Consider the following 115343-nt stretch of genomic DNA (forward strand, 5'->3'; position numbering starts at 1 on the left):
CAACAAGTTGCAGGGCGCGTTAATTATGCTGTGGTTTCTGACACATTAACTGTGATTGACGACACTTATAATGCGAACTCTGCATCAGTAAGTGCTGGTATTGATTTATTAGCTCAATACCCATGTGAACGACTATTAATTTGTGGCGATATGGGCGAGTTAGGCCATTATGCAGAGCAAGAGCATCAAACTATTGGTGAGTATGCGCAACAACACAATATTAATAGATTATTTACAGTTGGAAATTTGAGTCAACAGGCAACAAATGCGTATAATGCGGCCTCTAAAAATGCAGGGGCAGAACACTTCTCAGACAAACAACAACTTAAATCAGCGATTAGTGCTTATTTGGGAAGTCAAAAATCTAAAGTTGTGGTGCTTGTAAAGGGCTCTCGTAGTGCAAAAATGGAAGAGATTGTCGCTTTCATTAAACAAGAGTTCGGTGCATAAGTCTTCATCATCTGCTGGTCAACAGCTTTATAAAATAGGATTTTAAAAATGGTAGTCTGGTTAGCGGAATTACTTTCAAGTCATTATACGTTTTTCAATGTATTAACATACTTATCCGTGAGAATGGTATTAGCCGTTCTGACTGCATTAGCATTTTCTTTGTGGGCGGGGCCTAAATTAATACGTTTTTTACAAAGTCAGCAAATTGGTCAAATAGTCCGTGATGATGGTCCAGAATCACATTTCAGTAAAGCGGGAACACCAACGATGGGAGGCGTGTTAATTCTAGCCGCTATCGTATTAAGTACTTTATTATGGGCAAGATTAGATAACTTCTATGTGTGGGTTGTTTTATTCACAACCATTGCTTTTGGTGCGATTGGTTTTATGGACGATTACTTAAAAGTCGTACGTAAACATCCAGATGGGTTGATTGCTCGTTGGAAATACTTTTGGCAATCATTAGTTGCATTAGTTATTGGTGTTGTTTTATATATGACGGCACAAGGCGACGCACAATTAACACTTGTTGTTCCCTTTTTTAAAGAATACATGCCTTACCTCGGTTTACTGTTTATTCCATTGGTTTACTTTACTGTTGTAGGTAGTAGTAATGCGGTTAATTTAACCGACGGTTTAGATGGGCTAGCTATTATGCCAACGGTGATGGTGGCAGCGGCTTTTGCATTAGTTGCTTACTTAACAAGCCACGTTAATTATTCTCATTATTTATTTATACCTTACATTCCACAAGCTAGTGAGTTAGTGATCATTTGCGGCACTATTGTTGGCGCGGGTTTAGGGTTTTTATGGTTTAACACTTACCCTGCTCAAGTATTCATGGGCGATGTAGGCTCACTTGCATTGGGTGCTATTTTAGGTGTGATTGCGGTATTGGTTCGCCAAGAATTCTTATTAGTGATTATGGGCGGTATTTTTGTACTTGAAACCGTGTCTGTTATTTTACAGGTAGGTTCTTACAAAATGCGTAAGCAACGTATTTTCCGAATGGCACCTATTCACCACCATTATGAAAAGAAAGGATGGCCTGAGCCGCGTGTTATTGTGCGTTTTTGGATCATTACTATCGTATTAGTCTTAATTGGTTTAGTTACACTGAAGGTTCGTTAATATGGCAACTACTAAACGAGTCGCTATTATTGGATTGGGTGTCACGGGGTTATCCTGTGTCACTTTTTTTCGTAAAAAAGGCATTAATGTCACAGTCTTCGATACTCGTTCGGTACCGCCTGGTCAAGATAAGCTTGATGCCAGTACCAAACTGATAATAGGGCCGTTATCTGCTCCATTATTGTGTGAGTTTGATACGCTAGTTGTTAGCCCTGGTATTGCCATTTCTACCCCTGCCATTAACCAAGCAATTGAAGCAGGCGTAGAAGTGATTGGTGATATTGAGTTGTTTGCTCGAGAGTTAAATACAGCACAATATCAACATGCAAAATTAGTCACTATTACTGGATCAAATGGTAAAAGTACGGTGACTAGCCTACTGGGTGAAATGGCTGCGGATGCACATATTAATGCTGGTATGGGCGGGAATATCGGAGTACCTGCTTTAGATTTATTAAGCCCAGATAAAACGCTTTATATTTTAGAGTTATCAAGTTTTCAACTGGAAACGACTGAATCATTAAATGCAACTATTTCAACTATCTTAAATGTGAGTGAAGATCATCTTGACCGTTACGTAAGCTACCAAGCTTATAGTCTGGCTAAGCATAAAATATATGCACAAGCGAAAACTGTCTTAATTAACCGTGATGACCCATTAACGTTTACCGATAAACAACCACAAATCAGTTTTGGTTTTGATCAACAGCAATATGGATTGATTCAACAACAAGGTGAGCATTACCTTAGTGTTGATCAACAACCTTTATTAAACTGTACTGCACTTAAATTAAGCGGCAAACATAACTGGATGAATGCACTTGCTGCCATCGCATTAGGGAAGCAAGTTGATTTACCAATGTTTTCAATGCTTGAAACCTTACAATCTTATTCAGGTTTAAAGCATCGCTGTGAATTTGTAAAAGAAGTCAATGGCGTTCGCTGGATTAATGATTCCAAAGCAACCAATATCGGTGCTACGCAAGCTGCATTATTAGGACTATCTGACACCATTCTAGGAAAAGTACATGTCATATTAGGTGGTGATGGTAAAGGTGCAGACTTCGCTGAATTAGCGCCTGTATTAACCGAAATAAAAGGGCAAATAGTGTGCTTTGGTCAGGATGCGAAGCTAATTGCTTTACAACATTCTGATGCGCTAATTGTTGATAACTTAGATCAAGCCGTACAACATGTTAACCAATATGCCGTTGCTGGTGATTTAGTTCTTTTAACTCCAGCTTGCGCCAGTTTAGACATGTATAAAAACTTTATGGCACGTGGCGATCATTTTATTGAATTAGTGAATGCTTTGGTTGGAGAAGTCTAATCATGTTGCAAGTTATGACTAATAAGCTAGGTAAAATATTTAAGCTATTAACCGTTGAATCAGAACCACATGCTTACGATCGTTCACTGTTGGTCTTGGTGTTTACCTTAATGGGGATCGGCTTAGTCATTGTTGCTTCTGCATCGATGCCTGAAGGTATTGCTATTTCTGCCGATCCATTCCAGTTTTTAAAACGTCACCTTATCTATATTATTTTATGTTTATTTGTTTTAGCCGCAGTGGTTTCTGTACCAATCGATGCTTGGCATAAATACACCCCTTTAATTTTATTACTTTCAACCTTAGGTTTACTCGCAGTGCTGATTGTTGGTACAGAAGTTAATGGTTCACTTCGTTGGTTACGACTGGGGCCTCTTAATCTTCAACCCTCTGAGTTTGCAAAACTTTCTGTTGTATTGTTCATTGCAAGTTATCTTATTCGTCGTCAAAAAGAGGTCATTGATACGATCAAAGGGTTTATTAAACCTTTAGCGATACTCGCTTTGATATCAATGCTTTTATTATTACAGCCCGACTTGGGCTCAACCGTTGTGATCGTGGTTATCATGATGGGAATGCTATTTATTGCTAATGCGCGAATGATATCGTTTATTGGTATTGCCGTTGCTATGTTATCGGTTATTATTTTATTAATCGTGACGTCCCCTTATCGTATGGCAAGGGTATTTGGATTTTTAGACCCATGGGCAGATCCTTTCGGTCGAAGTTATCAGCTGACTCAATCTTTAATGGCGTTTGGGCGTGGTGGTTGGTTTGGTCAAGGGCTAGGGAATTCTGTTCAAAAATTAGAATACTTACCTGAAGCACACACTGACTTCATTATGGCGATTTTAGCGGAAGAGTTAGGGTTTATTGGTGTAAGTATTGTTATCATTTTAGAGTTTGTTTTAGTTTATAAAGCGTTTTCTATTGGTAAAAGAGCATTAGAGAAAAACCTTGTTTTTGCTGGTTATGTCGCCATAGGTATCGCTATTTGGTTTGCATTTCAAACTGCCGTTAATATTGGTGCTGCATCCGGTATCGCACCAACTAAAGGCTTAACGTTACCTTTGATCAGTTACGGCGGTTCAAGTTTAATTACCATCGCTATCGCGGTGGGATTAGTGTTACGTATCGATTTTGAGACTCGTATTAATTCCGGGCAAGTACGCATAACTAAAAAAATTAAAAAAGCTAAAAAATTAAACTCTGAACCAAAAGCTGATTCAGTAGCAAAGACAAAGGTTGAGAATAATGACGAATAAAACTAAAACTTTATTAGTGATGGCTGGAGGTACAGGAGGGCACGTATTTCCTGGATTAGCCGTGGCAGATAAATTAAAAAACGAAGGCTGGCAAGTAAGTTGGCTAGGCACTGCCGCAAGAATGGAAGCAAAGCTCGTTCCTGAACATGGTTATGAAATTGATTTTATTGATGTTGCGGGTATCAGAGGCAATGGTTTAAAACGTTTGTTAGCGGCACCTTTTCAAATATTAAAATCCATTTTCCAAGCGCGTAAAGTATTAAAAAAGAGAAATGTTGATTTAGTTTTAGGCATGGGCGGTTTTGCCAGTGGACCTGGCGGTATCGCCGCGTGGACATTAGGCATCCCTGTGGTACTACATGAACAAAATGCAGCGGCTGGCATGACCAATCGTTTATTAGCGCGATTTTCAAAAAAAGTATTAATGGGCTTTGGTGATGCATTTTCTGGCGAAAAGGCTATTTTGGTCGGAAACCCGATCAGAAAAGAACTGTTAGCGTTAACCGATAAAATAATCACTACACCAGGGGCTGCGTTAAAAGTTTTAATTATTGGCGGGAGCTTGGGCGCTCGAGTATTAAATGAAACAGTACCTAAAGCGCTTCTGAACTTCAAAGCGAGTGACGTGTCTATTTTGCATCAAACAGGAAAGGGTAATTCTGATACTGTTTTAGAAGCATATAAAGATTCTCATTTTGAATATCAAGCTCATGATTTTATTACTGATATGGCTGCAGCATATGATTGGGCAGATGTTATCATTTGTCGAGCTGGCGCGTTAACTGTTGCTGAAGTGGCAATAGTCGGTTTACCGGCTATTTTTGTTCCTTTGCCACACGCAGTAGATGACCATCAAACAAAAAATGCAATGAGCTTAGTAAATGCTAATGCTGCGATGTTAATCGCTCAAAATGATTTGAATCCTGATAAATTAAGTGAATGTTTGCTTACATTAAGTCAAAATAGGCAGTTGCTTAATACAATGAGCCAAAACTGTAAAAATGTAGCCATTAGAGATGCAACGGAGCAAGTCGCTGCGGTATGTAATTCCTTAGTTTAAAACCTAATTTAAAAATATAGTAAAAGTGAATTCCGATGATAAAAATTGAATTAGCAGAAATTCGTACCATGATCCCTGAAATGCGTCGCGTAAAACAGATACATTTTGTTGGTATCGGCGGCGCAGGAATGGGCGGTATTGCCGAAGTATTAGCCTATGAAGGTTACAAAATAACGGGTTCTGATATCGCTGAAAATACAGTGGTTAAAAGACTGCGTTCAATTGGTGTAGATATTTTCATCGGTCATGCTCAAGAAAATATATACGGTGCTTCAGTAGTGGTTGTATCGACGGCTATTAACCCTGAAAACCCTGAATTACTAGCGGCAAAACAAGCGCGTATTCCTGTGGTTCGTCGTGCTGAAATGTTAGCTGAATTAATGCGTTATCGTCATGGTGTTGCAGTTGCGGGAACGCATGGTAAAACAACAACCACTAGTTTGATTGCGAGTATTTACCGTGAAGCGGATTTAGATCCAACCTTCGTGATTGGCGGTCTACTAAATAGTGCAGGAACTAACGCCAAATTAGGACAAAGCCGTTACCTTATCGCAGAAGCAGATGAAAGTGATGCGTCATTCTTACATTTGCAACCTATGGTTTCAGTCGTCACTAATATTGAAGCTGACCACATGGATACTTACCAAGGTGATTTCGAAATATTAAAAGATACCTTCGTACAGTTCATTCAAAACTTACCTTTCTACGGAACTGCGGTTGTCTGTTTAGATGATAAAGTTGTAGAGGAGTTAATTCCTCGTTTTGCTCGTCAATGTGTGACTTATGGTTTTAATGAGCAAGCAGATGTTCGCATCTCAAGTTTTAAACAAACGGTGAGCAGAAGTGAATTTATTGTTCATCGTGTTAATCGCCCTGATTTAGTGATTCATCTAAACCTACCAGGTAAGCATAACGCGTTAAACGCGGCTGCTGCGATTGCAGTGGCGATGGAAGATGATATCGAAGATGCTGCAATATTAACGGCATTAGAAAGTTTTGAAGGTATTGGTCGTCGCTTTGAGCAATACGGTGAGTTTGAAACAGGTCGTGGTAAAGCAATGCTTGCCGATGATTACGGACATCACCCAACAGAGGTTCAAGCGACGATTAATGCCGCTCGTGAAGGATGGCCTGAAAAACGTTTAGTAATGGCTTATCAACCCCATCGTTACACGCGTACTCGTGATTTATATGAAGACTTTGCACATGTGTTATCACAGGTTGATCAATTGTTACTGTTAGATGTTTACGCAGCAGGGGAAACACCTATTGCAGGTGCAGATAGCCGTTCATTATGTCGTACCATCCGTCAACAAAGTGGTAAAGAGCCTATTTTTGTCGCTTCTCCTGAAGCTTTACCTGCAGCGCTTGCAAAAGTGTTACAAGGTGGAGACTTAGTGTTAACTCAAGGGGCGGGTAATATCGGTGCGGTAGTAAAAACCTTAGCAGATTTCAAATTAGATATTGAAAAAATGCAACAAGAGAGCACAAAATAATGGCAATAGATTTTGGAAAAGTAGCCGTCTTGTTTGGTGGCAACAGTGCTGAACGTGAAGTTTCATTAAACTCAGGTAGCGCAGTGTTAAATGCGCTGGTACGTCAAGGTGTTGATGCACATGCAATCGATCCAAAGCATGATGATCTTTCACAAATTAAAAAATTAGGTTTTGACCGCGCATTTATTGTTTTACACGGTCGAGGTGGCGAAGATGGGACCATCCAAGGTTTTTTAGAAACATTAGATATTCCTTTCACAGGCAGCGATGTTTCAAGCTCAGCGATTGGCATGGACAAAGCAAAAACGAAACAAATTTGGCAAAGTTGTCTGCTTCCTACTGCTGACTATCAAATTATTGTCAAAGAAAACTTTGAACCATCAAGCGCTACCGATATACTAAACAGCTTATCAGGCACTGTCATGGTAAAGCCAGTACACGAAGGCTCAAGTATTGGCATGGCTAAAGCTGAAAATGCAGAGCAGTTAATTAGTGCATTAGAAGAAGCCTTTAAATTTGATAGTAAAGTATTATTAGAGTCATGGATCACGGGTGATGAATTTACTGTGTCTATGTTAAATGGTGAAGCATTACCGGCTATTAGTATGAAAACGACAAATGTGTTTTATGATTATCAGGCAAAATATCAATCTACAGATACACAATATTTGTGTCCTTGTGGTTTGTCTGATGACGAGTTAACCGAACTAAATCAGTTATCAGTAGAAGCGTTTAAAGCAATTGGTTGCAGTGGTTGGGGACGTGTTGATTTTATGAGAGACAGCAATAAAAACTGGTTTTTATTGGAAGTAAATACAGTACCCGGTATGACAGAGAAAAGCCTTGTACCTAAGGCCGCAAAACAAGCCGGTATTAGTTTTGACCAGTTAGTGTTAGATATCTTAAAGCAAACTATATAATTTATGTGGCAAAAGTTAAAACAAATCAAAATCAGTAAATGGGTTAGCTTCTTTGTTTTTGTTCTTTTAATTTATACGTTACAAGATGGTTTTTTTAAATTAAAACATTGGTTAACTGATGAAAAGTCTTTGCCGTTAACGGGGTTAATGTTGACTGGTAATGGAGAGCATATAACAGAAGATGTAGTGAGGGCTGTTTTAGCTAAACAAAAAGATAAATTGAATTTTTTTACCTTAAAAATTTCTGAAATTCAAAAGCAATTAGAAGATAAACCATGGGTCTATTCTGCGTCAATTCGTAAGCATTGGCCCGATACATTAAAGATACATATCGTTGAACAAATTATTGTTGCCTCATGGAATGATAAAGCGTTACTTAATCGGTTTGGTGAAATAATAGATGTCGTGCCCACTGAGCAAGATAAATTTATTGCACTCTCTGGCGATGATGCGCAATCAGAAGATGTATTGAATACGTATTTACAACTAAATCAATTGTTAGAGCCTAGCCATTACCGTATCGCAGCTCTGTATAGCGATAAACGTAATGCGACTGAACTTGTATTAAAAAATGGTATTAGTTTGAATTTAGGCAAAGAACAAAAATTAGAACGTATACAAATGTTTTTAAATGCATTCCCTAGGATTGCACAAAAATACGATATTAATACCATTAAGTATGTCGACCTTCGTTATGACACTGGGTTGGCTATTGGATGGAAAGAATCAGAAAAAAATAAAAAGTAATGTCAATATTAACAATAAAGAGTGTGAGTAAATATAACGTAAACGTGTAGAGAATTGATCGTTAAAAGTTAATAATATCAGTTTCTTATACTTTAATTGACGACATAATTACTCACTTTAGGTAATTTACTCAGGCCGACAATATAGTTAATATTACATAGAGTTAATTCTTCTCTCTTAAATTAGAGAACATGGTGATAAACGAATGGAAAGTAATTACACAGTTGGTTTAGACATTGGTAGTCATAAGATAGTTGTCTTAATCGGTGAATTATTAGCAAATGATGCGATTAATATAGTGGGAGTAGGCTCTGCACCTTCTAAAGGCGTTGATAAAGGGTCTGTGACCAATTTAGATTCAGTTGTTGAATCAATTACACAAGCTTTGAAGCAAGCTGAAGATATGGCTGATTGCCGTGTTTCTTCAATTAATTTATCTGTTTCAGGCTCTCATATTGAATCAATCAATGAAACAGGTACTTGGGCGATAGAAGCTCACGAAGTCAGTACTTATGATGTTGAATGTGTTATTCATAATGCACGCTCAGTGAAAATACGAGATGAGCAACGTTTGTTGCATGTTATTCCTCAAGAATATTCTATTGATTCTCAAGGCCGCATCAATAATCCAATTGGTTTATCTGGTGTAAAATTAAAGGCAAATGTGCATTTAATCACTTGTCACAATGATTTAGTTAAAAATTTAGAAAAAGCAGTTGAACGATGTGGATTAGTTATTGACCAACTAACATCATCTGGTGTTGCATCAAGTGAGGCCACACTTAGTGAAGATGAAAAAGAGCTAGGTGTGTGCATGATTGATATGGGAAGTGGTACAATGGACTTGTCCGTTTATATCGCTGGCTCTTTACAACATAGCATGGTGCTCGACTATGCTGGTAATTCTGTTACTAATGATATTGCCATTGCATTTAGTTCACCGCCTGCTTCTGCTGAAGAAGTAAAAGTTAAATATGGCTGTTTGAATCGTTCATTAGTAAAAGATGATGAAATTATTGAGTTGCCGAGTGTAGGTGGTCGTCCTGCGCGTAGTTTACAACGTTCTATTTTAGTTGATGTTATTGAGCCACGTTACAGTGAATTATTAACATTAGTTAAGAATGAAATTTATAAGTTAAATGATAAATTTGCCCGTGAAGGTTTAAAACAACAGCTAGCTGCTGGTGTGGTTATAACTGGCGGTGCTGCACAAATTGAAGGATTAGTTGAGGTTGCTGAAGAAGTTTTTGGTAATATCCAAGTTAGAATTGGTAAACCACAACATATTCAAGGTCTAGCAGATGATGTAAACTCTCCTGCTTATTCAACCGCAGTTGGTTTATTACGTTATAAAAATGACGAGTTTACAGGCGAAGAAGAAGCTGAACCTGAGAATCGTTTTGCAAGTCTGTTCAGTAAAGTAAAGAACTGGATTAAAAAAGAATATTAGTTATCAAGTTTCATGGATTGGGTGGTAACAAACGATGTCACAAGAAGTTAATAGAGTGGAAGAGAATCAAATGTTTGAAATAATCGATGATGAAGACCATTCAGCACAAGCCGTAATTAAAGTTATCGGCATAGGTGGTGGTGGTGGTAATGCGATCAACTATATGATCGAAAAAGGCTTAACAGGTGCTGAATTTATTGCAATGAACACTGATGCTCAGGCATTACGTTCATCTAAAGCAGATATTCGACTGCAACTGGGTGCTAACATTACCAATGGTTTAGGTGCTGGAGCAAATCCAGAAATTGGTTACAAATCAGCACTTGAAGATAAAGAACGAATTCGCGAGATCGTCACAGGCGCAGATGTAGTATTTATTGCTGCAGGTATGGGCGGCGGTACAGGAACAGGGGCTTGTCCTGTTGTTGCTGAAATCGCAAAAGAGGAAGGCGCGTTAACGATTGGTGTTGTTTCAAAACCTTCTATGTTTGAAGGCCGTAAGCGTATGAATTACGCAACCCAAGGTATCGCTCGTTTATCGGAAAATATTGATTCATTATTAATTATTCCAAATGATAAATTACAAAAATCATTGCCTCGTGGTATTACATTCTTAGACGCACTTCGTGCTGCTAATAGTGTGCTTTATGATGCGGTTTCTGGTTTTTCTTCTATCATTAATAATGAAGAAAGTACTATTAACATCGATTTCGCCGATGTTCGCACCGTGATGACTGAAGCAGGTACAACGGCAGTAATGGGAATTGGTGTTTCTTCTGGTGAAAACCGTGCTGAAGAAGCTGTAGAAGAAGCTATTTCTTGTCCATTACTAGAAGATGTTGATCTTTCTGATGCGCGTGGCGTATTGGTACATATTGTTGCTGGTATCGACTTTAGTTGGGATGAATACCATACAGTCGGTGATGCTTTGAAACAATTTGCTTCTGAAGATTCACAAAACATTATTGGTGTAACGGTTGATCCGACACTTGATAGTGGTGAATTACACGTGACAGTTATTGTAACTGGTATCGGTGAACGTAAATCAGAGCTAAATGTAGTTAAGAATCCAACATTAAATAAGAAAAAAGATGTTAGTGAAACTACAGAACAAACAGTTGAAACCAATAACGCAGCAAATACTACTGCAGAAGTAGAAAGCAAAGTATCGGAAGTACCTACTCAGGCTGATCCTGAAGTAGTAGAGCCGATTGCTGAAGTTAAAGGTAAAACGAGTGCTGAGAGCTATTTGGACATACCTGCTTTTTTAAGACGTCAAGCAGATAACTAAATTAGCGCTAAAAATATAATGGTTTGTGATCTAAGTCTCAAACTGTTATACTTGCGAAAAGATAACATCGTATTGGAGATCATTTCATGATTAAACAAAGAACATTAAAGAAGAGTGTTAAATCAACAGGTATTGGTTTGCATTCAGGGAATAAAGTAACGATTGAGTTACATCCTGCACCTGTTAACTCAGGTATTGTTTATCGTCGAATCGATCTTGATCCGGTGGTGACTTTTAAAGCACATGCACAGGCCGTACAAGAAACACTTTTATGTACTTGCTTAGTTAATGACCAAGGGCAGAAGATTTCTACTGTTGAGCATTTATCTGCGGCTCTTGCGGGTTTAGGGATCGATAATATTATTATTGATGTTGATGCTCCTGAGATTCCAATTATGGATGGTAGTGCAAGTCCTTTTATTTTCTTATTACAATCAGCAGGCATTGAAGAACAAAATGCAGCTAAGAAGTTCATTCGTATTAAAAAGACAATACGAGTTGAAGATGAAGAAGAAGGTAAGTGGGCTGAATTACAACCTTCTAATAATGGCTTCAGCTTAGATTTTAAAATTGATTTTGATCATCCTGTATTTGAAGGTCAAAACCAACATGTTGAAATGCAATTCTCTGGTGATTTGTTTGTTAAAGAAATCAGCCGTGCACGTACTTTTGGATTCATGAAGAGTGTTGAATATCTTCAATCTAATAATTTAGCGCTAGGGGCAAGTTTAGACAATGCAATTGGTTTAGATGAATTCCGTGTATTAAACCCTGAAGGTTTACGTTACGAAGATGAATTTGTGAAGCACAAAGTATTAGATGCTATCGGTGATTTATACTTATCTGGTTTTACTATTTTAGGTCATTTAAAAGCATTTAAAACAGGTCATGCATTAAATAACAAACTATTGTGTGCGTTATTAGCAGATGCTGAAGCATTTGAAATGGTGACATTTGAAGAACCTGTTAGCGAGTCTCCAATACAATACATTGAGCCATTATTTGTTCCTGCTTAATGATCGCTAAATTGAGTGTGTTTATTTAAATACATTCAACATTAAAGAATAGTTAAACCACTTTATGTAAATAAAGTGGTTTTTTTTTAGGTTTGGAATGTGGAATTATAAGAGGTTTAATCATTGCGGCAGTAACTGGATAACAAGTTTACGTTAGAATATTGCTTTAGCTTCTAGTGCTTTATTTATACCGATTACATTAAATATTATTATTCACTTTTATTGGTTGAAAATTTAGCTAGCGACTGTAATGCTTTTTTTAATTTCGGGTCTGCATTTTCTGCTAATGCTAAGAAAGAATCAGCAATATCTTTACTCATTTTTTGAGCTCGTTTTTTGACTGGTTTATTCTTTTTTATCAGTGCTGGACTTATTTTAGCAAGTTCTGGGTTTACTTTTACTTTAATACTGATTAAAGACGAATGATGCTGACGCAACTCCGTTAATATGTCGCTTCGTATAAATTGTAAACGTTGTAGCCAAAGTGAGGTGGGACTTTCTATAATCAAGCTCCCATTTTCAACATTTCCTATACGACAGCCATTGATGTTGTGTTGTTTTAAAACCCTTTGTAGTACTATATCTAATTTAGAAATCAATGATGTGCTCTGCTGAAAGTTATTTTTCTTCAGTAATAATGATATGGGTTTCGGTTGTTTTTTATGTGTTGTCATAACAGCCATTAATAGTGAATTAAGTTTATGAGTATAACGGTTATTTATAATAGGAATGAAATTAAACATAGTTTTTCTATAACAAGATCGACATTTATTTTTATTTGTATATCAACAGTAGCATTATTAATGACTAGTGCTTGGTTATTGCAATCTCATTATCATCAACAATTAATACAACATAAAATAAATTCATTGAATGAAAGGAATTTAATTAAACAGCAGTACCTTCAATCTATGAACTCTCAAACTAACCTACAGCTTCAATCATTAAGTGAAAAAGTTGGTCAATTACAAGCGCAAGGTATTAAGTTAAATAGCCTAAGCGAACGTATTATTGAGAAGTCAAACTTTCCAAAAGATGAGTTTGAATTTGAGTTAAATCAAAGTACTGATGAAAATGTAGAGCAAAATACAGAAGATGATATTTCAGCCAATTATTCTGATAGTTCTCTTATTACTGCACCATCAGAGTTAACAATATTAAATAAAAGTGTTTCACAGCTCGCAAATCAGTATGGAAAGAGTCAAAATCTTCTGCAACAGCTTGAAATTACGTTAAACAATCTCCATCTAATTGATGAACTGTTTATTTCTGGTCGCCCAGTTCCCAATGAAAACTCATGGATATCTTCTCCATTTGGTACTCGTTCAGACCCGTTTACAGGTCGTTTGCGTCGCCATAATGGAGTGGACATAGCAGGTCATACCGGTATGCCGATTAATGCTACCGCAGCAGGTGTGATAACTACATCTGAAGCGAGAACAGGTTATGGTTTTTTAGTCGAAATTAATCATGGTAGCGGTTATAAAACACGTTATGCACATGCATCATCAATTGTTGTATCTGTTGGTGATGTTGTTGAAAAAGGCCAGCAAATTGCCGTAATGGGCACGACGGGACGATCGACTGGACCCCATGTCCATTATGAAGTCATCAAAGATGGTAGGCAAATAAACCCAATTTATTATATACAAAGATTACCAAGCTAAATTACAACTTTTATCCGAATTTTTACAATGAGAAAAGCAAATGATCACATCGATAATAACAAAAATAATAGGCAGTCGAAATGACCGTTATATAAAAAACCTTCGTAAAGTTGTTAATGAAATTAACAAACTAGAACCTGAGATTCAGGCTCTTTCTGAAGAAGACCTTAAAGCTAAAACCGCCTACTTTAAAGAGCGTCTTGCTAATGGTGAAACGATTGACAATATTCTAGTGGAAGCTTTTGCAGTCGTTCGTAGTGCATCAGAGCGTGTTTTTGGCATGCGTCATTTTGATGTACAGCTAATTGGCGGCATGGTTTTAAATGAAAACAAAATTGCGGAAATGCGTACCGGTGAAGGTAAAACATTAACAGCAACCTTACCTGCATACTTAAATGCATTAACCGGTAAAGGCGTGCATGTTATTACCGTGAATGATTATTTAGCTCGTCGTGATGCTGAATGGAATGCGCAATTATTTGAGTATTTAGGGTTAACGATTGGTATCAACTTATCGGGAATGACAGGCGAAGAAAAACGCGCAGCCTACGCCGCAGATATTACTTACGGCACAAACAATGAATTTGGTTTTGACTACCTACGTGACAACATGGCTTTTGAAGCTTCTCAACGTGTTATGCGTGGCGTACATTATGCAATAGTCGATGAAGTTGACTCAATCTTAATTGATGAAGCAAGAACACCATTGATCATCTCTGGTCCTACCGATGGTGACCCAACGCTTTACACTAAACTGAATACTATTATCCCATTGTTAACACAACAAGATAAAGAAGATACAGAAGAGTACGTTGGTGAAGGTGATTTCACGGTAGACGAAAAAAGCAAGCAAGTATTGTTAACTGAACGTGGACAAGAAAAAGTGGAGCTTATTTTACAAGAACGTGGCTTATTAGAAGAAAATACTTCTTTATATGCTGCTTCAAGCATCAGTTTATTGCACCATGTTAATGCCGCATTACGTGCTCATACTTTATTTGAAAAAGACGTTGAATACATCGTGACAGCTGAAGGTGAAGTTGTCATTGTCGATGAGCATACTGGTCGTACAATGCCTGGTCGTCGTTGGTCTGAAGGCTTACATCAAGCAGTAGAGGCTAAAGAAGGCGTTAAAATTCAAAATGAAAACCAAACGCTAGCGTCAATTACCTTCCAAAACTATTTCCGCCTTTATGAAAAACTAGGTGGTATGACAGGTACTGCAGACACGGAAGCATTTGAGTTCCAATCTATCTATGGTTTAGAAACGATTGTTATCCCAACAAACCGTCCAATGGTGCGTAAAGATGGTGGTGACTTAGTTTATTTAACTGAGATTGAAAAATACCAAGCAATTATTGATGACATTAATACTCGATTAGAGCGTCGCCAACCAGTGTTAGTCGGTACCGTTTCTATCGAAAGTTCTGAGTTATTATCAACATTAATGGCGAAGGCAAAAATTAAGCACAGCGTACTAAATGCTAAATTCCATGAAAAAGAAGCAGATATCATTGCTCATGCTGGTGCATTAGGTTCAGTTACTATTGCTACTAACATGGCCGGTCGTGGTACCGATATTGTACTGGGTGGTAATTTACAAAACCGTCTTGAAAAATTAGGCCCGCTGACTGAAGAACAAATTGTTACTGAAACAGCTGCTTGGAAAGAAGATCAAGCGGCAGTGTTAGCTGCAGGTGGTTTGTACATCGTTGGTACAGAACGCCATGAATCTCGTCGTATTGATAATCAGCTACGTGGTCGTGCTGGGCGTCAAGGTGATGCTGGTGAGAGTCGCTTCTATCTTTCAATGGAAGATTCATTAATGCGTATCTTTGCTTCTGAAAAAGTGTCTAATATGATGAAAAAATTAGGCATGGAAAATGGCGAAGCAATTGAACATCCTTGGGTAACTCGAGCGATTGAAAATGCACAACGCAAAGTTGAAGGCCGTAACTTTGATATGCGTAAATCTCTATTAGACTTTGATGATGTTGCCAATGACCAACGTAAAGTGGTTTATCAACAGCGTAATGGTGTAATGGATAGTGAAAACATTACAGAGAATATCGAGCAAATTTGGGATGATGTTTTCAATGCTTGTATCGACGAATATGTACCATTGCATTCATTAACAGAGCAATGGGACTTAGAAGGCTTAGAAAACCGTTTGAAAAATGACTTCTTAGTCGAATTACCTGTTCAGCAATGGTTAGTTGATGATGCTAATTTACAAGAAGAAACGATTCGTGAAAATATACTTGAACATGCAAAAGCAGTGTATCAAGATAAAAAAGAGCAAGTAGGCGAATCTATTATTGCTGGCTTTGAAAAGTCTGTCATGTTGCAAACAATTGATATGCTGTGGAAAGAGCATCTATCGGCAATGGATCATCTTCGTCAAGGTATACATTTACGTGGTTACGCGCAAAAAGATCCAAAACAAGAGTACAAGCGTGAATCATTTGAGTTGTTTATTGCGATGTTAGAAAACTTAAAAGCCGATGTTGTTGGTATTTTATCGAAAGTGCAAATTCAAAGTAGAGAAGAAGCTGAAGCGATTCAAGAAAAGCGTCGTGAAGAAGAAGCTAAAGCCAATATTCAATACCAACATGCACAAGTGAATACTGATGGAGAGGCTGAAGCTGAAGATGAGTCATCTGATACCTTTGTTCGCCAAGAGAAAAAAGTCGGACGCAATGAAGCCTGTCCGTGTGGTTCAGGTAAAAAGTTTAAGCAGTGCCATGGTAAATTAGGCTAAAATCTAATTAAGGAGGTTTAATCTCCCTTAACCAATAAAAGGTGGTGCTTCATTGAAGACCACCTTTTTTATTGCTTTAAAAATAAAAAAGGGACAACAATGCCAAAGCAAATAATTAGTATCGCTATCGTGCAAAATGAACATAAAAAACTATTGATTAGCCGCCGTCAAAAAGGGCAACATTTGGCGGGAAAATGGGAATTTCCAGGCGGGAAAGTAGAGCAAGGTGAAGCGCTTGAAGTCGCTATGTTACGAGAGTTAAAAGAAGAAGTCGGTTTAACGGCTACAAAGTATAGCTTGTTTGATTCTTTAAACTTCCAATATGATGACGTTGATTTATGTTTACATTTTTATTTAGTCACAGATTTTCAAGGCGAAGCAACTTCTCTTGAAGGGCAACAAATTAAATGGGTAACTGCTGCTGAACTAAGCCAATACGACTTTCCTAAAGCTAATTTAACCGTTATTAATAAATTACTCTAATACGTACAAATGAAGCAAAACGAGGGATGTTATTATTCGTTTTACCTGTAAAGCGATAAGTAATAAGACTGCCTATTGGAGGAGGGGTACTTCTCTCCTCATCACTAAACCCTGACCCTATTTTAAAGGTAACTCCCTCTTCATTTTTAACCAGTATTGCACCTAGTAAACCTTCATACTTTCCTTTGCCCGGTAAGTAAGCAATGACGGTGGCTTCTGCATCTTCAAATTTCTTCAGTTTCATTAAGTCTCTGCTTCGCTTTGTTTGATATAAAGCATCTTGGTGATGAAGCATTAAACCTTCACCTTTACCCATCACTACTTTGTTTAACAAATCAAATAACGCCACTGTATTGGGGATTTTTTGTTGTTCGATCATTTGTAAATAAGGGCTATTAGTGTCAGTGACCAGTGTTTGCATTTTATTAATACGTTGTTCAAAAGAGACAGTACTTTTAGGAAGATCAAAAATCATAAACTTAATCTGTTTCCACTGTTCATTTTGATTATCTTGGGTACGAGCTATGCCGGATACTGTTTCAAACTGTTGTCTTGCTATCCATAATTCACCATCCATTGCGGTAGTTGGAAATGATGCTATGAACCATGTTGGCGCTGTAAAAATATTTCCCTGTTTAGAGATGAGTTGATGGCCATTCCAATAGGCACGAATACCATCAAGCTTTTCGCTTACATAATATTGTGTGACATCAATATCTTGTCGGTAATTAGTCGCAAGCTGAATAGGAGGAGGTTGAGCAATAGCGGCTGAAATCGAAAGCATTAACATAGCAATGCTGTTAAACAGGTAGTCAGTAAATTGACTCTTTTTCAAATGAGAACAGGCGATTTTTTGAAAGCTAAATAATGACGTCATAAAAAGCTCCTACACTTTGCAAAATATAAATATTTTTTAATTTAAGTAATAAGTGTAGGAAGTTTTTAAAATAATGAGACTATTTAAATACAATAATGTTTGGTTGCTAACGTATTATTGGTAGAAGCGCACTTTAGTGTTGAACGAAACGCATTGATAAATCGATAGCATGTACATGTTTCGTTAATGCACCAACAGAAATATAATCAACCCCTGTTTCTGCATAACTTAATATGGTTGTATTATCGACATTCCCTGACACTTCTAAATCAGCTTGCTGAGGGTTACTTTTATTAATGGCAACCGCTTCTAACATCATCGGAATGCTAAAATTATCTAACATCACACGCTGTGCGCCGGCATCAAGGGCTTGTTTAAGCTCATCGATACTTTCTACTTCAACTTCTACCCAACGCTCAGGATGTTGTTGATTAGCTGCTGTAATAGCTTGTTTGATGCCACCACAGGCCATAATATGATTTTCTTTGATTAAGTAAGCATCATATAAACCAATACGATGATTAAAGCCGCCACCACAGGTTACTGCATATTTAGATGCATTACGTAAGCCTGGTAAGGTTTTTCGCGTGTCTAATAATTTACATTCAGTACTAGCGATTAAATCTGAGTAATATTTGGTTGTTGTCGCAATACCTGATAGTGTTTGTATAAAGTTTAACGCAGTACGTTCACCTGTTAACAATATTCTTGCAGGACCTTCAAGTGTAAATAAAGGGCTATTAGCAGGGACACTATCACCATCTTTGACATGCCAAGTGATGGTCACTTCAGCGCCTAATTGATGAAATACTTCATCCGTCCATGCTTTACCACAGAAAACTGCATCGTCACGTGTAATAACCGTTGCTTTTGAACGTTTATCTTCTGGAATTAAATTCGCGGTGATATCACCTTCTGCAGCAGATAATCCATTTAAATCTTCATTTAAAGCTAAGGTAATACTTTGTGCAATTTCTTGTTCAATCATGGTAAATTTCCAGACAGCGGTAAAAAAAGCAAATATTACCTTAATGGCCTTTGAATACCAATGATCTAAATACTTAACTCTTATAAAATAAGAGGCTCGTGGTTAGATTAAGTGAATCAATAAGCCTTAATACCAATCACAATAAATAGCTTATCTATTTTACTGGTTAAGACAGCTCACTTCCTCGTTGTCAATTTCGTAAAGGGAACAGCTATTTACGCCTTGAATGGAACTGTTTTTTCGGCGTAAAATTTAGATAAGTTATTTAATGTAATCGGTATAACAATAAAAATGACAATAAAAAATGGAAATAGTATGCGTTTAATCATTGGTTTAACAGGTGGTATCGGTAGTGGAAAATCAACTGTTGCAAAAGAGTTTATTGCTTTAGGTATTGAGGTGGTTGACGCTGATAAAGTGGCACGAGAAGTGGTAGAACCAGGGCAACCAGCTTTAGCTAACATTGAACTTTATTTTGGTAAAGAGGTCGTAAATGCTAACGGTGAATTAGATAGAGCAAAGCTGAGAGATATCATTTTTAACTGTGAAACAAAAAAGCAGTGGTTGAATGATTTATTGCATCCTATTATCCGTGATACCTTACTGAGAAAGCTTGAGAAAGCGCAAAGTAAATATGTAATACTAGAAGCGCCTTTGCTATTAGAAAACCAGTTAACAAAGTATACTGATTACACATTAGTTGTTGATGTGACAGAAGCTTTACAAATTGAACGTGCAACGCAAAGAGATAGTAACTCAATAGCACAAATACAAGCTATTATGGATGCACAAATCAATAGAAAGCTTAGACTAGAGCAAGCTGATTATATTATTGATAATAGCAGTACAGATCTTGTTGTATTGAAGCAGCAAGTTAAAATGTTACATTTACAGTTTTTATCTATACAAAAGTAGGCTTTTTGATTGTTTAGTAATGACTTCTTCATGTAACCTTACTTTTTTATAAAATAAATAGACGCCTTATGATCGCCTTTGAATACCCCTTAACAGAAAAAAGTCGTAGCTATTTACGCTTTGAATGTCTTTTTCTACAAATTAAACAAAGTATTTCGCTGGATAATGACAGTGATGCTGTTACTTATTTTAAATCATTATTTGAGTTAATTGAATTGAGCGATCGTAGCGATATTCGTCACGACTTAATTAAAGATTTACGTTCATTGTTAGAAGAAATGCAATCTTGGTTAAGTAGTGAGCAAGCTGATACTGAAGCGATTAAAGCATTAATGGTAGAAATTAGTGAATTAATCAGTGCTTTATTAGTCATGTCTAAACAACTTAAGTTCTTTAAAGATAGCCGCTTTTTAACCTCTTTAAAGCAACGCTTTTTCATTCCAGGCGGGTGTTGTAATTTCGATCTACCCCAGTTTCATTTTTGGTCATCACAACCTATCGAACTAAAAAGAGAAGATGCTAAACAATGGTTTGAATACTTTACGGTATTAGATCGCGCATTATCTTTGTTTTTGAAAATGAGACGTCATCAAGGCATCAAATCAAAGCAACAAGCTAAAAATGGTTTTTTCCAAGGTGAAGTAGAGCATGCGTTGTTTATTATTCTAAGTGTTGATCCCGCTTTACAAGCTTACCCTATGATCTCTGGGCATAAACACCGTTACTCTGTTCGGTTTATGAATGCGAATGCAGAAAATAGCCAAGCAGAGAATATTGAATTTGAGCAGACTTTTTGTTAAAACCTGAGTAAATGATGTCAGTGTTTAAGATTGTTTAAGATTGTTTCATGTTGTTAAAGGTAAGGAAAATAAATGAAGGTTAATTGCCCAACTTGTCAAAAACAAGTTGTCTGGGATAAACAGAGCTTGTATCGCCCCTTTTGCTGTAAACGTTGCCAGTTAATTGATTTAGGTGAATGGGCTGATGAAGAAAAATGTATTAAAGGTGAGTCTGTTAGCCCTGAAAATTTACCACAAAATAAAACAATTTATTTTGAAGAAGATTAATAGAAAAACTAAGAAAATAATATAAGGAAGTATAATGCTATTAAGTGATTTTTTAACAAAACTAAATACACAACCAAAAACAATTGAATTTACTGACACAATGGCAGTGATTGAAGCAAATTATACATTTAGTGAAACGGCTTTTACGAATGGGCAACAAAGCAATGCGGCAGGTGAAAACTCAGGTTCATGTAAGATTTTTTCATTTGCACAGTTAAATGAATTAACTGAACAACAAACCTTAGCTTGTTTTGGTATCTATTACCGTCATGATGTTTTAGGAAATCCTGACGCAAGTGATCATCAAAATATTCGTCAATTTATGATCAATGGTTGGTCTGGTATTCGTTTTGATTCTGCGCCTTTAGTGTGTAAATAGCAGCAGTAATATAATCCCTCATTTAAGCGAATAAAATGTAGCCCGATGTGTTAAGCATCGGGTTTTTTATGCGTTTTAAAAAGCAAAAATAGCGCCCTAATTAACCGCCAGCTAACTTAACTTGATAACCTTGCTTTTCTAATACTGTCTTAATAATCTCACGTTGATCCGTTTGAATTTCAATAACGAAGTCTTTGACAGTGCCGCCGCAGCCAGTACGTTTTTTAATTTCTTTAGCTAATGCTTTAATCGCTTTGTCATCAAGCTGTAAGCCTTTAATTAAAGTGACGCCTTTACCTTTACGACCTTTAGTCTCTCGATGCAAGCGGATAACGCCATCACTCTCAGGTGCTTTTTGTTTCTGCTTTGTCTTTTCTACTTTTCCACCGTCAGTCGAGTAGACTAAATTTAATTCACCAAAATCCATAATTATTTCCACCAATTAATTTCTCATCTAGTTTATACCTGTTCCTCTTGCAGATGTAAAACACCGCTAAAATTTCTTCTTAAATAGAGGTGTTGCCCCGACTTAATTGATCTAAAACAAAGGACGTGTTTATACCTGTGGTTCGCTCTGTTTATTGGTTGTTAATGATAATGGTTTGTATTAACTTGCTTGTTATAGCATTAGCAGGTTCAAAGAATAAACGTATTTTTTTGAACGAAAAATAGTAAGGGTCAATCATGATATTGTCAGAATTAAAAGTAGGTCAAACCGCCAGCATTATTAACATTAATGGCATTGAACCTGTGATGCGTAAGAAATTACTTAACCTTGGTTTTTTACCAAAAGCTAAAATACAACTATTACGTGTTGCACCGCTAGGAGACCCTATTGCAATTCGCTGTGCTAATAGCGCTATTGCATTACGTAAAAGTATCGCTAAGCAAATTATAGTGGAGTGCTAATATGACCTTAAATATTGCGACAATTGGCAATCCCAATTCAGGTAAAACCACTTTATTTAATGCACTCACAGGCAGTCATCAGCGTGTCGGTAATTGGAGTGGCGTTACGGTTGAGAAAAAGACTGGGCATTTCACTTTAGATAACCATCAAAGTGTTAAAATAATCGATTTGCCGGGTATTTATAACCTTGATAATGATCAGGTAGGGACGTCGTTAGATGAGCGCATTGCATTTGAATATATCATGCAAAATCAACCTGATATTGTATTGAATATTATTGATGCAAGTTGTTTAGAAAGGAGCTTATATCTAACGTTACAATTATTAGAACTGGGTTTACCTGTTGTCATGGTCTTAAATAAAATGGACTTAGCCGATAAACAACATTTAGTCATTAACGTAAATACATTAAGTGAACAGTTAGGTTGTCCTATTATTTGTTTATCAGCGCATGATCAACAAGCCGTAAAAAAGTTAACTCGTCGTTTTACCAGTCTAGACCTCACCCATTTAAATCACCCTTTATCACTCGATTACGGGAATGAATTACAACCTGTTGTTAATGACATAACGTTGTTGTTTGATAAGGCAATGCAATCATCCGATAAACCTTCGAAATCATTTAATAGCCTAATAGCACTAAATAAAAAAGCCCTAGCGATAAAATGTATTGAAGGAGATCAATCTATTCTTTCAGGGTTTGATGGTAAGGATATACACACTATCAATCACCTAAAAAATTCATTATCGATTGATTTGGATTTACAGATAGCAGACGTTCGCTACACCTTTATTTATGCATTAACACAACAAGCCGTCAGAGAAAAACGTCACTTAAGCAAAACACTGTCTGAAAAAATCGATGCCATCACCTTAAACCGTTATACGGGCATTCCTGTCTTTTTGTTAGTCATGTATTTAATGTTTATGTTTGCCATTAACATTGGTAGCGCTTTTATTGATTTCTTTGATATTGCGTCGGGCGCCATTTTTGTAGATGAAACGGCTCATTGGTTAGGTGTGATCAATGCGCCCGAGTGGATTATTAATGTACTCGCTTATGGTGTTGGCAATGGTATTCAAACGGTTATGACGTTTATACCGGTCATCGCTTGTTTATATCTATTTTTAGCCATGTTAGAAAGTTCTGGATACCTTGCAAGGGCCGCTTTTGTGATTGACCGATTCATGCAATTTATCGGTCTACCTGGCAAGTCTTTTGTGCCTATGATTGTTGGGTTTGGCTGTACTGTGCCTGCGGTGATGGCGGCAAGAACCTTAGAAAAAGAACGAGAACGATTACTCACCGTTATTATGTCTCCTTTTATGTCATGTGGCGCACGATTACCTGTTTATGCTTTATTTGCGAGTGCTTTTTTCCCTGAGCAAGGGCAGAACATCGTCTTCTTATTATATTTAATTGGCATTCTAGTGGCGGTATTAACTGGGTATGTATTGAGCCGCACTATATTACCCGGTAAAAGCGAAAATATGTTTTTAGAAATACCAGATTATGAAATTCCAACCATTAAAAACACCTTAATTAAAACATGGCAAAAGCTCAAAGGTTTTGTCTTTGGTGCGGGGCAAACCATTGTATTAGTGGTGACGATTTTAAATGTTGTTAACTCTGTGGGCATTGACGGGAGTTTTGGCCATCAAGATAGTGACAGCTCATTACTTAGCCAAGGTGCTCAAATCATTACGCCAATATTATCGCCATTGGGCATTAATAATGATAACTGGCCTGCCACCGTTGGCATAGTGACAGGGATTTTTGCTAAAGAAGCGGTTGTTGGGACACTTAATAATCTATATTCCAGTATTGATAGTGAAGATGAGATAGATCTTACTTTGTTGGACAAACTTAACGTGGCGATAGCGACCATTCCTGAGAATCTAATGGGAATTGATATTGCCGATCCACTCGGTATCAATGTTGGCGATCTCACTAATTTAGAAAGTGCAGCGGAAGATCAGGGTGTAGACTTAACTATCTACAGTAATATTAAACAAGCTTTTGTTAGTCAAGAAGCCGCTTTTGCTTATTTACTTTTTATTCTTTTATATGCACCTTGTGCTGCTGCAATGGGCGCGATTGTCAGAGAAGTCGGTGTTAATTGGGCTCGCTTTGTAGCGGTATGGTCAACAGCTATTGCTTATATCGTGTCAGTTGCTTATTACCAATTGGTTACTTTTTCACTTCACCCAATCAACAGCCTGGCTTATTTATTATCAGGAGGGGTAATCATTTTAGCGGTGTTGTATAAGTTAAAGCATAAAGGTAATTTATTAGCGGATGTCACCATTAGCGCAGAGCATAAATTAATATAGTAATTAATAGAACAAGGAGCGAAGCATGATATTGAAACGTTTATCTACTTATATAAAAACACAGCAACGTGTAGATGAAGTCACTTTATTGAAGCATTTTCATTTAAAGCAAAATGGTCTTGCTCCGATGATTGAAATTCTTATTGGTTCTGGTCATGTACAAAAAACAGTAAGTCGTCGTGGTGAGCAATTATCAGCGCACGTCTTTTATAGCTGGCAGGAGAATCAAGTGATACCGATGACAGTTTTATTATAGAACGTGCGCTATAAGTTATTCGGTAGAGGTAAAAGATTATAAATTAAATCATCATTAAATTTTAACTGCTTATAGATAACCAATCCGCTCATTAAATAAACTATTATTGATCCTTAAATCGCCTTATAGTTGAAAATATCCTTAAACAACAAATACCTGATGCCATAACTTGCTCAGGTATTTTTTTAGTTCAAATTTGTGACTAGCATCGTCTACTCATAATATGTACAATCCACACCCAATTTATACCGAATCAGTCCAGTCGAGGCACCAATGAGTCAGAAAAAAGTAAACCTGTTAGATTTAAACCGTCAAGGTTTGCAAGATTTTTTCACTGAAATGGGTGAGAAACCGTTTCGTACTAAGCAGGTCATGAAATGGATTTACCATTTTGGCTGTGAAGACTTTGATCAAATGACTGATCTCAACAAAGCTCTACGTGAAAAGCTTAAGCAACGTGCAGAAATAGTCGCACCTGAAGTTAAAGTTGAACAACGCAGTGAAGACGGCACCATAAAATGGGCAATGACGGTAGGTAACCAAGAAATTGAAACTGTTTACATCCCTGATAAAGAGCGCGCAACGTTATGTGTATCTTCACAAGTAGGTTGTGCCTTAGCGTGTGATTTTTGTTCAACAGCTCAACAAGGTTTTAACCGTAACCTAACCGTTTCTGAAATTATTGGCCAAGTATGGCGTGCTGCTAAAATCATTGGCGTGATGGGGGAAAGTGGAACTCGACCGATTACTAATGTGGTCATGATGGGAATGGGTGAACCTTTATTAAATCTAAATAATGTCGTTCCAGCAATGGAGTTAATGTTAGATGATTTAGGTTATGCACTGTCTAAGCGTCGTGTAACATTATCAACGTCAGGTGTTGTACCTGCTTTGGATATCTTAGGTGATAAAATTGACGTGGCGTTAGCTATTTCATTACATGCACCAAATGACGAACTACGCTCGAAAATGATGCCAATCAATGATAAATATAATATTGCTGATTTCTTAGCAGGCGTAAAACGTTACATTAGTAAATCAAATGCTAACCGTGGCAAAGTAACTATTGAATATTTATTACTCGATCATGTTAATGATTCAACAGATCAAGCACATGAATTAGCGCATCTACTAAAAGATACGCCGTGTAAAATTAACTTAATACCCTTTAATCCGTTCCCAGGCAATGATTACACTAAACCAAGTAATAGCCGTGTAGACCGATTCAATAAAGTATTAATGGAATATGGTTACACTGTTATTGTACGTAGAACACGTGGTGATGATATTGATGCCGCTTGCGGTCAATTGGTAGGCGATGTTATTGACCGTACAAAACGCACTATGAATAAACGTCAACATGGTGAAAATATCAGCGTTCAACAGAACTAATTAAGTTAAAATCTAAAACTGTTCTTGTGCTTTAAGAGCAAAGTTCAAGAACAGTTAAAAAAAGCATGCATCCAGTATCAAGTTACTTCACAATAGGGTACTTAAAGAAGTTTCCTGTACGGCTTTTAGTTTATGAGGAATGTATGCGTTTTATATTTGTAGCTTTAATATCTGTCTTTTTTATCTCTGCTTGTGTTTCAAGTGAAACAACTACTACGGTGAATAACCCCGGTGGGAAAAAAATGTCCTTTGATCCAGAAGGTGCTTCCGATACCCGCGTTAAATTAGCATTGCTTTATTTAGAAAATAAACAAATGCAACAAGCAAAAGAGAACCTTGATACCGCTTTAAAATACCAACCTGATAGCGCCAAAGTTCACCGTATATTTGCTTATTATTACGAAAAAGTGAATGAAAATGATAAAGCAGAAAGTTTCTATAAAGAGTCTTTATCATTAGACTCTGATAACGGTGATACGAACCATAACTATGCGACTTTTTTATGTGGTCAAGGTCAATATGACAAAGCAGAAGAGTTTTTCTTAAAAGCTATTTCAGCACCGAACTATACCCGTGTTGCTCGGTCTTATGCTAATGCAGCCATTTGTGCTGAAAAAGCGAATCACAATGATAAGGCTATTTTCTATTATGGTTATGCCTTATCACATAGCCCTAACAGTAATGAAATAAACTTATCATTAGCAAAATTAAATATTACAGAAAAAAATTACCAAGCTGCTGTACTCAACTTGTTTTCTTTTCAAAAAGCTTCAAAGGCAACTGCGGAAAGTTTATGGCAATGGATTCGTTTGAGTTATGCTACAGGGAAGGAGAGCAGTTTATCTCGCTATTCTAATCAGCTTTTACAAAAATTTTCTGAATCTGAGCAAGCTTTAAATTTCTTAACGAATAAATATTATGACTGAGCAAACTATGCCTATAACTGAACATGACACGCCTACAACGGAGCATGATACGTCTGCTACGGAACATGAAACAACACTAGGGGAAGCACTACAAAAATATCGTATAGCGGCTGATTTTTCCGTTGATGAGCTTGCGCTCAAGCTTAATTTAAAAGCGATTGTTATCGAAGGTATTGAAAATAATTTAGCACAATTGATTGAAGAAAAAGTCTATCCACTGATCTACTTACGTGGTTATTTAGCCAATTATAGTAAAGTGGTGCATTTATCAAACCTTCAATCATTCCCTGAATACCAAAAATTAAGCCGTCCAGCTAAATCTGTTAATACATTAAGTAACCCTTATATTTTGACTAATAATAAAAAGTCATCAAATAAGTTTGCTTGGTTTATTTTATTGTTATTTATTGGTGGTATTACAACGACTATTTATTATTGGGAAAGCGTTTCTGCTTCATTGTTTTCCCAAACAGTTGTCGATACAGAAAATATCCACATGCGTCTACCTGAACCTGGTGAAAATAGCTTTATCGATACCTTTTCAGAAGCTAACCAGTTAGCTGGTAGTCAAACAATAGAAACGCCGTTAGACGAAAGCCAAGTAAATGATACTCAGGAAGAGACTGTTCCTACAGAGACACCAACTGAAGCTGATGCAACACTTTAATAACCAGTTAAGACTTGCAAGCATTTATTAATTTAACTTAAAATTATATTATCAATAAAAATTCTAAGTTAAATTAAGCATTGTTAGTAAAGCATTTGTAGAAAGAGTGAATGCCAGTCATGTCACTCATTTCAATTTGCTAACATGATTAATTTATCAACATCGCGTAATAACCTTTAACTTTTTTAAGAGTAAATATAATGAGCCATACCTCTTCGATTATACGCCGCGAATCTAAACAGATCATGGTGGGCAATGTCCCTGTGGGTGGTGGTGCACCAATTACCGTTCAATCAATGACCAATACATTAACCACTGATGTTGCTGCTACCGTTGCACAAATCAAACGTTTAGAAGCTGTTGGTGCAGATATGGTACGTATTTCAGTACCCACCATGAATGCTGCTGAAGCATTTCGTGAAATTAAAAAACAATGCAACATCCCACTTATCGCTGATATCCATTTTGATTACCGAATTGCTTTAAAAGTAGCAGAGTACGGTGTGGATTGTTTACGTATTAATCCAGGTAATATTGGTAATGAACAACGTATTCGTAGCGTTGTTGATTGCGCACGCCACAACAATATTCCTATCCGAATTGGTGTTAATGGCGGGTCATTAGAAGCTGATATTCAAGAAAAATATGGTGAGCCAACAGCACAAGCACTGGTTGATTCAGCATTACGTCATGTCGATATATTAGACCGTTTGAACTTTGAGCAATTTAAAGTCAGTGTTAAAGCATCTGATGCATTATTAGCGGTAGAGTCTTATCAGTTATTAGCGAAACAAATTATTCAACCGCTACACTTAGGTATTACCGAAGCAGGGGGCTTACGCAGTGGTAGTGTTAAATCTGCTGTGGGTCTTGGTTTGTTATTATCACAAGGTATTGGTGATACATTACGTGTTTCATTAGCCGCTGATCCTGTTGAAGAAATTAAAGTCGGTTTTGATATCCTAAAATCACTGCGTATTCGTAGTCGAGGCATTAACTTTATTGCTTGCCCAACGTGTTCTCGTCAAGAGTTCGATGTCATTGCCACCGTTAACGCATTAGAAGAACGCCTTGAAGATGTTGTTATGCCAATGGATGTGTCGATTATTGGTTGTGTTGTTAATGGTCCAGGTGAAGCATTAGTGTCAGATATTGGTATTACAGGCGGAAAAAATAAAAGTGGATTTTATGAAGACGGTACACGTCAACGAGATCGCTTCGATAACGACAACGTGATTGATCAATTAGAAGCAAAAATCCGTGCCCGTATCAGTCGCAGTGATGAAAGCCAAATTATTGTAAAAGGTTAGTTTTTAAGCTGATTTGAGTTTGAATGGTTAGTGCGAGTTAAAAACAGTTTTTACGCTAACCTTAAGCAAAGTTGATCAAAGTTTATAATATTTTATTAAAGCTTAGTAAAACAATGCTGAGGTAAACTAGCTGCTGAGTAAAACAAAAAGTCAGTAAAGCGAACGTGAGATCAGTCGTTAACCAGCGCTTTAACCAAAAAGATTAAGATAAGCCCAAATGTTTTTGATATTTGGGCTTTTTATTACCTTTAAAACAAGCAAAGCCGAGTTGCATTGTTCCATCTAGCCACAAACTTCCTTATAATGAATATCAATTTTATTATGAATACATTTCGAATGTATTTTTATTCATCGACAGAATTCGGAAATCATTGTGGCAAAGAAGATACAAGCTATTCGTGGTATGAACGATACCCTTCCTGAACAAACCCCAGTTTGGCAGAAACTAGAATCGTTAATTAGACAAACAGTCAGCAGTTACGGTTACTCTGAAATTCGTATGCCAATTGTAGAAAGCACGCATCTATTCAAACGTTCAATTGGTGAAGTGACTGATATCGTTGAAAAAGAAATGTACACTTTTGAAGATCGTAACGGTGACAGTTTAACCTTACGTCCAGAAGGGACTGCATCATGTGTACGAGCGGGTAATGAGCATGGTTTATTGTATAACCAAGAACGCAGAATGTGGTACATCGGACCTATGTTCCGTCATGAGCGCCCACAAAAAGGCCGTTACCGTCAATTCCATCAAGTAGGAATTGAAACGTTTGGTATCGCAAGTGCAGATATCGATGCAGAAGTTATTTTACTTTCTGCTCGTTTATGGAAAGCGCTAGGCATTCAAGATCATGTTGAACTACAACTAAACTCACTAGGCAGTAATGAAGAACGTAATGCTTATAAAGCGAAATTAGTTGAATTTTTACAATTGCATGAAGATAAGTTAGATGATGACAGTAAACGTCGTATGTTAACTAATCCATTACGTGTGCTAGACAGTAAAAATGAAGCCGTTCAAACAATCTTAGAAGATGCGCCGAAACTATCTGATTATTTTGGTGACGAAACAGCGGAACACTTTGCGAAAGTACAAGCATATTTAGATGCTGCTGGCGTTAAATACGTAATTAATGAACGTATTGTTCGTGGTTTAGATTACTACAACCGTACTGTATTTGAATGGGTTACATCGAGCTTAGGTTCACAAGGTACTATTTGTGCTGGTGGACGTTATGATGGCCTCGTTGAACAATTAGGCGGTAAAGCAACACCAGCTGTTGGTTTTGCGATGGGCTTAGAGCGTATTATTTTAATGCTTGAAACATTAGAGCTGAATGATGACGTAAAAGGTGATGTTGATATTTATAGTATTTTAGTCGGTGAAGGTACGGATATCGCAGGATTCAAAGTATCTGAGTTGATTCGCGATCAACTACCACACTTAAAAATGATGCATCACTGTGGTGCGGGTAACTTTAAAAAGCAAATGAAACGCGCCGACAAAAGTGGTGCTTCAGTAGCCTTAATTATAGGTGAAAGTGAGTTAGAAAGTGGCTGCGTCACAATTAAAGACTTACACGGGAATTCAGAGCAACAAACCGTTGCAATTGACAGCTTAGTTAAGGTATTACCTACCTACTTTGCATAAGCATATTCATCAAATGACAGATTAAGTAAGGAACACACGTGGTTGATATTATTGAAGGTTATGAAACAGAAGAACAACAAGTTGATGCAATTAAAAAGTGGTGGAGCGACAATGGAACCATGCTTGTCGTGGGTGCTGTTATTGGCTTAGCAGGTTTATGGGGATGGCGTTATTACGGTGAAACCGTGTCAACAAGCCAAGAGCAAGCATCAACTGAATTTGCACAAGTATTAGTTAAATATGATGCAAAAGGTGAAGAACACAGCACCACAGAAATGCAAACTTTTATTGCTGATAATAAAGGTAATAGCTACGCAACATTAGCCGCTATGTTATTAGCTAAAGAAGCAGTTCAAGCAGGTGATTTTGCATTAGCGAAAACACAATTAACTGATTTATTAGCAAGTAATGAATATGCACCATTAAATCCTGTTATAGAGCTACGTCTAGCGCGTGTCAATGCAGAACTAGGCGATTACGATGCTGCTTTGTCAACATTAAATAACATTACAGAAGAAGGCTTCTTAATAAAAGCTAACCAAAGTAAAGGCGCTGTTTACTTAAAACAAGGCAACATTGAATCTGCTCGTGCTTCATTCCAAGCTGCAGTTGATGCAAGTGAAGGTCGTGTTGACCCTATCTTACAATTACAGTTAGATGATCTAGCCGTTGCTAAAGTAGAAGTTGCTCCTGCTCCTAAGTTAGATGCAGCTCAATAAACTGAGATAATATAATGATTAAATGGATTAAAAATATAACTGTCATTGCTAGCAGCGCTTTAATCTTAAGTGGTTGTTCTATTTTCAGCAGTGAAGAAGACGTTGTTAAAATGGCTGAATTACCAGAGTTTCAAGCAACGTACAAACCTGTTATCACATGGTCAACAAGTATTGGTAGTGGTGTGGACAAGTATTACTCACAACTTCAACCTGCTGTTGATGAAAAAGCGGTTTATGTTGCTGCCCGTGATGGAGAAGTGAAAGCTATTTCTGTTAAAAAGGGTAAAAAACTATGGTCAATTGATCTAGACGACCATGAACTTAACATTGCGAATCGTTCTGCTCGTTTATCTGGCGGCATTGGTTTAGGGGCTGATACCCTTTATATCGGTACTGAAAATGCGCAAGTTTTTGCATTAAATGCAGAAAATGGCGATATTAAATGGGTAAGTCAAGTCACTGGTGAGGTGATTGCTCAACCTGTTTACGACAATGGTTTTGTTGTTATCCATACATCACGTGGTGACCTAATCGCGTTAGATAGCAGCACAGGTGAAGAAGTTTGGACGTTAGCAAACGCACAACCAAAATTAACATTACGCGGCAGTGCAACACCAAGTGTGTCACAAGGCGGTGTTATTTACGGTCGAGCTGATGGTTATGTCTCTGCTGCTTTATTAGAATCTGGTCAACCGTTATGGCAGATCCCTGTTGCAAGACCTTATGGTGCAACAGAGTTGGATCGTTTAGCTGATGCTGATATGAAACCCGTTGTTGTCAATGGTATCGTTTACGCACTCGCTTACAATGGTAATTTAGTGGCGATAGACTTACTGAAAGGTGAGCAACTATGGTCTAAAAAATACGCGGGCTACAACGATATTAGCGTGTCAGGACGTGATATTTTCTTAACTGATTATCGTGGTTATGTCTTTGCGGTAAACCGTAATGATGGTGAACAGCGTTGGGTTAATAAAGAGTTAGCTTACCGTAATGTAACCGGTGTGACTGTTGCAAACGACTTCGTCGTTGTGGGTGATGCAGAAGGTTACCTACATTGGATTGACCGTGAAACAGGGCAATTTGTTGCACAACAGGATCTAGACTCTGATGGTTTATATATTGAACCTATTGCAACCTCTACTCACCTTTATTTACAAACACGCAGTGGTGATTTAATTGCCATTGAAAAACCGATATTAAATGTAGAATAATTTAATACGTTTTTACGCTATACTGTAGCCCCTTGCTGTGCATGGGGCTTTTTTAGTTTTAAAGGATATACAAAATATATGTTACCAGTCATTGCTTTAGTAGGTCGCCCTAATGTAGGTAAATCTACTCTTTTCAATCGTTTAACTCGCACCCGAGATGCGATCGTTGCCGATTTTCCCGGTTTAACGCGTGACCGTAAATATGGTCAAGCCAAAGTTGAAGAACTTGAATTTATCGTTATTGATACCGGTGGTATTGAAGGTGATGAAAAAGGCATTGATGCATTAATGGCTGAGCAATCATTGATTGCAATAGAAGAAGCCGATGCGGTGCTATTTTTAGTTGATGCGCGTGCTGGATTAACAGTTGCAGATGAAGCTATTGCATCGCATTTACGCAAGCAAAACAAAAAAGTAATGGTCGTTGCCAACAAAACGGATGGCATTGATGCTGACTCAATGTGCGGTGAGTTTTATGCACTTGCGCTAGGTGAAGTTTTCCATATAGCTGCTGCTCACGGTAAAGGTGTGCGTCAAATGATTGATGCGGCACTAGAAGAATTCCAAGAAGAAAACCCTGTTACAGACGAAGTGGACGAATATGAATTCGCACTAGATCATGATGATGAAGACGAAGATAAAATCGCACAAGAGCAAGCGCGTTTAGCAGCTTTACCGATTAAACTTGCACTTATTGGTCGTCCGAACGTAGGTAAATCAACACTGACAAACCGTATTTTAGGTGAAGAGCGTGTACTTGTATTTGATATGCCAGGCACGACACGTGACAGTGTTTATATTCCAATGGAACGTGATGGTCGTGAATATATTTTAATTGATACAGCCGGTGTTCGTAAACGTAAAAAAGTAAATGAAACGGTTGAGAAATTCTCAGTAATCAAAACGTTAAAAGCGATTGAAGATTCAAACGTGGTGTTATTAATTATTGATGCACGCGATGGTATTGCAGATCAAGACTTAAGCTTACTAGGTTATACCCTAAACTCAGGACGTTCATTGGTTATTGCGGTGAACAAATGGGATGGCATGACTGAGTATGATAAAGAACGTGTTAAAACAGAGTTGGATCGCCGTTTAGGCTTTATCGATTTTGCAAAAATTCACTTTATCTCGGCATTACACGGTACAGGTGTTGGTCATTTATTTGAATCAGTAGATGAAGCTTACACCTCATCAACTAAACGTATCTCAACAGCAATGTTGACGCGTATTATGGGGATGGCGACAGATGACCATGAGCCACCAATGGTTGGCGCTCGTCGTGTGAAATTACGTTATGCACATGCGGGTGGTTACAATCCACCATTAATCGTTATTCACGGTAATCAAGTTAAAAAATTAGCGGATTCTTATAAACGTTACTTAATGAACTACTTCCGTCGTACATTAGAGATCATGGGGACGCCGATTCGCATCGAATTTAGAGAAGGTACTAACCCATTTGAAGGACGTCGTAACAAATTAACGCCGCATCAAATGTATAAACGCCAACGTTTACTGCGTAACTACGCTAATAGTAAAAACAAAAAGTAATATGCAATTGTTTTGCACTGATTGCCAATCAGAATTACAACGCAGTGGGGAATTAAAACGCCACTGTGTTAATTGTAATAGTGATTTCATTGTTCATGTTGATTGTGCTGAGTGCCATCAGCCATTACAGCGCTTAAAAGCGTGCGGAGCAGTGAGTTTTTGGTGTGAGAAGTGTAATGAGTTAAAAAGTAAATCTACGGCTGTTTATCGGCTTGTTAAGCAAGATGCTAGCAAGCAGTATGCTAGGTAGTATTTTAACGGATTTATAAAGTTATTATTGATGTAAAAAAGGAGTGATTTATCACTCCTTTTTTGTGCCTTGCTTATACGTGTTTTTAATACTTAACTGGTATATTTTTAACGAAATAAGCTGATGAGGTAATATTGGTTTATGAACCTGTTGTTTTGACTGGTGTGATTTCAAAGACTCTGATCACTTGTTGAACACCTTCAACATTACTCGTCACTTCGGTCGCAAAATCAGACATTTCTTGTGTCACTTGACCAATTAAAAACACTTCGCCATTTTCAGTCACTACTTTAATCTTTAAAGGATTAATTTTGTCATGACTCGTTAATTGGCTTTTTACTTTTGTCGTTAACCAACTATCTTTCGTCTTTTGTACAAGTCCAATCGGTTTACTAACACGTAATTGATTATAAACACCCACAACACCAGGCACATTATTTAACTCGTTTTCAATGATGTTACTATTTGCTTGCGTATCGACTTGGCCGATCAACAACAAATAACTATTGTTTGAAATAATATTAATGCGGATATTGTCGTTATAAGCTTTTGAGGCGATGACTGCATCAATTGCCTTTTCAGATAAATCATCATCTTTCACTAATTGTGAAATACTACGTTCATCACTGCTCACTGCTACTGCAGTACCCGCAGCTACAATTAAACCACCGGCACAACCTTGCAGCATAAAAACAGATAATAAAACGGAAAATACATAAGGCTTCAATGTCATAATTTATCCTAATATTGTGGAAATAGTTGTTGGTCGATCAGATCACTTAAGCAGTTTACTACTAACATGTGAATCTCTTCAATTCGTGCACCTTTATCACTTGGCGCTCTAATTTCAATATCATCTGCACCTAATAAACCTGCAATCTCACCACCATCAACACCGGTCATCGCAATAATTTGTATATTCTTACTTAATGCGGTCTCTACTGCTTTGACCATATTACGGCTATTACCACCGTGGCTGATTGTAATTAACACATCACCCGGTTGTGCTAATGCTGAAATCTGACGTGCATATATTTGGTCAAAATGGCTGTCACTGGCAATCGCAGACACTAATGATGAATCAGACGTAATTGCGATGGCGGGCAAAGCAGGGCGGTCTGTTTCATATTTATTCAGTAAATGAGAAGCGAATATCTGTGCGAGTCCCGCAGCGCCGCCATTACCGCAAATAAGCAGCTTATGACCATTGATTAAACACTCTTTAAGTAATAGAGCCGCTGCTTCTATTTGCTCTGGTAGGGCTTCTGCTGCAACAATCTTAGTTTGAATGCTCTCTGCAAAGTGAGCTTGAATTTTTTCATTAATCATGTGACTTGTTACTCTTGAAATGCATCTTGTATCCATTGTGGCTGTGTTGTTTTTTCGCTGATAGCAACGACATCAAAACGACAATAAGGCTCATTATCTAATTGCGATAAATAATGTTTTGCCGTTTTAATTAATTTCTTTTGTTTCTGTAGTGTAACCGATGCTGTTGCACCACCATAGTCTTGATTCTTGCGGTATCTTACTTCAATAAACACTAAAGTGTCATCATCTGACATGATTAAATCTATTTCACCAAATCGACAATAAAAATTTTGACAGACAAGCAACAAACCTTGCGCCTTTAAAAACGCTAAAGCTTGTTGCTCATATTGAACACCAATAGAGTTACTGGCTTGAAATAGGCGAGGTAGCTTCAACTAAATTACCATCCTGAAACGTTGCCCAACTTAACTTACTTTTAATCGTATTGCGTGCATCTAATGTTATTTCGCCCACTAATCCTTGGTATGTATGACCTTCAATCACTTCTAGTAGTTTTAATTGTTCAATTAAGCTGTAGCTGTCATTACCTAATGCAAATAAGCGTAAAGTACTAAGGCGCTGTCTTGGCCATACCGACTGCACTTTTTCATTCATTTTCATTTTATCTTCCATTAAAAAAGCAACATCAGAGAAAGTAATACCTGTTAACTCTTTATCTTGACTATTAGTGAAGTCTTTCACATGGCTACGTGAGCTTGCATATAAAGGGATTTCTTTTGCATACGGGCTGAGAGCGACCGACATAAACGGTTTAATGAACATTAGCTGCTTACGTTTACTGATGATGTAAATTGAATCAACATCGCCTCGACTTCTCACTTCTGACTCTAGTTTTCTACCTAAAATTGTTTGCATTTGACTGTTACGCTCGTTGCTTTTGTTCGTTTGTAATGCATTAGCAAGGAACTTTGCATAGTCTGTCTTTTTAGAGAAAAAATGCGTTTCAGCAGGGTACAGTTCAAAACCATTACCTGATGCCTGTTGAGAACGACTTAATTCTTTCCAACGAGCTTCAAAAGCGGCTGAGGTTCTACGGCCAAAGTCTGAATTTGGTGCAAATAATAAAGGTTTTTTATGTTTATCTTGGAAAATCATTTCAGCGGCTTGTTCCGCTTCACCTTCAGGTGAAAGTGGGAAAGCATAATGAATCGATGACGTTGCACTACCATCTTCAGTAGGGAAACTATTTAATGCAAGTACTGGAATATCTTTAACCAACGGTAATAGCGCTTTTAGATTCGGTTTCAATAAAGGACCAATTACAAAGTCGATACTTTGGCTATGCAATTGAGTTGCAATTTCTTGCATCGACATTGTATTCGTATCAAGGAATAAAATATGAGGAGGAGCAGTAGTAAAGCCTCTATTAATTACTCTGTTATTAGACGAAGAGTTATCTTCTTGTACGTCACCCTCAATCGTAATCACACTTGAATTGTTTACGCCATTTGCCTGCTCTGCCTGTGACTGTTTTTGGGCTTCAGCTTGGTTATAAAACGCATAGCTAATACCGTATTGTATTGCTTGGGCTGGTTTCTTGAATCGACCTGTTAAAGGTAATAACACCGCAATTTTAGAAGGTTGGTATGGTGTAGCTTCTTCAAGGTTAAGTAATTGCGACGGCATAAACGCTAATGCAAGGTGAGTTGGATAAAGCAGTTTCCAAGCATCAACACCCCGTATTAACTGGTTAGTACGTAATTGATAACGGTGATAAACACTCGCTAATGCATACCAGCCTTGTTTGAAACTATCACTCTCAGTTGTTGATGATATTTTATCGACGCCATTTAAAACATCAGTATCTAACATGTTCAACTGGGTTAATAGCAAATCATTATATTGTTGTTTCTGATCATTATTTTTTAATACAGGTGCTAATAAAAACAATGTATCCACAGCTGCTTGATGTTCTTTATTGCGTACATGCAGATCTATTTTTAACTTTAAATAATGTAATTTAGCTTCTTTTGAAAGCACACTTATATCAATGCTTTTAACAGAAACTATTGCTTTACCTAATTGGTTTTGTGCATATTGGTTATCAGCTATCAATAAAATGAGGTGATTTTTTTGTTGAGTATTTAACGTTTTATTTTGTAAGTACTCAATCACTGAATCAGCTAATACATACTTACTTTCCTTAGTCAGTGCTTGTACTGCAGCTAATTGCCATTCAGTATTTTTAGGCTCTTTCTCTAATTCAGCTTTTTGTAATAAATATTCAGCTGTTTCGTAAAAATCAGTAAAAAGAGTCGGTGCATTTTTTTTATCTTGTCCCAATCCAGAACAAGCGGAAATGAGTAAAATACTCAACGCCATAAAAGAAAAATGTACAGCACGTTTAGATATATTTGCAATGGTCAATTTTTTGTCCTTTTTAATCAAACTAATTCAAGATAAGTTTTCAGATAGGTATCAAGATGCCTATAGTGTAATATTGCAGACCTAGTTAAACAATCCTTAACACTTTAATAGAGTCAAATATGTCTGAAAAAAATCAATTAAATAACGAAGTAAGTGCAAAATTGTATATTGTCGCCACTCCTTTGGGCAATATCGGTGATATTACTTACCGTGCCGTCGAAATATTAAAAAACGTCGATTTAATTGCAGCAGAAGATACTCGCCATAGTGGTAAATTATTAAGCTACTACCAAATAAGTAAACCAACTTTCCCACTTCATGACCATAACGAGCGTCAACGTGGTAGCGTATTGATTGAAAAAATCAAAGCTGGGCAATCCGTTGCACTGATCTCAGACGCGGGAACACCATTAATTAGTGATCCCGGTTATCATTTAGTCAATGAATGCCGTGAAGCTGGTGTTGATGTTGTCCCTGTACCAGGTGCTTGCGCAGCAATTACCGCACTTTCAGCTGCTGGTTTACCATCAGACCGCTTTTCTTTCGAAGGGTTCTTACCAGTGAAAGAAAAAGCCAAAACAGAGAAATTAACAGCATTAGCGGAAGAGACACAAACTATGATTTTTTATGAATCTCCTCGCCGCATGCAGGATACAGTAAAACATATAATAAATATCATGGGAGCTGAAAGAAAATTAGTGGTTGCGCGTGAATTAACCAAATTATTTGAATCTTTTTACGTCTTACCAGCAGGCGAAATGTTGAAATGGCTAGAACAAGACACAAATCATTGCCGAGGTGAGTTTGTATTAATGGTCGCGGGCGCAGCTAAAAACCAAGATGCATTATCAGTAGAAGCGATTAAAACGCTGACATTATTGAAAAAAGAATTGCCCCTTAAGAAAGCGGCAGCGATTACTGCTGAAATACACCACCTTAAGAAAAACGATTTATATAAATGGGGATTAGAGAACTTATAATTCTTTTCTCGTATCACTTCAAAGCGCTTGTTATCTATAACGGTTTCCGTATAATTCGCCGCGGAGTTGGCTAGATCGTCGCCGCTTTTATTGCTTAGGTAGCTTGCTATCTAGGGAATAAGAGGGGAGGAAAGTCCGGGCTTCAGAGGGCAGGGTGCCAGGTAACGCCTGGGTAGCGCGAGCTAACGACAAGTGCAGCAGAGAGGAGACCGCCTGCTAATTTATTAGTAGGTAAGGGTGAAAGGGTGCGGTAAGAGCGCACCGGCTAGTGGGTAATCATTAGTGCAAGGTAAACTCCACCCGAAGCAAAACCAAATAGGCTTCCTGAGGCATGGCCCATGCTGGAAGCGGGTAGGTTGCTTGAGCCTGTGAGTGATTGCAGGCCTAGACGAATGACGATTCACGACAGAACCCGGCTTATCGGCCAACTCCAACCATTCTAGCCCCTGTTTATTTTATTATAGACAGGGGCTTTTTCATTTTTAGGTTTTCAGTTTAATATTTAAATCACTTGGTGATTGCAGGGCATTACAGAAGTACGCGAATGAAGATATACGGCAGAGGCTAGTTTATCCGGAACTCCAACCATTCTAGTTCCTAGTTTATGCGAATAAGCTAAGGGCTTTTTCATTTTAAGCTCTTAAAAAATAATGATTAAAAGTTTTGGATAGTTTATAGCAAAATATTATTTCGCTTTGAGGAAGTCTGCTACCTCTAATAGAATAAATTCATTATCATCTGCTCGTCCTTTTTGGCGGCCAACTGAAAAAGGGTAGTTATTATCGTTGGCAATAATAATAGTATTTTCATCTACACGGTCAACATCTTCAATCGTCACAAATGGAAAGCTAAAAATACCCTCTATCGTTCCTCTAGGTGCAATCCCATCAGGATCTTTGATTTTCATTAAATCGATATATGCAATTTTACGCAGTACATTATTTTCATCCTTATCTCGTAAATCAATGAGATAAACCCGTTTAAACTGAGCTGGGTTTGATGCCCAACCTTCACGAGCATCACCTTGGCCACTATCACGCTCAATGATTAAGGCTCTGTTTTCATCAATCATATTGAAATCACCAATAGCATGGTTAGGATCCTCTAATGGATAATAACGAACAGTATTTAACCACTGCTGTTGCTGAGTGTTAAAGGTTAAAATACGAAGAACTGGATGACCATTGATGGTTTCTGATTTTAAAGTTTTAGCATCTACCATGGGTTTTTCTAGTAGAGGATAAAGTGTTTTCCCGTCTTTTGAGATGGCCATCCCTTCAAAGCCACTAGAACGTTTAGTGTTGATTTCAGGTACAGTTTCGTTTGGATTAGCAAGTTTAATAAATGCATTATCAGGAGAAATATACGACATATTGTCTATTTTAGTTGCAACAACACTTTGAATAACGCCTAATTTATTTGTCTTGATTAACCATGGTCCAAACTCATCGCCAAACCAATAACCGTCATCAACGGGTTGAATCGACTCTATATCGAAATCCTCACCCGTTAAATAACGCTGTTCGCTTGTTTCATCTGTTATTGGAAAAGGTACTTTATTATTTGGGTCTGATAAAAAAGTTGTTTTATTAACGACAACACGACCTGTTTTCCATTTAACTTCAACTTCATGAAACATTAACATTGCATCAGCGGAATTTGCTTTTGTGCCGAAGCCGTTGTCTGTTAATACTAGAAACTTATTCTCACCGAGCGATCTGATACCTGAAAAACCTTGTAATGGTTGACCTGGAAATGGTCTAGCTAAGTCTGTTTCATCATCATAGATACTATAAGGTACATCTGAACGATGATTATCCTTCGATGTAAAGCGCCCTGATTGGTTAAAATAATCCGCTGAATTGTTAGGTGGAAGAATAAATGATTGCGCAGGTAGTTGAGCATGCGTTTTGAGAATTGCTTCATACTCTGTTGCAACTTTACTTTTATTGCCCGCAAAAGCGATAGGGGCTGCGGTCAGTGTCGTTAAAGCGAGGGCAATAGATAAGCGTAACATGGGCTATTCCTTTAGAGTAAATACAGTCAAATTCTATTAATTACAAATGAGAATATAGCCATCGTATGATGTTAATATGACAAAGAAATGAAATCTAAAAGGAAAGTAAGTTGATTAATTTATGAAATATAATTTTTACATTCAATGATTTATTTTAATGGTGTTTGTAAATCGCATTTAAAAGCAATATTTTAAAGAAAGGCAATTATTCTTTAAATGTATGTAGAATAATGATGAAGTTAATTTTGAATTGACGCTAATTATTAGTAGGGAGTCACTGGTCTGGCAGGGTCTTATAATGTTTTAGCCTCAGTCGATTTATACTTCCACTGAGGCTTAATCTACCCTGCTTAAATTGAAACACCACGACCGATTGAGGTGATTGGACCTGTTGGTTTGCCTGTCGATGATCCAGTTTCATCTTCTATTGTTAATTCAAATAGTTGATTTTCTGTCAGTGCTGGTAGTTTGTTAATATCTATATTAAGCGTTTCACCTTTTTTGACTAACCCTAATGATACCGGAGCATCCCAACCGTCCGCTTTTGTCCAGAACTGTAATGCTTTGCCTTTTGGTATTTCAACTGCGCCTAATGGTACTAATTGCATTTGATTGGTGTGGCTTGTCTGTATTACCCAACCTGGTGTTTTGTCTTCTGGTGCGACTAATACTGCTATATAAGTCGGCTCACTTAAGGTCGGCTCAAAAGTTTGTAGTTTTATACCCATGACGACCGCAACAACTAAACAAGCCGCTGATATTCCACGCCATAAAGCAAGGTTTTGCCAGAAGGATAAAAATGCATTCGGTGTTGATGCTGATGTTGTCGTGTTGCTAGGCTGCTTTTCAAGCTCATCTAAGGTACGTTCAATACGTGCAGATAAAGGTTGAGGTGCGGTTATTGGCTCTAACTTATCGGTAACCGATAAAAAATGAGCTTGCCATTGATTGACAGCTTTTTGTAGTTCAACACTGCCAGCTAATTCAAGTTCGAAAGCACTTCGTTCTTCTGGCGAGAGTGTGCCCAGTACGTATTGCCCTGATAAGTCACTATCTATGTCAGGAGTATGATGGGTGTCTTTATTCATTGTAAACACTCCTTTAATGCACTTAAGCTGCGCTTGATCCATGATTTAACGGTACCAAGAGGCTTATCAAGCAGTTTGGCAATTTCTTGTTGTGTGTAACCATCAACATAAGCGTGTAATACGCATAGTTTACGTTCTGGCGCTAAATGCTCTAAACAGGTTTGCAGTGAGGCTTGATGAAGTGGATCATCTGCTAAGTCTGTTATGTCATCAGGTTGGCAAGCTGACGCTAATACTCTGTCGTTACATAGGTCGAGTAGAAAGTCGGGTTCAGCGAGCACCTCTCGTTGACTGTATTTAAGGGCATTTAACGCTAAATTACGTGTGAGTGTATAAACCCAACCTCGAGCAGAGCCTAATTCTCTATTATAGGTGCCTGCGTTTTTCCAAATCTTGATAAAGGCATCATGAACCACATCTTCAGCAAGAGGGCGGTTTTTTAATATTCTCATCACAACCGTGAGTAGCCTTGTTGCTTCTTGTTCGTAGAGCTCCATTAAGGCGCGGCGTTCACCTTTAGCGCATTGTTGCAGAACACTTTCGTAATCAAATGCTGTTGATAGTGGCACGTGTATTCCCTAATGAAAAAGCCCAGTATACAAAACTGGGCCTTTAAAACCATTAAACTCTATGACCAAAAGAAAACTGAATGCTCTTTTGGTGAGCTAGTCGGTTATTTTGCTTTCCAGAACAGGTAGTCACCAGAATAGTTAACCACTACTTTATGTCCAACTTTGTCGATGTTACAGCCTGTTGCAGGTGCGGCGCCGCCACTTAAATTGATACGCTGAACATAAGTGACATCTTTTAATGCGCCTGAGCGAGTTGATTCATTAGCTTTAACCAGTTGCATTGGGATACTGCCTTTCGCTGAAGGTGAAACAGCTAACTGTGTACCAGTAATTAATGAACCATCAAGTGATTCCCATGTTGCTGGAGGACCAAAGTAAGAGACTAAATGGTTGCCTTTATTATCACTTAAAATCGCGCGTGGTCCAGCGAATGCCCATTTTGCTTTTTCTGCATCCATTGTGTCAGCTTTACATTCCCAAGTGATGTTACCTTTTGCAGTAGTAAACATCGCGACTTGATTTCCTGCTGGTACATGCACTTCACTTGGTAATTTATCTTGAGAAAAAGTACCTGCATATGACTGTGTTGTTATTGCCATTAAAGCAGATGCTGCTGTGATTTTTAGTGCTTTTAATATGTATTGAGTTTTCATTGTCGCTTCCCTATTAATTGATAGATTTCGAATGTGAAAAACAGTTAATTTGTTACTGCTAATAGGTACTACAATCGACAATACATTTTGGATGCAAAATTATGTAAATAAATTTAAATTATTTTTATGACTTTCATTTACTACGAATGAAAAGGCGATTTTTTCGATTGTATTGTATCAATAAAAAAGCGAATAGTATGAAGGTAATCGTGAAAGAGGGAACAAATGCTTGTTCCAGTATTTCTCGATACTTTTTAGCCCAAAATAAAGCAAAGAAAAGGTGGCTAGTGAAAATAAGGTACAACCAAAAAACAATCTTTTTTGCCCATAATCTTCCCATAAAGGCATAAGTAGTTAGGTTGCCGAGTAATATTACGAACGCTAAAATAGCCGTTGGTATAATAAAGTGGCGCCCAATAATAAATGTCTGAATGACACCGAGTACTAATAAACAAGTGATAAAAGCAGTGACCCATTCTAAACTATTTCGGTAACTAAATTTTGCTGGTAAACAAACTGACATGGCGATGACCCTTATAAAAAGTTAGTGTTAACCATTGTTTACACCTTGATTTTACATAGTAACATTTAACAGTAATCTGAATAAATAGCTGAGTTTTCCAATGCTAAAATGAATAGGCTTTGTTTAAGCTTTCGTTAGTTACATTAAGGTTTAATAGTAGGTTTTTAAATATAAATTTTAAGGATAATACTCTAAAGAAATAAGCTTTTCTGTAAACAGGTTAATACCTTGTTGAAGTAACCGTTGAGGTAATTATTGAAGTGATTGTTTAAGTCGTTTAAGTGACCGTTGAGGTAATTATTGAAGTGATTGTTTAAGTCGTTTAAGTAACCGTTGAGGTAATTATTGAAGTGATTGTTTAAGTCGTTTAAGTGACCGTTGAGGTAATTATTAAAGTGATTGTTTAAGTCGTTTAAGTCGTTTAAGTGATCGTTGAGGTAATTATTGATGTGATTGTTTAAGTAGTTGGAGTGATCGTAGAGGTAATTATTGAGATGATTGTTTAAGTGCTTAAAGTGAATGCTGAGGTGTTTTGGGAGTTGTCGAAGCAGTTGAATACCGATGAACCCTCTGAATTAAGATTTTAATCCGTTAGGGGCATCGGTATTTTATTTGTGGGCTTAGCTTAGCTTAAAGCGATTTACCATGTCTGCTAGGCGTGTATTAGCTGCTGATAAACTCTCCGTACTTGCTGAGGTTAATTGCCCGTTTTGTGTCAACTCATGCACCATATCTTGAATCGACGCCATGTTATAACTGATTTGCTCAGCCACTTGGCTTTGTTCTGACGATGCGGTTGCAATATGAGAACTTAACTCGTTAATTTCGATGATTGAACCTGCCATTGAGTCTAATCCTGTGCCTACACTGATGGTATTATCCGTTGTGTTTTGACAGCTTTCTTTGGTTGTATTCATGGCATTAACGGCTAATGCCGCATCATCTGTGAGCTTCGTTAACAGCTCATTGATTTCGGCGGTGCTTTCTTGTGTTCTTGCTGCAAGTGAACGAACTTCATCTGCTACTACGGCAAAGCCTCGACCTTGTTCACCTGCTCGTGCTGCTTCAATCGCTGCATTCAATGCAAGTAGGTTAGTTTGATCGGCAATGGCGCCAATAACACTTAATACAGAGACAATTTCCTGTGTATTTTCATGCATGGTATTAATACGTTGAGAAGCAATTTCAACTTCATTTACTAAAGCTTGTACGCTTTCAGAAGATGATGCAACTAACTGTTTTGATATCACTGCTTCATCACTGGCTTGTTGTGTGCTGAATGATGTTTGTTTCGCATTGTCAGCAACGGTATTTGCAGAAGCACTCATTTCTGTAATCGCCGCAACGGCTTGTTGTGTTTCGCCTGCATGCACGTTAAGAGCTTGGTCATTAGACGCTGATACTTTATTAAGTTGCTCAATACCATTTGAAATTTCAGCCAATGAAGTCAAAATTTCATTCATCATTGATTGTAGTTGGCTAATAAAGGTGTTTACGCCTTGAGCAATGTCAGCAAGGTCATCATTACCTTCCACATTTAGTCGTTGAGTTAAGTCTGCATCACCTTTAGCTAAGTCAGCAATACGGAGCTTTAAAGAAATAATTGGAGAGTAAATTTTTGCTAGGGTAAATATTAACAATATAATCGTTAAGATGACTAGTGAAGCAGCTGTCAAAATAGAGGACATAAGTTGGTCATCTAAAAATGCATAAGCAATCGATTTATCAATATCAATGACTACATGCCATTTTTTACCACCAAGTAACTCAATGTTAGCGTAAACAGCTTGCTGTTCGTTTCCGTCTTTTTGATAAGTAAACTCGCCTGAACCGTTATTTAATACTTGTTGTTCCAGTGCTTGATTAGCAATGCGTGCACCAAACTCATCCTTACCAGAGGTACTAATTAACCCACCGTTACCATCGTAAAGGGAGATTACAGCACCTTTAAAGTGTACTTTTTTAATAAAAGGGTCAACGGCTTCTAAGAATATATCGCCGCCGATGACACCATCATTTTCCACATCCAAAAAGCTAAACATGTATTTATCTGAGATACCTTTGTCAAAATAGATATCGGTAATCATGAGTCGGTTTGCTGCTTTAGCATCTTGATACCATTCTTCTTGAGTTGCATCGTAATCAGCAAATTGACCACCATTGCCCATAGTGATCCCAGCTTTATCTGCAAAGTTGACCGCATCTAAAGGAGTTGATGCAACAAGTAATTTTGCAATTTCTATTTTTTTAGCTGGATCGTTGCTGTTTAACAGGACTTTTGCACTCTCAACTACTTTTTTATTGCTATCAAGCCATGTGTTTATATTTTGTTTGATGGAGTCTAACGCTTCAGTTGCTTTGTCATTAACTGATATTTTGCTTTCTTCGCGCGTGTTTGAGTATGAAACCCAATTTGATACTAGTAAAGATAGTGCAACGAACAACGTTGCAGAAAGCATTATACGTTGTTTAAAACCAATAGAATGAATCACATATATTCCTTTAAAGTGAAAATTTAGCGTTTAAATTAATTACCTTGAATCGAGTATAGATCAGAAAAACAACATGTAAAATTGAAAATAATAGAATCTAAAACTGTGATCTTAAAGATATTACAAATTACCCTTAATGGGTATTAATTTATCTGTTTTTTTAACATCAGAAATAGAATAGAAATTATATTTACATATATATCAATACTTTATTAAATGTTTATTAAGGTATTTATAGTGCGATGTTTTATTGATTAATGTTGAGCGGAAATGTGACAGATTTTTGAATAAAAATAGCTATTTTTAGATGAAATACAACTGTTTTTGAATAAGAAATGACTCATCTTGAATGAAAAATAACATTATTTTAATAACGTTACTGATAAATCTATTTTATGGATAATGCTATTACGCTGATAACCCATTTTTACGTCAGATTACAATGTGTTTTATTTTTGCAGGCTCCTTTTATTAAACGTTTCAACAGCGTTTTATTTAATACTTTACCTCATTATTATTTATACTTTTATTTTTCACTCACTTTCAGAATAGTGCTCGTTTAATGCTTTCCATTCTGTCGTTTTCGATATTAAAAGGGCGTTTATTTCGTATTTAATATCCATTGATATACTTATTTTATGTCTATCAAAATTAGATTGAAGTAATTTTTTTGTGTATTTATTGTCATTAGTTTTTAATGTCCCATCGCCCCAGTATACGCCTTATAAGTATTATTTTAGGGCTTTAATGATTACCTTCTTTTTAGTGGTTATATTAAACATTAAATATTTTATTGAACTTTATCAATGCTTTGAACTCTATTTCAAAGTTCAAGTGATTATTGAACAAAGAAGTCAAAGTGTGACTTGTCATTTCTAAAAGTATGATTAATGTGATGGTCTTTACTTTTAGGTGGACTAATTGTTGCTAAATATCTCAGTATATTTAATTCTTAGCGCCGCGTTTGAAATCGTGTGATGACATGTTTTATTTAAATAATGGGGGACGGTGTAGTACCAGCTCTTACTGGAAAAAATTAAAGGAATATTTATGAAATTGAATACGAAACTTAGATATACAACAGCTCTTGTTGCTGCAGCATTATCAGTAACTGCTATTCCGGCAGTGAATGCGGCATCAGTTAGTATTGTTAATGCTGGGTTTGAAGATAGCTTTAAAAGTGGTTGGGTAGATACTGATCCTTCTGCTATTTCTAGCGATGAGCGTAGTGGTTCTAAAGCAGCTAAAATAACAGGTGATGGCGGTAAATTCGAACAAGATGTTACTGTTGAAAAAAATACTGATTACGTCTTAACTGCTTACATTGCTGGTTACGGTAAAATTGGTGCATCGGTTGACGGCACTCGTTATACAAGAACAGGCGGTGGCAATGATTATGAGCAAGTTTCTGTATCTTTTAACTCTGGCTCTTCTACTTCAATTACTATTTTTGGTAACTACTACGACAAAGAAGGGCGTTTTGATGATTTTGCGCTTGAAAGTGTAGGAACGACCGAGACAGTAACCAGTGAAACATGTACAAGTAGCGCTGCATTAGTTATCTCTTCTGCTTCTGACGATGGCACTAACGACGGTCATGGCCCTGAAAGCACTATTGATAAAGATACAACAGATGATTCTCGTTGGTCTTCAAATGGTGTTGGTAAAACCATTACTTATGACTTAGGTTCTGAAACGTCAGTTAAAGAATTAGCTATACAATGGTATAAAGGCAGCGATCGTAGTTCGTATTTTGATATTCATACATCGACCAATAACAATGATTGGACTTCAGTATTATCTGGTGGTATTTCATCTGGCGCAGATGCTAGCTATGAAACAATTGATGTGACCGATACTGATGCACGTTATGTTCGTGTGACTGGTAATGGTAATTCAGCCGGCTCTTCATGGAATAGTATTGTAGAGACTCAAATATTAGGCTGTTCTGATGGTTCAACGGTTGATCCAGTTGAACCAACCGATCCAACAGACCCAGTCGATCCCACTGATAATGAGACTATAGAACCAGGTAATGCTGAATACCCATCTGATTTGATGAGTAATTATAATCAATGGAAAATTACTTACCCTGATGGTGTAGAAGATAAAACGCTTCTTAAAGCGAATAATGAATATTTCTATGTTAACGACACAGGTAATGGCATTGTATTTAAAGCGCCTGTTAGATCAAATAACGGGACTACACCAAACTCTGACTATATTCGTTCTGAACTTCGTGAACGTACTACAGATGGTAAATCAGATATTTACTGGACGACTAGCGGTACTCATGTTGCTTACTCTAAACAAGCGATTACACACTTACCACTTGTAAAAGATCATCTAGTGGCGACTCAAATCCATGGTAATAAAAGTGATGGTATTGATGATGCGATGGTATTGAGGCTTGAAGGTGAACATCTTTTCTTAAGCTTTAATGGCGGTAAGTTAAGATCTAATCTAACGATTAAAGAGGATTATAAGTTAGGCACCATTCATGAAGTTATTTTTGAAGTCGTTAATGATAAACATTACGTTTATTACAGTGAAGACGGTGGTTTAAACGCGGCTTATACTGCAAGTAATGCTAGTAAATATTTAGTGAAAGACGGTTCAAGTGACTATGTGATGGATCTTAATTATGATCAGTCATACTTTAAAATCGGTAACTACACTCAAACGAACGCAGATGAAGAAGGCAGTTCTACTGACGATGAAGATAACTACGGTGAAGTTGTTGTTTACGATTTCTGGGTTGCTCACGAATAAGCGGTACTAACCTTTAATTAGCTTAATTTATTTGAGTATTTAGCCTGACATTGACTAGGCGTATTCAATTACTTTATAAGTTAAAGAGTAAGTAATACCAAAAGAATTAATAAGATGATCATTCTTGCTGGTTAAAATCATCCCTAACTGCGTTCTGAGTTTTGAAGTGAGAACAACTATCTTCTACAACTCACGCCTTATTAGTGTTAATTTTTCCTGCGCAATTTCTGATCACTTATTTAATTCCATTGGTATAATCTCAAAGCAGACCAATTGGTCTGCTTTTTTATGAGTGAAGTCATGCGAGCAGTGTCTCTATTTTATTCATTTTAACCTTTGGGCTATGAGCTATAGGTTATGAAATCAATAGAATAAAGTCGATATCGTGATTGGGAGAGTTATTAAGTCGTAGTTAGCATTAAGGTTAACGCTGACCTTATGCCACTTAGCTGTTTATTAAAGCACATCGTAAACTACGGTAGTAAATGACGTGTTCATTAAGCGATGTATTTATTAATATACCTAGCTAACTATCTACTTATCTACTCATTGACTCAAGCATGGTGAGGAATATGTTTAAGCTGTATTTTGTATTATGAAGTTAGCTTGTTTCTGACTTAAAAAAAATGCCATTCACTTTAAGTAAATAGCATTCGTTTGTTCGTCTTTTTTATAGTTAATATGTTGCTTTATTTAAACTATAGCTAAGTTAAAGTTAACATTAGTTATTACTGACTTTAAACTTAAACAGTGAACTTATTGGTCATATCAACAATTAATTTAGACTGCATTTCAAGGTTTTCAAACTGCGCTCTAACCTCCGCTGAGCTATTACCAATATCATCTGCAAGTGATGCAATACCATTAATACGTTCAGCAATTTCAGAAGAAACAGTAGATTGTTCACTCGCGGCTGTTGCAACTTGAATATTCATTTCAGACAACTGTTGAATAGACTGATTACTGCTCCCAATAATGTCACGAATGCGTCCCATTGCTTCAGTCACAACTACACGTTGTTTATCTGAGCGGGCCATATCGCCGACCGTTTTTTCAGTGCTCATTTGTAGTTTCTCAAGTATCTCTTTGATTTCTACCGTACTGTCTTGGCTACGTTTGGCGAGGCTACGAACTTCATCTGCTACGACTGCAAAACCTCGACCTTGTTCACCTGCTCGAGCGGCTTCAATTGCTGCATTAAGTGCAAGTAAGTTAGTTTGTTCAGATAGGCCTTCAATAACACTGAGTACAGAGCTAATTAAATTAACGTTACCGCCTAGTTCTGTCACAGAGTTCTCTACGCCAACCATTAATTCATTTAAATTATCTAGCTGCTCATTTGATACTTGTACTTGCTCCAATACAACTTGCATCTGTTTTTCAACAGAACTGGCCGATAAACGTGTTTGCTCAGCAGTGTTGGCTATTTCAGTAGAGGTGGATGACATTTCATCAATCGCTGTCGCGACTTGAATGGTTTCATTTTTTTGTTGATTAGATAGCTCTTCTAAATGAGCTTGTTGTTTACTAGACACATTTGCAATGTTATTTAGTTCATTACTTGTGCCTTTTAAGTTACGTATATCATCGCCCATTGAGCCGAGGAATAGATTAAAGTCATCTGCAATTTGGTCAAGTAAAGCTATTTGACTCGTGGGTAATAGTGCCGTTAAATCACCTTCTCCACCCGCTAGACCTCGTACCGAAGTACTTAAATTATTTAATGGGCGATAAATTCGATTGATTGCGATAAACACGACAATAGCAACAGCGATAAAACTCACAATAAAGAAGAAAATAGCTTGTTGTATTGCTTTATCTGCAACGTTTAAGACTTCTTCATCTATGATTCTTTGCGCTCGGTCTACGTCATCAATAAAAAATCCCGTTGAGATAATGACATTCCATTTGGGGATTAATAACGAATAAGAATATTTTGGAGAGCTTTCTTTTTCACCAGGTTTTGGGAAATAATAGATGGTAAAGCCTGATCCTGATTTGCCTGCTTCAATTATGTTTCTGACAATGTAATTGTCTTTTTTATCTTTAAGATCCCAAAAGTTTTTGCCAATTCCTTTATTTGAACCACTTTGTAGACGCACTCCATTAAAATTATAGGTAAATATGTAGCCTTTATTACCATCGTATTTTAAACGGTTAATTAGGGCTAATGCATCTTTTAAACCTTCATCACTAGGCATATCAATATACGGCTGAATCATAGAATGTGCTGAGTTTATAATTGTCACTAAGCGTTTCTTTTCTATTTCTATCGTATTTTCCCGCGTTACCTCACTCACTTTTTTTTCAATACTATTGGTGCTGTTAATTTCAATATATAAGCCAAGTACAGCTATTAAAATGAAAGGAATAAATACCAATAGGTATATTTGAAATTTCAAAGAACGTAACATTAAATACTCCATTAAACGTTATAGTTAATAATATGCTTTTTATCGATGTTTAAAATATAGTGCACATACTCTTTTCATATCAGAAATGAAGTGGAATCCTTTGTCACTGCATTTGTGAATACTATTGTTAGATTAAATTTTTTAATCGCTCAGTAGTATCATAATTAGTTATATATAGGTAGTTTGTTACGGGTAAAACTGAATTAGCGTCTTGTTTTACCAATAAGTTAAAATGCGGCTAATTTTCAACGTTAAGTCGTTCTTCTATATGCAGAGGAGGTTATTTATCAGGAAATTTATTTGTTGAATGAGGTGAGAGGGCGCTCGGATATTTCAAATGTTGAATAGTATTACCTTTAACCTTTAATCTTTAACTAGAAGCTATCCTTCCATTGTAGTGGCATATTGAAGTTACGTGGGTTTTATAGGTTTAAAAGGTTTTTTATAAAGCAGAATAGGTATTTGTCTCGCTATAAATTCGGTTCATACAGTATGTACAATTTGCTCTTCATACTCATGCTTAAGGTGTCCTGTTTACAACTGTTTTTATTGTGAGTTAGTTGTTCGTTAATTTTATTTATTGTATCACTCTGAAGTGATTTTATTTTTACCATTCTTTTTGGACGAATATAAGAAATTATCTACTCGTTTAAAGATTGAGTCTTTACAGTCTTGGCTGGTCATTTCTGTTAACCCGATACTTAACGTAATATTAACTTTACGATTTAGATTAAGGTTCAAACCTATATTTTTTCTTATTTTTTCAACGGCTTGTTTACTTTTCTCTAAATTGGTACTTGGGAAAATGACAATAAATTCTTCACCGCCTACCCTAAACAACATATCGCCATTTCTAATACTGGATTGTAGTACGTTCGAGATGCTTTTTAATACTATATCGCCAAAGCTATGACCATAATTATCATTTATTTGCTTAAAGTCATCCGCATCAAAAATAGCGAGAGAGAAAGTCGTACCATACCTTCTATATAAGGAGACTGATTTTTCTATATTTTCATCATAAGCTTTTCTGTTTTTAATACCTGTTAAAAAATCGATATAGGAGAGTTCTTTGTTAATCGTTATTTGATTATTTAATTTCGCTAACATTTGGTTATAGCTATCGATTAAAACACTGATATCTTTTATTGAAGAGCTTTGATCTTCTATTATCTGATTATCTTTAATCATTTTAGTGATAGAGGTTATTTTGTCTGTTATTTCTCTCTTTTTATAATATTCAAATAAAGTTAAAACCAGAAAAACAAGCATGGTTATAAACAAGAACGTGTTTAGGTTTTGTTGTAAATCCCTGTCTAACCTTGCCAAAGGAAAAGATGTTTTGATAAATAATAAAGTATCGCTTTTTTCACCAAATAAAGAGCCAGTAGAAGAATAAAAGTTTAGCGTGTTTTCCTTGCTATCAGTAAAGCTAATTAGTTTTTCATTCAATGGAATAAGTTTCACCAATGTTTTATTTAAGCTTATTTTTCTAGTGTCAGAGGTTGCTAACTTTTCTATTTCATTGCTTTTTAATGCTTGATTGATATCAAATAAAAAATTTTGTGTCAGGTTATGCGTGTATGCCTTGTGTTCTGCATTAGATTTAAAATCAATGGCTTTAATATTAATATCTTGTATAAAAAACTCAGTCGCCATGTATAAGTTTGTTTGGCTGGTTTCAGTTAATAAATATTGCAACTGTTTACTTATTTCTTCACTGTAATCTAAAGCAAATCCTATTTGCAGAATATACTGTCCATCGTCAGATACTTTTACTAAGTACCTTTTTAACCTCGAATCAAGGTCAAGTTTAGGTGAAGAAATATCAAGTTTAATGGTCTTGTTGAAGATCTTGTTAAACAGTTCTTTTACGGTTTTGAATTGTCCTAAATCAAAACCAATTTCTTTTTCATAGGATGCTTTTTCGATAATATAATCTTGATTGATCATGAAGATTTGGTATTTACCAAATTTTACATTTCGATTTAATTCATCTTCCATCTGCTTTAAATTCAAATGTGCTTTTTGATTGTTATATAACATTGATAATTGATCGAGCTTCTCGATGTTTTGACTTTCAGCTTGGATAAATTGATATTCAAGTTTATCGAATACAGATCTAAACTTTTCTCTCATCTCTAACGATTTTGTGTAACTGGCGTTTTTGAAGTTTTCTGAGGTGGTCTTATTGGAAGCAGCATACTGATAATATAAACCAATGAAGACGATGATAAAGACGCTCGCAAAAAAGAAAGCGTTGAATGCTCTTAAGCTTATTTTTTTATTGGAAAAATTATATATCCGCATAAATAGTCAAAATGTTAGTCGTTATCATTATCATTTTTTTTGTCTTTACAAGGTTAGTATTTTGATAGTACATGAATAATTAATAAAATAAAGCGTTCATGATCAAGCATTTGACACATCGTGAAGCCTTTTGGGGTAAGCCTTTAGCTAATTTTTAGATAAATTATAAACATCTAACGATGACTGTTTTTAACTTTTCTATTCAGTTTAGTTTTTAGGGTATTCATGAATTATTCTCGTTAAAATTATCTTATCTAACTATTCAAATAGGTACTCGTTTATATAGGCTGTTGTGCAGTGATTTATCTAGTTAATTACATCGTTAATTAGGATGGCTAAGCGATGAGTTCAGAACATAATTTAATAAGAAAAAATCTGTTCTGGTCTTATCAATAAAGCGAATATGCTTCTGTTAATCTCATTTTTGGATTTGTTTTTTATGCTTTAAAATCCTTTGTAAAACAGTTTTACAATATTTAACTTCCTGTTTTTATCTTTAAATTCAGTGGTTTATTTTGGTTTTGCTGGTGGGTTGCATGATTTGTAAAAATAACGATTGTCGAACTTGAAACTCGATCTATAATGCGCCTGATTTTACGACTGTAAAAGTGTGAATAGATTAATTGAAACACATTAAATATGTGTTAAATAGTTATTAATGAAGATAACGATATTGTGATGAAAGGGTTTAAAAATGAGTGATGTGTTGAGCATTGTTTTATTGATATTAGCAGGTGCAATATTTGCGATGTCGGAGATTTCTATTGCCGCTGCTAGAAAGATAAAGCTACGCGTGATGGCCGATGAAGGCAGTAGTAAAGCGCTTGAAGTGATTGAGTTACAACAGCAACCAGGTAACTTTTTTGCGATGATGCAAATTGCATTAAATGGTATTTCTATTCTTGGCGGTATTATCGGTGAGCAAGCATTAACACCTTATATTCGTAAAATGATCAGTGTCTTTTATCAAGGTCCATTATTAGGCGAAGTGAGCTTTGTACTTTCTTTTATTTGCCTAACTTCTTTGTTTATTCTTTTTGCCGATTTATTACCTAAACGTTTAGCTATTATCATGCCGGAAGCGGTTGCTATACGCATTGTCTCTTTAATGCGTTGGATAACCTTTTTGCTGATGCCTGCGGTTTTCTTATTCAACGGCTTAACCAATATGATGCTGCGTTTATTTCATATTCCGACAGAGCGTACTGAGTTGGTGACTACCGAAGATATTATCGCCATGATGGATGCCGGTGCCGAAGATGGCAGTTTGCAAAAGCAAGAATATCAATTAATTGGTAACGTATTTGATTTAGAAGTCAGTACCATTGGCAGTGTGATGACACCACGAGATCAGATTATCTTTTTTGATTTAGATGATAGTAGCGACGAGATCAGCAAAAAGATTATCGAGCAACCTCATAATGATTTTTTAGTGTGTGATGGTGGCTTGGATAAAATACGCGGCAGCATTGAATCGAAAGAGATTTTACGTTTAGTACTGAAAGGCGAGTTAGCACAAATACACCCAACAAAAGTCGACAAGGACCTTTTTTATCTTCCAGAAACATTAACGTTATCTGAAGCGTTAAATGCTTTTAAAGTGGCGGCACAACCTTTTGCTGTGATTGTCAATGAATACGCGACGGTAGTAGGCCTTGTAACCGTTAAAGATTTGTTGAGTAGCTTTATGGGGGAGTTAATTACTCATCAAGACGAAGAACAAATAGTGCAAAGGGATGATTCATCTTGGTTGATCGAAGGCTTAACGCCAATTAATGATGTGATGCGTTGTTTATCGATTGAGGAGTTCCCTAACCGTAATCAATACGAAACCATCGCGGGCTTTATGATTTACACTTTAAAGCGTTTACCTAAGCGTACTGATAATTTTATTCATCAAGGTTATAAGTTTGAAGTCTTGGACCTTGAAGGGGTACGTGTTGAGCAAATTTTAGTGACTAAATTAAAATAGTTACGCCCAAGTAGCTAAATAGCTTAACCCAAAGAGCTAATTGTTATTCAATTAACTAAACAGCTTAACTCAAAGAGCTAACTGCTTATCAATTAATCCAGCCACTTTATGGCCGTGGTTGGATTAATTGATGAGTTATTAATACCAAAACTTTTAATAGCCCCTGTAAATACTTCTGCCTTGTTATCTTTTCGTTTGTTTTTTGACCTTTATTTCCGCCTTCTAATCGATAAAACTGTATAGATAGCTTGTCTGTACAATTTTTTTGATTGATAACGCGAAAATTATTATCTAGACGTAATGTATTTATTGACCAATAATCCGCCTGAAATTTTTGCCATACTGTGATTTCAGATAACTGAATCACCATTACTCCTACATTAATGAGAGATCTAAATTTGCAACATTCAACTGATATGGACCGCATCCGCGCGGAATACAATGTTCGTTACTGGAGCCAAGGTTTTTATGGGATTAACGACCAAGGTGAGGTGTATGTATCGCCGCGCAGTGGGTGTGATCATCAGGTGGCATTAAGTGACATCGCAGCAGAATTAGCAGAGCGTAATTTAAGTATGCCAGCTTTGGTTCGCTTCCCTCAAATATTACACCAACGTGTGCATAATATTTGTGATGCTTTCAATCAAGCGATTCAAGAAGTGGATTACGATAACCGCTATTTATTGGTTTACCCAATTAAAGTGAATCAACAAAAAGAAGTGGTTGATGAAATTTTAGAAAGCCAAGCTGGACTAGAGCATAAGCAATTAGGTCTTGAAGCGGGCAGTAAGCCAGAACTATTAGCTGTATTAGCATTAGCGCAAAAAGCGAGTTCAGTGATTGTATGTAATGGTTACAAAGACAGAGAATACATTCGTTTAGCGTTAATTGGTGAAAAGTTAGGCCATAACGTTTTAATCGTATTAGAGAAGTTATCTGAACTTGATTTAGTGTTAGAAGAAGCACGCTCATTAGGTGTTAAACCTCGTATGGGGTTACGTATTCGCTTAGCATCACAAGGGGCTGGTAAATGGCAATCAAGCGGTGGTGAGAAATCTAAATTTGGGTTAGCAGCATCTCAAGTATTAACGGTTGTTGAGCGTTTAAAAGCAGAAAACCAATTAGATACATTACAACTTGTACATTTTCACTTAGGTTCACAAATGGCCAACATTCGTGACGTGCGTAATGGCGTTAGTGAAGCAGCACGTTTTTACTGTGAATTACGAGCGATGGGCGTGCCATTAGATTATTTAGATGTGGGCGGTGGTTTGGCTGTCGATTATGACGGTACACGTAGCCAATCTCATAACTCAATGAACTATAGCTTAGCGGAATACGCTCGTAATATTGTGATTACGATCAGTGATATTTGTAATTTATATGAACAACCTAAACCGGTGATTATTTCTGAGTCTGGTCGTTCATTAACAGCGCATCATGCGGTATTGATCACCAATGTTATTGGCGCAGAAACCTATAAACCAGAACAGTTTGATGCACCTGCTGAGCAAGGTTCTTTATTGTTACAAAACATGTGGAACAACTGGGAGTTATTGTCTGGAGGAAGTGATGACCGTGCATTAATTGAGATTTATAACGATACGCAAAGTGACATAGTAGAAGTACACAATCAATTTGCGACAGGCGTGTTAAATCTTCAAGAACGAGCTTGGGGTGAGCAAGTAGCTTTACGCATCTATTATGAATTGAGCTTACAAATGAGCACTAAAAATCGTTTCCATCGTCCGATTTTAGATGACTTAAATGAACGTTTAGCGGATAAGTTTTTTGTTAACTTTTCACTATTTCAATCATTACCTGATGCGTGGGGCATTGATCAAGTATTCCCAATTTTACCGTTGTCTGATTTACACAGAGCGGGTGAGCGTCGCGCCGTACTGTTAGATATCACGTGTGATTCTGATGGTGTTATCGACCAATATGTTGATGGACAAGGTATTGAAACAACCTTACCAGTCCCTGCATGGTCTGCTGATAAACCTTACTTAATGGGGTTCTTTCTAGTCGGTGCTTATCAAGAAATTTTAGGTGATATGCACAACTTATTTGGTGATACGCACAGTGTAGTGGTGAATGTACAAGAAGATGGTAGCTGGAATATCGATTCATTAAATGAAGGCGATACCGTGGAAGATGTAATGAAATATGTACATATTGATGTTGAAGCGATTCGTGATAATTACCGTGCTTTAGCGTCATCACGCGTGTCTGTTGAAGAACAGCAAGCTATTTTAGACGAGTTAGAGCAAGGTTTAGCGGGTTACACTTACTTAGAGGGCTTTTAAATGTCAGCTTCATCTAATGATCACCCTAACGGTGCGTTTAGTGATTTATTCACTAAAGAGGATTTTTCTTTATATTCTAATGCGATGACGTTTATGCGTCGTCCTTTAGTAAAGAATCCGTTAGCGGAAGAACCTTTGGCTGAAAATGCAGACGTGGTTGTACTCGGTGTGCCATTTGATATGGCAACATCAGGTCGTTCAGGGGCACGAATGGGGCCAGATGCGGTACGTCGTGCCTCGGTTAACTTATCATGGGAAAGTAAAAAATTCCCATGGGAGTTTAAACTGTTCGAACATACTAATGTGATTGATGCTGGCGACTTAGTATTTGATTGTGGCGATGCTGAAGACATGACACAACGTCTTGAAGCCGCGGCGGATCAAATATTAAGCAGTGGTAAAATGTTGCTCAGTTTAGGAGGGGATCATTTTGTCACGCTGCCTTTATTACGTGCTTATGCAAAGCATCATGGTGAAATGGCATTAATTCATTTTGATGCTCACACTGATACTTATAATAACGGCAGTCGTTATGACCATGGCACTATGTTTTACCATGCCCCTAATGAAGGATTAATTGATCCTAAATCATCGGTTCAAATTGGTATTCGTACTGAATATAAAAAGCAAGGTCATGGCTTTAATGTGATTAATGCAATGGAAGCGAACGATTTATCGGTTGAGCAAATAGTGTCGCAGGTAAAAGCGATTGTGGGTGATAAACCTGTTTATTTAACTTTTGATATTGATTGCTTAGATCCTGCTTTTGCACCGGGTACGGGTACGCCTGTATGTGGTGGTATTAGCTCGGATAAAGCATTAAAAATCATTCGTGCACTGCAAGGCATTAACTTGGTGGGAATGGATGTGGTTGAAGTATCACCTGCTTACGACCAAAGTGAGATCACTGCACTTGCTGCCGCAACCATTGCGTTAGAGTTGTTGTATGTTTGGACAGCGAATAAGTTATCTGCTGTTTAATTGTCTACTGACTATCCGTGGTTTATAGCAGTGTTTCTATATAAGACTTTTGTCTAGAAATACTATAGAGGCGATATAGGAGTAATATTGAAATGCTCCTATATAAAACATTGCTTGCTGAGTTTTGTACCTTAAATGGTAACGGGTATATATTTATGCCCGAGCTTCTAAATTAGAAGTTCGGGTCAATAAAGTGTTAATCAGTATTTTCTTTATTATCTAAGACATTAACTAATACAGCTGTCTCATTAAATATGCTTATAAAGTTCTTTTATAAGAAATCTATTTATAAGTAACCCATTAAAAATTATTATCTAATAGGGCTTTTAACACTCTGCGACGAGATATTACACCCACCACTTTATTGTTTTCATTGATAACAGGGTAGGTTTTAGGTTGAGGGCCAACCATCTTTTCTGCCAGTGAGAAAATCGTTTGATCTGCCTTAACACTCAACACTTCTTTACGCATGATATCTTGGACTAAACCGATACGTTGGTTGTGATAAGCAAATTGAGTCGTGACATGTAAGCATTCCTGTTCAGAAATCCAACCAAGTAGCGTGTTATCTGAGGCAATGACGGGTCCGCCTAAGGCTTCTTTTTTGATGAGCTCTATTGATGCAGTGATGACAGGCATGTCTTCATATATCTTCGCAAAATTAACATCCATATAATTTTTTACGATCATCTCTTTCATATTCAAATCTCCTTATTGTCTTATTGTATGAAGAATAGTGCTTATTAATAAATTATGCAATATAACAGTTTAGACCATGCGTTGAAGTATCTCCGTATTGGTTTTATATCTATTAATTATCGCTTTTAATATAACTAAAGCACTTTATTTAGCACTTGATTCTTTGTCCTTTAGTTATCATTTTTATTTATTTTCTTGCTAAAAAATCATTCACTGATCTATTCTTTTTATCTTAAGTCGATATAAAGAATACTTTTCTCTAATTTATATCAGCAATAAATCTGATATTAGTTATGTCTTCAATTTATGATAAATAATTGAATTAAAAAGAGGGCTGCTAAGGTCTTTTAATAATAACGATATCCAGTAAGTTTATTTAATTATACTTAATTTATGAAGACCAATACATGACCTTTAGCTACCTGACCACCACTGTAACGACGCGTTTTAGTTTCTTTTTTTGGTTACTATTATGCATTGTTGCGTCTATGGGACTAGGGCAGCTGAAGTTTGCAGTAGATTATACGAGTTATTTCTCTGAAGATGATCAGCGATTTAATCGCTTTCGAACATTTCAACGTGACTTTGCTCAAGATGATCAACTGGTGATTATTATTGAGTCCAAACAAGATAATAATATTAAAAAACATTTGCCGTTTATTAAAGACCTTACTTCTGCTTTATCTGATCTGTCTTTTATTAAAAAAGTGGGCGGTTTTAAAGAAAGTTACTTTAATCCATTATCTAGCGCATTACCGGTGAGAGGTAAACAAAACCCTGCATTAACAGAGTTTGTTGCAACGGATAATAGTGCCGTGTTATTAACTCTCTCCTTCAATCAGCACGATGCAGTCTCTGATTTTTTAACTCAATTAAATAGCACGAGGGATTTAATTAATCGTCAAATGACGCAATATGATCCTAAATTAGAGGTTTACTACTCAGGAGAGCTCGCACTTAATTGGCAATATGCTGAGGTATTGAAACATGATTTGATCTGGTTCTTACCCGGATTAATACTTTTACTCTGTATTATGTTGTGGCTAGTGATACCAGAAAAGTGGTGGATAGTTGGCATTGCAAGTTCATCATTTGTGGTTTTGATTTGTACACTGGGTTTAGCTGCATGGGGGAATTTTACTATTGCGGCTATTAGTGCTTTTGTCCCTGTCATTATTATTGTATTAAATGTGGCTTATGCAATGCACTTGTATTTTGATTGGCGTAACGCATGCGCTAATATCTACGGTAATACATCCTCTGATAGTGTGCTTAATTGCGATCATAAACAAGTTGCTTTAACCGCATTAATAACGTCGATGAAACGTAATATTAAACCTTTATTTTGGGGAAGCATAACCACTGCTTTTGGTTTTATTCTATTAAGGTTTAGCCCATCACCCCCCATCCAAGACTTTGGTGCAATGGTTGCTTTTGCTGTACTGATTAGCTTTCTTGTTAACTATTCTGTTTTAATTACCTTTGCTCGTTTAGCTCATTATAAAGTAATTTCAATTATTAATTTATCGCACTTTTGCGGACATTTATATCGGTTAGGTTGGTATTATCGCCGGGCTGTGTTGATTATTGTTGGAACATTGACGTTGCTGGCTGCAATTAGTTTAAGTCAATTACGTTTTGATGATGATGCGGCTAATTATTTTCCTACTGATAATGTATTTAGTCTCTCTAAGCAAGTAATGGAAACAAAGTTTAATGGGATAAATAATATAAATTTTGTTGTTGATACTAATACTGAATTAGGTATTACTGATGCATCCTATATTAAAAAAATTAATCAATTTAATCGTTTCTTAGCAAAGCAAGATGAAGTTATTAAAGTACATAGTATCGTTGATTGGCTTAAATGGTATGGGGTAGGGCAACATCAATTTAAGCAAATATTAACCGGTAATACGATACAAACGTTAGGTATTGAAAGACTGGTTAATGTAGACAGCAGCGCTAGTTTACTTCGAGTTAATCTTGTACCAATGAAAGCCAGTGAACTTATTGATTTTGAAGATAAAGTCTTAAGTTATTTAACATCAAATAATTTACATACATTGATTTCACCTCCGCTTAGTCAACAGCTTGTGTTTGCTCATTTAAGTCGTGAAAATTCATGGACTATGTTGAGTTCATTTATAGCGGCATTATTACTGCTTTTGACCTTGTTAATATTTCTAAAACGCTCGTTTAAATTAGCTTTGTTAGGGTTATTGGCGAACATGCTTCCGCTTGTGTTGGTCTTTGGATTTTGGCAATTCATTGGAGGCAGTTTAAGTTTAGGGTGTGCTGTGGTGATGGGGATGATTTTAGGCATTATTATTGATGATAGTTTACATTTATTATTAAAAGTGAGTGAGAGTGAGTCAAGTGAAATAGATTCTACACTTAATGGATTTCGGGAGGTAATACCTGCTATTACTTTTACTAGTATTTTATTAGTTTTAGGGTTTTCTTTAGGTCTTAATTCAGATTTTTTCCCTATTATTGAATTAAGTTTTCTCTCTTTGTTAACTATTTTTATTGCTTGGTTGTTTGACTTCATTGTATTGCCCGTTTGTTATCGTTTGGCAATGCGAGGTGAACGTTAATGAATAATCAATCTTCCCGTTGTTTTCCACTACCTAAAATAAGCCAGGCCGCATTAGACAAATTTATACTATCTGATAATGCTAATGGAAAAAGAATAGAGAAATGGATAGCCTTACATGCTAAGAATGTTAAAACATGGGAGATAACGGATCAATACGCACTCGCACATCTTATTCCTTTAATATTGTGCGGTGAACAATCGGCTCAGCTTGTATTTAATCAAGAAATTAATCGTTTATTTAGTGAAAACCAAGACGATAATCAAACGATGATTAAAAGCTTACTGGAAGTGGAAGCTGATGAGCATCGGCATGATCAAGCTTTACAAGCAATACTTAATGCGTTACCTATTATTGAAAATAAGCGTCATATTCAACGTCAAGCACAACGTTTTTATGCTCAACTTGGGCGTGGAGAAGACCGTTGTCAGCATTTTATTAAAATTGCCACTTTAGACGCTTGTGTAACGCAAGTAATGCATGAATTTGAACATTGCTTATTAGGCGTCAATCATCCATTTTCTCACCTTTGTGGACTTATTAAAAAAGATGAAGCTAAGCATGTTTATGTCGCGAGACATCATGCTCAAGCTTTAGGTGCCACCTCTGCAATGTTTAGGAAAGAGCAACACTCGGTAAGTCATTTATTACATCAGTTACTCGATACTCAAGTTGAGCATTTTCACTTTTTGGGTGTAGATTTAAATAAAATATTCACAAATTTGGAGAGAAAATGGCAGTAACTTTTGCCCCGTACGACCTAAATTTACTCGCAATTAGCGCTGTATTACCGCCACAACATGTTACTAATCAACAACTAATTAGTGCATTAGAAACATTGTGTGGAAAATCTGCTGCCAGAAAAGCAAGTATCATTGCTAAACGATTAGGTATTAAAGAACGCCATTTAGTACGTGATTTAACTAAACCTTTAAGCGAATGTTTACCTTCGAGTATTGATATGAGTTTAACTGCATTAAATGATGCATTAACACAATCGAATATTCCTGTTGAATCAATAAGTTATCTACTTAGCCATACTTGCACTCCTCATACTCAAGTACCTCCTAATGCTGCTTGGGTTGCTGACCAAATGGGCTTAATCAGCCCTTATCTTGAATTACGTCAAGCTTGTACTGGCTTTGCTAATGCGTTGCAAATAGCTAGTGCGTTTAGTGCCACCGATTCTCGACCTATTGCCATTGTAGGGTGTGAGACTGGATCAGTATATTTTGATATTAATGAACAGTTTATTACTACCTCTCAAATGGTTAATTATATGCAAATGGGGGATGGGTGTGGGGCTGTGATTGTTCAAACTGCTACAGACCCAAGACAACTTATAAGCGATATTTATATTGGACAGATTGGGCATAATAAACAACCAGGCTTTTATCTAGATGGTGGTTCAAATACAGTTGGAACAGGTAACATGGCTCGCTTTCATCATAATACTCAGGCCGTTAAAGATAATGGTGAACAACTATTTGAATTAGGCTTAAAAGCAGTATTATCTCGTGGTTATCAGCTTGATGACTTTCGCTATATTTTACCGCATCAAGCCAATGGTCATATTGATTTGATGATGGCTAAGAAGTTAGATGTACACCCTGATAGGATCGTTAATGATGCACAAGTTCTTGGGAATTTAGGGTCCGCTGCAATATGGGTTAGCTTAGCAAGATTAGTTAATTCAAAAAAATTAAATGCAGGTGATAAAGTATTGGTGTTAGGTGCTGAAGCGACTAAATACCTTTATGGTGGTTTTGTTTATACTCATTAATTTATACGCCCGTTACGATTCAATGTTAAAAATTCAGCAAGCGGTGAAGTGAACAGATTCCAGGCAAAAAGAGGAAGATCTAACGGATTAAATCGACACTTTCTAACAACGAAGGTCTTTACTTCGCAGTTTGCCCTTTAGGTCGTTAGCTGGAAAGCCAACCCTACGTTGCCACCTTCGGTAAGGACTCGCCATTGTTATCATGTTGCGCCTTGGTTTGGAGTTCAAACTAACGAATGAACAATGAACAATGAACAATGAACGGCAACAGGTATAGGCATAATAATACCGATTACATTAAATATGTTATCTAAATTTTGCGCTGGAAAAACAGTTCAATTCAAGGCGTAAATTGATGTAAATGGCTGTTCCCTTTACGAAATTTATAACGAGGAAGTGGGCTGTTTTAACAAGTAAAATAGATAAGCTATTTATTGTGATTGGTATAAATTTTGAATGACTCCTTTTCCTTTTGATATTTAATTAATAGGCTTAACGCTCACCCAATGAGGTTGTAAATCATTTCCTTTCATTTTTAGCAAGGCACCATGGCGTTCCTTTTAATATAACCAAAAATTATTATAATGATAATTAATCATAATTTTATATTTTCAGTGGCAAGCGTATCTTATGGCTTATGGAAATAATTAAACACTTCTCATCATGCCAATTTACATTAATACCGATTACATTAAATAAGAGATCTAAATTTTGTGCAGGAAAAATGACTTAGTTTAAGGCGTAAATTGAGCTAAATGGTGTTCCCTTTACGAAATTTACAACGAAGAAATAAGTTATTTTAACCAGTAAAATAGATCAGTTAATTAGTGTGATTGGTATAAATATAGAATCTAAATTTTACGTCGATAAGGCATCAATTTAAGGTGTAAATTGATGTCTTTCGAAGATTAACTTCGCTAATTGATGCTGCATTTGCAAAATTTACAACTAACTAGCGGCTTTTTTAGTTAAAAAGTAGATTTGAGATTTATTGTAATGGGTTTAGAAGAATAATAATTTCAGACAATGAACTATTTAAGATCCAATGGCTTTTTTAAAGGTAAATATAATGACTGACTCACTATTTCAACCAATCCAATTAGGTAAATTTTCATTAAGAAATCGTATTGTGATGCCACCCATGACACGCTCTCGTGCAACTCAACCTAGTAATGAAGCGAATGACATCATGGCTGAGTATTATTCACAAAGAACAGGGGCTGGGCTTATTGTGAGTGAAGGCACACAAATCTCTGCATTAGGTCAAGGCTATGCTTGGACACCTGGTATTTACAGTGAAGCACAAATTGCGGGTTGGAAAAAAGTAACCGATGCAGTACATGAAAAGGACGGTGTAATGTTTGCTCAGCTTTGGCATGTTGGTCGTGTTTCACATCCAGACAATACAGGTGGAGTACAGCCTATCTCTTCTTCTGCTTTGAAAGCAGATAACGTTAAAGTTTTTGTTGATAATGGAGTGGGTGCACCAGGCTTTGTTGATGTAGCCACACCGCGTCAAATGACTAAAGCGGACATAAATAATGTTATTGAAGAGTATCGTCAAGCCGCACTAAATGCGATAGAAGCCGGTTTTGATGGTATTGAATTACATGCTGCCAATGGTTATTTAATTAATCAATTTATTGACTCTAATGCCAATAATCGCACCGATGAATACGGTGGAAGTATTGAAAATCGTTTACGCTTTCTTGCCGAAGTGGTTGCTGCAATGGTTGAAGCAATCGGTGCAGGACGTGTTGGTGTACGTTTAGCACCGTTTACTTCATTAAATGGGACGGTTGATGAAACGCCTGTTGAAACTTACAGCGCAGCTGCGGCATTATTGAATACACATAATGTTGTGTATATTCATATTGCAGAAGTGGATTGGGATGATGCGCCAGAAACACCATTATTATTCAAAGAAAATGTACGTGCGGCTTATCACGGTATTTTAATTTATGCTGGTCGTTATGATGCTGAAAAAGGTGAGCAGGCATTACGAAGTGGTTTGGCAGATATGATTGGTTTTGGACGTCCTTTTGTGTCTAATCCAGATTTACCAAATCGTATTAAACATGGTTATCCTCTAGCCTCCCATAACCCTGATACTTTATTTGGTGGAGCAGAAAAAGGTTTAACTGATTACCCAGAGTATGATCAATAGCTTTTTATAACGACTACCTGATAACGATTACCTAATAACGACTATGTAACTTCTAGATAGTCGTTACTAGCCTTATTTTCATCTCTACTTAACTTATTTGTAATCTATTTATAGTCCATTCGCTATTCACTTCTTCATTTCCTTTAAGTTGTTGTTAACTTCTTTTTATTGATTATTACTTCCTATATCCCTATTTGGATAGTTTTTTAACTTGTTGATTTTATATCAATAAAAAGTTGGATTTAATATATTGTATAAAATACAATACGAGTGATTATCATTTACTTTAAGGTGTAAAATAGAATTATATGGATATTAGATTAACGAAAGCTTTTGTACTGTGTTCTGTTGCTGTTTTAACGGCAGCTTGTAATGACACAACGACTGAAGAAGCAGTAATAGTGAGTGGGCAATTAAATGTGCCTGTTTCAGGGGTAAATTATCAAACAGATACGCTTTCTGGTACGACTGATGAATTAGGTTCATTTGAATATCGAAATGGCGAGAGTATTACCTTTAGTTTAGGTGAATATAGTCTTTCGGCTGTTGAAGCTAGCGATCAAATAACGTTGGCTTCTTTAGTGGGAGAAGAAAGGTTTCAAGAAACTCAAACGGTTAAATTATTAAAAGCGATGATCGCGCTTGATGATGACGACGATGTTTATAACGGACTAACATTGGATACGACTGGGTTAAATGAGGCGAGTGCTGAGTTTGCTAGTATTTCTGATATTGAATACTCAGAGATTACCAATGGATTAGGGGACGCTAAAGTTTATGCTTATTTGAAATGGATGAACGTTGATAACACAATCATGATGTCTGCTGGCAACCACCATACTCTAGGGTTATCGGCTGAAGGAAAGCCTTTTAGTTTCGGTGAAAACTATGCGGGTATTGTTTATGCAGAATCACCTAGCCGTTATTGTGGTAGTGAGTTACGCAATAAATTAGGTCGTGAATCTGACCAAGATCTTGAGCCTGGTACTGAGCTTGATGAAGAAGGCAGAGATACTTTAACCGATGAAGAAAATGAATGTTATATCGAAGGTAATATTGCACGCCAATACGGCCTTTATAATGCAAATTCTGGTTGGATGACGTTAACTAATGACACTTTAACGTTCAACAGCGTTTCTACTGATCAAGTTGATGGTGCGTTAGTGACTAGCGAAGGGAGATTGTTTGTTTTCGGTCCCAATTATAGCGGTGAGCTAGGGACTGGCAATGAAAGTCCTGTTACAACACCTGTTGAAGTGATTTTACCCGATGAAGAATTGGCTGTTTATGCAACGTCAGGGACATCCAGTAGTTATGTTGTTACACGTTCAGGGAAAGTCTATTCAGCGGGTGGTAACGGCAACCTACAATTAGGTCGCTCAGAGGAGTCATCTGACGATCAAAATACGTTTGGTTTAGTACTTATTCCAGAAGATGAAGTGATTGTTGATGTTGCAGTACGTGATCATCATGTTTATGCCTTGACTGAAAATGGTGATGTCTACTCTTGGGGAAATAACTCAAGTAACGGTGAGCTTGGTGACGGCAGTGTTAGTGTGGATCGTTCGACCCCATTAAAAATATTAGAAGGTAAAGATATTATTGCTGTTGAAGCTGGAGCTGATTTTGGCTTAGCGGTAGATAATGCGGGTACAGTTTATGGCTGGGGCTACAACGGTTTTGGTGCATTAGCACAAGGTACACCGACAGTGAGCGGTACTATTTATAAAATATCTGATATTGAAAATATATTAATACCTGAAGTGATTGTTAACTTGTCGACAGGATCTGATGCTATGGGAAGTGACCGAATTATAGGTTTCCAAGGTGGAAGTCGTAATGCGCAGGCGATTAGCTTAAATGGTGATGTTTACTCTTGGGGTGATATGGGAACAGGTTATTTTGGTAATGGTTATGAGGTTGATGAATCAGGTATCGAACGTCAAATCTCTATTCAACCAGTCAAAGTCGCTGATTTAGATGCACCTTTTATTGTTTCAATAAGTGCAAATACCTCTAGCCACTTTGCAGTAAGTGAAGATAATATTGTTTATGCTTGGGGCTCTGGTAGTGATGGTCGATTAGGTGTTTCACAAGATATTTGCGCAGAAGACTCGCTTAGCTTGTACGGCGAAGAAGCCTCATCATCTGTTTGCTATACACCGATTGAAGTGTCAGTAACGCCTTAACTATTAACTATGAAGTATAAAACATAAAAGTACCAAAGGTGGAAAGCGAAAGTTTGCTACCTTTTGGGCTATACTTCTAAATTATTAAGACCTATCAGTCATTTTTTATTGATAGGTCTTTTTTGCTAATAGGCTTTTTAATAGTACTTTTTTATCGTTCTTAGCTATTCATTCTTTATTTAAAATTGCAGCAGTACATAGAATTCTCTACACTTTCCTACGCTATGACTAAATCCCCAACCGCTCTTAATAAATAAGCTTAAATAGGAAGTAAAATGTACAACATGGACTTATTTTCAGCTCTTGAAGACTCGCCTATTAATATCATCAATTACGATGGTGTTGTTGAGTATCATGGATTGTTAATTCCTTTTGAAGAAGCCAATGATTATTTTGATGTGCTGCTTAACACCATCCAATGGAAGCATGACCAAGCGAATATACTAGGTGAAGTGATTGTGACGAAGAGAAAGGTCGCTTGGTATGCTAATGAATCTTTTAATTATACTTATTCCAACATGACGAAAGTGGCCTTACCTTGGACACCTGAGTTGTTAGCGTTAAAAAAGAGGGTAGAAGAAGCAACCGGACATCAGTTTAATTCCTGCTTATTAAACCTCTATAGTAATGGCGAAGAGGGGATGGCTTGGCACCATGATGGTGAAACAGACTTGCAAAAGAATGGGGCGATTGCTTCATTAAGTTTTGGTGCAGAGCGTAAGTTTTCTTTTAAGCATAAAGTGAGTCAAGAAACTACCTCACTGTTTTTACAACATGGTAGTTTATTAGTGATGAAGGGTGAAACACAAACCCATTGGTTACATCGATTACCACCCACTAAGAAAGTCATTACAGCGCGTATTAATTTAACGTTTCGTACTATCGATCAAAACTATTAAGCCATTAGCAGGTACGTAACAGGTAAATAAAAGGCAAATAACAGGTAAATAATAGATAAGTATTTATCCAAGCTTTATTATCGAACTAGACCACTACAATCAGTTAAATTAAAAACACCAAACGTATTAGGTTCGGTGTTTTTAATTACTTTTAATGAAAGCTTAATCAGGCTTTATTTAACCTTTACTTCACCTTCACTTAAGCTTTTAAATAAATATTAAAGCTCTTTGTATTTATCAAATACAATATGCGAATAAGCATTCACAGGTTTTTTAGTAATAACGGGTGCTGATTCACTATTAAGTAAAATATCCACAGTGCGATCAAAAGCAACCGGATCTAAGTAACCCATTTCTGGACCTGAACCCAATAGTTTTGCCACTTCAGTCATCATACGCGTTTGATGATGTTCTGTTTGTGCGCCCGTATCGTCGTATTCTAATACGATCATTGCGGCTTCTTTAGGATGTTCTGCTGCCCATTTCCAACCTTTCAATGACGCTTTTAAGAATTTAGCGTAATTTTCTACTTTTTTAGCGTCTTTTAAATCTTCTTCTAAAACGTATAAACCATCTTCTAAGGTTGCTACGCCTTCTTCTTCGTATTTAAACAGTACTAGCTCTTCTGGTGTTAAACCACCGTCCATGATTTGTCCATATTCGTTATAGGTCATGGTTGAAACACAATCTGCTTGTCCTTGGAAGATGGGGTCAACATTAAAGCCTTGTTTAAGTACGGTTACGCCATCGTCACCACCAGTGGTTGGGTAACCTAGTTGAGACATCCAGCTTAAGAATGGGTATTCATTACCAAAGAACCAAACACCTAATGTTTTGCCTTTAAAGTCAGCGGCAGTTTTAATACCACTTGATTTTAAACAGGTTAACATCATGCCCGATTTTGCATAAACCTGTGCAATATTAACCATTGGAAGACCTTTCTCCCTAGTGGCTAAAGCAGAAGGCAACCAGTCGACAATCACATCGGCACCACCACCTGCTAACACTTGAGCGGGTGCAATATCTGGGCCTCCTGGTTTAATCGTTAAATCTAGTCCTTCGTCCTTGTAAAAGCCTTTTTCTAATGCCGTGTAATAACCTGCAAATTGCGCCTGAGTAACCCATTTAAGTTGCAATGTGAGTTTGTCCGCTGCGCTAGCGCTGAAGCTTGATGCCAATAAAGCGGCACCTGTTGCGAGTGTGATTAGCGTTCTTTTCATAGTGTATTCCCTTTTCTATTAATAGGATGACATTAACGACTGTTATTACCTTCTCGGTACGAGGGGTGCCAAAACAGTAATGATTTTTCTAATAAGGCAAGTGCCCCATAACTTAATGAACCCGCGATAGCGGCCACCACAATCGTGGCCCATACTAAGTCCATATTCATTCGACCAACTTCAGTCGAAATTCTGAATCCCATGCCCACAATTGGCGTGCCAAAAAACTCGGCTACAATGGCGCCTATTAATGCCAAAGCAGAATTAAGCTTTAAAGCATTAAAAATAAACGGTAGGGCATGGGGTAATTGATTTTTAAAGAATATTTGTGATTTTTTAGCCGCATAGGTATGCATTAAATCGTTATGTAATGCATCGGTTGACTGTAAGCCTGTGAGTGTATTAATAAACATAGGAAAGAAGGTCATTACGACGATCACGGCGGCTTTAGATTGCCAGTCAAAACCAAACCACATCACCATGATCGGTGCGATCCCAACAATTGGAATAGCTGACATAAAGTTACCTAAAGGCATTAAAGCATCTCGTAAAGCTTGGTTTCTGACCGCCCATTGTGCAACGATAAATCCCGATGAACAGCCTATGATGTAGCCTGCTAATACCGCCTTTAAGTATGTCTGTTTAAAATCAGCCCATAACATTGGAATATTATTAATTAAGGCATTAAATATGTTACTCGGCGCGGGCATTAAAATAGGTGAAACGGCATACCCTTTAATAATACTTTCCCAAGTTAGTAGCAGCATAAAAGCAAATAAGCTTGGAATAAGTACTTTAATCGACTTGTGCTTTCCTTCTAAGTTCGTCAATTGTCCTAGTAACATCGCCATACTGAAAGCAGCTGCAATTAATACTAAAATCAGCAGCGGTAAGCTTTTGTAGAAACCAATTTCATTGCTGGCGACGATGATCACCTGTAATGATATTAAGGCAATATAAACGGCGTTCTTTATGCTTTGAGACATAAACGAATTCGGTTTAGTTGAATTAAGCATGAGTAAGTTCTCCTCGACGACGTAATAATACTTTTTCAGCAAGTCCCACTAACCAAACTAATATCGACCCTAACGTCGCAGCGACAATTAATGCAGCCCATATTTGTTCCGTTTGTCCGTAATAAGAGCCACTTAATAAGCGCGCCCCTAAACCACCTTGAGCGCCTGTTGGAAGTTCTGCCACAATCGCCCCCACTAATGCCGCTGCAATCGCTACTTTTAAACTCGCAAATAAGTAAGGTTGTGCGGAATACCAACGTAGTTTCCAAAAGATGTCTTTGGCACTTGCGCTGTAGGTATGCATTAATTCTTCGTGTAATTTGTCTGATGAACGTAGTCCTTTCACCATGGCAATCGTGACGGGAAAGAAGGACAGGTACATGGATATGATGGCTTTAGGGATCACACCGGTAATATTAATTGCACCGAGCACCACCACAACCATTGGCGCAATCGCTAAGATTGGGATAGTTTGTGAAGCTATTACCCAAGGCATTAAACTCGACTCTAAGGTTTTATTGTTGACGATACCGACCGCAATTAAAATGCCGAGTAGCGAACCAAATACAAAGCCTAATAAGGTGGAGTTAAGGGTTATTTGTGCATGAAAAATAAGTGAGCGTTTAGAAGTAACCGGTTTATCAATTATCGATTTGATCAACTCTTGACCCACTTGATGTGGCGCAGGTAGCATTGGCCTTTTAACTTCATAGGCTTGAGATATGACTTGTTGATAAGTCCACTCTTGGTTTTTTCGTTCCAAGTTATTGATCAGTTGATTGCCATTCATAATTAACGCAGCGAGGTACCATATCGCGATCACTATGATGAACAAACTGACAAAAGAGAATATTTTTTGCTTCATTCTTGTCTACTCCTTTAGACTGGAAACTAGTCGATAGCATGCTCATGTGCTAGTGCAGAACGAATCTCACTGGCTAATGCATGAAACTCAGGTCTATCTCTTAATGCCAGTGTTTTAAGTCTTGGTAACGGGCTCTCAATGACTTTTAATATTCGTCCTGGACGTGGCGACATCACTACGATATGCGTTGAGAGCAAAACGGCTTCATCAATGGAATGCGTCACAAACACCACGGTTTTTTGTGTTTCACTCCAAATACGGAGTAACTCAATATTCATGTGATCACGGGTTATTTCGTCTAGTGCACCAAAAGGTTCGTCCATTAGTAATAGGTCTGGGTTAAGGCATAACGCACGTGCTATCGAAGCTCGTTGTTGCATACCACCTGAAAGCTGCCAAGGGAATTTGTTGTGAAAGTCTTGTAACCCAACCATCTGTAGGTATTTATCAATCTGCTTATTCTTATGAGCATCTGATTGTTTTGATATTTCCATCGGGAGTGCACAATTTTGCTTTATATTTCGCCAAGGCAATAATGCTGGGGCTTGAAAAACATAACCGTATAAACGATTTAAACGCGCATCTTCTGCATCGGTGCCATTTACTTTAAGACTACCTGATGTTGGGCGTTCTAAATCTGCAATGACACGTAATAAAGTGGTTTTTCCACAACCGGAAGGACCAATAAAAGAGACAAAATCACCACTCTTAATGCTTAAATTAATATTAGATAACGCGTGTACATCACCGTCTTTACTTGGGAAAACTAATGATAAATCCTGCACAGATATCATTTCGCGTTTTGGCTTAACAGTTAGGCTCGGCTCTGTCAGTGTGGTTTGTTCTGCAACTGCTAACATATTACCTCTCTTATCTTGTTAATTTTTTATCTTACTCATTTTTGATGTTGTGAATTATTGAGCTTGTTAACCAGCAGATTAACGTTCAACTTTATAAGGTGCATTTGTTTGGTTATATTTATTGACCGCTTCAAAAATAGTAGGGAAAGCAGGGCGTTTAATATAGCGTCCAGCACCTTCTTTCACGTTTAATTTTCCGTCTTTAAACACCACTTTCCCTTGGCTAATTGTGATGTATGGAGAACCTACGACGGTGCGACCTTCAAAGATATTGAAGTCGATTTTTTGATGATGTGTTTTAGCGGAAAGGGTATGCTCTTTCTGTGCATCCCAAATGACGATATCTGCATCTGAGCCAACGGCTATGCAACCTTTTTGAGGATAAAGGTTAAATATTTTAGCGGTGTTCGTAGAGGTAACCCCTACAAATTCATTCTCTGTTAAGCGTCCTTTGTTTACGCCTGAATCCCATAACACCATTAACCTGTCTTCAACACCTGCTGTGCCGTTGGGTATTTGTGTGAAATTATCCTTGCCCATGGCTTTTTGGTCTTCGCAGAAACAACAGTGATCAGTGGCAGTCGTTTGAATCGTACCACCTTGCAACGCTTTCCATAATGCTTCTTGGTGACCTTTAGGGCGGAAAGGAGGGCTCATGACATGTGCTGCAGCGGTTGCCCAATCAGGGTTACTATAAACGCTGTCATCTAATTCTAAATGGCCGGCTAAACATTCACCATAAACTCGTTGTCCTTCAGATTTTGCGCGTGCAATTTCATCAATCGCTTCTTTACAAGAAACATGTACTAAATACAGCGGAATGCCGATCGATTGTGCAATACGAATAGCACGATTAGAGGCTTCGCCTTCGACCTCTGGCGGTCTTGATTGAGGGTGAGCTTCTGGGCCTGTAATACCAGCAGCTAACATTTTTTGTTGAAGGTGATGCACTAATTCGCCGTTTTCTGCGTGCACTGTTGGCATTGCGCCTAATTCTAAACAACGGTTAAAGCTGTTTACCAAAGTTTCATCTTCAGCCATGATTGCATTTTTGTAAGCCATGAAGTGTTTAAAGCTATTAACACCTTCTTCTTCTACTAAGGTTTTCATATCATCTGAAACTGAATCATCCCACCATGTCACCGCTACGTGAAACGAATAATCAGCTACCGAGCGAGATGCCCAACCTTTCCATGTTTCAAAAGCTTCCATTAATGGTTGTTGTGGACTTGGAATAACAAAGTCGATGATCATAGTGGTACCGCCAGCTAAACCTGCTGCTGTACCTGAATAAAAGTCTTCACTGGCCACTGTGCCCATAAAAGGGAGTTGCATGTGTGTATGTGGGTCGATGCCGCCTGGCATAACGAGTTTACCTGTCGCATCGACTATTTCTGTATCGTCAGGGATCTCGAGGTCATGACCTATCGCTTTAATGATTCCATTCTCACAATAAACATCAGCAAAAATACTGTTATCTGCATTAACTAATTTGCCGCCTTTTATTAATAAATTCATCATCACTCAATCCTCCATGGTAGTGCCGATATTGCACTTTTTAAAATAGTTAAGATGCTAAAAGTGGGTTGCTGCATCTCGATGAAATATTTTTTATCGTCATCGGTTACAAAAAATCTTTTATAACCATTATTTTTATAACGATAAATATGTCTCTTTATGCGGTTGCAATTAACAAGCCAATAACAAACTAGTTGACCAATTGGACTACTTTTTGTTGTGAGTCAGCGTGTTTGCTAGTGTGTTAATTCATTGGGTGGTTGTTATTGTTGATGGTGTTGTCGATATTTAAAGAGCACCTTGCTCATTATTAGCGCATTTACTCCCTCATTTGGTGCGTTAAATTTGTACTACTTTCGGTTAATATAAAACCTAATTGATTTTATGGTACTCAAAGCCTTTGAAATACGGCATTTAAGTAAAATTAAATATTCCTGTCCTGTTGGTCAGTATTTTGCATTATGTTTAATTGATTATGTTTTTTGGAATGTAGATTAATTCAACTTTATTGGAGTCAATCATGGAAGCTTTAAAAATTAATAGTGATCGTCTATGGGATAGTTTGATGGAAATGGCGAAAATAGGCGGTACAGTAAAAGGTGGTTGTTGTCGTTTAGCCTTAACTGATTTAGATAAACAAGGAAGGGAACTCTATATAAAGTGGGCTGAGGAAGCTGGCTGTACTGTTAAGGTTGATGCCATTGGCAATATAATGTGTACGCGTCCTGGTGAAGATATGAGTTTACCGCCAGTAGGCACAGGCAGTCACCTCGATACACAACCGACCGGTGGCAAGTTCGATGGGGTTTATGGTGTGTTATCGGGTTTAGAAGTAGTGCGTTCAATGAACGATCAAGGCATTAAAACTAAGCATCCCATCGAAATATCTGTCTGGACAAATGAAGAAGGCTCTCGATTCGCGCCAGCGATGATGGGCTCTGGTGTCGTATCAGGACGTTTTACCCTTGAAGAAATTTTAGATAAAACTGATGTAGATGGGTTACGTTTAGGTGATGAATTGGAACGTATAGGCTTTGCTGGTGAAACACCTGTGACAGGGCGCGACTTCCATGCCTTTTTTGAAGCACATATCGAGCAAGGGCCGTACCTAGAAGCAGAAGAAAAACAAGTCGGTATCGTGACAGGTGGACAAGGGCAACGTTGGTATAATGCAACCTTCATGGGCCGTGAATCACATGCAGGTACTACACCGATGCATTTACGTAACGATGCATTAATTGCCAGCTCACAATTGGTATTGAAGGTAGAGGAAATTGCTAAAGCACATCCTCCAGGTTGTGGCACTGTTGGATTCATGCAAGTTACCCCTAATTCCCGTAATACCATTCCGGGTTCAATTTCTATGAGTATTGACTTACGCCATCCTATTGATGGTGAGTTAACCTTGATGGATAAAGCATTAACAGAAGCAATCGCTGAAATTGAAGCCACTGGTGTTTCTGTGGAATTGGACCCATTTTGGTATTACGAGCCTATTCACTTTAACACTGAATGTGTAAGTGCAGTGCGTAAAGCCGCTGCTGACTTGGGCTACAGCCACATGGATATTATTGCTGGCGCTGGGCATGATGCTTGTTATGTCTCTGATTTCGCACCAACAAGTATGATTTTCACGCCATGTTTAAATGGGATTAGCCATAATGAAATTGAAAGTACAACACAAGAAGAGTGTGAGGGGGGCTGTTCAGTTTTACTTAATGCGATGCTGACAATGGCAGAAGTGGTGTAGGCTATATAATTTATTTTATATCGTTAATATTATCTATAATATTAACGATAATATATTAAATAACAGTAAGTTAGCTAAATTAATTAACTTACTGTTATTTTATTTAAATCGCTTTAAAGTAACTTCACACCACAGCCTTTTAATACGACCTGCGTGATCAATTCTGCTCCTGTTTCAAAATCACTTTCTTCTAATTCAGTTTTGCCCATCAAAATACTGCTTTGTAGACCATAGTCAGCATATGCTTGGGTTGATGACCAGATCATAAATAATAGATGCTCCGGACTGATTGGGTTCATCCATTGTTTTGCTATCCATTCTCGAAATACCTGACAGGTTTTCATGAATTGATCTTTTAAGTCTGTTTGTAGCTTTTCACGTAAGAAAGGTGCGCCGTGTAGAAGCTCTGAAGCAAAGATACGTGATGCATTTGAGTGATCTTTAGACTGTTTTACTTTGAGTATAATGTAGTGTCTAAGCGCTTCCCTTGGGTGTTGATCTGCACTCATCCCCTCCATATCCACTAACCAAATTTTTAAAATTTGAATTAAGACTTCTTTATATAGCACTTCTTTTGTTTTGAAATAATAGAGAATATTAGACTTTGGCAACTGTGCTTGTTCTGCAATAGATGAAATAGTGGTGCCATTATATCCATATTCAGCAAAGCGTTGTTCTGCGACAGACAGAATAAGCTGCAGATTATCTTTACGAATATCTGCTGATTTACGACGTGTGGTACTGACTTTTTTATTTTCTTTCATTTAGTTTTCTCTGCACTGTTATGTCGCAATCGGATACTTCATGGTGCGACATCATCTCATATTTTTATTTGTAAATAATAGTGATAATTATTCTCTTTTTGATCGGTTAAATCTAAGAAAAATTATATTCATATTTATTTCATATAAAACAAAAGCTTAACTGTTAGTTTGTTTTTTGATCTAACTTGTTGACCCCGTGGTCAGTTAGTTGGCTTGCTGATTGCATTGTCTTAATTGTAACTCAAACGTAAATGAACACTTAGACACTGGCTGATCATTAATTACCAACAGGAGAGATCATCGTGATGAATATGGACAATTCAGTAAATTATTCGCAGCAACAACTGGCATTAAATCAAATGTTTAAAGATATTAACCCCGCCCTCAGTGCCCGCCAAGCCGGCATTGAAAGTTCTCGTTGTTATTATTGCTACGATGCTCCCTGCATTAAAGCTTGCCCATCTAAAATTAATATCCCTAGTTTTATCGCTAGTATACACGCAGATGACCTGACGGGTGCTGCAAAAACCATTTACAAAGAAAATATAATGGGCGGCAGTTGTGCGCGAGTTTGTCCTACTGAAATTCTTTGCGAACAGGCTTGTGTTAGAAATAAAGAAGAAGAGAAAGCCCCAGTAAGAATTGGTTTGTTGCAACGTCACGCAACCGATAATGCTGAATTCGATGGGCATCCTTTTGAACGTGCAGCATCGACAGGTAAAAGAATCGCGGTAGTGGGTGCAGGACCCGCAGGCTTAAGTTGTGCTCATCGTTTGTCATTATTAGGTAATGATGTAGACGTCTTTGAAGCCGAAGATAAAGCCGGCGGTTTAAATGAGTACGGTATCGCTAAATATAAATTGACTGAAAACTTTGCACAAAAAGAAGTTGATTTCATTTTAAGTATTGGCGGTATCACTGTGCACTATGAAACGGCATTAGGTAGAGATATTACCCTCGATAAATTAAAAGAAGATTTCGATGCTGTGTTTTTAAGTATTGGTTTACAAGACACATCATCATTGTATTTAGATAACGAAGATAATGAGATGGTGATTAACTCAGTTGATTACATTAAAGAGCTACGTCAAGCAACGGATCTCAAACAGTTAGACATTCCCAAAGATAGTGCGGTTGTTATTGGTGCTGGTAATACAGCAATTGATATCGCATGTCAGTTAAAACGTTTAGGCACAGAAGAAGTGACGTTGGTTTACCGTCGTGGTGAAGAGCAAATGAGTGCAACAAAGCATGAGCAACAAATTGCTAAGAATCATCAAGTCAGAATCAAAACATGGAGCCAGCCAGAAAGTATCGATGTCGATGATAACGGTAAAGTCACAGGCATGAGCTTTCGTAAAACCTATTTAGAAGATGGCAAGCTTAAGGGCGGTGATGTGCAGTTTGATGTTGCGTGTAGTGCGATTTTTAAAGCGGTAGGTCAAAAAATGGCTTACCCAGAAACTGAGCAATTAATTCCTACTATTAGTAACGGAAAAATTGCCACTTTCCATAATCAATTAACCAGTGTCGATGGCGTGTTTGCTGGTGGAGATTGTACTGGTGTGGGACAAGACCTCACCGTTGAAGCTGTACAGCAAGGAAAGCTAGCAGCAATCGCGATTAATGAGCAACTTAATGCCTCAATCACTACACCGACTACATCAACTATTGCACCAATTAATGCTGCACTTAATAAAGCACTTAGTGCATAACAGGGAGAAATAACATGGCTGACTTATCAATTGACTTCGTAGGTATTAAATCTCCTAATCCATTTTGGCTGGCATCAGCGCCGCCAACAGATAAAGCGTATAACGTTGAACGTGCCTATGAAGCAGGGTGGGGGGGAGTGGTATGGAAAACATTAGGTGAAGACCCAGCAGCGGTAAACGTGTCTTCTCGTTACTCTGCTCTTTACGACCATAACGGTGATGTCTCAGGTTTTAATAATATTGAATTAATCACCGACCGTAGTTTAGAAATCAATTTACGTGAAATTACAGAAGTTAAAAAGCGCTGGCCAGATCGCGCATTAGTGGTGTCTTTGATGATGCCCTGTGAAGAGCAAGTCTGGAAACGTATTCTTAAACTGGTTGAAGCAACGGGGGCGGATGGTGTTGAGCTCAACTTTGGTTGTCCGCATGGTATGCCTGAACGTGGTATGGGTGCGGCTGTTGGACAAGTCCCTGAATACGTTGAAATGGTCACTCGATGGTGTAAACAGCACAGTAACATGCCAGTGATTGTTAAATTAACACCGAATATTACCGATGTACGTCTTCCTGCTCGTGCTGCTAAAAGCGGTGGTGCGGATGCTGTTTCTTTAATTAATACTATCAATTCAATCACTGGTATCGACCTTGATGCGATGTCTGCGCGTCCGATGGTGGATGGTAAAAGTACCCATGGTGGTTATTGTGGTCCAGCGGTCAAACCGATTGCGCTGAGTATGACCAGTGAGATTGCACGTGACCCTGAAACAGCTGGTCTGCCAATTTCTGGTATCGGTGGTATTGGCAACTGGAAAGATGCGGCTGAGTTTATTGCATTGGGTGCGGGCTCTGTTCAAGTATGTACGGCAGCGATGATTTACGGATTTAACATTGTTCAAGAAATGAAAGAAGGTCTATCAAATTGGATGGACAGTAAAGGTTATGAAAATATCAATGATTTTAAAGGTTTAGCGGTACCCAATACAACGGATTGGAAAAAGCTCAACATGAACTACAAAGTGGTTGCAACTATTGATGAAGATAAATGTATTGGTTGTGGTCGTTGTTATCAAGCCTGTGAAGATACGTCGCATCAAGCTATTACGGTGACGTCTAATGATGATGGCACCAACACCTTTGGCATTATTGATGATAACTGTGTGGGATGTAATTTATGTGAAATTACTTGCCCAGTTGATGATTGTATCACTATGGATGAACGTTCAACGGGTCAGCCATATATGAACTGGATGGAAGATGTGCGTAACCCTCATAGAGAAGAAGCATAAACAGCGAGCTTTATTGAGGCAATTACTTAGATTGGTATTGTTGTGATGTTATGCGATGTTAAAGAAATCAACAGCACAATGAATGACCACAGGGTAAATAAAAATGACGTTAATCAATTGATTTTGAGGTGAACAATGAACAATGAACAACTAAACAGTGGCATTACTCAATCCCAACTCGATGCACATTGGATGCCTTACACAGGCAACCGTGAATTTAAAAAAGACCCGCGCATTATTACCTCTGCACAAGGTAAATATTATACTGATTCAAAAGGCCGACAAATATTCGATGGTTTATCTGGGCTATGGTGCTGTGGTTTAGGGCATGGTCGACCAGAGATAGCTGAAGCAGTGAGTGAGCAACTAAAAACATTAGATTACTCACCAGGCTTTCAATTTGGCCACGTAAAATCATTCCAACTTGCAGAGCAAATTACTGATTTTATGCCTAAGGGACTTAATCGAGTTTTCTATACCGGGTCGGGCTCTGAAGCGGCTGAAACGGCATTAAAAATGGCCCGTGGTTATTGGCGTAAAAAAGGCATGGCCAGTAAAACTAAATTAATTGGACGTGGTTTAGGTTATCACGGCAGTAATTTCGGTGGTATTTCAGTAGGTGGCATTGGTGGTAATCGTGCTTTGTTTGGTCCTGCCGTGGAAGCAGATCATCTACGCCATACACTCTTACCTGAAAATTTATTTTGCAAAGGTCAACCTAAAGCAGGAGCTGAACTAGCCAATGAATTAATAGAGCTGATTGCACTACATGATGCTTCTAATATTGCCGCTGTGATCGTTGAGCCGTTATCTGGATCGGGCGGTGTTATGCCGCCTCCTATCGGTTATTTAAATCGTTTACGTGAAATATGTGACCAAAATAATATCCTACTTATTTTTGATGAAGTTATTTGTAGCTTTGGTCGCATGGGCGAAAACACAGGTGCTGAAGCTTTTGGTGTTGTGCCAGATATTATTAACATTGCTAAGCAAGTGACGAACGGCACTATTCCAATGGGCGCGGTAATTGCGAAACAAGAAATATACGATACTTATATGGACCAAGGTGGTCCTGAATATATGGTTGAGTTCCCTCATGGCTATACCTATTCAGCTCATCCCGTGGCTTGTGCCGCTGGCATTGCAGCCTTAGATATATTGAAACAAGACAAACTAGTTGAACGCGTTAAAGCGCTTAGTCCTTATTTTGAAAATGCAGTGCACAGCTTAAAGGGCTGTAAGTATGTTACTGATATTAGAAACTATGGTTTCTCCGCTGGTTTTAGCATTGAACCTTTTCCTGGTGAACCGGCATTACGTCCTTATCAAATTGCTATGAAAATGTGGGAAAAAGGATTTTATGTCCGTTATGGCGGTGCAACGATTCAATTAGGTTTGCCTTTTACCAGTGAGAAAGAAGAGATCGATTCTCTGATCAATGCACTTGGCGAAACTTTTAATGAAATAGCTTAGAAAATTAAACGAGTTGGCATCAATAGCCACATGGAGATTTTTATGACACAAGTAGTAGGCCACCTTATTGATGGCGAAATAGTAAATGACAATGATCAAACTCAAGATGTTTTTGACCCTGCGCTAGGTGCAGTGGCAACGCAAGTTGCATTAGCTTCTAAAGAGACGGTTGAACTCGCTATTGCATCGGCACAGAAAGCCTTTCCCGAATGGCGTAATACACCGCCTTTAAAACGTGCTCGTGTTATGTTTAAATTTAAAGAGTTGTTGGAAACCAATAGAGATAAAATTTGCCATTTGTTAGGTAAAGAGCACGGTAAAATTTTACATGACGCTGCTGGTGAGTTACAGCGAGGCATTGAGAATGTTGAATATGCTTGTGGGGCACCGGAGTTATTAAAAGGTGAACACAGTAAGAACGCAGGGCCAAATATTGATTCATGGAGCGAATTACAACCCTTAGGCGTGGTTGCTGGCATTACGCCTTTTAACTTTCCTGCGATGGTGCCGATGTGGATGTTTCCGTTAGCGATTGTATGTGGTAATTGCTTTATCTTAAAACCTTCAGAAAGAAATCCGAGCGCCACTTTATATATTGCACAGTTATTACATGAAGCAGGTTTACCAAAAGGCGTCTTGAATGTGGTTAATGGTGATAAAGAAACCGTTGATGCATTATTAGCAGATACTCGTATTAAAGCGGTTAGTTTTGTGGGTTCAACACCGATTGCTGAACACATTTATACTAAAGCAACGGCTAACGGAAAACGTTGCCAAGCATTAGGTGGCGCTAAAAACCATGCGATTATTATGCCTGATGCCGATATGGATAATGCTGCTAATCAGCTATTAGGTGCTGCATTTGGCTCTTCTGGTGAACGTTGTATGGCATTGTCTGTGGTTGTTGCAGTCGGTGATAAAGCGGCCGATGACTTGATTGAAAAAATGACGGCTTCGATGAAAGCGTTAAAAGTGGGTGTATTTGATAATACTGATAATGACTTTGGCCCTTTAATTACAAAACAGCATCAAGAAAAAGTAATCGGTTACATTGATAGTGCCGAGCAACAGGGGGCTGATATTGTTGTTGATGGACGTGCCTTGAAAGTAGAAGGTTATGAAAATGGCTATTTTGTTGGTGCAACTTTAATAGATAAAGTTGAAGCTGAAATGGAGAGTTATAAAGCTGAGATATTTGGTCCGGTGTTACAAGTTATGCGTGTAAAGACGATGGAACAAGCAATGCAGTTAATCAATGACCATGAATATGGTAACGGCACTTGTATTTTCACCCGTGATGGTGAAGCGGCTCGTTATTTCTCTGACAATATTGAGGTGGGTATGGTGGGTATTAATGTGCCATTACCTGTGCCTGTTGCTTACCACAGCTTTGGTGGATGGAAACGTTCATTATTTGGCGATTTACATGCTTATGGCCCAGATGGTGTTAAGTTTTACACTAAACGTAAAACCATCACACAACGTTGGCCATCAAGTGGCGTAAGAGAAGGTGCAAGCTTTGCTTTTCCTAGCTAACCTTATTTGTTGATAAAATTATTTTAGCCTTTGTTTAATTCAAACCAAGGGCTTTTTTTCAGAGCCCTTTTTTTAACTTAACTTTTTAACTAGCTTTTTAAACAGTTAAGTTAAAGAATAGTTTACCTCACCCAAGGTCAAGCTCTCACATCGATAACCTTCAACACCGATACCTTTATTACATTATTGCCAGAAACCATTTATAACTCTGTTTATTCCATTAATGACTAAAATAGAAAAACGCATTGAATATCAAGCAAATGTAAATTACTGTGCTCGCTGATTTAAATCAGTAGGCTGCAAATGAGTTATTCTACAGCCGCGTAAAATAATAATAATAAAATCAGAGGAAATGACTAATGGAAATAATAAATCGTTCTTTATTAATTAAAATTCATGCATTGCTAGCCGCCTTTATCTTGCCAGTGGCGATCATGTTTTTTGTGACTGGTGCGCTTTATACTTGGGGTATAAAAGGTGGTTATGAGAAAACGACTCAGGAGTTACATCTTAAGGAGCCAATCCAAGGTGAGCTCACAGAGCTCATGGTATTAGCAAAAAATGAGTTGAAAAAACAAGATGTGGCGATGCCATCGGGTAAAGCGAAAATCAAAAAAATGGGTTCAGCTTTTCAGCTCGAATGGAGCGGCTCAGATATTAATGTTACTTTAGCGCCTACATTTCAGCCACTAATTGCGACACTAACAATAGAAAAGACTAGTTGGTACCGACAATTTGTACAATTACATAAAGCAAAAGGTGGGACTCCTTTTAAAGTCTATGCGACTGCCTTTGCTATTGGGTTACTGTTAATAATTATTTCAGGTTTTATGATGGCCTTACAGTTACCAAAACTACGCCAGTTAACTATTGTCTCTGTTTCTTTGAGTGTTGTGTTATTTATTGCGATGGTTATAAGCAGTTAAAGTTGGTCTCTACAGACTTAACTTGTTAGGATAATCTGATCATTTATATATCGTTTCACTTTCCGGTGCTCTGTAAATGGTCAGTCATTATGATTATCTCCCTTTGTTAATATAAATCACATCATCACATAAGAGTATATTTTCAGATAGTGACATTAAACTGACTGTTATTTTCCCTTTGGATTAAATAGCGCCATTTTTAAATTAAAGCTGAAGCTTATTTCACTTTCTTAGCATCAGCGCATCCTTGTCTATAGATTGATTTTATAACTTACCTAAACTCACTATTTCAATACACTAGCTGTTTTCAATATATGCGGTAAACTGTGCGACCTAATTATTTAAAATGGATTTTTGTATGGGTTATTTATTATCAGTGACGTTGCTTTGGGCTTTCTCATTTAGCTTGATTGGTGTTTATTTAGCGGGCCAAGTAGATGCTTGGTTTAGTGTGTTTATACGTATTGCATTGGCGACACTATTGTTTTTACCCTTCCTCAAAATCAAACAAATACCGGGTGCAGTAGCTTTTAAAATCATGTTAATTGGCGCAGTACAGTTAGGCATGATGTATATATTTTACTATCATTCTTTCTTGTATTTATCGGTCCCTGAAGTATTACTTTTCACTGTAATGACGCCAATTTATGTGACTTTATTGAATGATGTGATGAGTAAACGTTTTAATCCTCGATTTCTACTGGTCGCTGTGATCGCTGTATTTGGAGCGATTACGATACGTTATGAAAATATTAATTCAGATTTTTGGTTTGGTTTGTTATTAGTGCAAGGTGCTAACATTTGCTTTGCGATAGGGCAGGTGGCTTATAGTCGTTTAATGGTTAATAGCACTATTGACCATAAAACTGTATTTGGTTGGTTCTTTGTCGGCGCGCTTTGTGTGGCAACGCTTTGTTATCTTTTATTTGGTAACGTAGATAAGTTGCCAACTACCATCACACAATGGGGAGTCCTTATCTACTTAGGCACCATTGCTTCAGGTTTAGGTTATTTTGGATGGAATAAAGGGGCTACGTTAGTCAATATAGGAACACTCGCGATAATGAATAATTTATTGATTCCTGCCGGTATTGCGGTCAATGTTATTATTTGGAATAAAGACGCTAATCTATTGAGGCTTAGTATTGGTGCGTCGATCATGCTAGTTGCTTTGTTGCTTAACTATTACCTTAATAAAAAGGCGATAAAATAGACGTTAGTATTAGATAAATAGACTTTATTGAGAAGCAAATAATATATTTATTATGATGTTTTTTTTATTTTTACACTGATTTTTGATTATAAATCGAACTAACTCTTTATATTTTCTGATTCTGACTCTATAATCAAGGTTAATTAATTTATAAACAATCTAATGCACTAATGCATTTATGCACCTGATTCAGTAATTGCAATATTATTAGCTAGAAAAAGGCAAGTTAAGGGAAACCTTAATACGCAAAACCACCGGCCTGTAGACTAACGTCAATGGCAGCGGAGTTACCGAGGCGATGATACAACATACCTCTCTTTGTTTTTCTTCTGTTATATATAAAAATTTCTGGATCATCAATTTTGTTGGAGACAAAACTGATGATTTTAAACCCCCTAATACTTAGAACGACACTATTACTGTGTTCAACTTTCTTATACGCTTGTGGTGGTTCTTCAGGCTCTAGTAACTCTGTTGCTGTAGAGGAAAAAACATCTGAAGAATCGACTTTAGAAGATATGACTACAGAGGAAAAAGTTGTAGTTTCCTCCTCTGAAGAAAATGCTAATGAAGATATTGTGACTACAAATGAAACAGACGAGGATATTGATGTCGATGATATATTTTCCTTTCTTCCGACAACCGAATCTGTGGCAGACGAGTTAATTATCCCAGACGATTCTAATTCAGAATCGGATGAAGGACTTGTTTCTACGCCTATTATTGAAGATGAAACTGTAAATTTAAATATAACATGGGACGATAACTCTGATAATGAAGTAGAGTTTATCATTGAACGCCGTATGGAGTCTGAAGTCGATTATGGAGAAACGTATTATGTTGCTGAAAATACCACATCATACGATGATTTAGATGTTCAAGCGGGTGAAACCTATTGTTACCGTATTAGTGCGTCTAATAGCGTTGGTGACTCTCCATCATCTGAAAAATGCATAACATTATAACGATTAACCAATGGTAGATTAGTCAGGTTTTCTGGCTAATCTCTGATGACGTTTAAAAGAGATTCTACAAAGATAAGTAAATTATTCATTGTAGAAAGCTAATCACTAATTGTTAACCAATTATTCATGGTTAAATCGGTTATTAAACACTGATGTTTTTAACTTAATTATCATTCCTCAATAACTTTTTCTCTTGATACTTATTACTTCTATACCTGTTATCCTTCAAGGTCCTTTGTTCATTCGTTAGCTTGGGTGCCAAATCAAGGTGCAACATGATGACGATCCCTTATCGAAGGTTGCAATGCAGAGTTGGTTTTTAAGCTAACGACTCAGAGGGCAAGGGGCGAAGTAAACACCTTCGTTGTTAGAAAGTGTTGATTTAACCTGTTAGATATTCCTCTTTCTGCCTAGTGTCTGTTCACTTCACCGTTTGCTGAATTTTTCACCTTGAATAGTAATACCAATCACACTAATTAAGTTATCTATTTTACTTGTTAAAATAACTTATTTCTTCGTTGTAAATTTCGTAAAGGGAACAACCATTTAGCTCAATTTTCGCCTTGAACTAAGTCATTTTTCCTGCGCAAAATTTAGAACACTTATTTAATGTAATCGGTATAATACCAAAAGAATTAATAAGGTGATCATTCTTGCTGGTTAAAATCCCCCCTAACTGCGTTGTGAGTTTTGAAGTGAGAACAACTATCTCCTACAACTCACGCCTTATTAGTGCTAATTTTTCCTGCGCAATCTCTGAACACTTATTTAATTCCATTGGTATAACGGATATAGTTAACCCACATTAAACCAACATACTCGAATATTAGAGACACTATATAAATGGACTAAAAATCCGCTTTAATCAGTCACCTGAGTATTATCCTCCAACATCATTTAATATCTAAATGCGTGGACTTTCTTTATGTTTAATACAGAGCATTGTTCATAATATTTTTGGCTATGTCATTGTTATACCTATTACATTAAATATGTCATCTAAATTTTTCGCTGGAAAAACAGTTCAATTCAAGGCGTAAATTGAGCCTTTCGAAGATTAACTTTGTTAATCGTCTATCGGAGAATTAACCAAAAGATGTTAATTCTTTAATGGCTGTTCCTGTTCCCTTTACGACATTTCCAACGAGGAAGTGGGCTGTTTTAACAAGTAAAATAGATAAGCTATTTATGGTTATTGGTATTAGGCTATGGCTGTATCAACCTTTGTCTAGGTGCTTAAGCAATGGATATTAATAGAATGGATATGAAACGATCGAAATAAACTATCAGAGAATGGTTTATGGGATTAAGCGGGATTACCTTGAGAATAGGCTGCTTTGTTTAGGACATAAAAAAAGGTCGAATGTTAAACATTCGACCTTTTTAGTCAGCTTTTAAATTAGCTTACTTGTGTAAATGTACATCCATTTGTGGGAAAGGAATACTAAGTCCTTCAGTCGCAAATGTTTTGTATACATTTTCATTCATTGCAAAGAATACACCCCAGTAATCTGGCGCCTGTACCCATGCACGAACAGTGAAGTTAACTGAGCTATCCGCTAATGCTGAAACAACAATAACAACTTCTGGATCTTTTAATATACGAGCATCTGCATCACACATTTTTTTGATTACAGCACGTGCTTTATCAATGTCATCGCCGTATGCAATACCGATAGTCCAATCTACACGACGTTTTTCTTCCGTTGAAAAATTAGTCATTGAACCAGTCGATAAACCACCATTTGGTAGGATGATTGTTTTGTTATCACCTGTTTTTAAAATAGTGTTGAATATTTGAATTTCTTTAACTGAACCAGCATGGCCTTGTGCGTCAATGAAATCACCTACTTTGAAAGGTTTGAATAACAAGATCATTACACCACCTGCAAAGTTTTGCAGTGTGCCTGATAATGCCATACCTACTGCTAAACCAGCTGCTGCTAAAATCGCAACGAACGAAGTCATTTCGATACCTAGCATGCCAAGTACAGTAATACCCAACATTACTTTCAGTATCATACCAGTAAGGCTATTTAAAAATGGTATTAATGATGCATCAACATTACTTTTCGTCATGACTTTATTTAAGCCGCTTAAAAGCAACTTAATAATCCACGAACCAATAATCCAAACGACCACTGCTGCGATCAATTTAGGTCCATATACTAGGGCGATATTCGTTACCGAATCTACCATCTCTTCTGGCTTCATTTTACTATCCTTAGTGTGTGCGTACATAAAATTGACAATGTACCGAAATATGTCAAATACATCCAGCATTCATTTAAAATAACACTTCTTCTAGTGACCTCAGTCACTTATAAAGAATTTATTTTCCTATAAAACCAAAAAAACACCTCATGAGAGATGGTTTTGTTGTTGGAAGTTGAATAAGTTATTAATTAATACATAAAACATCAAAATTTAATAACTTCATCACTAGCTATGCTTATGTTCTTCTGCAGTATCTTGCTCATTAGTATTATCAGTTTCAATTTTTTGAATCGGCTGATTTCTTACACACATCAACGTTTCTGACATGTATTGACAACTACCAATGTATAAATTTTGATGACCATCTTCATATTGGCAAGATTGAGATCGAGATTTAACATCGCAAGCTTTAACTGCAATTTCACTTAATGGGCCAGAGTGAGCTTGCACCAAAGTAGTTGTAAATAATAACGTAACAACAGTAAATAATGTTCTTTTTAAAAGCATGATAAGCATTTTTGTTGATACTCCTATTATTCAGAAACGGGTGGTGGGCCTCGGTGCGCATCTGGTCCGCCATCTGGAGGACCACCTGCTGTTCGTACTGTTTCACCGTGCATACATCCAATAAACATATTTTCACTCGGACTTGCTGTGTGGTAATGGTAACCTCTAATGTCATCTGTTGTGCCACGACATTCATCTAATGACTCTTCTTTACCTTCTGCGTCTTTCATTGCGTAGATTCCGTAACCATCTGACGCGTAACCAATTAATGCAGCATGACCATCTTCAGTCTTATCACTTTTGTCTGTACAACCGGTTGTAGAATGATAGTGATAACCTTGATGTACGTTAATATGCCCACCACAATCATCAAACGCTGCAATCGTATAGCTTCCTAAGATTGCACCTATTGGCGCTGGTCCTGATAGTTCGGATCCGTCTAATGCAATGCCAACCGTTCTAACACGTCCTGGCTTATCGGCTGGGATAGGTGTTACAGGGATTAGGTAAGTTAATGAGAAGTCGTCATCAAGATAAGATAGCTGACACTCGATACAGTTTTGCTTATATTGTTCTTCAACATCTGGACGAGCGGCACCTAAACAAGCTGCTTTAGTTGCGGTATAGCGCACTTTATTAGTTTTTGCATCGTAAACGACCCATTTTTCATCACCATAATATTCACTAAGTTTTAAAATAAACTTACCAGTAATATCAACTAAATCACCTGTTCCTTCTTTACTAAACCAACTTCCGCCTGCTTCAGGACCATCACTGGTTGTTCTTGGACAAAATGGGCCTGGCTCTCGTCCTGCTGGCGCACCTGATGTGGTTATTTCATAACAACTGGTTTTTGTGCCATCAGAGGTTTCACAATCAACAATGTTAGGTGTTTCGGTAAATGCACCGTCAGTAAATAATGAAAGGTTGATTCCTTTTGCTCTCGTCGTTTGAGCAGTGGCTTTAATTTCTTCTGAAGATGAATCCGTAGATAATAAGTCACATCCAGTTAATGTTATTGCACTAATGATGATGGTCGTCATTAGGGATAATTTTTTAGGTATTGTCATTGTTGGTAAATCCATTATTTACTCCTTTTATCGTTCAGATAAATGACTTCGACGATTAATATTAGCGCATAGTACAGATCAAATGTGTAAAAAATAAGGAAGTGTGTGAGGCTGATGACGCTAGTACATCGGTTTGTCGTATTCAATTTCGATAATAAAAAGGTAGGATGAATCACTTATGGGCAATAAAACCATGAGCGTTTCCAATAGAAAAGTTATTGCTTATTTTAATCATGCTCTAGTGAAAATGATGATCACTAATAGTAAAAAACGCTAAAGGAAATTGACTATGCGTTGAACTGAACTAGAACGGTAACTATTTATGCTTCTTTAAAAACACTGTTAATCAGAGCGATTGTAAATGATTTACGCCATCATCTATGAATATTCCACAGGTAATGGCGTGAAGACTATCGTAAATTTTCCTGCTTATTGCTAAGTACTTATTATTTATTACTATGTTCTTTTATTGCTTTATCCGTTTCAATTTCATTTGATGTTCGAGACCAGTATCCCGCTAAAATAGAACCGCTGATGTTATGCCATATAGAGAAAATAGTCCCGGCAATAGCCGCTGTTGGGGCAAAGAACTTCATTGCCAACGCAGTAGCTAACCCTGAATTTTGTAAACCAACTTCAAAGGCAATCGTGCGACAGACTTTTTCTTCAAAGCCTAGTTTTTTAGTGATCCAGTAACCAGCTAATAAACCAAACGAGTTATGTAAGATAACTGCAATAGCGACCATTGAACCTACTTCTACTAACTTTTCTGCATTAAGTGCAACAACAATTGCAATAATAATAACAATGGCAGCCATTGATATTAGTGGTAAAGCTGGTGCAATTTTTTTGGTCGGTTTATGCAATAAAGTATTGAGTACGATACCCAGTACGACAGGGATTAACACAATCTTTATCAGGCTGATGATCATACCTGTAACAGGGATATCAATACTTTTACCCGCTAGTAACTCAACGAGTAAAGGAGTGAAAATAACACTTAATAATGTACTAATAGCGGTCATTGAGATCGATAAAGCAACATCACCTTTAGCCAAAAAACACATTACGTTACTGCTTGTACCTCCAGCCACTGCACCAACTAATACTAAGCCAACGGTTAAGTTCGCATCAAAGTTCATTAATGTCGCAATGATCAATGCAACAATGGGCATGACGGTAAACTGTAATATCACGCCTACAGAGACAGCTTTAATATTTTTGCTGACATTTGCGAAGTCTTTAGGTGTTAATGTTAGTCCCATAGCAAGCATAATAATGGTCAATAAAGGAACGATGAAAGTTTTTAAAGAGGTGAATAACGATGGCTGAAAGAAGGCTAATAAAGATAATAAAATAGCCCATACAGGGAATAGATTAGTGATGATTTTTAGCATAGCGAGTCCATTCTAAGGAAGTAAAAAGGTAAAGCAGAATAAACTGTCATATTTCTTTATGCAATAGTGGTGATGAGACGAATGTGTAGAAGTGAGAGCTATGAAATTTGTAACCCTGTAAATAATTCAGTTTATATTATCACTCTTTATTCATTGAACAGGCTAGGCTTGTTCGGCGTAAAGATGCTCGAAAATCTACACATAAACCTGTTTACAAATTTACTCACAAACACTGTGATTTTTAGAGCATCTTTATTAAATCCTATTTACTTAAAGCAGTAGGAAAGTTACTGAGTTATATTTTCTGCATTAACGCAGTTTTGTGTTAAATCTCCCGAACAAGCCGCTTTAAGGCTGTCTATTGCGCTGCAAATCATAGCGAGTCTCGTTTCTGCTGTAGCAGAGCCAATATGTGGAAATAGAGTGACATTATCTAAAGACATTAAAAGTGATGAGGTAGGCAAAGGCTCTACTTGATAAACGTCTAAACCTGCAGCTCTAATGTTTCGATTTTTAAGTGCCATTGCAAGCGCTTGCTCATCGACAACATTACCTCGGCCGCCATTAATGAAAATCGCTGAGGGTTTCATTAAATCTAATTCACGTTGACCGATCAGCAGGTCAGTTTGTTCATTTGCTGGTAAAATAGAACATACAAAATCAGACGTTGCTAATAGCTCATCAAGCTCTAACTTTTGTGCGTTAAGATCTTGTTCAGCTTGTTTGTTGACACTGCGATTATAGTAATTTATTTTCATATCAAAACCATGGTGTGCTCGCTTAGCAACAGCATAACCGATACGCCCCATACCTAATATTCCTAAGGTCTTGCCATGAACATCAACACCAAAGTACTGATCTTTTAAATTGTTGGTCCATTGTCCTGCTGTGACCATATTATTAAGTTCTGTGGTGCGTCTAGCGGCACACATTATCAGTGTGAATATAGTATCTGCTGTGGTGTTAGTTAATACATCTGGTGTATTGGTTAATGCAATATTGCGTTTATTTAAATAATCAAGATCAAAGTGATCAAAGCCAACTGAAATGGTTGAAATAACTTTTAATTGAAGGGCATTATCTAAAATCGCAGGTGTTAATTTTACACCCGCCCCAATTAATCCATCAGCGTCTTTAATCTCATGAATAAAAGCGTCCATATTACTCGAATCGATTTTATCAAAGTACACAAGATTAAAATATTCACTTAACAGTTGTTGCTGTTGGTTTGGTATTTTTTTAAATAAAACAACTTTATCTTTCATATTGATCCTCTGTGTTAGGTGCCACTATTTTTAATATAAATGCTATTATTAATATAAATGTTATGTTTACTATAATGTTGCGTTTATTACTCTGCAGTAAATACGATATCACCGTAATAGGATTCTGCTTTTCCTGCACTGTTGTCGGTATCGGTCATTATTGCGATCACGTCAATATATTGATAGGCCGCTAGATTTTTTTTGTCGCTGCCTTTATCGCCAAATTGATCAACTAAGTCCTGGAATACATTGCGTTTTTCATTATACCAATGATCTATTTTTGCTTGTTTGCCTCGCACCGCAACCATTTTTACTTTGTCGCCTATGAACGCATTATCCCAAACTTCACCTTCACTTTGGTTACTTGACCAGACATAGCTTAAACATTTACTGTTCCAAATTTTAAACCCTCCGTCAATGACAACATAAACCCGTGCGACGTAATCATCACCACTTTTACTTTTTTCATCTAATCCAGTGAGCTTGTTTTTAGTTAGCCAAGTCCAATTGATATAAGGTGTTTTTAATAAATCTATTTTCTTTTTTAACACCAATCCTGATGCTGAGTTATTACTTTGAGCCTTTAAAACTTTACGATTATCATATTCAACAAGGTTATAAGTTGATTCGCCTTCAAATGATTCGCTTTCCCAGTTATTAATGCCATCGCTTTCTAATGAAGTGACATTAATTGATGCATTTACATTGAAAGCAAGCCCTATACTAGACACTATTGCTAATTGAATTAACTGAGATGAAAACGAGACAGTTCCTCTAAATAACATGGGTTTTCTCTTTAAATAGAATTTGTTGAACGGTCATAATAACGTTGAATAAAGTAAAATAACAATAGTGGCTGACTCTGAAATGAAGAGTAATAGACAGAAAAGCGATTTAACAGAGACTTAATTGATAGTCCGTTCCGATAAATAATTGAAGGCTTATTTTTTTGTAGAGAGACTTATTTGAGTAGAAGTAGAAATAGAAATAGAAATAGAAGTAGAAATAAAAAAAGGAAGAGATTAAATTAACTTCTTGAAAATTTTTATTGCAGTCTCAATTATATTCACCGAAAAGTAAATTAATTAAGTATTAAACCTTATTTATACATTGTCATATCATTGCTATGTCATGGCTACATTGCAGCATTTTATCAAATACTCATTCATCAAACTCTCACTCTAAAAAAATAAGAGTCTGATGTAATACTGCTAGCTATGTATTTATGTTGCTATGCAGAAACAGCGAGTTTCTTTTTTGCATTTAATTGCATATAGCTCAATACCCACATAATGAAGCCACCTAAAAATAAAGCCGCGGCAACGTAACCGGTTTGGTTCGGTTGTGCTCCTTGTGCAATCGCCATTCCTCCAACCCAAGGTCCAATAGCATTGGCCACATTAAAAGCACATTGAACTAATGCACCGATCATCGCGTGACCATCGGGAGAAACATCCATTAATAATGTCTGAATCAATGTCGCTAAACCAATGCTGCACCCAATTAAGAAAATAACAGCATATAACAACCAAATATTATGGCTTGCATTAACGTAAGCGATAGCAAATATAATGGTACAAATTAAACAGATACCCGTTGCTTTAATTGCGGATACATCAGCCGCTTTACCTAAAAAGTAATTACCTAAAGTACAGCCAATACCAAACATAACCATCGCAATTGAGATGGTGTAAGCAGGCGTTTGTGTGATATCTAAAATAGTGTCTGCGATATAAGTATAAATACAAAATACACCACCAAAACCAATGATCACTATGCCTAAAATAGACCAAACAAGCTTATCTTTTAATACGCTAAATTCATTAAGTAGGTTGGATGGTTTGCTGTTATCGACATTTGGAACTACTTTATAAACAAAGACTAAAGCAATAAGTGATAAAATAGACGCCCCTGCTAAACAATAACGCCAGCTGAGGTTTTGTCCAACTAAAGTCACTATAGGTACTCCAACAATAGTGGCGATGGTTAAACCCATAAAAATTTTAGACATAAATGCAGATCGTTTTCCTTTTGGCGCTATATCTGCAGCTAAAAGAATCGCTGCACCAAAGTAAGCGCCGTGGGGCAATCCACTTAAAAAGCGAAAAAGAATTAATTGATTTAATGAGTTTGACAGCGCACTCAACCCATTAGCGATAAACATTAACGTTAAAAATATGACTAGTGCTTTACGTTTACGCATATTCGCGGTGGTCAGCATTAAAATAGGGGCACCTACAACCACTCCCATTGCATAAGCACTAATGGCATAACCTGATTGTGTTGGTGTCACGTTAAATGTGTCACTAATTAAAGGTAGCATAGGCATCATTGAGAATTCAGTGAGACCTAAAATGAAAGTCCCTAATGCTAAGACAAACATAATCGCGACGCGGTTTGTTGGTTGAGGTAAGTGAGCTGACGTCATACATATCCTTTAAGGGATGATTACTTAGGGCATTCATATTTCGATAGAGACGTTATACCAAGCTCAAATATCAGAATGTTAATAGTAATGATTAAATAAAGACTGCATGTTAATTCTAAATGTGATCTTAGTCACCTATAAATTGTATTAAGTTTTACTAAATATAATGGTTTTATCGAGGTTAGATTGATAAATCGTTTTTTAGTTATTAATTGAATTTGGTTTCACACTAAAAGGCGCTCATTTTTTATAATTGATGCTAAATAATTCATAAGAGGCTGGTGACAGAGTATGAAAAAATTGTAATGCTGATAAAAACCGAACAATTAAATACTGCTATTTGGGTGTACGATATTGACCAATCAAAAATTGTTTGGGCAAATACTGCTGCCCTTAAATTGTGGAACAGTCCGTCACATGAGGAGTTATTAAGCAGAGATTTTAAAGCAGGGCAATCCGAGGTTATAAAAGAAAGTCTTTTAAATTATAAGCTTGCCTTTAAAAGGGGAGAAGTCATTAATGAGTATTGGTCATTTCACCCTAAAGGAGAAGAGGTCCAGGCATTTTGTCAGTTTTCTGGTTTTGAACTAGAAGATGGCAGGGTAGGGATGTTGGTGGAAGCAACAACCAGTGAATTAATATCATCGAATGCAGAAGTCGGTAGTGTGACCATTTTATCGATTTACCAAACTGACGGTAAATTGATTAATGGGAGTCTTCCTTTTATAAAATACTTTGGTAATAAACTCTCTCATTTAAATGAGTTATTTTGTGACCATCATGTATTGGAAAAACTATTTGTTATTACGTCGCAAAATATTAAATTTGAAGATGACGTTCGCCTAAAAACAATGAAAGGCGATCAATGGTTTAAGATAGATGCTATTGAAACAACACAAGAAGAAGGTAATAAAGCTATTTTACTTCACTTGTATGACATACATGAAAGGAAAACAATAGAGCAAACCTTACGTAAACAAGCATGGGAAGATCCACTGACTGGCCTGATTAATCGTAGAGGCTTAACACATCATATCGAACACAATATTAACAATAACATTCCTTTTTCATTACTCTATGTCGACCTTGATGGTTTTAAAATGATCAATGATTCGTTAGGTCATGGGAAAGGTGACGATGTATTAGTTGAAGTCAGCTTCCGTTTGAAAGTTAATATGAACAAAGATGATATTATTTGTCGTTTTGGTGGTGATGAATTTATTTTGCTCATTGAGCATACATTAGGTGATGATACGGTAGCCGTTAGATGTGATGCTATTTTGCATTCTTTTGTTGAAAATTTTATCAGTATTCATAGTAGAGATTTAACGCTTTCAGCGAGTATTGGCGTTGCTTGTTATCCAAAAGATGCCAATAATTTTGAGCATATTATTGCCTGTGCTGATGCGGCTATGTATCACGCTAAAAAATTAGGTAAGAAGCGTTGGATAAATTATGAAAAAGGAATGGAGCATGCTTCCAAACGTATCAGTGTAATTTCTCAAAAATTGTCATTTGCAATTCCAAAGCAAGAGTTTAGCCTTTATTACCAGCCTATTATTGATATGGTAACAGGTAATATTTGCTCATTTGAAGTTTTATTGAGATGGAAAAATGAAGAGCTGGGTTTTGTAGACACTGAAGAAACAATACAAATTGCAGAGAAAACAGGTTTAATATATGAAATCGAAAATTGGGTGCTCATACAAGCGCTTCATGATTTGGTTTTATTAAAAAAAGTGATTAATAAAAATGTAACCATGGCCATTAATATATCAGGCTTGCATTTATCTGATCCAACTTTAGTTGACACTATATTACAACAACTTAACAAACATCATTTACAACCTAAAGACATCAATATCGAGTTAACTGAACGAGTACTTTTTACACAAATCAATGATCAAAACAATCCCTTTAGAAGACTCGTTGATAATGAAATCAACATCAGTATTGATGATTTTGGAACAGGATTTTCATCTCTTGCTTATTTACATAATATTCCTGCAACAACCGTTAAAGTCGATAAATCCTTTCTTGAAAGTATCGATAACAATACCGTAACGCTTGAATGTATTCACCGCTTAGTGGGCGCACTGGGTATGAAGAGTTTAATAGAAGGAATTGAAACTGAGGCACAAGCTAAAACACTTTTTGCTTTAGGGTTTAATATACAACAAGGATACTTTCATGGTCGACCAAAGCCATTGGAGTATTATCTTTCGACTGATTATCGAACGATTTACTCTAAATAATTTTGTTGTACTTGAAACTAGGCTTCATAAGGTTAGACATAGATTTTAAAAATTATCGCTACACAGACTTATTTACAGGGGCCGGATTATAGTTAAAATGGTCAAGAATCAACAATTAAGCTTTATCATTTAATTATTTCTAATCCTTTTTAGTCAATATTAACTATTAAAGTCGCTTATTTTAGTCTCAATAAATGTTTTATGGAGCACTTCGTGTCAATTACGAATCAATTAATGTTATTTATCGATGTAGTACAGCAAGGGTCATTTGCTAAAGCCGCCGCCATTCACGATATGGATAACTCATCATTATCCAAGCAAATTAAAAAGCTAGAAGCGACATTAGGCGTACAGTTACTTAACCGCTCAACACGTTCTTTTTCTCTAACGTCGGCAGGTGAAGAAATATTGGTTCAAGCACATACTGTTGTTGATACACTGAATGACATTAAAAGCACTGCTGATTCCTATCAATCTCAACCTAAAGGTATGTTACGTATTACATCCGGTATGTTTTTTGGACAGCAGTATATCCAGCCTGTTATCAATCAATTTATGCGACAGTATCCTCATGTAAAAATAACGCTTATGTTAGATGATAAACGAAGCGATATTATTGGTGACCATTTTGATTTAGCTTTTAGGATCGGTAAGTTAAATGATTCAAATTTAATGGTTAAAAAAATCGCTAATGCGCATTTTGCGTTAATTGCTTCACATGATTTTATTGCTCATTACGGACTACCTACAACACCAGAAGAGTTGATTGCTTTACCTGCTATTATTTATGGGAATGGCGATGTCAGCCTTGACCAAATAAAAGTAAGTGAGCAACCTCATAGTGAGCTAATGAAAACCTTTAAGATAAAGGGGAGTTATAAAGTCAGTGATGTCCGCGCCATGATGGGGGCAGTACAAGCAGGGTTAGGTTATGCGATTATTGACTTATTTAACTTAGAAAAGCCAATGGAAGAAATGGGGTTAGTGACATTATTAACCGATTATAAACTGTCGACAATGGATACGGGGATCTATGCGCTTTATCCACATCGAAAACAAACACCTTTGGTCAGTGAGTTTATCAAAACAGTTCAAGAGTATATCGGAACGCCCGCTTTTTGGGTTGACCATGTGCCTAATTATAAAAAGATGTATAAATAAAATGGCCAGATTAACTGCTTCCTCTTCCCCAAAACCCTCTTTCTCAAAATGAAGCAATAAACGCTGAACAAAAGAGTGATGATTAAGCTCTTTTTGTTCAGCAGTATTATTGACTGAGTTTGAACTCAACCAATAACTCATTGAGTAAATTGATACCTGTTAAAAATCGTTATTAAAACCCTTCTAAGACCACTTTACCTTTTGTTTTTTGTGTTTCCAGTTGTTGGTGAGCTTGTCGTAAATTAGCGGCATTAATCACCCCTAAATTTTCACCCACTGTGGTTTTAATGAGTCCGTTATCAATCATTTTTGCTACGTTATTTAAAATGGTATGTTGCTCTTGCATATCATCTGTTTTAAATAATGAACGAGTAAACATTAATTCCCAATGTACCGAAACAGCCTTCGTTTTAAAGGGTTTGATGTCTAGCGTTGTTGGGTCATCAATTAGTCCAAACTTCCCTTGTGGCTTAATAATTTTTATAATTTCAGGTAAATGTTGTTCCGTATTATTTAAGCTAACCACGTAATCGACTTCTTTTACATCTTTAGCTGCAAACTCTTCGCTCAATAGGTTGCGGTGATTAATGATGGTATCAGCGCCTAAATCCTCTAACCAAGATACCGTTTCTGGGCGTGACGCTGTTGCAATAACCTCAAGTTGAGTCAGTTGTTTTAACAACTGCACCATGATTGAACCAACACCGCCAGCGGCACCAATTACTAAAATACGTTTTGACGGATCGTCTTTAATGATATTCAGGCGATCAAATAATAGCTCCCATGCGGTGAGACTAGTTAACGGTAATGCTGCAGCTTCACCATAAGATAATGTATTGGGCATGTAACCAACAATGCGTTGGTCAACTAATTGAAATTGTGCGTTACTGCCTGAACGAGTAATATCGCCAGCGTACCAAACTTTGTCACCTGGCTTGAATAATGTGACATGTTCGCCAACCGATTTAACGACACCTGTCGCGTCATAACCTAATATTTTATATTCATTTTCAACAGCAGGGGCTGTCTGGCGCACTTTAAAGTCAACTGGATTGACTGATATTGCTTTAACTTCAACTAAAATATCATGCCCTTGTGCAATAGGTTGATCCAGTTCGATATCTTGTAGAGATAATTCATTTTCTATCGGCAAGTTATGTTGGTATCCAATGGCTTTCATTTTCAGTTCCCCTTTATTTTATATGTCTGTATCGTTTTGATAATACCAATGGAATTAAATAAGTGATCAGAGATTGCGCAGGAAAAATTAACACTAATAAGGCGTGAGTTGTAGGAGATAGTTGTTCTCACTTCAAAACTCACAACGCAGTTAGGGATGATTTTAACCAGCAAGAATGATCACCTTATTAATTCTTTTGGTATAAGGTTGTGTTTAGAAGGTTATGTTGATAAAGCCATTCTGGCTTGAACTGGTTAGATAAAAAAGAGATAAAAACCCCAATCATTATGGAATAAATAAACCATAGTAAAGTAGCTTGTTGGTTTTTCGAATTGAGGGCTACTCCACTGGTAGGAAGTCTATAATTTACACTTTATGCAATGATTAATTTAAGGTTAAACAGACTGAACAGCGATAAAAAGAAAGGGAAAACAGTTGAAAGTAGGTAAGAAAAACCAAAGCTGTTGCATGCCTAGCGTTTATATCATTGACGTTAAGGAGCTGACGCTAGATAAGGGAGGCTTGATAGCGAATAGTTGGATGGCTAGTCATTGACAAACTATCGATATACTTTGGTTTTTAATGTGGTAATACTTCACTCATTACTTATTTAGTTTTTCTTTTGCTTCTTGAACTTTAGCAAAGTCTAGCCCTAACTCATCTGTTGCTTCTTTAATTAGGTGAGGCTGTGTCATGATAGTGCCCATCAATTGCTTTAACTCTTCTGGTGGAATACCTAGTTGCTGTACCAGGCCCATTGCCATCAGTGGATTGTCAGTTAATGCTTCAAAAAGTGATTTAATTTTTTCGTCACTGACATTGTGTTTTTTTAAAATTGCAATAATTGGATTCATTTTTAACCTTGTTATTTATATTGGTTTTTAGGTATAAAATGTAAACTCTATTTTTTATGATTTACATTTTATTGGTTATGTCTAAATTATATTAGTTGAGGGTGGGATTAACAATATAAATACCATACGGCATTTTTATATGGTGGCGATTACGAGCACTTTCTCATCGAGAGCAAGACATTTACTTTAGTGGGGCATACACTTTATTCTTTCATAACGTTCACTAAACATTAATCATGACTTGTATGTCTTTAAAAACGTTATTAGTCTCACTGAAACTAAAATGTATGTTGTTAAGTTTATGTTTTTATTTGTAAGTTTCTTATCACTGTGTGAGTTATAAATGATAGATAGGTTTTTTTGTTATTTAAAGTTTTTTATTGCGGTATGACTTAATATTTAAATTATCATCGTTTATAAAGTAATATTCAGCTTCGTTATGAGAATAGTTTAATAAAACATGTATTTTAGCTTACTGCTTGAACAGTAAATCGATATTAAAATACTAAAAACTGATGGCTTCACAATTTATTGCTTATGTTCTTTTATTTTACGTTATTTATATTATTTAACTTATAAATCTGTCATTGTTGTTGCTTATGGTTTTTATGCTTTTAGCATTCTGAATATTACATGAAATCCCCATGTAGTAAGGTTGTTCAGTGTTTTAGTGTTGAAATGGATGTTCTAGATAAACAATGTATTTTACTTGTTACAAGTAGGTAGGAATATGTCTTCTTATGTAGCTCGACAACCGATTGTCGATAGAAATAAAAAAACCATTGCGTTCGAATTACTTTATCGTGATGGGAAAGAAAATTCATTTCCAAATGTCAGTTCTGATTACGCCACTAAAAGCATCTTGGTTAATCAAACTTTAGTGCATCAAAAGCGAATTCTTGATGGTAAAAAAGGGTTTGTTAACTTTGGTTATGAAAGTTTACTCGACAGGCTCCCATTCGACTTCCCTAATAAAAACTATGTCATCGAAATTTTAGAAGATTGTCCACCTAGTGACAACTTGTACAATATTATTGTCGAGTTAAAAAATAAAGGCTACACGATTGCTTTAGACGACTTTGTGCCGAGCAAAGAGTGGGAGCGTTTTTATAAACATATCCATATTATAAAATTCGATATCACAACCTATTCCCTTTCCCAAGCTGCTTTGTATATCAAGTCTTTAGCTAACTATGACATTAAATTCTTAGCAGAAAAAGTAGAAACCTATGAAGAATTTAATACTGCAAAGGAATATGGGTTTGATCTATTTCAAGGGTATTTTTTTAGTAAACCTGAAATGATCTATAATAAAATATTAGACTCTTCTCTCAATTCAAAAATACAGTTATCAGTCGCAGTGTCTAGCAGCGAACTTGACCTGCGTTTAATTGAAAAAATAATCGCAAGTAACCCTGGGCTATCCTTTAAATTATTGAACTTTGTTAATGAATTTTCAATGGTTAGGTCACCCATAAAATCACTACAACAAGCACTGGTTTACCTTGGTGAAGATCGCGTACGTAAGTTTATAACTTATGCGGTGATCAAAACATTAAACACAGGTAAACCTAGCATATTGTCTAATATGTCTTTACAGCGTGCAAAATTCTTTGAAATGATCTTATCTTCAATGGGCTTACATCATAAAAAAGAGAGCGGTTACCTTTGTGGCATGCTGTCAGTTATCGATGCTTTACTCGATTCAGACATGTCCTCTATTGTTAAACCTTTAAATATTAATCAAGAAATTAAAGATGCATTATTAGGTGAAGAAGGTCGACTTCAAGATCTTATTAAGTTAGCGGAAGCTGTTGAAAATTCAAATTGGGGCAAAGTTGATGAATTGAGTAAGACGTTAAATATTACAGAGGCTGAAATCATTAACTCCTCTGTCGAATCAACATTATGGGCCGATGAGATCTCTACTTAATGATATAATCATTTCTACTTCGACTTTAATTCCTTTAGTTATAACCTGCTAACGTTGTACTGCCTTTCTCAATAAATTAAGTGCAGCACATCAAAATAAATTCAACAGGTTGATTAAATCGTTATGTTTGATAGTGTAAATAAACAACAATATTGTTTTAATGAAGCCGTCTAATAAAGTGACTTAATAACGTTATTAAATTAGGTCATTCAATGAAGTTCGGCATAAGGAGTAAATATTGGATTTGATTATTTTTGATTGTGATGGGACTTTAGTCGACAGTGAGTTCCTTTGTAATCTTGCTCTACAACAGCAACTTGCTGAACTTGGTATTGATTCTGACGCTGAAGAATTAATGGCGCTATACAGAGGTGTTAAGCTTAATGTCACTCTGACCAGTTTAGAATCAGAGTTTGATACTTCTTTCCCAGAGACTTTCATTCCCGATTATCGCCTTAAGGTAAAGCATCTTTTTGAACACCATTTAAAAGCGAATGAAGGAGTTAAAGCGTTACTAAGCTCATTAACTATTCCGTTTTGTGTTGCTTCTTCTGCTCCTAGAGAGAAAATTGAGCAAGCTTTAAAAGTCACTGGGTTAGCGCCATACTTTAGCGATAACATTTTCAGCTCTTACGATATTGATACTTGGAAACCTGAGCCGGGGATTTTCTTACATGCCGCTAAAAAAATGAATACTGATCCTGCTCGATGTTTTGTTGTTGAAGATAGCTTAGTTGGTCTACAGGCTGCTAATGGAGCGAAAATGAAAAATATTTATTATGCGCCTACATTAGACGAGAAACATCCTCTAGCTTCTATACAAATTAAACACATGTCTGAGCTAATGACGTTATTAAATTAAGCTTCTTAAATCATTATCACTTTATCGGCTAAATCGTCATGTTGCAGTTTGATATGACGACTTTGGCGTCTTGTGTTCTTTAAAGTAAAATAAGTCGTATAAATTCAATTGATCCGGTTTAATCTTACCTTTAACCAATACTCTTAATCATATTATTGACCAATAACTTTTTGGTTAAACCATGCTTTTCTCTTCTTTATTATTTCATTTCCCTTACTTGTTATGATTAAACCTTGGTTAACTTATTGATTAAATTATTACGTTTGATATTGTGTGGCATCTTTAATATTAATATTAGAGTTATTTATCCACCGTAAATACGGAGTTATTGTACTTAACAAGGTGTTAAGACGATGGTACTTATAGGATTTTTAAGCTAACTAAAAATTAATGGAGATTTTTTATGAAAGCACTCTCTGGAGTTGCCCTGTTATTCGCCTTTTTGTCGCCAAGTGCATTTGCACAATGGGATTTATCTGGTGAGAGTTCAACACTCAATTTTATTACTGTTAAAAGTTTAAAAGTGGGAGAAGTTCATCGCTTCCAAAAACTAACTGGTACAATTAATGATTCTGGTCAGGTAGAACTCAATATCGACCTTAGTAGTGTTGAAACAAATATTGGCATTCGTAATGAAAGAGTGAAAACGATGTTATTTGATGCTGCCAAGTATGTGGATGCAAAAATATCTGGTTTTGTTGATGTAGAGAAAGTAGCCAGCTTAAATGTCGGCGATATGTATACGGAATCTGTCAAATTCAACTTATCACTTCATGGTGTTCTAAACCAAGTAACAAGCGATGTACAAGTCACTAAATTAAGTGGTGAAAGGTTATTAGTCACGTCTGTTATGCCGATCGTTATTAATGCAAGCGATTATGGCTTAGAGGAAGGTGTTGAGCAACTCAGAAATATTGCTGGTCTTCCATCAATTAGCACTGCAGTACCCGTTACATTTAACCTTATTTTTAAACAATAAAGGTTTTTAACGTAAACACACCCTTAATGATGTGCTTATTTTAATTTTTTCAATATAAATCAGGAGTAAATATAATGACACATTCAGCAATTGCAGCAGGTTCAGTGTTTCCATCTATCTTAGTGAAAGGTCTTGATGGCGTCGAAGCTGATCTGAGCAAAATATCTGAAGATGCAGATTGGAAAATGGTTGTAGTTTATCGTGGTAAACATTGCCCTTTATGCACTAAATACCTTAATTTACTTGAAACATATAAAGAAAGAATTACGGCGAACGGTGTTGAGATTGTCGCAGTATCGGCGGATAGTAAAGCGCAACTTGAAATGCATTTAGTCGATTTAGAGATAAGCTTCCCTATCTATTACGGTTTAAGCATCGAACAAATGCAAACTTTAGGACTGTATCTTTCTAATCCTCGTTCAGAGAAAGAAACTGACCATGTATTTGCTGAACCTGGGCTATTTGTTATCAATGAACAAGGCCAAGTGCAAGTGCTTGATATTTCAAATGGTCCGCTTGCTCGACCTGAAATAGGTGTATTAGCAGGCGGGCTTGAATTTATTAAAGCTCCTGAGAACGATTACCCGATCCGTGGTACTTATTCGTAAAGACTATTTCCTAACTATTCGTAAAAATAGCTCTCAGTGTTTACTTATTAAGCTCTGGGGGCTTGAACGAAAGTGGTTAAGCTGAAACGGTTTTAAAGGTTCAACGATAAAAGTAATGCAAAGTATTGAGTTCTTTAATACTTTGTATTAAATCATAGACAACATTATTTTTGTCTATACATATTTTTCACTATAAATTCATTTACATAAGTAGTATAAAACTACAAATAAAACTACAAATAAAGTTACGTGTAAATTTAGAGCAGTAATAAGTACAAGAACAACAATAAAGATTAAGTTAGATAATGGAGTTAAATAAATGGAATTAAGTACTTGGCTAGTTTATGTCAGTGTTATTAGCGTACTGATATTTAGTCCCGGCCCTTCCGCGCTATTATGTATTTCCGATGGTGTTAAATTCGGTAACAAAAAAACACTTCCTACCATTTTGGGTGGGGCTATTGCTGCATTATTGCTGATGACACTTTCTGCTGTTGGGCTTGGCGCTATTCTCACCGCTTCTGAAACACTTTTCTTTGTGATTAAAATGTTGGGTGCAGGGTATTTATTATATCTAGGATGGAGTGCTTGGAGAGAAAAGGCTGTAGACCATCACGATGAGACAACATCAATATTTCGCACCGAGCCTGAAGTAGAGGCCGATCAAAATAACACACTTATCACTTATTCTGCTTACTTATTATTTAGAAAAGGCTTTATGGTGGGGATCAGTAACCCTAAAGACCTATTATTTTTTATTGCATTATTCCCTAGCTTTATGAATGCGGACTTCCCTCAAATTGAACAATATGCCGTACTGGCTTGTACTTGGTTTTTTATAGATTGCACTTCCATGTTTATGTACGCAGGGTTAGGCGCAAAAATAAGCCCTCTACTAACAAAGCCAAGCACGATGATATTTGTTAATCGAACGGTTGGTAGCGTGTTTATTGTATTAGGCAGTGCCTTAGCAATATCAGCAGGAATGAGTAGAAAAAGCTAAGTTAATAAGGATATTTGAACGTGATAGTTATATTTTGGGATGGTTATGAAAAAAGAAATTGATAAGTTAGCTTGGTTATATATTTACGAGGGCAAGTTATTAAATGCTCGCTCTATAAATAAAACACTTTTTTATCTTCCTGGTGGAAAGCGTGAGTTAGACGAATCAGATGAAGCGGCATTAATACGCGAAATTAAAGAAGAAATCTCTATTGATTTAATACCTGAGTCGATTAGATACGCAGCTACTTTTAAAGCAAAGGCAGACGGTCATGCTGACGACGTTATTGTTAAATTAACTTGTTATTTTGCTGAATTCAGAGGGCGTTTAGCCCCAGCAGCAGAAATAGAAGAAATTCAATTTATTGATTACGAAGACAAATCCCTTTGTTCGTTGGGATCAATTAAAGTAATGGAGTGGCTTAAAGAACAAAAGTTAATGTAGAACAAAGTTCAATATAAAATAAAGCTTAATATAATAGAAGAAAGGTTGATGTCGACGTTATATCACGCCTTATCACTTTTATTTTATTTACTTTATTCGCGTTAATAAGTTGTGCTTCTACTTTTCGAATCGATTAATCGATTAATCGGTTTATAGGGCATAACGTTAAGCGTAAATGTAAGGCGCTTTATATGGAACATCATTACTTTGTTATCGCTCGTGCATTACATGTTGTCGCTGTTGTGCTTTGGATTGGTGGTGTAGCTTTTGTTGCTACAGTATTAATTCCCGCCATTAGAAAGAATCCTTCTACCGAGAATAGATTAAGCTTATTTGAGACGCTAGAACATCAATTTAGTTTTCAAGCTAAGTTAACAACGTTAGTGACGGGGTTGACTGGCTTTTATATGTTGTACGTCTTGAATGGGTGGGCATCGATGCAATGGTGGATACACTTAATGCTCTTTATTTGGATGCTATTTATGTTGGTTTTATTTGTACTGGAACCTTTATTCTTACATAAATGGTTTCATCAACAAGCACAGAAAAACAGTGAAAGGGCATTTCATTATTTACAACTAATGCACACAATTTTACTCTCAATTAGTTTGGTGGCTGTTTTTGCTGGTGTTGCAGGGGTACATGGTTTATTTTATTAAAGAAATCGAGTTAAAACTCTCTCGCTTTATTAAATAAAATATTTAATCGTTAGATTAATTAGGATTTTTATGAAAATTAATGGTCAATGCCATTGTGGTGAAATTGAATACACTGCTGAAGTAGATGAAAATAAAGTAGTAGGTTGTCATTGCTCTGATTGCCAAGAAATGTCTAGTGGACCTTTTCGTATTGCGGTGATGTCTTTGCCCAATAGCGTGGTTTTTACTGCAGGAAAGCCTAAAGAATATGTAAAAACCGCAGAAAGTGGTAATAAGCGAGCACAGGGCTTTTGCGAAAACTGTGGTACAACACTTTATGCAACATCGGTAGGTGATGGCGATAAAATATATGGTTTACGTATTGGGGCAATCAAACAACGAGAACAATTAACACCTAAAGCACAAATATGGTGTCGTTCTGCAGCCCCATGGCTTAAAGAGTTGAATTCAATTACTGCATTTGATACCGCACCGACTGCCCCAAAATAGTTAAGCTTTTTTATTAATGCCACTAACTTCGACTGTGTGTTTTGAATAGCTTTTAATTAAAAATAGCTGAGTACTAGTACTGTTAATTATCAATTATCAATTATCAATTATCGTTTATTAACTTTCATTGCGTCTTAGCTATTTTTATATTATTACTTTTCCTGTCTTATCATTTTTCTAGTTTAGCGTAGCATTAGTTATTCAGGTACTTATGCATCTTCACTTAAACTAATATTCCGTCCACCTAAATAACCAAAAACACCACACAATAAACTGGCTAAAGCACATAACCACAATACAGGCGCCCAACTGTCAAAATGTGAATGTAAAGCACCGGCAAGCATCGGACCGATAGCGGCTAGTAAGTAGCCAACACATTGTGCCATTCCTGATAACGAAGCCGCTTGTCCAGAATGATGAGTACGTAAGCTTATGTAAGATAAACCTAAAATGAAAATAGCACCGGCACAAAAACCTAACGTTGTTGACCAAATAAACGCAAAGTGAGGGAAGTACAATAATCCTAAAGCACAAATAAAGCCTAAAATCGCTAACGATAGCGCGAGTATTCGTTGATCTTTTAGTTTTGATAACAAGGGTATTAGTATAATTCCCGGCAGTGCAGAGGCCATTTGAAACGCACCATGTAATACACCTGCTTGTTGCGCATTATGCCCACCTTCCATTAATATATTCGGTAGCCATGCAATCATCACATAAGTAAAAAATGAATTGAGACCAAGGCATAAAGTAACGTGCCATGCGATGGGATGATGCCAAATCTTACCTTTGGTATGTGACTGAGTCAGATCTTTAGTCGGTTTAGTATGTTGTTTTAATTGTGGTAGCCAAATAATCAGGCTAAATAAAGTAATTAAGCCGTAACAAGCTAACGCAACTTGCCAACCAAGGTCTTTGTAAGCTGCCAATGGAATTAATAAAGCCGAATAACTACCAGCAAAAACACCCATTGATAACACATAAGCGGATGTCATCACTGCCACTTTATGTGGGAAATCTCGCTTAATTAAACTCGGTAATAAAACGTTACCAATCGCAATACCCACACCAATCACGGCTGTGCCAACATAAAGGACAATTACTGAATCAACCAAGCGTGTACTTAACCCTAAACCAATTAATACCAATGCAATAAACAGTGATATTTCAAGACCCTGTTTTTTAGCTAAAGTTGTTGCCATAGGTGAGGCGATAGCAAATGCGAGTAATGGTAATGTGGTGAGCATGCCCGCTTGAGAAGAGGTTAGTTGAAAGCTATCAATGACTTGATCCAACACTGGGCCAATACCTGTTATTGGGCCGCGTAAGTTGGCTGCTATCAATAAAATGCCTAAAACTAATATAATGGAGGCAAAGGGAGAGCGAGTCGGCGAAATTGAATTCATAACAATATTCCACAATATAAAAAGACGGAAGATGATAACAGACAAGTGATTTTTATTCGTATTAAATCCTTTTATGTATTATTAATATGAAAAATACTTTTAAATAATGAATGATATAAATAATTTTAACTATCTTTTAACCCCACTTTATTAAGTCATCCGTTTATAGCAGTAACAATACTGTTTTATTTAAAAGGTGATTTTATGAATAACATTCCTAATTCTATTTCCTCTCGTTCAACGACTGCATTAATAAACACAGCGAATGCTACATTTGATTTAAAAGCGGGCTCTCATTCGAAATATAAGTTAACAATGCTTAGTTTACTGGTGTTAACTAGTTTAACGGCTTGCAATCAAAGCGGTGCTGAAAAAAATAAACAAAAAGATAAACAAATTAAAGTCGACGTTGTTAATGACGTCATTAATGAAGGCGCACAAAAACAAATAATAGTTGGACAATCCCAACAAGAGCAGGGCGATGTTTATCAAAGTGCGTTAAAAAATCATCATGTTTTACAATCAAAAGAGCTGCATATTGCTCGCACCGCTTCAACAAAAAAAATGGCACGGACAAAGCCTTCCTCGTTAGCTAACCATTTTATAGTTAATGAGTCTTTGCCTGTTGAATTACCTGCTTTCAGCACAACTGAAGATCGAGAACATTATTTATCTTCGTTATCAAACCCTATTAAACAAGTGAGTGTCGATCCCGTTTCTACTTTTTCAATTGATGTTGATACAGGCAGTTATAGTAATAGCCGTCGTTTTTTAAACAATGGCAAGCTACCTCCCAATGATGCAGTGAGAGAGGAAGCGTTCATCAACTATTTTAATTACAATTATGCTTCTCCTACCAATATAGACGTTCCTTTTAAAGTGCATACTGAAGTCGGTAATGCACCTTGGAATGAGCAACGACAACTAGTTAAAATTGGTATCAAAGGATTCGAGGTGGCAAAAGTAGATTTAAAATCTGCTAATTTAGTTTTTTTATTAGATGTCTCAGGATCCATGAATGCCCCTGATAAATTACCACTTCTGACATCAAGCCTTACGATGCTAACAAAACAACTTGATGAAGATGATTCTGTTGCCATTGTCGTTTATGCAGGCGCTGCTGGTGTCGTTTTGCCTGCAACATCTGGTAATAACCATCAAATAATCACTCAAGCGCTTAACCAGTTATCTGCTGGTGGTTCAACCAACGGTGCACAAGGGATTGAACTTGCTTACCAAATTGCTGAAAAGAACTTTAAAAAGGGGGGAGTAAATAGAGTGATTTTAGCAACCGATGGCGACTTTAATGTCGGTACGCAATCGATTGATAAACTTAAGGCGTTAATTGCTAAAAAACGTCAAACTGGTATCGCATTAACAACCTTAGGTTTTGGTCAAGGCAATTATAATGATGGTTTGATGGAACAATTAGCAAATATTGGTAATGGTCAACATGCTTATATTGATACCATTAATGAAGCACGTAAAGTATTAGTGGATGAGCTGACGAGTACCATGCAAATTATCGCTAAAGATGTGAAAATCCAAGTTGAATTTAACCCTCAACAAGTTGCAGAGTATCGATTGATTGGATATCAAAACCGCTTATTAGCGAATGAAGATTTTAATAATGATAAAGTAGATGCCGCTGAACTGGGAGCCGGTCATACGGTAACGGCTCTTTATGAAGTCACTTTAGTCGGGGCTAATAATAAACAAATAGACGATTTACGTTATCAGGATTTTAATTCTCAAACTAAGCGTAATAGTAAAGAGAAACCGTCAACATTAAATAATCAAGAACTCGCCTTTGTTAAGGTACGTTATAAGCAGCCTAATAGTGATATTAGCCAATTAATCAGCCAGCCTATTTTTGCTCAAGAGTTAAATAGGTCCACCAGTAAGGACTTTCAGTTTTCGGCTGCGGTTGCTGGATTTACGCAATTACTTAAAGGTGCAAAATATACGGTCCAATGGCAATATCAGGATTGCATAGATTTAGCCATCGAGAATAAAGGTGAAGACCACTTTGGCTATCGTGCTGAATTTATTCAATTAGTACGTACAGCACAAGCATTGCAGTAAAGCACCTCAAATAGCATTATTCAAACTTAAAATACCTTAAATAAAGGTATTTAAGTAAAAGCCATCAGGTAAAAGTACAGTAAAGGGACTTATGACAGAGATCGTTGATGAAAGCTTAATGCTGCAATATGCACAGGGCGATATACAAGCTTTTACTGATTTGTACACTCGCCATAAAGATAGTTTATATCGCTATTTTTTAAGGCAAAGTGCTACACCTGAATTAGCTGAAGAACTTTACCAAAATGTGTGGAGTAAGTTGATTAAAGCGCGTTCAACTTACCAAGTCAGCAGTAAATTTACTACTTGGTTATATCGTATTGCGCATAATGAATTAATTGACCATTACCGTCGTAATACAACTGAAAATAAAGTGATTGCATTGAATGTTGAAGATAAAAGAACTGAAGCCACTAATGAAGCAGAAGTAGGGCACTTAGCTGATCAACAACAAAAAACCATTGATGAACAATTACACCTGTCGCAGCAAGCAAGCCATTTAAGGTGGTGTTTGAAGCAATTACCTCGACAACAAAAAGAAGCCTTTTTATTGAAGCACGAATCTGGTTTCACACTCAATGAGATTGCTAAGTTAGTTGGGGAGTCAAGCGAAGGCGTTAAAAGTCGGATTCGTTATGGCATCAATAAGTTAAAGCATTGTCTAATGCATAAAATGGGGAGAGTATAATGAGTGATAAATATACTGACCATGATATTACAAGGTTTTATAGTGAAGGTTCAACTGAAAAGCCGAGTGCTGAACTAGATGCTAAAATATTAGCATTAGCAACAATACCAATAGAAACAAAGAGTCAACCCACTTTGACGTCTGCTATCCCTATAAAAAAACCAGCGCTATATCAAACTTGGTATGGGCAGCTTTCAACAGCGGCTTCATTGGTGCTAGTCACAATGCTATACCTACATAACAGTGATTCATTCCATGAACCTGCTGACAACGTAAATGAACAAGCGACTAATCAATTAATGGAAAATGAAGCGACTGGGCTTTCATCGATTAAATCGACTGAGCAACCCGTCAAGAATTCACTTAAAAAAAGCATTAAACAGAAGGTGAACATCGAAAAACGGAGTAAAAAAGAAGTGTCGAGTATTATGGCTGATTCAACCTTGCCATCAGCATCATCGGACACTGAAATTAGGCAATTAAATAAAGTGAAATCAATAAGCGAAATGACACCTGAAGGGGCTTTAGAAGTGACCACAACCTTTAATAAAATAGATGGTTTATTAGCAACAGAACAAAGAGAAAAAGCAAGGGAACGACTCATCGAATTACTGCAAAAGTATCCACAATTAAAAGCAGATTTGAATGCACGTTATATGAATCTATTAATGTGAAAGAGTTGTGAACCTTTTTCATAATAAACTGTTAGAATACTGGGAGAAAAAATAATGAGTTTAAATAGGAAAATAAATGTTAATAGTAGATTACCAAAGCAAGAGCTATCACCGTTTTTTAAATGATATGCCACAAATTGCAAACCATAAAACACGTTTTTTAATTACGTTTAATGGCGCTAATGAAAGTGATTTAGCAGCAGTCTCTGCTGACTTAACATCGTATACAAAAAGTACAGTGCAACATACAACGGCAATTATCGAAAAAGCATCTGAAAGTGCTGTTGCTGAGCTGTTTACAGAAGCACGTATTAGTAGAAATATATTGTTGTTTGAAAACTCAGATCTCTTGTTTGATAAAAAAACTGAAGTAAAAAATTCACACGAACGTGATAATGGGTTTGACTTGAATAACCTATTTAAAAATATCGCAAAACATAACGGTATGGTTATTTTAGCAACAGATAAAAAGCAAACGTTGAGTGCGACTATGTCGACAAAAATGGATGTAGTGATCCGTTTTAAATAATATCTTATTGAACATCATGGTTATTTAAGTTGTTCAGTTAATATGATGAGTAATGATACTGCAGCTAAAGGGGGGCAGTATTATTTGAAAATAAAGGACTTAAAAAAAACAAGCTCTTAAAAAGTAAATGCTATCAATTCCTTAAAAGAACACGTGAAATGATAAGTTGATATGCAAGGCCCGATGACCTTGAACTTTATTATTTATTTTACTTTTATCTCTGTTTTAATTAATTCCTACCTATTTTATTCATCATTAATAATTGCATAAGTACCTGTTGCATAAGCAATGAGGGAGCCTTCATCATGCAATTCTATGGTTACAAATGAAGTAGTGCGTCCTTGGCGTTTAATCGATGCTGAAGCTAACAAGTATTTCCCTAATGCAGGTTTTAAATAGTTTATCTTTATTTCCATTGTCACCGCAGTAAAGCCATCCTCAAGTCCAGAAACCGCAGCATACCAACCTGTATTATCCATTAACGTCGATATTACACCTCCATGTACAAAGCCTTTATGCTGTAAATGGTAAGGTTTTACATGTAACTCTACTTCTGCTTCACCTTTAGAGAAGCCTTTTAATGAAGCGCCAGTATGTTTAAGAAATGGGAAGTTAATATCCTTCATACGTTATTCCTTTGTTAAATTGAAATTAGGTTCATAAAAATAGAAAGTATAAGCTTTTCTGGCTTATTAGTTGGAGTGGCCTATAAAAATTAGTATATGGGTATACTATTGTTTTTACTATGCTCTTTTAGTCTTAGGGTAGTAATCAATTAAGAAAAGTGATTTATCATTAGTTTTAATGAATGGGTCATATTTAACTTACCATCATTAAAGTAGAGGTGTTATGGTTGTACCAATACTTTTATTTTATACTAAAATTATAAAAGAAAGACTGTGTATAAAAGACGGTATAGAAAAGAAAAATTATGTGGTTATTTTTGATTTCAGTATGATTTCGGCTTTACGGTCGAAGTAAATATTTAAATTAATATCAGGGCTATTTATGAAACAAGCAGATATTCCATTAAATGAAAAAGAACGTCTTAAAGTGCTCAAATCTATTAATGTACTTGATACCGTTGCCGAAGAACGCTTCGATCGTATTACGCGTATGGCGAAAAGAATGTTTAATGTGCCTATTGCATTGATTTCATTAGTCGATGAAAGTCGCCAATGGTTTAAATCTTGTATTGGCTTAGATATTAGTGAAGCTTCTCGAGAAATCTCTTTCTGTGGCCATGCGATATTAGGTGATGACGTTTTTATTATTCCAGCCGCTAGTAAAGATGAACGTTTTTTTGATAACCCGATGGTTGTTGAGGAGCCTTATGCTGAATTTTATGCAGGTTGCCCGCTAACCGTGAATGGCTACCGTTTAGGCACATTATGCCTTGTTGATCATATTGAACGGACTTTTAATAATGAAGATATCGCTGCACTAAAAGATCTTGCTGCGACGGTTGCTTTAGAACTGTCTGCTGTACAAATAGCAACGCATGATGACCTGACTGGCCTGTTAAACAGACGAGGTTTCCTTTCTATGGCGCACAATACATTAAGTTTAAGCGTTAGAAATGAATTCCCCGTCACGTTAGCTTATTTAGATTTAGATAAGTTTAAAGCAATTAATGATAATTTTGGCCATGCGACGGGTGACCTTGTTCTAAGTACATTTTCAACATTATTAAGTGGCTCTTTTAGAGAATCAGATATTATTGCGAGGTTAGGTGGAGATGAGTTTGTTGTGTTATTGAGCAGCACTTCAATGACAGAGGCGAAAAAGGTTATTGATCAGTTTGAAATGACGTTACAGTCCTATCTAGAACAGAAAGAACCTGCGTTAGATGTCTCATTTTCATTTGGAATAGCAGAATTTGACCATAAAAAGCATGAAACGATTGATGCATTATTAGCTGAAGCAGATACACAGATGTATAAAT

General features: G+C 36.8%; 99 protein-coding genes, 1 other RNA gene and 1 riboswitch (2 of these 101 running past the window's edge). Of the genes, 65 read left to right on the forward strand and 35 right to left on the reverse strand.

The features are described from left to right. From murF to lpxC, 11 genes are all read left to right on the forward strand, one after another. Positions 1 to 450, forward strand: the end of a protein-coding gene (gene murF, locus SP041_RS01900) for a UDP-N-acetylmuramoyl-tripeptide--D-alanyl-D-alanine ligase (RefSeq protein ID WP_137297302.1). Its footprint begins 1056 nt before the window's first position; 450 of the gene's 1506 nt are visible here — the last part of the coding sequence; its start codon lies beyond the left edge, outside the window; its stop codon occupies positions 448 to 450. Between the two features lie 48 nt (positions 451 to 498). After that, positions 499 to 1581, forward strand: coding sequence for a phospho-N-acetylmuramoyl-pentapeptide-transferase (gene mraY / locus SP041_RS01905; RefSeq protein WP_137297303.1), 1083 nt, complete (start codon positions 499 to 501; stop codon positions 1579 to 1581). 1 nt (position 1582) lies between these two features. Further along, entirely contained in the window at positions 1583 to 2911 is a 1329-nt protein-coding gene (gene murD / locus SP041_RS01910) for a UDP-N-acetylmuramoyl-L-alanine--D-glutamate ligase (protein WP_137297304.1), read from the forward strand. Between the two features lie 2 nt (positions 2912 to 2913). Further along, positions 2914 to 4176 (forward strand): putative lipid II flippase FtsW, encoded by a 1263-nt coding sequence (gene ftsW, locus SP041_RS01915; protein WP_137297305.1) that lies wholly within the window; start codon positions 2914 to 2916, stop codon positions 4174 to 4176. After that, positions 4166 to 5236: an undecaprenyldiphospho-muramoylpentapeptide beta-N-acetylglucosaminyltransferase gene (murG, locus tag SP041_RS01920; RefSeq protein ID WP_137297306.1), complete on the forward strand. Its 1071-nt coding sequence runs from the start codon at positions 4166 to 4168 to the stop codon at positions 5234 to 5236. Before ftsW ends, murG begins: the two co-directional genes overlap by 11 nt. Positions 5237 to 5271: 35 nt before the next feature. Further along, a complete protein-coding gene (murC, locus tag SP041_RS01925; RefSeq protein ID WP_137297307.1) occupies positions 5272 to 6732 on the forward strand; it encodes a UDP-N-acetylmuramate--L-alanine ligase in 1461 nt (486 codons plus the stop codon). Then, a complete protein-coding gene (locus tag SP041_RS01930; RefSeq protein ID WP_137297308.1) occupies positions 6732 to 7652 on the forward strand; it encodes a D-alanine--D-alanine ligase in 921 nt (306 codons plus the stop codon). Before murC ends, SP041_RS01930 begins: the two co-directional genes overlap by 1 nt. 3 nt (positions 7653 to 7655) lie before the next feature. Beyond that, the gene (locus tag SP041_RS01935; RefSeq protein WP_137297309.1) at positions 7656 to 8399 is read left to right on the forward strand and encodes a cell division protein FtsQ/DivIB; all 744 of its coding nucleotides are present in this window, start codon (positions 7656 to 7658) and stop codon (positions 8397 to 8399) included. Between the two features lie 205 nt (positions 8400 to 8604). Next, the gene (ftsA, locus tag SP041_RS01940; RefSeq protein ID WP_137297310.1) at positions 8605 to 9849 is read left to right on the forward strand and encodes a cell division protein FtsA; all 1245 of its coding nucleotides are present in this window, start codon (positions 8605 to 8607) and stop codon (positions 9847 to 9849) included. Between the two features lie 34 nt (positions 9850 to 9883). Beyond that, positions 9884 to 11140 (forward strand): cell division protein FtsZ, encoded by a 1257-nt coding sequence (gene ftsZ / locus SP041_RS01945; RefSeq protein ID WP_137297311.1) that lies wholly within the window; start codon positions 9884 to 9886, stop codon positions 11138 to 11140. 86 nt (positions 11141 to 11226) lie between these two features. Then, positions 11227 to 12156: a UDP-3-O-acyl-N-acetylglucosamine deacetylase gene (lpxC, locus tag SP041_RS01950; protein WP_137297312.1), complete on the forward strand. Its 930-nt coding sequence runs from the start codon at positions 11227 to 11229 to the stop codon at positions 12154 to 12156. A gap of 209 nt (positions 12157 to 12365) precedes the next feature. Here the strand turns inward: lpxC and SP041_RS01955 are convergent, their stop codons facing one another. Further along, the gene (locus SP041_RS01955) at positions 12366 to 12830 is read right to left on the reverse strand and encodes a DciA family protein (protein ID WP_137297313.1); all 465 of its coding nucleotides are present in this window, start codon (positions 12828 to 12830) and stop codon (positions 12366 to 12368) included. Positions 12831 to 12959: 129 nt separating this feature from the next. Here SP041_RS01955 and SP041_RS01960 point away from each other — a divergent pair, with 129 nt between their 5' ends. From SP041_RS01960 to mutT, 3 genes are all read left to right on the forward strand, one after another. Continuing rightward, positions 12960 to 13823: a M23 family metallopeptidase gene (locus SP041_RS01960; protein WP_240791401.1), complete on the forward strand. Its 864-nt coding sequence runs from the start codon at positions 12960 to 12962 to the stop codon at positions 13821 to 13823. A 40-nt stretch (positions 13824 to 13863) separates the two neighbouring features. Continuing rightward, positions 13864 to 16584, forward strand: coding sequence for a preprotein translocase subunit SecA (secA, locus tag SP041_RS01965; protein ID WP_137297315.1), 2721 nt, complete (start codon positions 13864 to 13866; stop codon positions 16582 to 16584). Between the two features lie 99 nt (positions 16585 to 16683). Next, the gene (mutT, locus tag SP041_RS01970; RefSeq protein WP_137297316.1) at positions 16684 to 17067 is read left to right on the forward strand and encodes an 8-oxo-dGTP diphosphatase MutT; all 384 of its coding nucleotides are present in this window, start codon (positions 16684 to 16686) and stop codon (positions 17065 to 17067) included. Here the strand turns inward: mutT and SP041_RS01975 are convergent. Further along, entirely contained in the window at positions 17051 to 17944 is an 894-nt protein-coding gene (locus SP041_RS01975; RefSeq protein WP_137297317.1) for a DNA ligase, read from the reverse strand. The genes mutT and SP041_RS01975 overlap by 17 nt on opposite strands. A 133-nt stretch (positions 17945 to 18077) precedes the next feature. Continuing rightward, the gene (nadC, locus tag SP041_RS01980) at positions 18078 to 18932 is read right to left on the reverse strand and encodes a carboxylating nicotinate-nucleotide diphosphorylase (protein ID WP_137297318.1); all 855 of its coding nucleotides are present in this window, start codon (positions 18930 to 18932) and stop codon (positions 18078 to 18080) included. Positions 18933 to 19247: 315 nt separating this feature from the next. Between nadC and coaE the strand changes: the two genes are divergently transcribed. The 4 genes from coaE to SP041_RS02000 all read left to right on the forward strand — a co-directional run bounded on the left by coaE (position 19248) and on the right by SP041_RS02000 (position 21293). Next, on the forward strand, positions 19248 to 19847 hold the full coding sequence (gene coaE, locus SP041_RS01985; RefSeq protein WP_137297319.1) for a dephospho-CoA kinase: 600 nt from the start codon (positions 19248 to 19250) through the stop codon (positions 19845 to 19847). Between the two features lie 68 nt (positions 19848 to 19915). After that, a complete protein-coding gene (gene zapD / locus SP041_RS01990; RefSeq protein WP_137297320.1) occupies positions 19916 to 20647 on the forward strand; it encodes a cell division protein ZapD in 732 nt (243 codons plus the stop codon). Between the two features lie 72 nt (positions 20648 to 20719). Continuing rightward, positions 20720 to 20914: a DNA gyrase inhibitor YacG gene (yacG, locus tag SP041_RS01995; RefSeq protein ID WP_137297321.1), complete on the forward strand. Its 195-nt coding sequence runs from the start codon at positions 20720 to 20722 to the stop codon at positions 20912 to 20914. A 34-nt stretch (positions 20915 to 20948) separates the two neighbouring features. Continuing rightward, complete coding sequence (locus SP041_RS02000) at positions 20949 to 21293, forward strand: HopJ type III effector protein (RefSeq protein WP_137297322.1); 345 nt, start codon at positions 20949 to 20951, stop codon at positions 21291 to 21293. A gap of 100 nt (positions 21294 to 21393) precedes the next feature. On the opposite strand, the gene yciH is transcribed toward SP041_RS02000, so the two are convergent. Continuing rightward, complete coding sequence (gene yciH, locus SP041_RS02005) at positions 21394 to 21720, reverse strand: stress response translation initiation inhibitor YciH (RefSeq protein ID WP_137297323.1); 327 nt, start codon at positions 21718 to 21720, stop codon at positions 21394 to 21396. A gap of 257 nt (positions 21721 to 21977) precedes the next feature. On the opposite strand from yciH, the gene SP041_RS02010 reads away from it, so the two are divergent. The 12 genes from SP041_RS02010 (at position 21978) to SP041_RS02065 (ending at position 34476) form a co-directional block, all read left to right on the forward strand. Continuing rightward, the gene (locus SP041_RS02010) at positions 21978 to 22202 is read left to right on the forward strand and encodes a FeoA family protein (RefSeq protein ID WP_137297324.1); all 225 of its coding nucleotides are present in this window, start codon (positions 21978 to 21980) and stop codon (positions 22200 to 22202) included. Between the two features lies 1 nt (position 22203). Then, positions 22204 to 24537, forward strand: coding sequence for a Fe(2+) transporter permease subunit FeoB (gene feoB / locus SP041_RS02015; protein WP_137297325.1), 2334 nt, complete (start codon positions 22204 to 22206; stop codon positions 24535 to 24537). Between the two features lie 25 nt (positions 24538 to 24562). Beyond that, a complete protein-coding gene (locus tag SP041_RS02020; RefSeq protein WP_137297326.1) occupies positions 24563 to 24793 on the forward strand; it encodes a FeoC-like transcriptional regulator in 231 nt (76 codons plus the stop codon). Between the two features lie 273 nt (positions 24794 to 25066). Further along, on the forward strand, positions 25067 to 26185 hold the full coding sequence (locus tag SP041_RS02025) for a bifunctional tRNA (adenosine(37)-C2)-methyltransferase TrmG/ribosomal RNA large subunit methyltransferase RlmN (RefSeq protein WP_137297327.1): 1119 nt from the start codon (positions 25067 to 25069) through the stop codon (positions 26183 to 26185). A 143-nt stretch (positions 26186 to 26328) separates the two neighbouring features. Next, positions 26329 to 27111 carry a type IV pilus biogenesis/stability protein PilW gene (pilW, locus tag SP041_RS02030; protein ID WP_137297328.1) on the forward strand — a complete coding sequence of 261 codons (783 nt, stop codon included), beginning with the start codon at positions 26329 to 26331 and terminating at the stop codon, positions 27109 to 27111. Beyond that, positions 27104 to 27778 (forward strand): helix-turn-helix domain-containing protein, encoded by a 675-nt coding sequence (locus SP041_RS02035; RefSeq protein WP_137297329.1) that lies wholly within the window; start codon positions 27104 to 27106, stop codon positions 27776 to 27778. Before pilW ends, SP041_RS02035 begins: the two co-directional genes overlap by 8 nt. A gap of 200 nt (positions 27779 to 27978) precedes the next feature. Beyond that, the gene (gene ispG, locus SP041_RS02040) at positions 27979 to 29088 is read left to right on the forward strand and encodes a flavodoxin-dependent (E)-4-hydroxy-3-methylbut-2-enyl-diphosphate synthase (protein WP_137297330.1); all 1110 of its coding nucleotides are present in this window, start codon (positions 27979 to 27981) and stop codon (positions 29086 to 29088) included. A 373-nt stretch (positions 29089 to 29461) separates the two neighbouring features. After that, on the forward strand, positions 29462 to 30739 hold the full coding sequence (hisS, locus tag SP041_RS02045) for a histidine--tRNA ligase (RefSeq protein WP_137297331.1): 1278 nt from the start codon (positions 29462 to 29464) through the stop codon (positions 30737 to 30739). 38 nt (positions 30740 to 30777) lie between these two features. Next, positions 30778 to 31458: a tetratricopeptide repeat protein gene (locus SP041_RS02050; protein WP_137297332.1), complete on the forward strand. Its 681-nt coding sequence runs from the start codon at positions 30778 to 30780 to the stop codon at positions 31456 to 31458. A gap of 14 nt (positions 31459 to 31472) precedes the next feature. After that, positions 31473 to 32672, forward strand: a complete 1200-nt coding sequence (gene bamB / locus SP041_RS02055) for an outer membrane protein assembly factor BamB (protein WP_137297333.1) — start codon at positions 31473 to 31475, stop codon at positions 32670 to 32672. A gap of 78 nt (positions 32673 to 32750) precedes the next feature. Then, positions 32751 to 34226, forward strand: a complete 1476-nt coding sequence (gene der / locus SP041_RS02060; RefSeq protein ID WP_137297334.1) for a ribosome biogenesis GTPase Der — start codon at positions 32751 to 32753, stop codon at positions 34224 to 34226. Between the two features lies 1 nt (position 34227). Then, the gene (locus tag SP041_RS02065) at positions 34228 to 34476 is read left to right on the forward strand and encodes a zinc ribbon domain-containing protein (RefSeq protein ID WP_137297335.1); all 249 of its coding nucleotides are present in this window, start codon (positions 34228 to 34230) and stop codon (positions 34474 to 34476) included. A 139-nt stretch (positions 34477 to 34615) separates the two neighbouring features. Here the strand turns inward: SP041_RS02065 and SP041_RS02070 are convergent, their stop codons facing one another. The 4 genes from SP041_RS02070 to SP041_RS02085 are packed head-to-tail and all read right to left on the reverse strand — an operon-like array spanning position 34616 to position 38175. Beyond that, positions 34616 to 35209 (reverse strand): BON domain-containing protein, encoded by a 594-nt coding sequence (locus SP041_RS02070; RefSeq protein WP_137297336.1) that lies wholly within the window; start codon positions 35207 to 35209, stop codon positions 34616 to 34618. An 8-nt stretch (positions 35210 to 35217) separates the two neighbouring features. After that, positions 35218 to 35805, reverse strand: a complete 588-nt coding sequence (locus SP041_RS02075) for an SIS domain-containing protein (protein ID WP_170968516.1) — start codon at positions 35803 to 35805, stop codon at positions 35218 to 35220. Between the two features lie 8 nt (positions 35806 to 35813). Further along, positions 35814 to 36182: a YraN family protein gene (locus SP041_RS02080; protein WP_137297337.1), complete on the reverse strand. Its 369-nt coding sequence runs from the start codon at positions 36180 to 36182 to the stop codon at positions 35814 to 35816. Then, positions 36151 to 38175, reverse strand: a complete 2025-nt coding sequence (locus tag SP041_RS02085; RefSeq protein WP_137297338.1) for a penicillin-binding protein activator — start codon at positions 38173 to 38175, stop codon at positions 36151 to 36153. Before SP041_RS02085 ends, SP041_RS02080 begins: the two co-directional genes overlap by 32 nt. Before the next feature lie 119 nt (positions 38176 to 38294). Between SP041_RS02085 and rsmI the strand changes: the two genes are divergently transcribed. After that, positions 38295 to 39155, forward strand: a complete 861-nt coding sequence (gene rsmI, locus SP041_RS02090; protein WP_137297339.1) for a 16S rRNA (cytidine(1402)-2'-O)-methyltransferase — start codon at positions 38295 to 38297, stop codon at positions 39153 to 39155. A 62-nt stretch (positions 39156 to 39217) separates the two neighbouring features. Further along, positions 39218 to 39591, forward strand: an RNA gene (rnpB, locus tag SP041_RS02095) — RNase P RNA component class A. Positions 39592 to 39840: 249 nt separating this feature from the next. Here the strand turns inward: rnpB and SP041_RS02100 are convergent. The 6 genes from SP041_RS02100 to SP041_RS02125 all read right to left on the reverse strand — a co-directional run bounded on the left by SP041_RS02100 (position 39841) and on the right by SP041_RS02125 (position 46500). Beyond that, the gene (locus SP041_RS02100; RefSeq protein WP_137297340.1) at positions 39841 to 41172 is read right to left on the reverse strand and encodes an esterase-like activity of phytase family protein; all 1332 of its coding nucleotides are present in this window, start codon (positions 41170 to 41172) and stop codon (positions 39841 to 39843) included. 350 nt (positions 41173 to 41522) lie between these two features. Then, a complete protein-coding gene (locus tag SP041_RS02105) occupies positions 41523 to 42260 on the reverse strand; it encodes an anti-sigma factor (RefSeq protein ID WP_137297341.1) in 738 nt (245 codons plus the stop codon). Further along, positions 42257 to 42829 carry a sigma-70 family RNA polymerase sigma factor gene (locus tag SP041_RS02110; protein ID WP_205961148.1) on the reverse strand — a complete coding sequence of 191 codons (573 nt, stop codon included), beginning with the start codon at positions 42827 to 42829 and terminating at the stop codon, positions 42257 to 42259. Before SP041_RS02110 ends, SP041_RS02105 begins: the two co-directional genes overlap by 4 nt. Before the next feature lie 104 nt (positions 42830 to 42933). Next, positions 42934 to 43485: a DUF3455 domain-containing protein gene (locus SP041_RS02115; RefSeq protein WP_137297342.1), complete on the reverse strand. Its 552-nt coding sequence runs from the start codon at positions 43483 to 43485 to the stop codon at positions 42934 to 42936. A 133-nt stretch (positions 43486 to 43618) separates the two neighbouring features. Continuing rightward, positions 43619 to 44008, reverse strand: a complete 390-nt coding sequence (locus SP041_RS02120; RefSeq protein WP_137297343.1) for a hypothetical protein — start codon at positions 44006 to 44008, stop codon at positions 43619 to 43621. Positions 44009 to 44628: 620 nt separating this feature from the next. Next, positions 44629 to 46500, reverse strand: coding sequence for a methyl-accepting chemotaxis protein (locus SP041_RS02125; protein WP_137297344.1), 1872 nt, complete (start codon positions 46498 to 46500; stop codon positions 44629 to 44631). 1050 nt (positions 46501 to 47550) lie between these two features. On the opposite strand from SP041_RS02125, the gene SP041_RS02130 reads away from it, so the two are divergent. Continuing rightward, on the forward strand, positions 47551 to 49272 hold the full coding sequence (locus tag SP041_RS02130) for a polysaccharide lyase family 7 protein (RefSeq protein ID WP_137297345.1): 1722 nt from the start codon (positions 47551 to 47553) through the stop codon (positions 49270 to 49272). A 743-nt stretch (positions 49273 to 50015) separates the two neighbouring features. Here the strand turns inward: SP041_RS02130 and SP041_RS02135 are convergent. Both SP041_RS02135 and SP041_RS02140 read right to left on the reverse strand, forming a co-directional pair. Beyond that, entirely contained in the window at positions 50016 to 51686 is a 1671-nt protein-coding gene (locus tag SP041_RS02135) for a methyl-accepting chemotaxis protein (protein ID WP_025565621.1), read from the reverse strand. A 585-nt stretch (positions 51687 to 52271) separates the two neighbouring features. After that, positions 52272 to 53690: a GGDEF domain-containing protein gene (locus tag SP041_RS02140; protein ID WP_170968517.1), complete on the reverse strand. Its 1419-nt coding sequence runs from the start codon at positions 53688 to 53690 to the stop codon at positions 52272 to 52274. A 1000-nt stretch (positions 53691 to 54690) separates the two neighbouring features. On the opposite strand from SP041_RS02140, the gene SP041_RS02145 reads away from it, so the two are divergent. Further along, complete coding sequence (locus SP041_RS02145) at positions 54691 to 55968, forward strand: hemolysin family protein (RefSeq protein WP_025565625.1); 1278 nt, start codon at positions 54691 to 54693, stop codon at positions 55966 to 55968. 106 nt (positions 55969 to 56074) lie between these two features. Here SP041_RS02145 and SP041_RS02150 read toward each other — a convergent pair whose 3' ends face one another. Next, positions 56075 to 56335, reverse strand: coding sequence for a hypothetical protein (locus SP041_RS02150; protein WP_025565626.1), 261 nt, complete (start codon positions 56333 to 56335; stop codon positions 56075 to 56077). A gap of 31 nt (positions 56336 to 56366) precedes the next feature. On the opposite strand from SP041_RS02150, the gene speA reads away from it, so the two are divergent. Further along, positions 56367 to 58277, forward strand: a complete 1911-nt coding sequence (gene speA, locus SP041_RS02155; protein WP_137297346.1) for a biosynthetic arginine decarboxylase — start codon at positions 56367 to 56369, stop codon at positions 58275 to 58277. After that, positions 58278 to 59258 carry an agmatinase gene (gene speB, locus SP041_RS02160; RefSeq protein ID WP_025565628.1) on the forward strand — a complete coding sequence of 327 codons (981 nt, stop codon included), beginning with the start codon at positions 58278 to 58280 and terminating at the stop codon, positions 59256 to 59258. 300 nt (positions 59259 to 59558) lie between these two features. Here the strand turns inward: speB and SP041_RS02165 are convergent, their stop codons facing one another. After that, a complete protein-coding gene (locus SP041_RS02165; protein ID WP_025565629.1) occupies positions 59559 to 59957 on the reverse strand; it encodes a CBS domain-containing protein in 399 nt (132 codons plus the stop codon). Between the two features lie 407 nt (positions 59958 to 60364). Between SP041_RS02165 and SP041_RS02170 the strand changes: the two genes are divergently transcribed. The 6 genes from SP041_RS02170 (at position 60365) to SP041_RS02195 (ending at position 69595) form a co-directional block, all read left to right on the forward strand. Further along, positions 60365 to 62557 carry an MMPL family transporter gene (locus SP041_RS02170; protein WP_025565631.1) on the forward strand — a complete coding sequence of 731 codons (2193 nt, stop codon included), beginning with the start codon at positions 60365 to 60367 and terminating at the stop codon, positions 62555 to 62557. Then, positions 62557 to 63300, forward strand: a complete 744-nt coding sequence (locus SP041_RS02175) for a hypothetical protein (RefSeq protein WP_025565632.1) — start codon at positions 62557 to 62559, stop codon at positions 63298 to 63300. The genes SP041_RS02170 and SP041_RS02175 overlap by 1 nt, the downstream gene beginning before the upstream one ends. After that, complete coding sequence (locus SP041_RS02180; protein WP_025565633.1) at positions 63291 to 64340, forward strand: 3-oxoacyl-[acyl-carrier-protein] synthase III C-terminal domain-containing protein; 1050 nt, start codon at positions 63291 to 63293, stop codon at positions 64338 to 64340. Before SP041_RS02175 ends, SP041_RS02180 begins: the two co-directional genes overlap by 10 nt. A 1069-nt stretch (positions 64341 to 65409) precedes the next feature. Beyond that, complete coding sequence (locus SP041_RS02185; protein WP_025565512.1) at positions 65410 to 66507, forward strand: alkene reductase; 1098 nt, start codon at positions 65410 to 65412, stop codon at positions 66505 to 66507. A 308-nt stretch (positions 66508 to 66815) separates the two neighbouring features. Beyond that, a complete protein-coding gene (locus tag SP041_RS02190) occupies positions 66816 to 68696 on the forward strand; it encodes a hypothetical protein (protein ID WP_025565511.1) in 1881 nt (626 codons plus the stop codon). 275 nt (positions 68697 to 68971) lie between these two features. Beyond that, the gene (locus SP041_RS02195) at positions 68972 to 69595 is read left to right on the forward strand and encodes an alpha-ketoglutarate-dependent dioxygenase AlkB (RefSeq protein WP_205961149.1); all 624 of its coding nucleotides are present in this window, start codon (positions 68972 to 68974) and stop codon (positions 69593 to 69595) included. A gap of 218 nt (positions 69596 to 69813) precedes the next feature. Here the strand turns inward: SP041_RS02195 and SP041_RS02200 are convergent, their stop codons facing one another. The 5 genes from SP041_RS02200 to hydA all read right to left on the reverse strand — a co-directional run bounded on the left by SP041_RS02200 (position 69814) and on the right by hydA (position 75077). Continuing rightward, a complete protein-coding gene (locus tag SP041_RS02200) occupies positions 69814 to 70815 on the reverse strand; it encodes an ABC transporter substrate-binding protein (RefSeq protein WP_025565509.1) in 1002 nt (333 codons plus the stop codon). Positions 70816 to 70847: 32 nt separating this feature from the next. Continuing rightward, complete coding sequence (locus SP041_RS02205) at positions 70848 to 71831, reverse strand: ABC transporter permease (protein WP_240791402.1); 984 nt, start codon at positions 71829 to 71831, stop codon at positions 70848 to 70850. Beyond that, positions 71824 to 72696 (reverse strand): ABC transporter permease, encoded by an 873-nt coding sequence (locus tag SP041_RS02210; protein ID WP_025565506.1) that lies wholly within the window; start codon positions 72694 to 72696, stop codon positions 71824 to 71826. Before SP041_RS02210 ends, SP041_RS02205 begins: the two co-directional genes overlap by 8 nt. Before the next feature lie 26 nt (positions 72697 to 72722). After that, positions 72723 to 73556 carry an ABC transporter ATP-binding protein gene (locus SP041_RS02215; RefSeq protein ID WP_025565505.1) on the reverse strand — a complete coding sequence of 278 codons (834 nt, stop codon included), beginning with the start codon at positions 73554 to 73556 and terminating at the stop codon, positions 72723 to 72725. A gap of 78 nt (positions 73557 to 73634) precedes the next feature. Beyond that, positions 73635 to 75077, reverse strand: coding sequence for a dihydropyrimidinase (hydA, locus tag SP041_RS02220; RefSeq protein ID WP_240791403.1), 1443 nt, complete (start codon positions 75075 to 75077; stop codon positions 73635 to 73637). Positions 75078 to 75594: 517 nt separating this feature from the next. Between hydA and SP041_RS02225 the strand changes: the two genes are divergently transcribed. After that, a complete protein-coding gene (locus tag SP041_RS02225; protein ID WP_025565503.1) occupies positions 75595 to 76824 on the forward strand; it encodes a Zn-dependent hydrolase in 1230 nt (409 codons plus the stop codon). 113 nt (positions 76825 to 76937) lie between these two features. On the opposite strand, the gene SP041_RS02230 is transcribed toward SP041_RS02225, so the two are convergent. Next, the gene (locus tag SP041_RS02230; RefSeq protein WP_025565502.1) at positions 76938 to 77588 is read right to left on the reverse strand and encodes a TetR family transcriptional regulator C-terminal domain-containing protein; all 651 of its coding nucleotides are present in this window, start codon (positions 77586 to 77588) and stop codon (positions 76938 to 76940) included. A 305-nt stretch (positions 77589 to 77893) separates the two neighbouring features. Here SP041_RS02230 and SP041_RS02235 point away from each other — a divergent pair, with 305 nt between their 5' ends. The 7 genes from SP041_RS02235 to SP041_RS02265 all read left to right on the forward strand — a co-directional run bounded on the left by SP041_RS02235 (position 77894) and on the right by SP041_RS02265 (position 86705). Then, positions 77894 to 79303 carry an NAD(P)-dependent oxidoreductase gene (locus tag SP041_RS02235; protein ID WP_137297353.1) on the forward strand — a complete coding sequence of 470 codons (1410 nt, stop codon included), beginning with the start codon at positions 77894 to 77896 and terminating at the stop codon, positions 79301 to 79303. Positions 79304 to 79317: 14 nt separating this feature from the next. Beyond that, complete coding sequence (preA, locus tag SP041_RS02240) at positions 79318 to 80592, forward strand: NAD-dependent dihydropyrimidine dehydrogenase subunit PreA (RefSeq protein WP_025565500.1); 1275 nt, start codon at positions 79318 to 79320, stop codon at positions 80590 to 80592. 135 nt (positions 80593 to 80727) lie between these two features. Further along, a complete protein-coding gene (locus SP041_RS02245) occupies positions 80728 to 82065 on the forward strand; it encodes an aspartate aminotransferase family protein (protein ID WP_025565499.1) in 1338 nt (445 codons plus the stop codon). Positions 82066 to 82107: 42 nt separating this feature from the next. Further along, positions 82108 to 83601: a CoA-acylating methylmalonate-semialdehyde dehydrogenase gene (locus SP041_RS02250; RefSeq protein ID WP_025565498.1), complete on the forward strand. Its 1494-nt coding sequence runs from the start codon at positions 82108 to 82110 to the stop codon at positions 83599 to 83601. Between the two features lie 359 nt (positions 83602 to 83960). After that, entirely contained in the window at positions 83961 to 84527 is a 567-nt protein-coding gene (locus SP041_RS02255) for a PepSY domain-containing protein (protein WP_025565497.1), read from the forward strand. 358 nt (positions 84528 to 84885) lie between these two features. After that, positions 84886 to 85740, forward strand: coding sequence for a DMT family transporter (locus SP041_RS02260; protein ID WP_025565495.1), 855 nt, complete (start codon positions 84886 to 84888; stop codon positions 85738 to 85740). A 210-nt stretch (positions 85741 to 85950) separates the two neighbouring features. Continuing rightward, positions 85951 to 86035, forward strand: a riboswitch (cyclic di-GMP riboswitch). 85 nt (positions 86036 to 86120) lie between these two features. Next, on the forward strand, positions 86121 to 86705 hold the full coding sequence (locus SP041_RS02265; RefSeq protein WP_025565494.1) for a fibronectin type III domain-containing protein: 585 nt from the start codon (positions 86121 to 86123) through the stop codon (positions 86703 to 86705). 1404 nt (positions 86706 to 88109) lie between these two features. Here the strand turns inward: SP041_RS02265 and SP041_RS02270 are convergent. The 7 genes from SP041_RS02270 to SP041_RS02300 form a co-directional block, all read right to left on the reverse strand. Then, positions 88110 to 88919 (reverse strand): mechanosensitive ion channel domain-containing protein, encoded by an 810-nt coding sequence (locus tag SP041_RS02270; RefSeq protein ID WP_025563601.1) that lies wholly within the window; start codon positions 88917 to 88919, stop codon positions 88110 to 88112. Positions 88920 to 89147: 228 nt separating this feature from the next. Beyond that, positions 89148 to 89438, reverse strand: a complete 291-nt coding sequence (locus SP041_RS02275) for a hypothetical protein (protein WP_025563600.1) — start codon at positions 89436 to 89438, stop codon at positions 89148 to 89150. 17 nt (positions 89439 to 89455) lie between these two features. Beyond that, the gene (locus SP041_RS02280; protein WP_240791404.1) at positions 89456 to 90514 is read right to left on the reverse strand and encodes a YHYH protein; all 1059 of its coding nucleotides are present in this window, start codon (positions 90512 to 90514) and stop codon (positions 89456 to 89458) included. Positions 90515 to 90945: 431 nt separating this feature from the next. Continuing rightward, entirely contained in the window at positions 90946 to 91896 is a 951-nt protein-coding gene (locus SP041_RS02285; protein WP_025563598.1) for a bile acid:sodium symporter family protein, read from the reverse strand. Between the two features lie 287 nt (positions 91897 to 92183). Next, positions 92184 to 93161 (reverse strand): D-glycerate dehydrogenase, encoded by a 978-nt coding sequence (locus SP041_RS02290; RefSeq protein WP_025563597.1) that lies wholly within the window; start codon positions 93159 to 93161, stop codon positions 92184 to 92186. 86 nt (positions 93162 to 93247) lie between these two features. Further along, complete coding sequence (locus tag SP041_RS02295; RefSeq protein ID WP_025563596.1) at positions 93248 to 93946, reverse strand: DUF3047 domain-containing protein; 699 nt, start codon at positions 93944 to 93946, stop codon at positions 93248 to 93250. Positions 93947 to 94392: 446 nt separating this feature from the next. Further along, entirely contained in the window at positions 94393 to 95589 is a 1197-nt protein-coding gene (locus SP041_RS02300; RefSeq protein WP_025563595.1) for an MFS transporter, read from the reverse strand. Between the two features lie 281 nt (positions 95590 to 95870). Here SP041_RS02300 and SP041_RS02305 point away from each other — a divergent pair, with 281 nt between their 5' ends. Together SP041_RS02305 and SP041_RS02310 are read left to right on the forward strand one after the other, a co-directional pair. Beyond that, a complete protein-coding gene (locus SP041_RS02305; protein WP_025563594.1) occupies positions 95871 to 97844 on the forward strand; it encodes an EAL domain-containing protein in 1974 nt (657 codons plus the stop codon). Positions 97845 to 98057: 213 nt separating this feature from the next. Further along, positions 98058 to 99005, forward strand: coding sequence for a LysR family transcriptional regulator (locus SP041_RS02310; protein ID WP_025563593.1), 948 nt, complete (start codon positions 98058 to 98060; stop codon positions 99003 to 99005). Positions 99006 to 99177: 172 nt separating this feature from the next. Here SP041_RS02310 and SP041_RS02315 read toward each other — a convergent pair whose 3' ends face one another. Together SP041_RS02315 and SP041_RS02320 are read right to left on the reverse strand one after the other, a co-directional pair. Next, complete coding sequence (locus tag SP041_RS02315) at positions 99178 to 100185, reverse strand: zinc-binding alcohol dehydrogenase family protein (protein WP_025563592.1); 1008 nt, start codon at positions 100183 to 100185, stop codon at positions 99178 to 99180. A gap of 602 nt (positions 100186 to 100787) precedes the next feature. After that, on the reverse strand, positions 100788 to 101039 hold the full coding sequence (locus SP041_RS02320) for a DUF2999 family protein (RefSeq protein WP_025562281.1): 252 nt from the start codon (positions 101037 to 101039) through the stop codon (positions 100788 to 100790). 730 nt (positions 101040 to 101769) lie between these two features. Between SP041_RS02320 and SP041_RS02325 the strand changes: the two genes are divergently transcribed. The 8 genes from SP041_RS02325 to SP041_RS02360 all read left to right on the forward strand — a co-directional run bounded on the left by SP041_RS02325 (position 101770) and on the right by SP041_RS02360 (position 108016). After that, positions 101770 to 102972: an HDOD domain-containing protein gene (locus SP041_RS02325; protein WP_025562280.1), complete on the forward strand. Its 1203-nt coding sequence runs from the start codon at positions 101770 to 101772 to the stop codon at positions 102970 to 102972. A 238-nt stretch (positions 102973 to 103210) separates the two neighbouring features. Next, complete coding sequence (locus SP041_RS02330; RefSeq protein ID WP_037047291.1) at positions 103211 to 103834, forward strand: HAD-IA family hydrolase; 624 nt, start codon at positions 103211 to 103213, stop codon at positions 103832 to 103834. A gap of 403 nt (positions 103835 to 104237) precedes the next feature. Further along, positions 104238 to 104813: a YceI family protein gene (locus SP041_RS02335; protein WP_025562277.1), complete on the forward strand. Its 576-nt coding sequence runs from the start codon at positions 104238 to 104240 to the stop codon at positions 104811 to 104813. Between the two features lie 74 nt (positions 104814 to 104887). Further along, a complete protein-coding gene (locus SP041_RS02340; protein WP_025562275.1) occupies positions 104888 to 105421 on the forward strand; it encodes a redoxin domain-containing protein in 534 nt (177 codons plus the stop codon). Positions 105422 to 105740: 319 nt separating this feature from the next. After that, complete coding sequence (locus SP041_RS02345) at positions 105741 to 106424, forward strand: LysE family translocator (RefSeq protein ID WP_025562274.1); 684 nt, start codon at positions 105741 to 105743, stop codon at positions 106422 to 106424. 45 nt (positions 106425 to 106469) lie between these two features. Beyond that, on the forward strand, positions 106470 to 106868 hold the full coding sequence (locus tag SP041_RS02350; protein ID WP_025562273.1) for an NUDIX domain-containing protein: 399 nt from the start codon (positions 106470 to 106472) through the stop codon (positions 106866 to 106868). 191 nt (positions 106869 to 107059) lie between these two features. Next, positions 107060 to 107527 carry a membrane protein gene (locus SP041_RS02355; protein WP_025562272.1) on the forward strand — a complete coding sequence of 156 codons (468 nt, stop codon included), beginning with the start codon at positions 107060 to 107062 and terminating at the stop codon, positions 107525 to 107527. A 69-nt stretch (positions 107528 to 107596) separates the two neighbouring features. Next, a complete protein-coding gene (locus tag SP041_RS02360) occupies positions 107597 to 108016 on the forward strand; it encodes a GFA family protein (protein WP_025562271.1) in 420 nt (139 codons plus the stop codon). A 209-nt stretch (positions 108017 to 108225) separates the two neighbouring features. Here the strand turns inward: SP041_RS02360 and SP041_RS02365 are convergent, their stop codons facing one another. After that, positions 108226 to 109422 carry an MFS transporter gene (locus SP041_RS02365; protein ID WP_025562270.1) on the reverse strand — a complete coding sequence of 399 codons (1197 nt, stop codon included), beginning with the start codon at positions 109420 to 109422 and terminating at the stop codon, positions 108226 to 108228. A 204-nt stretch (positions 109423 to 109626) separates the two neighbouring features. Here SP041_RS02365 and SP041_RS02370 point away from each other — a divergent pair, with 204 nt between their 5' ends. From SP041_RS02370 to SP041_RS02385, 4 genes are all read left to right on the forward strand, one after another. After that, positions 109627 to 111507, forward strand: coding sequence for a VWA domain-containing protein (locus tag SP041_RS02370; protein WP_025562269.1), 1881 nt, complete (start codon positions 109627 to 109629; stop codon positions 111505 to 111507). Between the two features lie 91 nt (positions 111508 to 111598). Continuing rightward, the gene (locus SP041_RS02375) at positions 111599 to 112195 is read left to right on the forward strand and encodes a sigma-70 family RNA polymerase sigma factor (RefSeq protein ID WP_025562268.1); all 597 of its coding nucleotides are present in this window, start codon (positions 111599 to 111601) and stop codon (positions 112193 to 112195) included. Next, a complete protein-coding gene (locus SP041_RS02380) occupies positions 112195 to 112869 on the forward strand; it encodes a hypothetical protein (protein ID WP_025562267.1) in 675 nt (224 codons plus the stop codon). Before SP041_RS02375 ends, SP041_RS02380 begins: the two co-directional genes overlap by 1 nt. 76 nt (positions 112870 to 112945) lie before the next feature. After that, positions 112946 to 113398, forward strand: coding sequence for an AAA family ATPase (locus SP041_RS02385; RefSeq protein ID WP_025562266.1), 453 nt, complete (start codon positions 112946 to 112948; stop codon positions 113396 to 113398). Positions 113399 to 113643: 245 nt separating this feature from the next. Here the strand turns inward: SP041_RS02385 and SP041_RS02390 are convergent, their stop codons facing one another. Continuing rightward, a complete protein-coding gene (locus SP041_RS02390) occupies positions 113644 to 114024 on the reverse strand; it encodes a PaaI family thioesterase (protein ID WP_025562265.1) in 381 nt (126 codons plus the stop codon). Between the two features lie 382 nt (positions 114025 to 114406). Between SP041_RS02390 and SP041_RS02395 the strand changes: the two genes are divergently transcribed. Continuing rightward, a protein-coding gene (locus SP041_RS02395; RefSeq protein ID WP_025562264.1) for a sensor domain-containing diguanylate cyclase crosses the window boundary here: on the forward strand, positions 114407 to 115343 show its 5' portion. 29 nt of this gene lie beyond the right edge of the window; 937 of the gene's 966 nt are visible here — the first part of the coding sequence; it begins with the start codon at positions 114407 to 114409; its stop codon lies off the right edge, out of view.

The organism is Psychromonas sp. SP041, assembly GCF_000470315.2.
Classification (GTDB): domain Bacteria; phylum Pseudomonadota; class Gammaproteobacteria; order Enterobacterales; family Psychromonadaceae; genus Psychromonas.

What these genes read in the sequence shown, in the direction of transcription:
- mraY (WP_137297303.1), top strand. Translation starts at nt 499, where the DNA reads ATGGTAGTCTGGTTAGCGGAATTACTTTCAAGTCATTATACGTTTTTC.
- murD (WP_137297304.1), top strand. Translation starts at nt 1,583, where the DNA reads ATGGCAACTACTAAACGAGTCGCTATTATTGGATTGGGTGTCACGGGG.
- ftsW (WP_137297305.1), top strand. Translation starts at nt 2,914, where the DNA reads ATGTTGCAAGTTATGACTAATAAGCTAGGTAAAATATTTAAGCTATTA.
- murG (WP_137297306.1), top strand. Translation starts at nt 4,166, where the DNA reads ATGACGAATAAAACTAAAACTTTATTAGTGATGGCTGGAGGTACAGGA.
- murC (WP_137297307.1), top strand. Translation starts at nt 5,272, where the DNA reads ATGATAAAAATTGAATTAGCAGAAATTCGTACCATGATCCCTGAAATG.
- SP041_RS01930 (WP_137297308.1), top strand. Translation starts at nt 6,732, where the DNA reads ATGGCAATAGATTTTGGAAAAGTAGCCGTCTTGTTTGGTGGCAACAGT.
- SP041_RS01935 (WP_137297309.1), top strand. Translation starts at nt 7,656, where the DNA reads ATGTGGCAAAAGTTAAAACAAATCAAAATCAGTAAATGGGTTAGCTTC.
- ftsA (WP_137297310.1), top strand. Translation starts at nt 8,605, where the DNA reads ATGGAAAGTAATTACACAGTTGGTTTAGACATTGGTAGTCATAAGATA.
- ftsZ (WP_137297311.1), top strand. Translation starts at nt 9,884, where the DNA reads ATGTCACAAGAAGTTAATAGAGTGGAAGAGAATCAAATGTTTGAAATA.
- lpxC (WP_137297312.1), top strand. Translation starts at nt 11,227, where the DNA reads ATGATTAAACAAAGAACATTAAAGAAGAGTGTTAAATCAACAGGTATT.
- SP041_RS01955 (WP_137297313.1), bottom strand. Translation starts at nt 12,830, where the DNA reads ATGACAACACATAAAAAACAACCGAAACCCATATCATTATTACTGAAG.
- SP041_RS01960 (WP_240791401.1), top strand. Translation starts at nt 12,960, where the DNA reads ATGACTAGTGCTTGGTTATTGCAATCTCATTATCATCAACAATTAATA.
- secA (WP_137297315.1), top strand. Translation starts at nt 13,864, where the DNA reads ATGATCACATCGATAATAACAAAAATAATAGGCAGTCGAAATGACCGT.
- mutT (WP_137297316.1), top strand. Translation starts at nt 16,684, where the DNA reads ATGCCAAAGCAAATAATTAGTATCGCTATCGTGCAAAATGAACATAAA.
- SP041_RS01975 (WP_137297317.1), bottom strand. Translation starts at nt 17,944, where the DNA reads ATGACGTCATTATTTAGCTTTCAAAAAATCGCCTGTTCTCATTTGAAA.
- nadC (WP_137297318.1), bottom strand. Translation starts at nt 18,932, where the DNA reads ATGATTGAACAAGAAATTGCACAAAGTATTACCTTAGCTTTAAATGAA.
- coaE (WP_137297319.1), top strand. Translation starts at nt 19,248, where the DNA reads ATGCGTTTAATCATTGGTTTAACAGGTGGTATCGGTAGTGGAAAATCA.
- zapD (WP_137297320.1), top strand. Translation starts at nt 19,916, where the DNA reads ATGATCGCCTTTGAATACCCCTTAACAGAAAAAAGTCGTAGCTATTTA.
- yacG (WP_137297321.1), top strand. Translation starts at nt 20,720, where the DNA reads ATGAAGGTTAATTGCCCAACTTGTCAAAAACAAGTTGTCTGGGATAAA.
- SP041_RS02000 (WP_137297322.1), top strand. Translation starts at nt 20,949, where the DNA reads ATGCTATTAAGTGATTTTTTAACAAAACTAAATACACAACCAAAAACA.
- yciH (WP_137297323.1), bottom strand. Translation starts at nt 21,720, where the DNA reads ATGGATTTTGGTGAATTAAATTTAGTCTACTCGACTGACGGTGGAAAA.
- SP041_RS02010 (WP_137297324.1), top strand. Translation starts at nt 21,978, where the DNA reads ATGATATTGTCAGAATTAAAAGTAGGTCAAACCGCCAGCATTATTAAC.
- feoB (WP_137297325.1), top strand. Translation starts at nt 22,204, where the DNA reads ATGACCTTAAATATTGCGACAATTGGCAATCCCAATTCAGGTAAAACC.
- SP041_RS02020 (WP_137297326.1), top strand. Translation starts at nt 24,563, where the DNA reads ATGATATTGAAACGTTTATCTACTTATATAAAAACACAGCAACGTGTA.
- SP041_RS02025 (WP_137297327.1), top strand. Translation starts at nt 25,067, where the DNA reads ATGAGTCAGAAAAAAGTAAACCTGTTAGATTTAAACCGTCAAGGTTTG.
- pilW (WP_137297328.1), top strand. Translation starts at nt 26,329, where the DNA reads ATGCGTTTTATATTTGTAGCTTTAATATCTGTCTTTTTTATCTCTGCT.
- SP041_RS02035 (WP_137297329.1), top strand. Translation starts at nt 27,104, where the DNA reads ATGACTGAGCAAACTATGCCTATAACTGAACATGACACGCCTACAACG.
- ispG (WP_137297330.1), top strand. Translation starts at nt 27,979, where the DNA reads ATGAGCCATACCTCTTCGATTATACGCCGCGAATCTAAACAGATCATG.
- bamB (WP_137297333.1), top strand. Translation starts at nt 31,473, where the DNA reads ATGATTAAATGGATTAAAAATATAACTGTCATTGCTAGCAGCGCTTTA.
- der (WP_137297334.1), top strand. Translation starts at nt 32,751, where the DNA reads ATGTTACCAGTCATTGCTTTAGTAGGTCGCCCTAATGTAGGTAAATCT.
- SP041_RS02065 (WP_137297335.1), top strand. Translation starts at nt 34,228, where the DNA reads ATGCAATTGTTTTGCACTGATTGCCAATCAGAATTACAACGCAGTGGG.
- SP041_RS02070 (WP_137297336.1), bottom strand. Translation starts at nt 35,209, where the DNA reads ATGACATTGAAGCCTTATGTATTTTCCGTTTTATTATCTGTTTTTATG.
- SP041_RS02075 (WP_170968516.1), bottom strand. Translation starts at nt 35,805, where the DNA reads ATGATTAATGAAAAAATTCAAGCTCACTTTGCAGAGAGCATTCAAACT.
- rsmI (WP_137297339.1), top strand. Translation starts at nt 38,295, where the DNA reads ATGTCTGAAAAAAATCAATTAAATAACGAAGTAAGTGCAAAATTGTAT.
- SP041_RS02100 (WP_137297340.1), bottom strand. Translation starts at nt 41,172, where the DNA reads ATGTTACGCTTATCTATTGCCCTCGCTTTAACGACACTGACCGCAGCC.
- SP041_RS02105 (WP_137297341.1), bottom strand. Translation starts at nt 42,260, where the DNA reads ATGAATAAAGACACCCATCATACTCCTGACATAGATAGTGACTTATCA.
- SP041_RS02115 (WP_137297342.1), bottom strand. Translation starts at nt 43,485, where the DNA reads ATGAAAACTCAATACATATTAAAAGCACTAAAAATCACAGCAGCATCT.
- SP041_RS02120 (WP_137297343.1), bottom strand. Translation starts at nt 44,008, where the DNA reads ATGTCAGTTTGTTTACCAGCAAAATTTAGTTACCGAAATAGTTTAGAA.
- SP041_RS02130 (WP_137297345.1), top strand. Translation starts at nt 47,551, where the DNA reads ATGAAATTGAATACGAAACTTAGATATACAACAGCTCTTGTTGCTGCA.
- SP041_RS02135 (WP_025565621.1), bottom strand. Translation starts at nt 51,686, where the DNA reads ATGTTACGTTCTTTGAAATTTCAAATATACCTATTGGTATTTATTCCT.
- SP041_RS02140 (WP_170968517.1), bottom strand. Translation starts at nt 53,690, where the DNA reads ATGGAAGATGAATTAAATCGAAATGTAAAATTTGGTAAATACCAAATC.
- SP041_RS02145 (WP_025565625.1), top strand. Translation starts at nt 54,691, where the DNA reads ATGAGTGATGTGTTGAGCATTGTTTTATTGATATTAGCAGGTGCAATA.
- speB (WP_025565628.1), top strand. Translation starts at nt 58,278, where the DNA reads ATGTCAGCTTCATCTAATGATCACCCTAACGGTGCGTTTAGTGATTTA.
- SP041_RS02165 (WP_025565629.1), bottom strand. Translation starts at nt 59,957, where the DNA reads ATGAAAGAGATGATCGTAAAAAATTATATGGATGTTAATTTTGCGAAG.
- SP041_RS02170 (WP_025565631.1), top strand. Translation starts at nt 60,365, where the DNA reads ATGACCTTTAGCTACCTGACCACCACTGTAACGACGCGTTTTAGTTTC.
- SP041_RS02175 (WP_025565632.1), top strand. Translation starts at nt 62,557, where the DNA reads ATGAATAATCAATCTTCCCGTTGTTTTCCACTACCTAAAATAAGCCAG.
- SP041_RS02180 (WP_025565633.1), top strand. Translation starts at nt 63,291, where the DNA reads ATGGCAGTAACTTTTGCCCCGTACGACCTAAATTTACTCGCAATTAGC.
- SP041_RS02185 (WP_025565512.1), top strand. Translation starts at nt 65,410, where the DNA reads ATGACTGACTCACTATTTCAACCAATCCAATTAGGTAAATTTTCATTA.
- SP041_RS02190 (WP_025565511.1), top strand. Translation starts at nt 66,816, where the DNA reads ATGGATATTAGATTAACGAAAGCTTTTGTACTGTGTTCTGTTGCTGTT.
- SP041_RS02195 (WP_205961149.1), top strand. Translation starts at nt 68,972, where the DNA reads ATGTACAACATGGACTTATTTTCAGCTCTTGAAGACTCGCCTATTAAT.
- SP041_RS02200 (WP_025565509.1), bottom strand. Translation starts at nt 70,815, where the DNA reads ATGAAAAGAACGCTAATCACACTCGCAACAGGTGCCGCTTTATTGGCA.
- SP041_RS02205 (WP_240791402.1), bottom strand. Translation starts at nt 71,831, where the DNA reads ATGCTTAATTCAACTAAACCGAATTCGTTTATGTCTCAAAGCATAAAG.
- SP041_RS02210 (WP_025565506.1), bottom strand. Translation starts at nt 72,696, where the DNA reads ATGAAGCAAAAAATATTCTCTTTTGTCAGTTTGTTCATCATAGTGATC.
- SP041_RS02215 (WP_025565505.1), bottom strand. Translation starts at nt 73,556, where the DNA reads ATGTTAGCAGTTGCAGAACAAACCACACTGACAGAGCCGAGCCTAACT.
- hydA (WP_240791403.1), bottom strand. Translation starts at nt 75,077, where the DNA reads ATGATGAATTTATTAATAAAAGGCGGCAAATTAGTTAATGCAGATAAC.
- SP041_RS02225 (WP_025565503.1), top strand. Translation starts at nt 75,595, where the DNA reads ATGGAAGCTTTAAAAATTAATAGTGATCGTCTATGGGATAGTTTGATG.
- SP041_RS02230 (WP_025565502.1), bottom strand. Translation starts at nt 77,588, where the DNA reads ATGAAAGAAAATAAAAAAGTCAGTACCACACGTCGTAAATCAGCAGAT.
- SP041_RS02235 (WP_137297353.1), top strand. Translation starts at nt 77,894, where the DNA reads ATGAATATGGACAATTCAGTAAATTATTCGCAGCAACAACTGGCATTA.
- preA (WP_025565500.1), top strand. Translation starts at nt 79,318, where the DNA reads ATGGCTGACTTATCAATTGACTTCGTAGGTATTAAATCTCCTAATCCA.
- SP041_RS02245 (WP_025565499.1), top strand. Translation starts at nt 80,728, where the DNA reads ATGAACAATGAACAACTAAACAGTGGCATTACTCAATCCCAACTCGAT.
- SP041_RS02250 (WP_025565498.1), top strand. Translation starts at nt 82,108, where the DNA reads ATGACACAAGTAGTAGGCCACCTTATTGATGGCGAAATAGTAAATGAC.
- SP041_RS02255 (WP_025565497.1), top strand. Translation starts at nt 83,961, where the DNA reads ATGGAAATAATAAATCGTTCTTTATTAATTAAAATTCATGCATTGCTA.
- SP041_RS02260 (WP_025565495.1), top strand. Translation starts at nt 84,886, where the DNA reads ATGGGTTATTTATTATCAGTGACGTTGCTTTGGGCTTTCTCATTTAGC.
- SP041_RS02265 (WP_025565494.1), top strand. Translation starts at nt 86,121, where the DNA reads ATGATTTTAAACCCCCTAATACTTAGAACGACACTATTACTGTGTTCA.
- SP041_RS02270 (WP_025563601.1), bottom strand. Translation starts at nt 88,919, where the DNA reads ATGAAGCCAGAAGAGATGGTAGATTCGGTAACGAATATCGCCCTAGTA.
- SP041_RS02275 (WP_025563600.1), bottom strand. Translation starts at nt 89,438, where the DNA reads ATGCTTATCATGCTTTTAAAAAGAACATTATTTACTGTTGTTACGTTA.
- SP041_RS02280 (WP_240791404.1), bottom strand. Translation starts at nt 90,514, where the DNA reads ATGGATTTACCAACAATGACAATACCTAAAAAATTATCCCTAATGACG.
- SP041_RS02285 (WP_025563598.1), bottom strand. Translation starts at nt 91,896, where the DNA reads ATGCTAAAAATCATCACTAATCTATTCCCTGTATGGGCTATTTTATTA.
- SP041_RS02290 (WP_025563597.1), bottom strand. Translation starts at nt 93,161, where the DNA reads ATGAAAGATAAAGTTGTTTTATTTAAAAAAATACCAAACCAACAGCAA.
- SP041_RS02295 (WP_025563596.1), bottom strand. Translation starts at nt 93,946, where the DNA reads ATGTTATTTAGAGGAACTGTCTCGTTTTCATCTCAGTTAATTCAATTA.
- SP041_RS02300 (WP_025563595.1), bottom strand. Translation starts at nt 95,589, where the DNA reads ATGACGTCAGCTCACTTACCTCAACCAACAAACCGCGTCGCGATTATG.
- SP041_RS02315 (WP_025563592.1), bottom strand. Translation starts at nt 100,185, where the DNA reads ATGAAAGCCATTGGATACCAACATAACTTGCCGATAGAAAATGAATTA.
- SP041_RS02320 (WP_025562281.1), bottom strand. Translation starts at nt 101,039, where the DNA reads ATGAATCCAATTATTGCAATTTTAAAAAAACACAATGTCAGTGACGAA.
- SP041_RS02325 (WP_025562280.1), top strand. Translation starts at nt 101,770, where the DNA reads ATGTCTTCTTATGTAGCTCGACAACCGATTGTCGATAGAAATAAAAAA.
- SP041_RS02335 (WP_025562277.1), top strand. Translation starts at nt 104,238, where the DNA reads ATGAAAGCACTCTCTGGAGTTGCCCTGTTATTCGCCTTTTTGTCGCCA.
- SP041_RS02340 (WP_025562275.1), top strand. Translation starts at nt 104,888, where the DNA reads ATGACACATTCAGCAATTGCAGCAGGTTCAGTGTTTCCATCTATCTTA.
- SP041_RS02345 (WP_025562274.1), top strand. Translation starts at nt 105,741, where the DNA reads ATGGAATTAAGTACTTGGCTAGTTTATGTCAGTGTTATTAGCGTACTG.
- SP041_RS02350 (WP_025562273.1), top strand. Translation starts at nt 106,470, where the DNA reads ATGAAAAAAGAAATTGATAAGTTAGCTTGGTTATATATTTACGAGGGC.
- SP041_RS02355 (WP_025562272.1), top strand. Translation starts at nt 107,060, where the DNA reads ATGGAACATCATTACTTTGTTATCGCTCGTGCATTACATGTTGTCGCT.
- SP041_RS02360 (WP_025562271.1), top strand. Translation starts at nt 107,597, where the DNA reads ATGAAAATTAATGGTCAATGCCATTGTGGTGAAATTGAATACACTGCT.
- SP041_RS02365 (WP_025562270.1), bottom strand. Translation starts at nt 109,422, where the DNA reads ATGAATTCAATTTCGCCGACTCGCTCTCCCTTTGCCTCCATTATATTA.
- SP041_RS02370 (WP_025562269.1), top strand. Translation starts at nt 109,627, where the DNA reads ATGAATAACATTCCTAATTCTATTTCCTCTCGTTCAACGACTGCATTA.
- SP041_RS02375 (WP_025562268.1), top strand. Translation starts at nt 111,599, where the DNA reads ATGACAGAGATCGTTGATGAAAGCTTAATGCTGCAATATGCACAGGGC.
- SP041_RS02380 (WP_025562267.1), top strand. Translation starts at nt 112,195, where the DNA reads ATGAGTGATAAATATACTGACCATGATATTACAAGGTTTTATAGTGAA.
- SP041_RS02385 (WP_025562266.1), top strand. Translation starts at nt 112,946, where the DNA reads ATGTTAATAGTAGATTACCAAAGCAAGAGCTATCACCGTTTTTTAAAT.
- SP041_RS02390 (WP_025562265.1), bottom strand. Translation starts at nt 114,024, where the DNA reads ATGAAGGATATTAACTTCCCATTTCTTAAACATACTGGCGCTTCATTA.